This window comes from Gaoshiqia sp. US2, from assembly GCF_059705485.1.
In genome coordinates, this window is the sequence record NZ_AP048550.1 from 1,556,697 (window position 1) to 1,672,039 (window position 115,343).

Annotated in this window: 92 protein-coding genes and 7 tRNA genes (2 of these 99 cut by a window edge); 60 read left to right on the forward strand and 39 right to left on the reverse strand. The window is 45.8% G+C overall.

The genetic code is table 11. The features are described from left to right. From rpsU to AC6H3C_RS06170, 17 genes are all read left to right on the forward strand, one after another. Positions 1–125, forward strand: partial view of a 30S ribosomal protein S21 gene (rpsU, locus tag AC6H3C_RS06090; protein WP_497519801.1) — the 3' portion only. The gene continues 67 nt to the left of window position 1, outside the view; only the last 125 of its 192 coding nucleotides appear in the window; its start codon lies beyond the left edge, outside the window; it ends in the stop codon at positions 123–125. A gap of 42 nt (positions 126–167) precedes the next feature. Then, positions 168–1,052 (forward strand): tyrosine-type recombinase/integrase, encoded by an 885-nt coding sequence (locus tag AC6H3C_RS06095; RefSeq protein WP_497519802.1) that lies wholly within the window; start codon positions 168–170, stop codon positions 1,050–1,052. 18 nt (positions 1,053–1,070) lie between these two features. Then, positions 1,071–1,373, forward strand: a complete 303-nt coding sequence (locus AC6H3C_RS06100; RefSeq protein WP_497519803.1) for an HPF/RaiA family ribosome-associated protein — start codon at positions 1,071–1,073, stop codon at positions 1,371–1,373. A gap of 175 nt (positions 1,374–1,548) precedes the next feature. Continuing rightward, a tRNA-Thr gene (locus tag AC6H3C_RS06105) sits at positions 1,549–1,622 on the forward strand. Positions 1,623–1,781: 159 nt separating this feature from the next. Then, positions 1,782–1,864: transfer RNA gene (locus AC6H3C_RS06110), tRNA-Tyr, on the forward strand. Between the two features lie 80 nt (positions 1,865–1,944). After that, positions 1,945–2,017: transfer RNA gene (locus AC6H3C_RS06115), tRNA-Gly, on the forward strand. An 85-nt stretch (positions 2,018–2,102) separates the two neighbouring features. Then, positions 2,103–2,174: transfer RNA gene (locus AC6H3C_RS06120), tRNA-Thr, on the forward strand. A 39-nt stretch (positions 2,175–2,213) separates the two neighbouring features. Beyond that, the gene (gene tuf / locus AC6H3C_RS06125; protein WP_497519804.1) at positions 2,214–3,401 is read left to right on the forward strand and encodes an elongation factor Tu; all 1,188 of its coding nucleotides are present in this window, start codon (positions 2,214–2,216) and stop codon (positions 3,399–3,401) included. A gap of 138 nt (positions 3,402–3,539) precedes the next feature. Then, the gene (gene secE / locus AC6H3C_RS06130; RefSeq protein ID WP_497519805.1) at positions 3,540–3,731 is read left to right on the forward strand and encodes a preprotein translocase subunit SecE; all 192 of its coding nucleotides are present in this window, start codon (positions 3,540–3,542) and stop codon (positions 3,729–3,731) included. Between the two features lie 18 nt (positions 3,732–3,749). Continuing rightward, on the forward strand, positions 3,750–4,298 hold the full coding sequence (gene nusG / locus AC6H3C_RS06135) for a transcription termination/antitermination protein NusG (RefSeq protein ID WP_497519806.1): 549 nt from the start codon (positions 3,750–3,752) through the stop codon (positions 4,296–4,298). A 21-nt stretch (positions 4,299–4,319) separates the two neighbouring features. After that, positions 4,320–4,763, forward strand: coding sequence for a 50S ribosomal protein L11 (rplK, locus tag AC6H3C_RS06140; protein WP_497519807.1), 444 nt, complete (start codon positions 4,320–4,322; stop codon positions 4,761–4,763). A 14-nt stretch (positions 4,764–4,777) separates the two neighbouring features. After that, the gene (rplA, locus tag AC6H3C_RS06145; RefSeq protein WP_497519808.1) at positions 4,778–5,473 is read left to right on the forward strand and encodes a 50S ribosomal protein L1; all 696 of its coding nucleotides are present in this window, start codon (positions 4,778–4,780) and stop codon (positions 5,471–5,473) included. A gap of 15 nt (positions 5,474–5,488) precedes the next feature. Then, positions 5,489–6,007, forward strand: a complete 519-nt coding sequence (gene rplJ / locus AC6H3C_RS06150) for a 50S ribosomal protein L10 (protein ID WP_497519809.1) — start codon at positions 5,489–5,491, stop codon at positions 6,005–6,007. A gap of 38 nt (positions 6,008–6,045) precedes the next feature. Next, complete coding sequence (rplL, locus tag AC6H3C_RS06155) at positions 6,046–6,426, forward strand: 50S ribosomal protein L7/L12 (protein ID WP_497519810.1); 381 nt, start codon at positions 6,046–6,048, stop codon at positions 6,424–6,426. 110 nt (positions 6,427–6,536) lie between these two features. Next, positions 6,537–10,349 (forward strand): DNA-directed RNA polymerase subunit beta, encoded by a 3,813-nt coding sequence (rpoB, locus tag AC6H3C_RS06160; protein WP_497519811.1) that lies wholly within the window; start codon positions 6,537–6,539, stop codon positions 10,347–10,349. A gap of 52 nt (positions 10,350–10,401) precedes the next feature. Next, complete coding sequence (rpoC, locus tag AC6H3C_RS06165; protein ID WP_497519812.1) at positions 10,402–14,679, forward strand: DNA-directed RNA polymerase subunit beta'; 4,278 nt, start codon at positions 10,402–10,404, stop codon at positions 14,677–14,679. 2 nt (positions 14,680–14,681) lie between these two features. Next, entirely contained in the window at positions 14,682–15,005 is a 324-nt protein-coding gene (locus tag AC6H3C_RS06170; RefSeq protein ID WP_497519813.1) for a DUF3467 domain-containing protein, read from the forward strand. 64 nt (positions 15,006–15,069) lie between these two features. Here the strand turns inward: AC6H3C_RS06170 and AC6H3C_RS06175 are convergent, their stop codons facing one another. After that, complete coding sequence (locus AC6H3C_RS06175; protein WP_497519814.1) at positions 15,070–15,285, reverse strand: dodecin family protein; 216 nt, start codon at positions 15,283–15,285, stop codon at positions 15,070–15,072. Positions 15,286–15,435: 150 nt separating this feature from the next. Beyond that, positions 15,436–16,767, reverse strand: coding sequence for a Gfo/Idh/MocA family protein (locus tag AC6H3C_RS06180; RefSeq protein ID WP_497519815.1), 1,332 nt, complete (start codon positions 16,765–16,767; stop codon positions 15,436–15,438). Between the two features lie 396 nt (positions 16,768–17,163). Here AC6H3C_RS06180 and AC6H3C_RS06185 point away from each other — a divergent pair, with 396 nt between their 5' ends. From AC6H3C_RS06185 to AC6H3C_RS06225, 9 genes are all read left to right on the forward strand, one after another. Then, complete coding sequence (locus AC6H3C_RS06185; protein WP_497519816.1) at positions 17,164–17,424, forward strand: OadG family protein; 261 nt, start codon at positions 17,164–17,166, stop codon at positions 17,422–17,424. A 52-nt stretch (positions 17,425–17,476) separates the two neighbouring features. Then, positions 17,477–19,384, forward strand: coding sequence for a biotin/lipoyl-containing protein (locus AC6H3C_RS06190; RefSeq protein WP_497519817.1), 1,908 nt, complete (start codon positions 17,477–17,479; stop codon positions 19,382–19,384). 15 nt (positions 19,385–19,399) lie between these two features. Then, positions 19,400–20,611, forward strand: a complete 1,212-nt coding sequence (locus AC6H3C_RS06195; RefSeq protein ID WP_497519818.1) for a sodium ion-translocating decarboxylase subunit beta — start codon at positions 19,400–19,402, stop codon at positions 20,609–20,611. A 371-nt stretch (positions 20,612–20,982) separates the two neighbouring features. Continuing rightward, on the forward strand, positions 20,983–21,435 hold the full coding sequence (locus AC6H3C_RS06200; protein ID WP_497519819.1) for a cold-shock protein: 453 nt from the start codon (positions 20,983–20,985) through the stop codon (positions 21,433–21,435). Between the two features lie 1,414 nt (positions 21,436–22,849). Further along, the gene (locus tag AC6H3C_RS06205) at positions 22,850–23,314 is read left to right on the forward strand and encodes a cupin domain-containing protein (protein WP_497519820.1); all 465 of its coding nucleotides are present in this window, start codon (positions 22,850–22,852) and stop codon (positions 23,312–23,314) included. 303 nt (positions 23,315–23,617) lie between these two features. After that, positions 23,618–23,851: a hypothetical protein gene (locus tag AC6H3C_RS06210; RefSeq protein WP_497519821.1), complete on the forward strand. Its 234-nt coding sequence runs from the start codon at positions 23,618–23,620 to the stop codon at positions 23,849–23,851. Then, complete coding sequence (locus tag AC6H3C_RS06215; protein WP_497519822.1) at positions 23,835–24,140, forward strand: type II toxin-antitoxin system RelE/ParE family toxin; 306 nt, start codon at positions 23,835–23,837, stop codon at positions 24,138–24,140. The genes AC6H3C_RS06210 and AC6H3C_RS06215 overlap by 17 nt, the downstream gene beginning before the upstream one ends. A 261-nt stretch (positions 24,141–24,401) precedes the next feature. Further along, positions 24,402–24,956: a hypothetical protein gene (locus tag AC6H3C_RS06220; RefSeq protein WP_497519823.1), complete on the forward strand. Its 555-nt coding sequence runs from the start codon at positions 24,402–24,404 to the stop codon at positions 24,954–24,956. Then, the gene (locus AC6H3C_RS06225) at positions 24,957–25,307 is read left to right on the forward strand and encodes a hypothetical protein (RefSeq protein WP_497519824.1); all 351 of its coding nucleotides are present in this window, start codon (positions 24,957–24,959) and stop codon (positions 25,305–25,307) included. Between the two features lie 60 nt (positions 25,308–25,367). On the opposite strand, the gene AC6H3C_RS06230 is transcribed toward AC6H3C_RS06225, so the two are convergent. From AC6H3C_RS06230 to AC6H3C_RS06250, 5 genes are all read right to left on the reverse strand, one after another. Then, positions 25,368–25,440, reverse strand: a tRNA-Gly gene (locus AC6H3C_RS06230). A gap of 16 nt (positions 25,441–25,456) precedes the next feature. Continuing rightward, a tRNA-Leu gene (locus AC6H3C_RS06235) sits at positions 25,457–25,542 on the reverse strand. 10 nt (positions 25,543–25,552) lie between these two features. Next, a tRNA-Gly gene (locus AC6H3C_RS06240) sits at positions 25,553–25,628 on the reverse strand. A 129-nt stretch (positions 25,629–25,757) separates the two neighbouring features. Further along, on the reverse strand, positions 25,758–28,340 hold the full coding sequence (gene mutS, locus AC6H3C_RS06245) for a DNA mismatch repair protein MutS (protein WP_497519825.1): 2,583 nt from the start codon (positions 28,338–28,340) through the stop codon (positions 25,758–25,760). A 139-nt stretch (positions 28,341–28,479) separates the two neighbouring features. Beyond that, entirely contained in the window at positions 28,480–29,685 is a 1,206-nt protein-coding gene (locus AC6H3C_RS06250; protein ID WP_497519826.1) for a lipoprotein N-acyltransferase Lnb domain-containing protein, read from the reverse strand. Positions 29,686–29,937: 252 nt separating this feature from the next. On the opposite strand from AC6H3C_RS06250, the gene AC6H3C_RS06255 reads away from it, so the two are divergent. Continuing rightward, positions 29,938–31,029, forward strand: coding sequence for a PSP1 domain-containing protein (locus AC6H3C_RS06255; RefSeq protein WP_497519828.1), 1,092 nt, complete (start codon positions 29,938–29,940; stop codon positions 31,027–31,029). 170 nt (positions 31,030–31,199) lie between these two features. Then, positions 31,200–33,854 carry a leucine--tRNA ligase gene (leuS, locus tag AC6H3C_RS06260; protein WP_497519829.1) on the forward strand — a complete coding sequence of 885 codons (2,655 nt, stop codon included), beginning with the start codon at positions 31,200–31,202 and terminating at the stop codon, positions 33,852–33,854. A 107-nt stretch (positions 33,855–33,961) separates the two neighbouring features. On the opposite strand, the gene AC6H3C_RS06265 is transcribed toward leuS, so the two are convergent. Beyond that, entirely contained in the window at positions 33,962–35,071 is a 1,110-nt protein-coding gene (locus AC6H3C_RS06265; RefSeq protein WP_497519830.1) for a DNA alkylation repair protein, read from the reverse strand. A 337-nt stretch (positions 35,072–35,408) separates the two neighbouring features. Between AC6H3C_RS06265 and AC6H3C_RS06270 the strand changes: the two genes are divergently transcribed. Both AC6H3C_RS06270 and AC6H3C_RS06275 read left to right on the forward strand, forming a co-directional pair. Next, positions 35,409–36,278: a YitT family protein gene (locus AC6H3C_RS06270; RefSeq protein ID WP_497519831.1), complete on the forward strand. Its 870-nt coding sequence runs from the start codon at positions 35,409–35,411 to the stop codon at positions 36,276–36,278. 1 nt (position 36,279) lies between these two features. Next, positions 36,280–37,530, forward strand: coding sequence for a peptidoglycan DD-metalloendopeptidase family protein (locus tag AC6H3C_RS06275; protein WP_497519832.1), 1,251 nt, complete (start codon positions 36,280–36,282; stop codon positions 37,528–37,530). A gap of 32 nt (positions 37,531–37,562) precedes the next feature. On the opposite strand, the gene purN is transcribed toward AC6H3C_RS06275, so the two are convergent. Beyond that, positions 37,563–38,147 carry a phosphoribosylglycinamide formyltransferase gene (purN, locus tag AC6H3C_RS06280; RefSeq protein ID WP_497519833.1) on the reverse strand — a complete coding sequence of 195 codons (585 nt, stop codon included), beginning with the start codon at positions 38,145–38,147 and terminating at the stop codon, positions 37,563–37,565. Between the two features lie 188 nt (positions 38,148–38,335). Here purN and AC6H3C_RS06285 point away from each other — a divergent pair, with 188 nt between their 5' ends. From AC6H3C_RS06285 to rprY, 5 genes are all read left to right on the forward strand, one after another. Beyond that, a complete protein-coding gene (locus AC6H3C_RS06285; RefSeq protein ID WP_423128993.1) occupies positions 38,336–38,575 on the forward strand; it encodes an acyl carrier protein in 240 nt (79 codons plus the stop codon). A gap of 13 nt (positions 38,576–38,588) precedes the next feature. Continuing rightward, entirely contained in the window at positions 38,589–39,830 is a 1,242-nt protein-coding gene (gene fabF, locus AC6H3C_RS06290; protein WP_497519834.1) for a beta-ketoacyl-ACP synthase II, read from the forward strand. 4 nt (positions 39,831–39,834) lie between these two features. After that, entirely contained in the window at positions 39,835–40,581 is a 747-nt protein-coding gene (gene rnc, locus AC6H3C_RS06295) for a ribonuclease III (RefSeq protein WP_497519835.1), read from the forward strand. A 270-nt stretch (positions 40,582–40,851) separates the two neighbouring features. Then, positions 40,852–42,480, forward strand: coding sequence for a sensor histidine kinase (locus AC6H3C_RS06300; protein WP_497519837.1), 1,629 nt, complete (start codon positions 40,852–40,854; stop codon positions 42,478–42,480). Further along, positions 42,440–43,135 (forward strand): response regulator transcription factor RprY, encoded by a 696-nt coding sequence (rprY, locus tag AC6H3C_RS06305; RefSeq protein WP_497519838.1) that lies wholly within the window; start codon positions 42,440–42,442, stop codon positions 43,133–43,135. Before AC6H3C_RS06300 ends, rprY begins: the two co-directional genes overlap by 41 nt. A 65-nt stretch (positions 43,136–43,200) precedes the next feature. Here rprY and AC6H3C_RS06310 read toward each other — a convergent pair whose 3' ends face one another. Continuing rightward, positions 43,201–44,322, reverse strand: coding sequence for a formylglycine-generating enzyme family protein (locus tag AC6H3C_RS06310; RefSeq protein ID WP_497519839.1), 1,122 nt, complete (start codon positions 44,320–44,322; stop codon positions 43,201–43,203). A gap of 120 nt (positions 44,323–44,442) precedes the next feature. On the opposite strand from AC6H3C_RS06310, the gene AC6H3C_RS06315 reads away from it, so the two are divergent. Beyond that, complete coding sequence (locus tag AC6H3C_RS06315) at positions 44,443–45,204, forward strand: creatininase family protein (RefSeq protein WP_497519840.1); 762 nt, start codon at positions 44,443–44,445, stop codon at positions 45,202–45,204. A 9-nt stretch (positions 45,205–45,213) separates the two neighbouring features. On the opposite strand, the gene AC6H3C_RS06320 is transcribed toward AC6H3C_RS06315, so the two are convergent. Both AC6H3C_RS06320 and lepA read right to left on the reverse strand, forming a co-directional pair. Next, on the reverse strand, positions 45,214–47,190 hold the full coding sequence (locus AC6H3C_RS06320) for a monovalent cation:proton antiporter family protein (protein ID WP_497519841.1): 1,977 nt from the start codon (positions 47,188–47,190) through the stop codon (positions 45,214–45,216). Positions 47,191–47,266: 76 nt separating this feature from the next. Beyond that, positions 47,267–49,054, reverse strand: a complete 1,788-nt coding sequence (gene lepA, locus AC6H3C_RS06325) for a translation elongation factor 4 (protein ID WP_497519842.1) — start codon at positions 49,052–49,054, stop codon at positions 47,267–47,269. A gap of 249 nt (positions 49,055–49,303) precedes the next feature. Between lepA and AC6H3C_RS06330 the strand changes: the two genes are divergently transcribed. The 3 genes from AC6H3C_RS06330 (at position 49,304) to AC6H3C_RS06340 (ending at position 52,760) form a co-directional block, all read left to right on the forward strand. Further along, the gene (locus AC6H3C_RS06330; RefSeq protein ID WP_497519843.1) at positions 49,304–49,993 is read left to right on the forward strand and encodes a lipid-A-disaccharide synthase N-terminal domain-containing protein; all 690 of its coding nucleotides are present in this window, start codon (positions 49,304–49,306) and stop codon (positions 49,991–49,993) included. A 1-nt stretch (position 49,994) separates the two neighbouring features. Further along, positions 49,995–50,960 (forward strand): GDP-mannose 4,6-dehydratase, encoded by a 966-nt coding sequence (locus AC6H3C_RS06335; RefSeq protein WP_497519844.1) that lies wholly within the window; start codon positions 49,995–49,997, stop codon positions 50,958–50,960. A 153-nt stretch (positions 50,961–51,113) separates the two neighbouring features. Next, positions 51,114–52,760, forward strand: coding sequence for an AMP-binding protein (locus AC6H3C_RS06340; protein ID WP_497519845.1), 1,647 nt, complete (start codon positions 51,114–51,116; stop codon positions 52,758–52,760). Positions 52,761–52,923: 163 nt separating this feature from the next. On the opposite strand, the gene groL is transcribed toward AC6H3C_RS06340, so the two are convergent. From groL to AC6H3C_RS06370, 6 genes are all read right to left on the reverse strand, one after another. Then, positions 52,924–54,555 carry a chaperonin GroEL gene (gene groL, locus AC6H3C_RS06345; protein ID WP_497519846.1) on the reverse strand — a complete coding sequence of 544 codons (1,632 nt, stop codon included), beginning with the start codon at positions 54,553–54,555 and terminating at the stop codon, positions 52,924–52,926. Between the two features lie 35 nt (positions 54,556–54,590). Further along, on the reverse strand, positions 54,591–54,869 hold the full coding sequence (locus tag AC6H3C_RS06350) for a co-chaperone GroES (protein WP_497519847.1): 279 nt from the start codon (positions 54,867–54,869) through the stop codon (positions 54,591–54,593). Positions 54,870–55,192: 323 nt separating this feature from the next. Beyond that, a complete protein-coding gene (gene secG, locus AC6H3C_RS06355) occupies positions 55,193–55,552 on the reverse strand; it encodes a preprotein translocase subunit SecG (RefSeq protein WP_497519848.1) in 360 nt (119 codons plus the stop codon). 13 nt (positions 55,553–55,565) lie between these two features. Further along, positions 55,566–56,162: a DUF8458 domain-containing protein gene (locus tag AC6H3C_RS06360; protein WP_497519849.1), complete on the reverse strand. Its 597-nt coding sequence runs from the start codon at positions 56,160–56,162 to the stop codon at positions 55,566–55,568. Further along, entirely contained in the window at positions 56,162–56,692 is a 531-nt protein-coding gene (locus AC6H3C_RS06365; RefSeq protein ID WP_497519851.1) for an LptE family protein, read from the reverse strand. Before AC6H3C_RS06365 ends, AC6H3C_RS06360 begins: the two co-directional genes overlap by 1 nt. Beyond that, positions 56,679–57,911, reverse strand: coding sequence for a sigma-54 interaction domain-containing protein (locus AC6H3C_RS06370; RefSeq protein WP_497519853.1), 1,233 nt, complete (start codon positions 57,909–57,911; stop codon positions 56,679–56,681). Before AC6H3C_RS06370 ends, AC6H3C_RS06365 begins: the two co-directional genes overlap by 14 nt. A gap of 388 nt (positions 57,912–58,299) precedes the next feature. On the opposite strand from AC6H3C_RS06370, the gene AC6H3C_RS06375 reads away from it, so the two are divergent. Beyond that, positions 58,300–58,905 carry a hypothetical protein gene (locus tag AC6H3C_RS06375; protein WP_497519854.1) on the forward strand — a complete coding sequence of 202 codons (606 nt, stop codon included), beginning with the start codon at positions 58,300–58,302 and terminating at the stop codon, positions 58,903–58,905. A 63-nt stretch (positions 58,906–58,968) separates the two neighbouring features. Here the strand turns inward: AC6H3C_RS06375 and AC6H3C_RS06380 are convergent, their stop codons facing one another. The 4 genes from AC6H3C_RS06380 to AC6H3C_RS06395 are packed head-to-tail and all read right to left on the reverse strand — an operon-like array spanning position 58,969 to position 63,434. Continuing rightward, positions 58,969–60,411, reverse strand: a complete 1,443-nt coding sequence (locus AC6H3C_RS06380; protein WP_497519855.1) for a glycosyltransferase family 2 protein — start codon at positions 60,409–60,411, stop codon at positions 58,969–58,971. Beyond that, complete coding sequence (locus AC6H3C_RS06385) at positions 60,411–61,793, reverse strand: HEAT repeat domain-containing protein (protein WP_497519856.1); 1,383 nt, start codon at positions 61,791–61,793, stop codon at positions 60,411–60,413. Before AC6H3C_RS06385 ends, AC6H3C_RS06380 begins: the two co-directional genes overlap by 1 nt. A gap of 2 nt (positions 61,794–61,795) precedes the next feature. Further along, positions 61,796–63,073 (reverse strand): YaiO family outer membrane beta-barrel protein, encoded by a 1,278-nt coding sequence (locus tag AC6H3C_RS06390; RefSeq protein WP_497519857.1) that lies wholly within the window; start codon positions 63,071–63,073, stop codon positions 61,796–61,798. Position 63,074: 1 nt separating this feature from the next. Then, the gene (locus AC6H3C_RS06395; RefSeq protein ID WP_497519858.1) at positions 63,075–63,434 is read right to left on the reverse strand and encodes a response regulator transcription factor; all 360 of its coding nucleotides are present in this window, start codon (positions 63,432–63,434) and stop codon (positions 63,075–63,077) included. A gap of 255 nt (positions 63,435–63,689) precedes the next feature. Between AC6H3C_RS06395 and kdsB the strand changes: the two genes are divergently transcribed. Together kdsB and AC6H3C_RS06405 are read left to right on the forward strand one after the other, a co-directional pair. Further along, positions 63,690–64,436 (forward strand): 3-deoxy-manno-octulosonate cytidylyltransferase, encoded by a 747-nt coding sequence (gene kdsB / locus AC6H3C_RS06400; protein WP_497519859.1) that lies wholly within the window; start codon positions 63,690–63,692, stop codon positions 64,434–64,436. Between the two features lie 80 nt (positions 64,437–64,516). After that, a complete protein-coding gene (locus AC6H3C_RS06405; protein ID WP_497519860.1) occupies positions 64,517–65,527 on the forward strand; it encodes an aldo/keto reductase in 1,011 nt (336 codons plus the stop codon). Positions 65,528–65,604: 77 nt separating this feature from the next. Here the strand turns inward: AC6H3C_RS06405 and AC6H3C_RS06410 are convergent, their stop codons facing one another. Beyond that, positions 65,605–67,557: a heparinase II/III domain-containing protein gene (locus tag AC6H3C_RS06410; protein WP_497519861.1), complete on the reverse strand. Its 1,953-nt coding sequence runs from the start codon at positions 67,555–67,557 to the stop codon at positions 65,605–65,607. 127 nt (positions 67,558–67,684) lie between these two features. Here AC6H3C_RS06410 and AC6H3C_RS06415 point away from each other — a divergent pair, with 127 nt between their 5' ends. Continuing rightward, positions 67,685–68,842, forward strand: a complete 1,158-nt coding sequence (locus AC6H3C_RS06415) for an ATP-binding protein (RefSeq protein WP_497519863.1) — start codon at positions 67,685–67,687, stop codon at positions 68,840–68,842. Between the two features lie 82 nt (positions 68,843–68,924). On the opposite strand, the gene AC6H3C_RS06420 is transcribed toward AC6H3C_RS06415, so the two are convergent. The 9 genes from AC6H3C_RS06420 to AC6H3C_RS06460 form a co-directional block, all read right to left on the reverse strand. Continuing rightward, positions 68,925–70,349, reverse strand: a complete 1,425-nt coding sequence (locus tag AC6H3C_RS06420; RefSeq protein ID WP_497519864.1) for a putative oxidoreductase C-terminal domain-containing protein — start codon at positions 70,347–70,349, stop codon at positions 68,925–68,927. 82 nt (positions 70,350–70,431) lie between these two features. After that, positions 70,432–72,486, reverse strand: coding sequence for a DUF2264 domain-containing protein (locus tag AC6H3C_RS06425; protein ID WP_497519865.1), 2,055 nt, complete (start codon positions 72,484–72,486; stop codon positions 70,432–70,434). 519 nt (positions 72,487–73,005) lie between these two features. Next, positions 73,006–74,394, reverse strand: coding sequence for a Gfo/Idh/MocA family protein (locus AC6H3C_RS06430; RefSeq protein ID WP_497519866.1), 1,389 nt, complete (start codon positions 74,392–74,394; stop codon positions 73,006–73,008). A 113-nt stretch (positions 74,395–74,507) separates the two neighbouring features. Beyond that, positions 74,508–75,404: a DUF6807 domain-containing protein gene (locus AC6H3C_RS06435; protein ID WP_497519867.1), complete on the reverse strand. Its 897-nt coding sequence runs from the start codon at positions 75,402–75,404 to the stop codon at positions 74,508–74,510. Further along, the gene (locus tag AC6H3C_RS06440) at positions 75,401–76,666 is read right to left on the reverse strand and encodes a DUF6807 domain-containing protein (protein ID WP_497519868.1); all 1,266 of its coding nucleotides are present in this window, start codon (positions 76,664–76,666) and stop codon (positions 75,401–75,403) included. The genes AC6H3C_RS06435 and AC6H3C_RS06440 overlap by 4 nt, the downstream gene beginning before the upstream one ends. A 192-nt stretch (positions 76,667–76,858) precedes the next feature. After that, a complete protein-coding gene (locus AC6H3C_RS06445; protein WP_497519869.1) occupies positions 76,859–78,742 on the reverse strand; it encodes a RagB/SusD family nutrient uptake outer membrane protein in 1,884 nt (627 codons plus the stop codon). 20 nt (positions 78,743–78,762) lie between these two features. Next, complete coding sequence (locus AC6H3C_RS06450) at positions 78,763–82,179, reverse strand: SusC/RagA family TonB-linked outer membrane protein (RefSeq protein WP_497519870.1); 3,417 nt, start codon at positions 82,177–82,179, stop codon at positions 78,763–78,765. Between the two features lie 141 nt (positions 82,180–82,320). Then, positions 82,321–83,352 (reverse strand): FecR family protein, encoded by a 1,032-nt coding sequence (locus AC6H3C_RS06455; protein ID WP_497519871.1) that lies wholly within the window; start codon positions 83,350–83,352, stop codon positions 82,321–82,323. An 88-nt stretch (positions 83,353–83,440) separates the two neighbouring features. After that, positions 83,441–84,043, reverse strand: a complete 603-nt coding sequence (locus tag AC6H3C_RS06460) for an RNA polymerase sigma factor (RefSeq protein WP_497519872.1) — start codon at positions 84,041–84,043, stop codon at positions 83,441–83,443. A gap of 162 nt (positions 84,044–84,205) precedes the next feature. On the opposite strand from AC6H3C_RS06460, the gene AC6H3C_RS06465 reads away from it, so the two are divergent. The 7 genes from AC6H3C_RS06465 to AC6H3C_RS06495 all read left to right on the forward strand — a co-directional run bounded on the left by AC6H3C_RS06465 (position 84,206) and on the right by AC6H3C_RS06495 (position 94,756). Next, the gene (locus AC6H3C_RS06465; protein WP_497519873.1) at positions 84,206–85,096 is read left to right on the forward strand and encodes an AraC family transcriptional regulator; all 891 of its coding nucleotides are present in this window, start codon (positions 84,206–84,208) and stop codon (positions 85,094–85,096) included. Between the two features lie 160 nt (positions 85,097–85,256). Beyond that, positions 85,257–86,813, forward strand: coding sequence for an acyl-CoA dehydrogenase family protein (locus tag AC6H3C_RS06470; protein WP_497519874.1), 1,557 nt, complete (start codon positions 85,257–85,259; stop codon positions 86,811–86,813). Further along, positions 86,755–88,620 (forward strand): tetratricopeptide repeat protein, encoded by a 1,866-nt coding sequence (locus tag AC6H3C_RS06475; protein ID WP_497519875.1) that lies wholly within the window; start codon positions 86,755–86,757, stop codon positions 88,618–88,620. The genes AC6H3C_RS06470 and AC6H3C_RS06475 overlap by 59 nt, the downstream gene beginning before the upstream one ends. Positions 88,621–88,804: 184 nt before the next feature. Next, positions 88,805–89,965 carry a vanadium-dependent haloperoxidase gene (locus AC6H3C_RS06480; RefSeq protein WP_497519876.1) on the forward strand — a complete coding sequence of 387 codons (1,161 nt, stop codon included), beginning with the start codon at positions 88,805–88,807 and terminating at the stop codon, positions 89,963–89,965. A gap of 179 nt (positions 89,966–90,144) precedes the next feature. After that, positions 90,145–92,310 carry a YccS family putative transporter gene (gene yccS / locus AC6H3C_RS06485; RefSeq protein WP_497519877.1) on the forward strand — a complete coding sequence of 722 codons (2,166 nt, stop codon included), beginning with the start codon at positions 90,145–90,147 and terminating at the stop codon, positions 92,308–92,310. Between the two features lie 116 nt (positions 92,311–92,426). Next, positions 92,427–93,797 carry a dipeptidase gene (locus AC6H3C_RS06490; RefSeq protein WP_497519878.1) on the forward strand — a complete coding sequence of 457 codons (1,371 nt, stop codon included), beginning with the start codon at positions 92,427–92,429 and terminating at the stop codon, positions 93,795–93,797. A gap of 110 nt (positions 93,798–93,907) precedes the next feature. Continuing rightward, complete coding sequence (locus tag AC6H3C_RS06495; RefSeq protein WP_497519879.1) at positions 93,908–94,756, forward strand: hypothetical protein; 849 nt, start codon at positions 93,908–93,910, stop codon at positions 94,754–94,756. Between the two features lie 161 nt (positions 94,757–94,917). Here the strand turns inward: AC6H3C_RS06495 and AC6H3C_RS06500 are convergent, their stop codons facing one another. From AC6H3C_RS06500 to AC6H3C_RS06530, 7 genes are all read right to left on the reverse strand, one after another. After that, a complete protein-coding gene (locus AC6H3C_RS06500; protein ID WP_497519880.1) occupies positions 94,918–95,271 on the reverse strand; it encodes a GIN domain-containing protein in 354 nt (117 codons plus the stop codon). Positions 95,272–95,393: 122 nt separating this feature from the next. Continuing rightward, entirely contained in the window at positions 95,394–96,494 is a 1,101-nt protein-coding gene (locus tag AC6H3C_RS06505) for a DUF4097 family beta strand repeat-containing protein (RefSeq protein WP_497519881.1), read from the reverse strand. A gap of 11 nt (positions 96,495–96,505) precedes the next feature. Beyond that, positions 96,506–97,018, reverse strand: a complete 513-nt coding sequence (locus tag AC6H3C_RS06510) for a hypothetical protein (protein ID WP_497519882.1) — start codon at positions 97,016–97,018, stop codon at positions 96,506–96,508. Then, a complete protein-coding gene (locus tag AC6H3C_RS06515; RefSeq protein ID WP_497519883.1) occupies positions 97,015–97,566 on the reverse strand; it encodes an RNA polymerase sigma factor in 552 nt (183 codons plus the stop codon). The genes AC6H3C_RS06510 and AC6H3C_RS06515 overlap by 4 nt, the downstream gene beginning before the upstream one ends. Positions 97,567–97,617: 51 nt before the next feature. After that, positions 97,618–99,000 (reverse strand): S41 family peptidase, encoded by a 1,383-nt coding sequence (locus AC6H3C_RS06520; RefSeq protein WP_497519884.1) that lies wholly within the window; start codon positions 98,998–99,000, stop codon positions 97,618–97,620. After that, the gene (locus AC6H3C_RS06525; protein WP_497519885.1) at positions 98,997–100,217 is read right to left on the reverse strand and encodes a radical SAM protein; all 1,221 of its coding nucleotides are present in this window, start codon (positions 100,215–100,217) and stop codon (positions 98,997–98,999) included. Before AC6H3C_RS06525 ends, AC6H3C_RS06520 begins: the two co-directional genes overlap by 4 nt. 173 nt (positions 100,218–100,390) lie before the next feature. Next, positions 100,391–100,585 carry a hypothetical protein gene (locus tag AC6H3C_RS06530; RefSeq protein ID WP_497519886.1) on the reverse strand — a complete coding sequence of 65 codons (195 nt, stop codon included), beginning with the start codon at positions 100,583–100,585 and terminating at the stop codon, positions 100,391–100,393. 417 nt (positions 100,586–101,002) lie between these two features. Between AC6H3C_RS06530 and AC6H3C_RS06535 the strand changes: the two genes are divergently transcribed. The 10 genes from AC6H3C_RS06535 to AC6H3C_RS06580 form a co-directional block, all read left to right on the forward strand. Next, entirely contained in the window at positions 101,003–101,761 is a 759-nt protein-coding gene (locus AC6H3C_RS06535) for a hypothetical protein (protein WP_497519888.1), read from the forward strand. Positions 101,762–101,773: 12 nt separating this feature from the next. Then, positions 101,774–103,075 carry an LVIVD repeat-containing protein gene (locus AC6H3C_RS06540; protein ID WP_497519889.1) on the forward strand — a complete coding sequence of 434 codons (1,302 nt, stop codon included), beginning with the start codon at positions 101,774–101,776 and terminating at the stop codon, positions 103,073–103,075. A gap of 136 nt (positions 103,076–103,211) precedes the next feature. Then, entirely contained in the window at positions 103,212–104,147 is a 936-nt protein-coding gene (locus AC6H3C_RS06545; protein ID WP_497519890.1) for a lytic transglycosylase domain-containing protein, read from the forward strand. A gap of 5 nt (positions 104,148–104,152) precedes the next feature. Further along, positions 104,153–107,017: an excinuclease ABC subunit UvrA gene (uvrA, locus tag AC6H3C_RS06550; RefSeq protein WP_497519891.1), complete on the forward strand. Its 2,865-nt coding sequence runs from the start codon at positions 104,153–104,155 to the stop codon at positions 107,015–107,017. Positions 107,018–107,039: 22 nt separating this feature from the next. Next, positions 107,040–108,704, forward strand: coding sequence for a uridine kinase family protein (locus tag AC6H3C_RS06555; protein WP_497519892.1), 1,665 nt, complete (start codon positions 107,040–107,042; stop codon positions 108,702–108,704). A gap of 133 nt (positions 108,705–108,837) precedes the next feature. Further along, the gene (locus AC6H3C_RS06560; protein WP_497519894.1) at positions 108,838–109,437 is read left to right on the forward strand and encodes a TetR/AcrR family transcriptional regulator; all 600 of its coding nucleotides are present in this window, start codon (positions 108,838–108,840) and stop codon (positions 109,435–109,437) included. 50 nt (positions 109,438–109,487) lie between these two features. Next, positions 109,488–110,108, forward strand: a complete 621-nt coding sequence (locus AC6H3C_RS06565; RefSeq protein WP_497519895.1) for a TetR/AcrR family transcriptional regulator — start codon at positions 109,488–109,490, stop codon at positions 110,106–110,108. Positions 110,109–110,135: 27 nt separating this feature from the next. Beyond that, a complete protein-coding gene (locus tag AC6H3C_RS06570; protein WP_497519897.1) occupies positions 110,136–111,446 on the forward strand; it encodes a TolC family protein in 1,311 nt (436 codons plus the stop codon). A 10-nt stretch (positions 111,447–111,456) separates the two neighbouring features. Beyond that, complete coding sequence (locus tag AC6H3C_RS06575; RefSeq protein ID WP_497519898.1) at positions 111,457–112,512, forward strand: efflux RND transporter periplasmic adaptor subunit; 1,056 nt, start codon at positions 111,457–111,459, stop codon at positions 112,510–112,512. A 42-nt stretch (positions 112,513–112,554) separates the two neighbouring features. After that, on the forward strand, positions 112,555–115,343 hold the 5' portion of the coding sequence (locus AC6H3C_RS06580) for an efflux RND transporter permease subunit (RefSeq protein WP_497519899.1). The gene runs 331 nt beyond the window's last position; only the first 2,789 of its 3,120 coding nucleotides appear in the window; its start codon is at positions 112,555–112,557; its stop codon lies off the right edge, out of view.

Here is a 115,343-nt window from a genome sequence, read left to right on the forward strand (position 1 = left end):
TTGAGAAGACAGGTGTAATCAAAGAATTACGCGAGAGACAGGCTTTTACAAAACCTTCAGTGACAAGAAGAGCTGAAGTGAAGAAAGCTATCTATATTCAGGGAATGCAGCGTCAGGACGACTAGATTTGATGTAGTCTGGTTCCTGGTTGCTTTAATCAAGGGTATATGTCCTATCAGGAATCATTTCTGAAATATTTACGGTTCGAGAAAAGATGTTCGGACCATACGGTTGTCGCTTATAAAAAAGACCTCGATCAGTTCGAAGAATTCCTATTCAGGACGGTTGGGGATTTTGACATTTTAAAGGTGAACAGCAAAATGGTCAGAAACTGGATTGTCTCGTTAATGGAAGATGGTCAGGCAGCCAAAACAGTAACGCGAAAGGTAACGGCATTGAAATCGTTTTATAAATTCCTGTTGCGTCAGGAATTGATCGAAGCAACGCCTCTCAGTACGGTTATTACCCCTAAATTACCTAAAAAACTTCCGTATTTTGTTGACGAGAACAGTTTACATAGACTATTGGACAACGGTTATTTCGGGAAAGATTTTACGGGTATCCGCGACAAATTGGTGATCAGCCTTTTTTACGGAACCGGGATGCGACTATCTGAACTCGTCCGGTTAAAAGATCAGGATATTCTGCAACATGAAACTTTGATTCGTGTTTTGGGTAAAAATAACAAAGAACGAATTATTCCTTACCCAAGAAGCATGAATCCGTTAATAGATGAATATGTTACGATCCGTAACGCGGAATTTGGGGATAGCAGTTCCTGTGTATTTGTCACATCAAAAGGCAAACCGGTATACCATAAACTAATTTACCGCATTGTAAAAAACAGCCTTTCATGGGTAACTCCCCTGGAAAAGAAAAGTCCGCATGTTTTGAGACATACGTTTGCGACTCACCTGCTCGATCGGGGAGCCGATTTGAACGCAGTCAAAGAACTATTGGGACACAGTAATCTGGCAGCTACTCAGATTTACACCCACACATCTACAGAAAAATTACAACGCATTTACAAACAAGCTCATCCGAGAGCTTAAACAAAAGGAGGAAAAGTTATGAATATTAATGTTAATGCCATCCATTTTGTAGCAGATCAAAAATTAGTTGATTTTGCCGTAAAAAAAACAAGTAAGCTGGACACTTTTTTTGACGGGATTATTTCAGCTGAAATCATGTTGAAGGTGTTGAAACCCGAAACTGCCAATAATAAAATTGCCGAAATAAAAATATCGATTCCTACCTCCGATTATCTGTTTGCCAAAAAACAGGCGGATACTTTTGAAGAAGCTATTGACCTTTCTATTGATGCTTTACGCAAACAACTTTCCAAATTTAAAGAGAAGCTGAAGGAAAAATAATTTCAAAAAAAGCGGCCGGATTTGTGAATTAATTGAAAATATTTATACATTTGCAAACCATTTTTGAATAAGGCCTCTGAGCGACCAGGACGAAAAAACGGGACACCCCAGTAAACAAACGAAAGTGCTGATTTGCCGGGGTTTTGATACGAAAATGGGTTTTGTTAATGTTGTTGCCGGATTAGCTCAGTTGGCCAGAGCACGTGATTTGTAATCTCGGGGTCCTCAGTTCGAATCTGAGATCCGGCTCACCAAAGAAGGTTGGAAGATTGGAAGGGTAGAATGTCAGAAAGCATTTTGCCGGGGAATTTTCCAGGAAAGTTCTGAAAAATGTTTAAGAATTACGAAGTAAGATCGGAGAGATTATCTAATCCTCTTGCATTATAACCTTCTGATATTCTGCATAAAGGGGAGATACCAAAGTGGCCAACTGGGGCAGACTGTAAATCTGCTGGCTCATGCCTTCGTAGGTTCGAATCCTGCTCTCCCCACAAAACAGTTTTGTAGTTTAAAGTTTTCAGTTTTGAGTTGTTCAACTTGAAACTTTTAACTCGAAACTTGGAACTGAATCGCGGGAGTAGCTCAGTCGATAGAGCATTAGCCTTCCAAGCTAAGGGTCGCGGGTTTGAATCCCGTCTCCCGCTCTTTGAAATGATGATTGATAATTGATTAATGATGATTGTGGTTCTTCAATCATAAATCGTTAATTATAAGTCATAAATTGTTTAGGCCGTGGTAGCTCAGGGGTAGAGCGCATCCTTGGTAAGGATGAGGTCGTGAGTTCAATTCTCATCCTCGGCTCAGATTAAAATTAAATAAAATTTAAAACTCTTATTTGTTATGGCAAAACAACATTTTAACAGGGATAAGGACCATGTGAACATTGGTACCATTGGCCACGTTGACCACGGTAAAACTACCCTTACAGCTGCTATCACCAGCGTGTTGGCAAAAAAAGGTCTTTCTGAAGTAAAATCTTTCGATTCAATCGACAGCGCTCCGGAAGAAAAAGAACGTGGTATTACCATTAATACAGCACACGTTGAATACCAAACTGCTACCCGCCACTATGCACACGTTGACTGTCCGGGACACGCCGACTATGTGAAAAACATGGTAACCGGTGCTGCTCAGATGGACGGCGCTATTATCGTTGTGGCTGCTACAGATGGTCCGATGCCTCAAACCCGCGAACACATCCTGTTGGCCCGTCAGGTAAACGTACCTAAATTGGTCGTTTTCATGAACAAGGTTGATATGGTTGAAGACGAAGAGTTGTTGGAACTGGTTGAAATGGAAGTTCGCGAATTGTTGGATTTCTACGGATTCGACGGTGAGAATGCTCCTGTAATCAAAGGTTCTGCTCTTGGCGCATTGAATGGCGAGCCACAATGGGAAGAGAAAGTAATGGAATTGATGGACGCTTGCGATACCTGGATTCCACTGCCTCCGCGTGACATTGACAAACCATTCCTGATGCCGGTTGAAGACGTATTCTCGATCACAGGTCGTGGAACGGTAGCAACAGGTCGTATCGAAACCGGAGTTGTTCACACTGGCGATGAGCTTCAGTTGATTGGTTTGGGCGCTGAAGGCCGTAAAACCGTATGTACCGGGGTTGAAATGTTCCGTAAGATTCTTGACGACGGTATGGCCGGTGACAACGTTGGTCTGTTGCTTCGCGGTGTCGACAAAAAAGAAATCAAACGCGGACAAATCCTGGCAAAACCGGGATCAATCACTCCTCACACCAAATTCAAAGCTGAGGTTTACGTGTTGAAAAAAGAAGAAGGTGGTCGTCATACTCCATTCCATAACAAATACCGTCCTCAATTCTACCTGCGTACATTGGACGTAACCGGTGAAATTACACTGGAAGAAGGACGTGAAATGGTTATGCCTGGCGATAACGTAACCATCAATGTGACCCTGATTTATCCTGTTGCCTTGAACATCGGTCTTCGTTTCGCAATCCGCGAAGGTGGTCGTACCGTAGGCGCCGGTCAGGTAACTGAAATTTTAGCCTAGTATTTGAAAAATAACAGATAGAAGAAGTCCCGGATCCTCGGATTCGGGACTCTTTACGGATGAACCCGAATCGGGGGTTTTGCTTTTTTGTGGAGCAGGTTCGATTTCTTGCCATCCGTCCAACTAAAAAAAAGGATAATGAAACTTAAACTATATTTCGAAGAGGCCTATAACGAGTTGATACATAAAGTATCCTGGCCTACTTGGAAAGAGGTGCAGAATAGTGCTTTTGTTGTAATGGTTGCTTCCTTTATTATAGCACTGATCGTTTTCGTAATGGATTTCTCTTTTGAAAACCTTATGGAACAAGTGTACAGATTATTTTACTAATACGATTGGAGATTCGTCATGAGCGAAAACGTAAAAAAATGGTATGTTCTGAGAACTGTCGGAGGTAAAGAGAAGAAGGTGAAGGAATATATCGAAAACGAAATTGCAAATGCTGGACTTCAAGAGTACATTTCACAGGTTTTGATTCCAATGGAAAAGGTTTATCAAATACGCAACGGGAAAAAGATCAGCAAAGAGCGTAATTTTTTCCCCGGTTATGTGTTGATAGAAGCTGCCCTGGTAGGTGAGATTCCTCACATGTTGAAAAATATTACCAACGTGATCGGATTCTTAGGTGACACCAAAGGGGGAGAACCGGTGCCCATGCGCCAGTCTGAAGTGAACCGTATTTTAGGACGCGTTGACCAAATGGCTGAAGCAGATGCAGAGGTAAACATTCCTTACGTTGTAGGCGAAACAGTGAAAGTAACTGACGGTCCTTTTAATGGATTCAACGGAATCATTGAAGAAATTAATGAGGAGAAGAAGAAGTTGAAAGTGATGGTCAAAATTTTTGGACGAAAAACACCTTTGGAACTTAGCTTCATGCAAGTGGAAAAGGAGTAGTAAATCTTATTATTAATTATTATGGCTAAAGAAGTTGCTGGATTAATCAAATTACAAATTAAAGGGGGTGCGGCTAATCCTTCACCACCTGTAGGACCAGCATTGGGTAGCAAAGGGGTTAATATCATGCAGTTCTGCAAGCAGTTTAACGGCCGTACTCAAGACCTAGCAGGTAAAGTACTTCCCGTTATTATTACTGTTTATGCGGATAAATCGTTTGATTTTGTAATTAAACAACCCCCAGTAGCCGTTCAATTGTTAGAAGTAACCAAACTGAAATCAGGCTCAGCCGAACCTCACGCAAAAAAAGTTGCCAAGGTTAGCTGGGAACAGGTTCAACAAATTGCAGAGATAAAAATGTCAGACCTGAATTGTTTCACCTTGGAATCTGCTATGAAAATGGTTGCTGGTACTGCCAGAAGTATGGGGATCACTGTTGAAGGTGAATTCCCAGCTAATAACTAATTAAAATTTTTAAAATGGGCAGAATTACAAAGAATATGAAGCTTGCTCAGGAGAAGCTCGAAAAAGGAAAACTCTATTCCATGTCAGAAGCTGCACAATTAGTGAAAGAACTTACTTTCACCAAATTCGATGCTTCCGTGGATATTGACGTTCGCCTGGGAGTAGACCCTCGAAAAGCAAATCAAATGGTTAGAGGCGTAGTTTCTTTACCCCACGGAACAGGAAAAGAAGTCCGTGTGTTGGCTCTTGTAACTCCGGATAAAGAAGCCGAAGCAAGAGAAGCCGGCGCAGACTTTGTTGGTTTGGACGATCTGATCGAAAAAATCAAAGGCGGATGGACCGATTTCGATGTGGTAATTACCCAACCTCCTGTGATGGGAAAAATTGGCCCGCTGGGACGTATTCTGGGTCCGAGAGGATTGATGCCGAATCCTAAAAGTGGTACTGTTACCATGGAGGTAGGCAAAGCGATCAGCGAAGTGAAGCAGGGTAAAATTGATTTTAAAGTTGACAAATTTGGTATTGTTCATACTTCAATCGGTAAAGTTTCTTTCGATCCGGTTAAGATTGAAGAAAACGCACGCGAGTTTGTTCATACGATTATCAAGCTGAAACCCACTGCTGCCAAAGGTACTTATGTGAAAAGTATTTACATCTCAAGTACCATGAGTCCCGGAATTCAAGTTGAACCTAAGTCAGTAACTGACTAGTAAAAAATCGTTGAAATGAAAAGATCGGAAAAATTAGAGATTATTGATAATCTTACCCAAGAGATCAATTCTTACAGCCATTTTTATCTGGCCGATGTTGCTGAGTTAAACGCAGAGGATACAAGCAGTTTACGACGCCTGTGTTTCAGCCAGGAAGTAAAATTGGTTGTTGTAAAGAATACGCTGTTGCGCAAAGCTCTCGAAAAATCTGATAAAAATGCAGAAGAGCTTTACGACGTTCTTAAAGGCAATACCTCAATCATGTTTAGTGAGGTTGGTAATGTGCCGGCAAAACTGATCAAAGATTTCAGCAGAAAACATAAAAAGCCGGTATTGAAGGCTGCTTATGTGCAGGAATCAGTCTATGTCGGAGCAGATCAACTGGAGGCATTGACTTCTATCAAGTCTAAGGATGAATTACTGGGAGATCTTATTGCACTGTTGCAATCGCCGATGAAAACGGTATTGGGACAACTTCAGTCAGGAGGCAATACGATTCACGGAATCCTTCAGACACTTTCAGAAAAAGAATAATTTTAGTTACAATTTATCGCATAAAAAATTTTTAGGAAATGGCAGATTTAAAAGCACTTGCAGAAGAGTTAGTAAACTTGACTGTAAAAGAAGTTAACGAATTAGCTGACATTTTAAAAACAGAATATGGTATTGAACCTGCTGCCGCAGCTGTTGCTGTTGCTGCCCCTGCCGCTGGCGGTGGTGAAGAAGCTGTAGCTGCTGTTCAGACTGAATTTGATGTAATCCTCAAAGCTGCAGGACAATCAAAACTGGCTGTTGTTAAATTGGTTAAAGAATTGACTGGATTAGGTCTTAAAGAAGCTAAAGAAGTTGTAGACGGAGCTCCGAAAGCAATCAAAGAAAAAGTTTCAAAAGACGAAGCAGAAGCATTAAAATCTCAGTTAGAAGAAGCTGGAGCTGAAGTTGAACTTAAATAAGAGACTTTCGACCTTAAAATCAGGTCTATAATGGTTTAGAACCTCACCGCAGTGAGGTTCTAAGCCTTTTTGTATATTTATGTTTTAAGTTCACTTAATATTGTTGATACATGTCATTAAATATTGAAAACCAGAGGATTAGTTTCTCTTCTACAAAAACAGTATTTGATTATCCCGATTTCCTCGAAGTACAGATTAAATCGTTCAAAGAGTTTTTTCAGATGGCGACAACACCTGAAAACAGGAAGAATGAAGGTTTATTCAAAGTCTTTGAAGAAAACTTCCCGATCACAGATACTAGAAATAATTTCGTACTTGAATTTATAGATTATCAGGTTGATCCTCCCCGCTATTCGATTGAAGAATGTATTGAAAGAGGATTGACTTTTAGTGTCCCGGTGAAGGCAAAACTAAAACTGTATTGTACTGATCCTGAACACGAAGATTTTGACACGGTGGTTCAGGACGTATATCTGGGAACTGTACCTTACATGACTGAAAGAGGAACTTTCGTCATCAACGGTGCAGAACGTGTGGTCGTTTCGCAGCTGCACCGTTCACCTGGGGTTTTCTTTGGCCAGAGTGTCCACGCAAACGGCACAAAACTGTATTCGGCCCGGATCATTCCTTTTAAAGGATCGTGGATCGAATTTGCCACCGACATAAACAGTGTCATGTTTGCATACATCGACCGTAAAAAGAAATTACCTGTAACCACCTTGTTGCGGTCTATTGGTTATGAAAGTGATAAAGATATCCTGGAAATTTTCGGCCTTGCCGACGAAATAAAGGTTTCAAAATCAGGCTTAAAGAAGATTGTGGGCCGTAAATTGGCTGCACGTGTTCTGAAAACCTGGGTCGAAGATTTCGTTGATGAAGATACCGGTGAAGTGGTATCCATCGAACGAAACGAAGTGCTGATCGATCGCGAAACTGTGATTGAAAATGATCACATCGATGAAATCGTTGATTGCGGAGCAAAGACCATCCTTCTTCATAAAGAAGATCAAAACCTGCAGGATTTCGCTATAATATACAACACCCTTCAAAAAGACCCGTGTAACTCGGAAAAAGAAGCGGTGCTTCACATTTACCGCCAGTTGCGTAACGCGGAACCGCCCGACGAAGCGACTGCCCGCGATGTGATCGATAAATTGTTCTTCTCCGAAAAACGTTACGACCTGGGAGAGGTTGGACGTTACCGGATCAACAAAAAGCTGGGTCTGGATATTGATATGGGTATCCAGGTACTGACCAAAGAAGATATCATTGAGATTATCAAATACCTGATCAAGCTGGTTAACTCAAAAACAGATGTCGACGATATCGACCACTTGAGTAACCGTCGTGTGCGCACGGTTGGCGAGCAGATGTACAACCAGTTTGGCGTTGGTTTGGCCCGTATGGCCCGAACCATTCGCGAACGGATGAATGTGCGTGATAACGAGGTTTTCACCCCGATCGACCTGATCAACTCGAAAACCTTGTCATCGGTCATTAATTCGTTTTTCGGAACAAATGCCTTGTCACAGTTCATGGATCAAACCAATCCGTTGGCTGAACTGACACACAAACGTCGTATGTCGGCCCTGGGGCCTGGCGGTCTGTCGCGTGAACGCGCCGGTTTCGAAGTTCGCGACGTACACTATACGCACTACGGGCGTTTATGCCCGATTGAAACACCCGAAGGACCGAATATCGGTTTGATTTCTTCGTTGTGTGTTTTTGCCAAGGTAACCGACCTCGGATTTATTGCTACACCTTACCGTAAAGTTGATAACGGCCAGGTTGACCTGTCGGATGAAGGCGTTCTTTATCTGACTGCGGAAGAAGAAGAAGGAAGGGTAATTGCACAGGCAAATGCTCCGATCGATGACAGCGGGTACTTCATGAATCAGCGTGTAAAATCACGTTTGGAGGGTGACTATCCATTGGTTGATAAAGAAGAAGTTCAGTTGATGGACGTTGGTCCGAATCAGATTGCCTCTGTTGCCGCTTCGTTGATTACCTTCCTGGAGCACGATGATGCCAACCGTGCCTTGATGGGATCGAACATGATGCGCCAGGCAGTTCCGCTGCTGCGCCCCGAAGCTCCTATCGTTGGCACCGGTCTTGAAGCCAGCGTTGCCCGCGATTCGCGGGTGATGGTTTTGGCTGAAGGAGAGGGGACCATTGAGTATGTTGATGCCGATGAGATTATTGTTCGGTACGACATGACTGACGATGAAAAATATGTCAGCTTCGAACCGGAACTGAAAAGCTACCGGGTACCGAAATACCAAAAAACCAATCAGGGAACGGTGATTGACCTGAAACCAATTGTGGTGAAAGGTCAACGGGTAACCAAAGGTGATATTCTTACGGAAGGTTATGCCACGCAGGGTGGCGAGTTGGCTTTGGGCCGGAACCTGAGAGTGGCTTTTATGCCATGGCAGGGTTACAATTACGAGGATGCCATTGTAATTTCGGAACGTGTTGTTCGTGAAGATGTCTTCACCTCGGTTCACGTGGATGAATATGCACTGGAAGTTCGCGATACCAAACGCGGTGTCGAAGAATTTACTTCGGACATTCCGAACGTGAGCGAAGAAGCTACGCGCAACCTGGATGAAAATGGTTTGATCCGTATTGGGGCAGTGGTTAAACCGGGCGATATCCTGATTGGTAAAATTACGCCAAAAGGCGAGTCAGATCCTTCGCCCGAAGAAAAATTGCTGCGTGCCATTTTTGGTGATAAAGCCGGTGATGTGAAGGATGCTTCGTTGAAAGCTTCGCCTTCGTTGAACGGCGTGGTCATTGATAAAAAATTGTTCTCGCGGGTTGTCAAAGATAAAAAAGGTAAAATGGCAACCAAACCGCTACTCGATCAGATTGATGAAGAATTTGACCGCCAGGTGAGCGCATTGAGGGCTAAACTGGAAGATAAATTGTTTAACCTGGTGAATGGAAAAACCAGCCAGGGAATCAAGGATTATTACGGTGGCGATGTGATTCAAAAAGGAGTGAAATTTACCCTGAAGCAATTGCAGGAAATTGATTACCTGACGGTCAACCCGGGCAAATGGACAACTGACAAAGATAAAAATGACATGATCTACCAGTTGATCCTGAACTTCATTCAGAAATACAAAGAGCATGAGGCTGTTGCCCGCCGGAAACGCTATAATGTAACCATTGGCGATGAACTGCCCGCAGGAATTATTCAATTGGCCAAAGTATATGTTGCCAAAAAACGTAAACTGCAGATTGGAGACAAGATGGCCGGACGTCACGGTAACAAAGGGATCGTGTCACGTATTGTTCGTGACGAAGATATGCCATTCCTGGCTGACGGCACACCTGTCGATATTGTTCTTAACCCGTTGGGGGTACCTTCGAGGATGAACCTGGGACAGATTTACGAAACGGTTCTTGGTTGGGCCGGGAAAGAACTTGGATTGAAGTTCGCTACCCCAATCTTTGACGGTGCAAGTCTGGAGGAAGTCACGGAGTATACCGATAAGGCAGGCGTTCCGGCTTTCGGACGAACTGTCCTTTATGACGGTGAAACCGGTCAGCCATTTGACCAGCCGGCAACGGTCGGCATCATTTATATGCTGAAACTGGGACACATGGTGGAAGACAAGATGCATGCCCGTTCGATTGGTCCGTATTCATTGATTACGCAACAGCCCTTAGGTGGTAAAGCCCAGTTTGGGGGTCAGCGTTTTGGTGAGATGGAAGTTTGGGCGCTCGAAGCATTCGGAGCTTCTCACATCCTTCAGGAAATCCTGACTGTTAAGTCGGATGACGTTTTAGGACGTGCAAAAGCTTATGAATCGATCGTAAAAGGCGAACCAATGCCTCAACCTGGAATTCCGGAGTCACTGAATGTATTGCTGCACGAATTACGCGGCCTGGGATTAAGCGTGACATTGGATTAAGGACAACGGAACTCGTGTTCCTCGTATTAATTTGTTAAATATACCTTGATATATGGCTTTTAGAAAAGACAATAAAGTTAAGAGCAGTTTTACCAAAATAGCGATTAGTCTTGCTTCTCCCGAAGAAGTGCTTGAACATTCCCATGGTGAAGTTTTAAAGCCTGAAACAATCAACTACAGAACGTATAAGCCGGAACGTGACGGTTTGTTCTGTGAACGGATCTTCGGGCCTGTAAAAGATTATGAATGTCATTGCGGAAAATACAAGCGTATTCGTTATAAGGGAATTGTTTGTGACCGTTGCGGTGTTGAAGTAACCGAAAAGAAAGTCCGTCGCGAACGGATGGGGCATATTTCCCTGGTTGTTCCGGTGGCCCACATCTGGTACTTCAAGTCGCTTCCGAATAAAATCGGTTACTTGCTGGGTTTACCGACCAAGAAACTGGATACAATTATTTACTATGAACGATATGTGGTAATCCAGGCCGGTGTAAAAGCTCAGGACGGGGTAAAAAAACTTGATTTCCTGACAGAAGAAGAGTACCTGGATATTCTGGATACGCTTCCGAAAGAAAACCAGCATCTGGATGACGATGACCCCAATAAGTTTATTGCAAAAATGGGTGCCGAGGCGCTTTATATGTTATTGGAACGCATCGAGCTGGACGAGATGTCGTATGATTTGCGTCACAAGGCGGGAACCGAAACTTCACAGCAGCGGAAAAGTGAAGCCTTAAAAAGGCTGAATGTGGTTGAAGCATTCCGTGCGAGCAAAAACATCAATCGTCCCGAATGGATGATTGTGAAAGTTGTTCCGGTTATTCCGCCCGATTTGCGTCCTTTGGTGCCGCTGGATGGCGGTCGTTTCGCCACATCCGACCTGAATGACCTTTATCGTCGGGTGATCATTCGCAACAACCGTTTAAAACGATTAATCGAGATCAAAGCTCCTGAAGTGATCCTTCGTAACGAGAAGAGGATGCTTCAGGAAGCGGTGGATTCGTTGTTCGATAACTCACGGAAATCCAATGCAGTAAAAACGGAAAACAACCGCGCCCTGAAATCACTGTCCGACAGTTTGAAAGGGAAGCAGGGGCGTTTCCGTCAAAACCTGCTTGGTAAACGCGTTGACTATTCTGCCCGTTCAGTCATCGTGGTGGGACCAACGCTGAAATTGCATGAATGCGGCCTGCCAAAAGATATGGCGGCCGAACTTTATAAACCCTTCATTATTCGTAAACTGATTGAAAGGGGAATTGTAAAAACGGTAAAATCGGCCAAGAAAATTGTTGATCGTAAAGATCCGGTGGTCTGGGATATTCTTGAAAATGTATTGAAAGGACATCCCGTGATGCTGAACCGTGCACCAACTCTGCACCGTCTTTCCATCCAGGCATTTCAGCCTGTACTGATCGAAGGTAAAGCCATTCAGTTGCACCCCCTGGTTTGTACCGGCTTTAACGCCGACTTCGATGGCGACCAGATGGCCGTGCACGTGCCGCTGGGTAATGCTGCCATCCTGGAGGCCCAGTTGCTGATGCTTGCATCGCAAAACCTGTTGAACCCGGCAAACGGCGCCCCGATTACCGTTCCTTCGCAGGATATGGTTCTTGGGCTGTATTACATGACCAAACACCGTGCGGGAGCCCGTGGCGAAGGGATGACCTTCTATTCGCCTGAAGAAGTAATCATTGCCTATAATGAAGGTAAGATTGATATGCACGCCATCGTCAAGGTAAAAGTGGATGATGTTGACGATCACGGTGAAGTACTGAAACACATTATTGAGACAACAGTCGGTCGTGTCATCTTCAACCAGGTGGTGCCGCGTAAAGTGGGTTACATCAACGAATTGTTGACGAAGAAGTCGTTGAGAAATATTATCTCCGACATTTTCAAAACCGTGGGTAATGCAGCAACTGTACGTTTCCTTGACGACATCAAAGAACTGGGATACAAAATGGCATACCGTGGAGGTTTGTCGTTTAACCTGAGCGATGTCATCGTTCCGGCTGATAAACGCGAAATTGTTGAAGTTGGTTACGAAGAGGTGGAAGAAGTGATGAATAACTACAACATGGGTTTCATCACGAATAATGAACGTTACAACCAGGTTATTGATATCTGGACACATGCCAATGCCAAGTTGACCAATTCGGTAATGAAAACCATCAGTACCGACAAGCAAGGGTTTAACTCGGTGTATATGATGCTTGACTCCGGAGCCCGTGGTTCCAAAGAGCAGATTCGTCAGCTATGCGGAATGAGGGGATTGATGGCTAAACCACAAAAATCAGGTTCTACCGGTTCGCAGATTATCGAAAACCCGATTTTGGCAAACTTTAAAGAAGGTCTGTCCGTTTTGGAATACTTTATTTCGACTCACGGCGCCCGTAAAGGGTTGGCAGATACCGCGCTGAAAACAGCCGACGCGGGTTACCTGACCCGTCGTTTGGTCGATGTTGCCCAGGATGTGATCATCTCGGATGAAGATTGCGGAACCTTGCGTGGTTTGATCGCTTTTGCCATCAAAAATAACGAGGAAGTAGTGGCTTCGTTGTTCGAACGTATCATTGGACGTACAACAGTACACGATATTTTCCACCCGCTTACCGGCGAACTCATTGTACGTACGGGTGATGTGATTACCGAAGAAATTGCCAAACAGATTGAAGATTCTCCGATTGAGAGTGTAGAAATCCGTTCGGTGTTAACCTGTGAAGCCAAAGTTGGCGTATGCAGCAAATGTTACGGACGTAACCTGGCTACCGCGAATCTCGCACGCCGGGGTGAGGCTGTTGGCGTTATCGCGGCACAGTCGATCGGTGAGCCGGGTACCCAGCTGACATTGCGTACCTTCCACGTGGGGGGTATTGCCGGTAACATTTCTTCTCAATCGATGGTGGAGTCGCGTTACGACGGTATTGCCGAAATTGAAGAGTTGCGTAAGGTGGATTCGTTTGATGAATCAGGAAAAAAGGTCTCTATTGTTGTTGGTCGTTTGGCCGAATTACGTATCATCGATAAAAATACCCGCATTCCCTTGTCTACTCATACCATTCCTTACGGTTCGAAACTGTTTATCGAAAACGGACAGGAAGTATCTAAAGGACAACGGATTTGCGAGTGGGACCCCTATAATGGTGTTATCATTACGGAATACGACGGTCGCATCTCATTTGAGAACCTGATTGATGGTGTTACTTTCCGGGAAGAATCAGATGAGCAAACCGGTTACAAAGAAAAGGTAATCATCGAAACCCGTGATAAAACCAAGAACCCTTCTTTGAGGATTCTGGACGAACATGGAGACGTGATCCGTTCGTACAACTTACCGGTAGGCGGCCACATTTCGGTTGATGAAGCTGAATTGGTAAAAGCCGGCCAGGTATTGGTTAAAATACCCCGTGCTTCGGGTAAAGCAGGCGATATCACCGGTGGTCTTCCCCGTGTTACCGAGTTGTTTGAAGCCCGTAACCCGTCGAATCCGGCTGTTGTTTCGGAAATTGACGGTGAAATTTCACTGGGCAAAATTAAACGCGGTAACCGCGAGGTTATCGTGACCTCTAAAGGCGGTGATGTGAAAAAATACCTGGTGCCTCTGTCGAAACAGATCCTGGTGCAGGAAAATGACTACATCAAAGCAGGTACTCCATTGTCCGACGGTGCGATTACACCTTCAGACATCCTGGCGATTAAAGGGCCAACGGCTGTGCAGGAATATATTCTGAATGAAGTTCAGGATGTGTACCGGATGCAGGGGGTAAAAATCAACGATAAACACTTTGAGGTGATTATTCGCCAGATGATGCGTAAAGTGGAAATTGACGATCCGGGCGATACCCGCTTCCTGGAGAAACAGGTAGTCGACAAAAACGAATTCCTGCATGAAAATGACTGGATCTATAATAAAAAAGTAGTTATAGACCCGGGTGATTCGGAATTACGCGCCGGTATGATTATCACTGCCCGACGCTTACGGGATGAAAATTCCGTCTTACGTCGCCGTGATAAAAGACTTGTGGATTCGCGCGATGCGATCCCCGCTACCTCGAGCCAGGTACTACAAGGGATTACAAGGGCTGCTCTGCAGACCCGTAGCTGGTTGTCGGCTGCATCATTCCAGGAAACAACCAAGGTGTTGAACGAAGCTGCAATCCAGGGTAAAGTGGATTACCTGGACGGACTGAAGGAAAACGTTATTTGCGGACACCTGATTCCGGCCGGTACCGGCTTAAAAGAATACAAAAACCTGGTGGTTGGCTCGCGTGACGAATACGACCGGATGATGGAAGTCAAGGAAACTGAAAACGTAGGGCGCGAGGATTAACTATGGAAGAGAATAAGAATATAAATCAGCTGAACATTGAATTGAGTGAGGAAGTTGCACAAGGGATTTATTCGAACCTGGCAATTATCACCCACTCCAGTTCCGAGTTTGTGATCGATTTTGTGCGCATCATGCCGGGCGTGCCCAAGGCCAATGTGAAATCGAGGATCATTCTCACCCCGGAACATGCCAAGCGACTGTTAATGGCGCTTGACGACAATGTCAAGAAGTTTGAGAAAATGAACGGACCGATTAAAGTGAATACCGGAGGTCACGATCCTGTGATGCCGCCGATGAGCTTTGGAGGTCCGGCTGCTGAAGCTTGATTTCTTCTTATTGATAAGATACGAAAAGAGGCTGTCCGATTTTATCAGACAGCCTCTTTTTTAATTACTGGTGGCCTTCAAATTTGAACGAGACCTTTACTTTGGTCCGGTAAAATTCAATTTTACCATCTTTCAAATGGATGTCCATCGCCGATACTTCTGCGATGCGCAGATCGCGCAGCGATTCTGCGGCCTTGCTGATGGCATTTCCCGCGGCCTTTTCCCATGATTCGGTACTGGTCCCGACCAGTTCAATAATTTTGTAAACGCTGTCTGGCATAATTCGCTCCTTTCAAATTGATTTTAGTAGCTTTTACTGTTAAAGGAGCTATACAGTTTCGTTAAAATTACTGCCCGACAATATGGAAGGAAAAAAACAGGGCTGCTTTCTGAAAAAAACAGCCCCGTATCGATAAGTTCTGAACAATTTTTACGATTCAAGCGCCCAGCCCGAACGGTATTGGTAGTGAAGTTGGGCTGAAGCAGCTCCGTCTTCATCGTCGACAAATGTTTCGGTTGCCGGGTCCCATTTGATGGTACGGCCCAGGTCAACGGCAATATTGCCAAGTGTACAAACGGTGCAGGAACTGTGGCCGATTTCGACCGGAACAACAGGGTCAACCCGGTTACGGACGGATTCAATAAAGTTCACCTGATGCGGGATTTTTGTTTCATACGGAACATTGCTGTCGCCTTCCTCTGTTGCCGGAGGTATCAGGGAATCGTCTGAAGCGACGTAGTGTCCGCGCGAAACTTCGATCCATCCTTTATCGCCGACGAATTTTACGCCTTTTGTCATCGATTCGTTGAATGGTTCGGAAGTCAGGATGACGCCGTTGGCATACTTGTACTCGATGTATTCTGAATTTTCACCCAGCGGAGATATTTCAACCGGGCCGTTGCCATCCATGCCTAATCCCCATTGGGCAATGTCGAACATGTGAGCGCCCCAGTCGGTGGTAAAGCCGCCGCCCATTTCTTTGTACCAGCGCCAGGCTCCCCACATGGTTTCGTGTTCAACCGGATCGAGCGAGATTGGCGGGTTTAGTTCGTTGTTGAAGTGAATGGTTTCGGGCAACGGGCCTAACCACTTATCCCAGTTCAGGTCGCCAGGAATTTCTTCTTCGGGCAAATTATAGGGAATGGGAGGAGCGCCGACATAAGCATAAACTTTTTCAATGGCGCCTAACCGGCCCGATTGAACCATTTCAACCGCGTGGCGGAAGTTTGGATCGGAACGTTGCTGACTGCCGATTCCCAAAATCCGGTTGGTTTCGCGAACTACTTTTTTAAGTTGTTGTCCTTCATAAATAGTAAAGGTCATCGGTTTTTCGAGGTAAACGTCTTTGCCTGCTTTGCAGGCCGCGATGGCAATCATGGCATGCGTATGATCCGGCACGGCGATCACAACCGCGTCGATGTCTTCGCGGGCGAGTAATTCGGTGTAATCTTCGTATGTGGTGACCTCTACCTGAACATCGTTTTTCTGATAAAATTCGTTGACACGATTTTCAAAACGCTGACGTTTCCGGCCGTATACATCGCATCCGGCAATGACTCTGACTCCGGGAATCTGAATGAATCCGTTCAGCAGGAACATGGCCTGACGTCCCATCCCGATAAAGCCTAAACGGATAGGTTCCGTTGCGGATGTCTGTTTACAGGAACTCAGTCCCGGGAGAAAGGTCAGTCCGGCGAGACCAATAGCAGTTGTATTCAAAAATTGTCTTCTTGATAAACCCTGATTTGTTTGTTTTTTCATTCTGGTTGATTTATTAATGATGGTAAGTTATGTGTGAATCCAAATTCTCATGTAAAAATAAGGATTAACTGTATTTTGTACCGCTTATTCGTTTTTTTTTCAGCATAAAATTGTTTCTTTTATTGAAAACAGGACCGGTAAGGCCGGATATGGAGTGCTCAATTAATAAAAAAATGCCGGAAAGAAGAATGTTTAATTAGTTTGTAGAACATATTTGTTAAAAAATGAAAGTAAAACATATCGATAAGTATCGAAATGTAACTTGAAATGTTAATTTTTCCTGATAATTCGTTTTTTTGCCCTGTTTAACCTCTGCAATACCCCATTATTTGATTATCTTGGAGCCTTTCTTTAAAATGGGAAAAGGTTTTAAATAACAAAATATAACTAACCACGATGAGCGATATAGGTATAGCACTCGAGATGATGGGAGTAGGAATGATAACGGTCTTTATAATTCTTTCCCTGGTTGTGATGATCGGCAACCTGATTATCCGATTTGTCAATAAATATCTGCCGGAAGAAATTTCACAAAAAGTACGGCAAGTTACCGATAAAACATCGGGATTGAATCCCCGGAAAGTAGCAGCCATTGTGTCGGCCGTAAAAATTGTGACCGAAGGAAAAGGCCGCGTGACCAACATCGAAAAAAGCTGATCATACAACTGCCCCCAATAAAATAAAAAATCATAAACTTTTAGATAGCCTTATGGAAAAGAGAAAGATCAAATTTTCATTGGTTTATCGTGATATGTGGCAATCTTCAGGAAAGTATTTGCCCCGCGTTGACCAATTAGTAAAAGTTGCCCCGCACATCATTGACATGGGATGTTTTGCTCGCGTTGAAACCAATGGTGGCGGTTTTGAACAAATTAATTTGCTTTTCGGAGAGAACCCGAATAATGCCGTTCGTAAGTGGACGAAACCTTTTAACGATGCCGGAATTCAGACACACATGCTCGACCGTTCGCTGAATGGCTTGCGGATGAACCCGGTGCCGGCCGATGTGCGCAGGTTGATGTACAAAGTAAAAAAGGCACAGGGAACCGATATCACCCGCCCGTTTTGCGGGTTGAACGATCCGAGAAACATTCTTGATTCGATCAGGTACGCGAAAGAAGCCGGGATGATTGCCCAGGCTGCTTTGAGTCTGACCTATTCGAAGGTGCATACGGTCGAATCGTATGTGCAGTTGGCCGATACCCTGATTAAAGGCGGCGCCGACGAAATCTGCCTGAAAGATATGGCAGGTATCGGACGTCCGGCCTGGTTGGGAAAGATTGTTGAAGGTATCAAGAAACTTCATCCTGAAATTCCATTGCAGTATCACTCGCACTCGGGCCCCGGTTTTGCTATGGCATCTATCCTTGAGGTGTGCCGCGCCGGCGTTGAGTATGTCGACGTGGCTATGGAACCGCTTTCGTGGGGTACCGGACACATCGATATGCTGGCCGTTCAAACGATGTTGAAAGATGCCGGTTTTGACGTGCCTGAAATTAACATGGACGCTTACATGAAAGTACGCAGCCTGACGCAAAGTTTTATCGACGATTTCCTCGGATATTACATCGATCCGAAGAACCGCTATATGAATTCGTTGTTGATTGGCCCCGGTCTTCCCGGCGGGATGATGGGTTCGCTGATGGCTGACTTGGAAAGCAACCTGGATAGTTTGAACAAGTGGAAAGTAAAAAACAACCAGCCAACCCTGTCGCAAGACGATTTATTGGTGAAGTTGTTCAACGAAGTGGAATACATCTGGCCCATGGTGGGCTATCCACCCCTGGTTACGCCATACAGCCAGTATGTGAAAAACCTGGCCCTGATGAATGTTATGCAGATTGAAAAGGGCAAAGAACGCTGGAGCATGATTGCCGATAACATTTGGGACATGCTGATGGGCAAGGGCGGTAGATTACCCGGGGAACTGGCTCCCGAGCTGAAGGCCATGGCGAAGGAACTGGGTAAAGAAGAATTTACAGCCAATCCGCAAACTTTATATCCCGATGCGCTGGATACCTTCCGTAAGGAGATGACAGACAACGGTTGGGATTTCGGACCGGATGATGAAGAACTGTTCGAGCTGGCCATGCACCCGCAACAATATCGTTTGTATAGATCGGGCGAGGCAAAGAAAGCGTTTGAAGAAGATTTGGCCAAACGCCGCGAAGAGGGTGGCGGTTTGCTCGAAGGGACTAAAAAGGCTGTTGAAGCGGTTCAGGCTGCCCCTGCCGGAAATTTTGCCCCTTCAACCATGTTTATCGACGTGGATGGCGAACGGTTTAAGGTTTCGGTTTCCTATGGTGAGGCCGGAGTTACCGGAACTGTTGCTCCTGCACAAGCGGTTGCGACTGCGGAGGCGCCGGTCCTGTCAAACAACGGGGCGGTAAAAGAAATTCTGGCCCCGCTCGAAGGCAAATTCTACCTGACCAAAGAAAGTTCGGAGACTGCTCTGAAAGTAGGCGATATCATTAAAGAAGGAGAACTGATTGGCTATGTTGAAGCCATGAAGACCTTTAACGCCATCAAATCTGATCTCTCGGGGAAAGTGGTTGACATTGCCTTTGCAAATGGTACCGAAGTAGAAGAAGACGATGTCCTGATCCGGGTTCAATAATCAAAAAACGAATGTATGTCGATTATTGAAACCTTATATAAAATGACCGCCATCCAGGCGATTATTGATGGACCGGGAACCTTACTGATGCTGGCAATTGGAGCGTTACTGCTGTATTTGGGAATCCAAAAGAAGTACGAACCGCTTTTGCTGGTGCCAATTGCTTTTGGTTTAGTCCTGGCTAACTTGCCCGGAGGCGGAATGGGTGTTGTTTCTGCCGATCTGATCCAGATTGATGAGCATCATTTCAAGAATCTCTTCGAGATTGCTCACGATCACGGCATTATGAACTTCATCTACTATTCGCTGATCAAAACCGGTTTTCTGCCTCCGATCATTTTTATGGGGGTAGGGGCGTTAACCGATTTTGGCCCGATGTTGCGCAACCTGCGGCTGGCGTTTTTTGGCGCGGCCGCCCAAATAGGCATTTTCGCGGTGTTAATCTCGGCTATTTTAATCGGGTTTACACCGAAGGAAGCCGCTTCGCTGGGTATTATCGGTGGCGCCGATGGCCCGACGGCCATCTATACCACCATCATTCTGGCGCCTCACTTACTTGGACCGATCGCCATCGCCGCTTATTCGTACATGGCCCTGGTTCCGGTGATTGTGCCGCTTGTGACCCGGCTGACCTGCTCCAAAAAGGAATTGTGTATCAATATGAAGGAAATGGATAAATTATATCCTCCCAAACTTACGATTAAAAACATGAGAGCGGTGAAAATTGCTTTTCCGATCGTGCTGGGAATCGTTATTTCCATCTTTGTTCCTTCGTCGGTGCCGCTTTTGGGGATGTTGCTGTTCGGGAACCTGATTAAAGAGGTGGGGGTAACCGTTGCCCGTTTGTCGGATGCCGCCACCGGTTCGATTATGAACACGGCGACGATCTTCCTGGGACTGGCCGTAGGCGCCACCATGACCGCTGAAGTATTTCTGGATGTGAAAACGATCATGATTATTGTTGGCGGGTTCATTGCTTTTGCAATCTCGATTGCGGGAGGTATTGGCGCGGTAAAAGTGCACAACCTCTTCGCGAAAAAGAAAATTAACCCGCTGATCGGAGCAACCGGATTAAGCGCGGTGCCGATGGCATCGCGTGTGGCTAACGAAATTGCCATAAAATACGATTCAAAGAATCACGTGTTGCAGTATTGCATGGCCAGCAACATTTCGGGAGTTATCGGATCGGCAGTTGCTGCCGGCGTGTTGATCTCCTTCCTGAGATAAACCTGTATTTGAACGATACCAAAGAGGCTGTCTTTAAAAAAGGCGGCCTCTTTTGCTTTTCAGGAGAATTGGGATAGATTGCAAGTCGCTGTATGCCAGTATTTCTGGCTTAAGGGAGTAGTTACGAAAAAAAAATGTATATTTGTATCGGTTTCAGATTTGAAAATTGGCGCTTTTATTATTTACTAATCCTCCCCTGTTATTATTAGTTTGATATCGCTCTCTTTTTAAATCCACATAAACGAATTACAATTCGGGTTTTCGCAATTACATTGATCAGTCTTCAGGTTCAATACGACTGTCAACCGTCGCTCCTTCAGATATCGATTATCTGTCATGTTTGAAACCCCGGTAAACTATAAATTTTAAATATGGGTAGATCACAAGAAACATTTCAAAAAAAAGAAATTCGCAACAAGAAAGAGAAAAAGAGAAAAGAGAAAGAACAAAAGAGATTAGCTCGTAAAGACAACGAGAAATCGAACAACCTGGATGGAATGATTGCCTATGTGGATGAAAACGGCATGATTACATCGACTCCTCCCGATCCTTCGAAGAAGACAGAGATTAACCCGGAAGATATTCGGATCAGCATCCCCAAAGATGATCCAAACCTCAAGGCAGATCCGGTACACAAGGGAACAGTTAGCTTTTACAACGAGAGTAAAGGTTTCGGTTTTATCCGCGATAACGAAACCAAAGAAAGTTTGTTTGTTCATGCCAATAACCTGGAAGAACCGATTAAAGAGGGAAATGCCGTTCTTTTTGAGATTGAGAAAGGCCCCAAGGGTTATGTCGCGGTTAAAGTAAAACAGTTTAAATAAAAGCATCCTAAGTTTCAGGAGGGGGTAAGGCCGGGTATCGGTTTTATCCTTTTTCGGAACCGGGCATGCCATCCGTGGCACATAGAGGTATCGGATGGTTTTTTTGATGTTTGGCAAGGATCAAATCCAGCCTCCCGGGCAGAGATCCGTTCGTCCGGTCCGTAAACACAAAGGCTATGCACGTCCTGTTCTCCGACGGGTTAACACTCCTGCTCAATCGCATTATCATCTGAATGGCTCGCAATACCATCTGAAGGCTTCGTAATGAATGACGATTTCAGTGGCGCGGGCTTCGTTGTTATGACAAGAGAACTTCAAAAAACTCCTCGTTACCGCTACGCTCAAATTATGGGTAGCTGCGGTGTCGCGCTTCATTTAACCACTCAAAGAAAGTCTTGCTGCTTATATCCTTCCGGACAGGATTTACTTTTTTGTCTTAATACAAAAAAGTAAACAAAAAAAGTCAAGGCTGACGGTGATTTTGACTGAAATCGACGGTTTATAAATGCCACACGGCTCCAACTCGTCGTTCCTCCTCAGACAGGGCCGCTTACCAGTCCCTGCCCCGATTCCTTTCCCTTGTTTTCCGGGTTCAAAATCCCCGTAGGCCGGGGCGGGACGACAGGTCATCAACAAAAAGAAACGCCGTCATGCTGAACTTGTTTCAGCATCTGTTGCCATATGCCGCCCCGGGGGACAGCCATTATTAAGAAAGCGTTGCTGCCTGTGTCCTTCCGGACGGGATTTATGATGTTGTAGTAACGAAAAAAAAGACAAGGCGAACGGGGTTTGAATATCCCGTAAACAAAGGAGTTTACTTACCGGGCGTGACGTTGCCGAAAACCACGCTAGGTTTTACTCAAAACCACGTGTGGTTTTTTTAGACAGGTGGTTTTCTGATACGAGTAGAGGATCAATGATCAAAGAAGCGCTGTTTTGCTGAACTTGTTTCAGCATCTGTGGCCCCGGCAGAGGGAACGTGGCGTCAGATCCAATTATGCGGGAAACCCATTTGTATTATGCGGGAAATGCATTTGTGTTTTGCGGGAAATACAATCGTATTGTCAGGATATTTTGAAAGGTCCCCTCACTGGTTAGTTCGTTTTCTTCCCGGATTCACTAAGCGGCGGTTCGGAAACCGCCGCACCCAATTAAGGACGCCGTTCGTTAACTGCTTGTTTTTTAAATTGATTCCAAATTAGCGGGTAGTAAAATTTATTACGTCAAGTTTTGTAATCTGGAAGGGCAAAACAGGAAAATTCCGGCCAGGTTGTACCATACATCCCGATTTGGATCTATAAAAGCACTTTAAAGCAGATATAAAACTGATTAAAGAAAAATTCTTTTAGACGTAAGTATGAGTAGAATAGAAAGAAATATGTTTTAAATTGCCCAATTAAAAAATTACAAGAAAATGAAAAAAGTAGAAATGATTTCAGAAAACAAGAATTATACTGCGGTAAATGTAGGTAGATTAGAAGATATAGAAAAATATTCACTTATTCATCCCAAATCAAGAACAGAGATTAAAGGGAAGGTGTTTTTAAAAGAGCCAACCAAATCAACGGGAACGGAAATATCATTTACTACAATACCGCCAAAATCAGAATTGGGGTATTTCCATAGGCATTACAAAGACGAGGAAACATATATTATACTCAAGGGCTCAGGTTATTATCAAGTAGACGATGATTGTTTTCCGATACAAGAAGGCAGTGTAATAAGAGTTGCACCTGAAGGTGTGAGAAGTTTATGCAACACATCAGCAGAAAACATGGTGTACATTTGTATACAGGCAAAAGAAAACTCATTAGAAGAATATACAACGGATGATGGAAAAAGAATTTCTGTTATTCCAAAATGGAAAATAGAAAAATAAACACCAGCCCCCTAATAAACAGGACTCTGAGCGGTCTGCAAGCCCCGGCGATGAGTCGGTGTTGGACTACACCCGCGGGGGGTATGGAAAAAATAAGGTAGAGTAATGGTTGGGGGATGGTGGGGAAGAAGTGATTTGAAGACTTGGGACGGTAAATTGGTGTTTTTAAGGGAGAATAAAAAAATAAATTGGATATAGAATATGCAGAGACGTTGTGTGGTAAACAGGAGAACAGCGCAAAATTAAAATGATCGATTAGATTTAATGCCAGGTAATGTTTATTTTTGTATAAAACGACTAGAGATGAATATTCAAACTGAAAAACTAAATTTAATTGAGTGGATTTCGAAATTAAATGATGCTTCAGTGATTAAAAGACTGAAAGGAATAAGGGAGGATTATTCAAAATCTGCGGATTGGTGGGAGACATTAAAAAAAGAAGAACTGGAATCTATCAATAGGGGATTAAAGGATTTTGAAGAAGGCAGGGTACATTCCCACGAAACCGCCCGTAAAATCTATGAAAAATATCTATAAGCTTATTTGGTCAAGTGAAGCACTGACGAATTTAAAAGATATAATTGATTATCTGGATATTCGGTGGACACAAATAGAAATTAAGAAATTTGTTCAATTACTTGATCGACAGCTAAAACTCATTCAGGATAACCCGTTGTTGTTCTCAGAAAGTGAAAAATCAAAAGGAATAAGAAAGTCTGTGTTGTCTAGGCAAACGACGATTTATTATCGGATTGTAAGGTTTGAGGTTCATATAATTACACTGTTTGACAATAGGCAAAATCCCAATAAATTAAAAAATAAATAAAGTACAACACACACTAAACAGGTCTCTGAGCGGTCTGCAAACCCCGGCGATGAGTCGGTGTTGAACGACACCCGCCAGGCTCGGGGCGATGCACTTATCGACGGTTTTTTATTGATTTTTGGAAATAAAGCAGGCAGAAAGCGGCCTACCGTTCTTTAAGGCGCCAGTAGTGTTTTCAGGTTTAAACCGGCGGTTCTGAATCAGAATAAGAGAATCAGGCTGTCGTGAAAATTAAAAAGAAAAAACCAGCATTCAACTAATATGAAAAAACTAATTTACTTTTTACTTGTAGGACTGCTTCTGGTGAATTGCGGCGAGGATAATTCATTCATAAGCAGTGCAGACCGGAATGTCGTTTCGGATGACGGCGCTGTTCCCTTTGAAGAATTACTGATCCTGATTAACCTCAGATCGACCGATAGTACCTATCTGGTTGTCAAATCAATTGATTCCGTAAATATCTTCATTAACAATTATTACTGGGCAAAAATTAACTCGCAGGCTCTTGATACGTCAAAAGTGGACAAATTTTTAGTTGGCAATAAATACCAAAGCAGGAATAAGATAAATTATCTGGTCATTGCCAATCAGGATATCGAACAACCTGCGTACAATACAGCCGGAGAATTTGCCCGATATTTAAATGCAGCTTACGAGCTTAAACCGGGAGAGTATGCTTGTTTAATTGAATCGTTCCGGCTTACGTTCAGCGATCAGACCACGAAAAAGTATTTTCCTCTTGAGTACACCGCTTTTAAGGTCGAACAGGATTCGAGAAGTGCATTTGTCGGAGAAATTGAAATCAAAATTAATTAGATGAAAACATTGAGATTATTCATGATTGCCTGTGCGATCGTCATGATGCAATCGTGTTATGAACCGGGAGATATCCAGGTAAAAAATAATATTACACAAGTAAAAATTGTCGATGTAAAATGGGGAAACATTTACATTGCGACCGAACTGTTGCCCGGAGAATCCTCCGAGAAACTGACTATTGAGAAAGAGCGGGAGAAGTTGCCGGCCAGTCATAAGATTTCGTTTAAGATGACGGCAAATAATAAATCAATTTATCTTGAAACAGAGGAAGAATTTTTACTCGACGAAGACGACGATTTGTTGATTGTTTTGACTGACGATACGAAAGTAAAAAACCCGAACGAATAAGGCGCATCCGCAACAAAAAGAAAAAACCGTTTCAATTTTTAGTCTGAAACGGTTTTGTTGAGCGAGAAACGGGACTCGAACCCGCGACCCCGACCTTGGCAAGGTCGTGCTCTACCAACTGAGCTACTCTCGCGTAATCAAATAATAAGTACCCGGGGCGGGACTTGAACCCGCACGACCGTTGATTGGTCATTGGATTTTAAGTCCAACGTGTCTACCATTCCACCACCCGGGCATCCTCTTTTTGGAGCGAGAAACGGGACTCGAACCCGCGACCCCGACCTTGGCAAGGTCGTGCTCTACCAACTGAGCTACTCTCGCATCTTTTTCTATTCGGTTGAACTTACTGCATTCCGTTCCGAAAACAGCGTTGCAAATATATTGCTAATTTTTCTTTCTCCAAAAATAAATTCTAAAAAATCAGAGGAAATCCGGGACCTGAAATGGATTTCATTTTAAACCAATCAATTTCTTAATTTCATTCAATTTGTTTAAGGCCTCAATCGGGGTCAGTTGATTAATATCCATGTTCCGGATTTCATCCCGAATCGACTTTAACACCGGATCGTCCATCTGGAAAAAGCTCAGTTGAAACCCTTCCCGTTTTTCGGCCATACCATCCAGTGGTTTGGTCAGCGAGTCCCTGCGGTTGTCTCCTTCGAGTTGCACGAGTATTTCGTCGGCCCGTTTCACCACCGAAGGCGGCATGCCGGCCATCCGGGCCACATGGATCCCAAAGCTGTGATTGCTTCCTCCTCTGACCAGTTTCCGCAGGAAGATCACTTTATTACCGACATCTTTCACACTGACATTGTAGTTTTTCACCCGTCCGAACGACTTTTCCATCTCGTTCAGTTCGTGGTAATGTGTGGCAAACAGGGTTTTTGCCCGGGCATGCGCGTGTTCGTGAATATATTCAACAATCGACCAGGCAATCGAAATCCCGTCGTAGGTTGATGTTCCGCGCCCAAGTTCGTCGAGCAGGATGAGGCTTCGGTCCGACAGGTTGTTCAGGATACTGGCGGCCTCGTTCATCTCGACCATAAAGGTTGATTCCCCCAGGGAAATATTATCCGATGCCCCGACACGGGTAAAGATCTTATCGACATAACCGATTTCGGCCGAAGCTGCCGGTACAAACGACCCGATTTGGGCCATCAGCACAATCAGGGCTGTTTGCCGCAAAAGCGCTGATTTACCTGCCATGTTCGGACCGGTAATGATGATCACCTGCTGTTCTTCCTGATCCAGAAACAGGTCGTTGGTGATGTAACTTTCGCCGACAGGCAGTTGTTGCTCAATCACCGGGTGCCGTCCTTCGCGGATATCGATATTTTTTGAATCGGTGATCACAGGGCGGATGTAATTGTTTTTCATGGACGAGCTGGCAAACGACAGCAAACAGTCCAGTTTGGCGATCACCATTGCATTTAACTGCACGGCCTGGATATACTCCGAAAGCGCGATGACCAGGTCGTTGAAGATCCGGGCTTCCAGCGAAAGGATTTTTTCTTCGGCTCCCAGTATTTTGTTTTCGTATTCTTTTAGTTCTTCCGTGATGTAGCGTTCGGCATTCACCAGGGTTTGTTTTCTGATCCAGTCTGTCGGTACCTTCTCTTTGTGCGTATTCCGCACCTCAATGTAATAGCCGAATACATTATTGAAAGAAATCTTCAGGGAGGGAATGCCGGTACGTTCCGATTCGCGTTCCTGCATTTGGGCCAGGTAATCTTTGCCCGAGTAGGCAATTCTGCGCAGATCGTCCAGCTCATCGGAGATTCCGGGTTTAATTACTCCGCCGCGGTTCAGCAAAACAGGAGGGTCATTGGTAATCTCCCGCTCAATCCGGTCTCTGATGGAAGTACACGGGTTTAATTGTTCGGAAAAACGGTTCAACACCTCGTGCTTTGTTGCGGCGGCATAGGTTTTGATTGGTCCGATGGCTGTCAGGGCATTTTTCAACTGAACCACATCTCTCGGGCTAACCCTCCCCACGGCCACTTTGGAAATGATTCGTTCCAGGTCGCCAATCTGGCGGATGTGATCTTCCAACAGTTCTTTCTCATCCGGGTGCAACACGAAGTATTCGACCACCGACAGGCGGTCGTTGATGGCTGCAATTTCTTTCAGGGGAAGGGCGATCCACCGTTTCAATAAACGCGAACCCATCGGCGAGATGGTTTTATCCAGTACCTGCACCAGTGTTTTGGCCCCTTCATTTATTGCTCCGAAAAGCTCCAGGTTACGGATGGTAAACCGGTCGAGCCACACATATTTATCTTCCTCGATACGCGACAGGGCGGTAATATGCTGTACCTGGTGGTGCTGGGTCAAATCGAGGTAATGCAACACGGCTCCGGCGGCAATCACCCCGTAGTTTAACTCGTGTACTCCGTAGCCTTTCAGCGATTTGGTTTGGAAGTGACGCAGCAGGCGGTCAACTGCAGCATCTTCGTTATACACCCAGTCGTCCATCGTGTAGGTATAAAATTTGCCGCCAAAGAGGGCCACAAAGTCGTTTCCCTTTCCCTTTTGAAAAAGAACTTCTTTTGGTTTAAACGAGTTCAGCAGTTTATCGATGTACTCGAAGCTGCCTTCTGCGGTCAGAAATTCGCCGGTCGAGATATCCAGAAAAGCGACCCCTCCCATTTTTTTGTCAAAATGAACCGAGGCCAGGAAATTATTTTCGCGGTGTTCAAGGATATGATCGCTGATGGACAAACCCGGGGTGACCAGTTCCGTAATTCCGCGCTTGACAATCTTTTTTGTCATTTTCGGGTCTTCCAACTGCTCGCAAATGGCTACCCGCTGGCCTGCCCTGACTAACTTGGGCAGGTAAGTGTCGAGCGCGTGATACGGGAAGCCGGCCAGTTCGACAAAGCTCGCGGCGCCGTTGGCCCGTCGGGTGAGGGTAATGCCTAATATTTCGGCAGCCTTAATGGCGTCTTCCCCGAAAGTTTCGTAAAAATCGCCGACACGGAATAAAAGTACCGCGTCGGGATGTTTGTCTTTGATGGCAAAATATTGCTTCATCAAAGGGGTTTCCACGTATTTTTTTGATTGTGACAAATCGTTTCCGGGTTTTAATTTGATTGATCAACAAATATACAGGATGCGTCAACAAGAAAAAAAAGCTATCCGGTTTTGTTCGGTGAAACTTTTCAACAAGTTGTTATACTTCTTTTCGCAAGGTTTGCTTCCGGGCTGACAGAAACCGGAAACCATGCAGTAATGCGCGGCAAAGCGTTGCGAGCGTCAGGAGGTAGAACCCGGCATGGAATGCCTGCGGGACGATAAAACTGAAGAGCAGAAACAACGTCAGCCAAACAGACAAAGCCACCCAGTACCAGTTAAGCCAGCATCGCCATTTTTTGACCATCCACAAAAACAGAAAAACCAGGTTCAGCGGGACGGCCCATAATAAGTTAAAATTGGGATGCATGGCCGGATGTTCGGAATAAAAAACGAACCAAAGTAAGCCAACGCCAATCAATCCGGTTAACAGCAGAAGGAAATAGTCAATCAGGTAGTGCGATTTCTCTGTTTTATATTGCCGGTAACTGACAAAAACCACAAGGAGTAACAAGGCGAGCAAAATAATCAGCGGAGTATACGCCTTTATTCCGGGATCAACCTGTTTGCCGGCATCGTAAATCAGTTTTTTCTCTTTTACCAGGGGCCGGCTTCCTGCGTCTGTTTTAATTTGGGCTTCAGCAAAATGTTTTAATAAAAAATCAGGTAAGAACATCTCCTGGTAAGCGGTCGCGACATGGTCGGCAGGGCTGCCCAGAACCAGTTGGATGCCAAAGTTGGTCCAGGGTAACACGCGCTGGTAAGCGCTTACGTGTTCTCTGAAGGTCTTGTTCATACCGGTTTTTTCAGGGAAAATGACCTCGCCTTCAACCTGATTTTCGATGACATCGCGAACGCGTGAGGCACAATTATCGAAGAAAAAATTATAGCGGTATTCCCGGTTTTCGGGTCTGGCATTATCTATTAAAAAATCGAAAAGCTGTTGCTTCTCTGTTTCGGTCAGGTTTAAGGTTTGTTCTTCGATACTGCGTCCCCGTCGTTTATACCCTTCGTAAAAATCATGATAATACTCGATTGCGAGCATGTAATCTGTTTGGCCTTTTGCAAACCGATAAACAAAATTGGGGGCGCTGAAACTGAAAACCCCGTAATTAAAGATCACATCCAATTGTTGCCGCGGATCATTCACCCGGATGGCAGTATGCCCGTAAACCGCGTGGATCAGCTCGCTTGGTCCGCAGGTCATGACACTGATTTCGGCGTCACGGCTCAAGCTTAATGCATGCGCGTTGGTGGTCGGGAACAGGATAAAAACGCCAATAATGAAGAAGACAATTCGTTTCATGTCTTTTTTTTGTTCAAAAAAAGTAAAAAGCCGGCACATACCGATGACTTTGCAGATAATTTTCCGCGAATAGATCCGGCAGGGGCGTCATTAAACGCAAACGGCGCCCGGAATATCGTATTGACAAGGGCAAAGAAGAGTGTGCCGAAAATCACGAAAGATGCCCGGTTTTCTTATTTAGACTGGATAAACTTAGCAGATGTAAGTAATTTTAGATATTTTTGTCTGAATTTATGGATCTAAATATAGAATATGGGATGCAACGGATGTACAATCAATATAGAACATGACCGGCCTGAAATGTTAAGCTCGTACGACTGGTTAAACGATTTACCCGATACCAGTCACCTGAGTAATATGGTTGAGGTCAGGTTTAAAGGTACGCGTAAAGAATTCTTCAGAAACGAAGATCACCTGTCATTAAAGGTTGGCGATCTGGTTGTTGTGGCCTGTTCGCCCGGTCACGATGTCGGGTATGTAACGCTTACCGGGACCTTGGCCCGAAAACAGTTTGAGCGAAAGATAAAGAAGCAGGAACGTTACAGTTGGCACAAAATTTACCGGAAGGCCAGCGATGCCGATATCAGCAAATGGGAAGCTGCAAAGAAACGGGAGTACGCGGTGATGGTCCGTTCGCGGCAAATTGCGTCGGAACTTAAGCTGAATATGAAAATTGGCGACGTGGAGTTTCGCGGTGATAATGCCAAGGCGATTTTCTATTACATTGCTGATGACCGGGTTGATTTTCGCGAACTGATAAAACGTTATGCCCGCGAGTTTCAGGTTAAAATTGAAATGAAGCAGATTGGCGCCCGCCAGGAAGCCGGGCGTGTTGGCGGCATCGGCTCATGCGGGCGCGAACTTTGTTGTTCAACCTGGCGTACCGACTTCTCGAGCGTAACCTCCGATGCTGCCGTGAAGCAGGGACTTTCGCCCAATGCGGAGAAAATGGCCGGCAGGTGCGGAAAACTAAAATGTTGTCTGATGTACGAACTGGATACCTATCTGGAGGCACAGGAAGATTTTCCGTACGAGTTGCTGAGCCTTGAAACAGAAAAAGGTGTAGCCAAACATTTCAAAACAGAAATTCTGAATAAAAAGATCTGGTACACCCTGGAGAATTCTTATGGAGGTAAACCATTTGTACTCGAATTGAAAGATGTTAAGGCGATTATCCAACTCAACAAACGGGGTCAAAAACCTGCCCTGTCGCAATACGTCGAAAAAGAAACGGCCCCCCCAAATGAGATGAGCGTCGGCTCAGCCAATATCGAACCGAAGGAGGAGCAAAAGAAAAGTAAAAGCCGAAGAAAAGTGAAATTGAAACGTACTGTACGAAGATAATTACACGAAGAATAAACACCCTGGCCAGTTTGACCGGGGTTTATTTTTTGCTCACCGGGATGAAAAACGCGCCGCATGCGGGCCATTAATCCGAGAAACTGCTGTATACTATGGCCGGATTTTCCTATCTTTGCGCCTCAGTTTTAAAATGCTTTTAATCAATCGATATTATGGAATACAAATTCCGGGAAATTGAGCCGAAATGGCAGGCTTACTGGGAGGAAAACAGCACCTTCAGAACCGAAAACGACTTTTCGAAACCCAAATATTATATCCTCGACATGTTTCCCTATCCTTCGGGAGCGGGTTTGCACGTGGGACACCCCGAGGGATACACGGCAACCGACATCATCAGCCGCTACAAGCGGATGAAAGGTTTTAACGTGCTTCACCCGATGGGCTGGGACGCCTTTGGTTTGCCTGCCGAACAGTATGCCATTCAAACCGGAACACACCCGGCGATTACCACACAGAAAAACTGTGACAACTTTCGCCGTCAGATTAAAACGCTGGGATTAAGCTACGATTGGGATCGCGAAATCAACACCACCGATCCGAAATATTTCAAATGGACGCAATGGATCTTCACCAAGTTGTATAATACCTGGTTTGATTATGAACAAGGAAAAGGGCGACCCATCGGCGAACTGCCTGTTCCTGCCGGCATCGTGGCCAAAGGTGATTCGGCTGTACAGGAATATATCGGTAAAAAACGGCTGGCCTATTACGATAATGCTCAGGTTTGGTGGTGCGCCAGTTGTAAAACAGTTTGCGCGAATGAAGAGGTGTTGACAGACGGTTCGCACGAAAAATGCGGTCATCAGGTCACCCGTAAAAACCTGAAACAATGGTTGCTGCGTATCCCGCATTACGCACAGCGTTTGCTGGAAGGCCTCGATGAACTGGATTGGCCGGAAGGCGTAAAAGACATGCAAAAGAACTGGATCGGAAAGTCAACCGGCGCTGAAGTGGATTTTGAACTGGCCGGATTGGGAAAAACATTACGAGTATACACCACGCGTCCCGATACCTTATTTGGGGCAACCTATATGGTGGTTTCTCCCGAACATCCGATGCTGGAAGAAATTGTGACTTCGGACCAGACTGACGAAGTTAAAAAATATATCCAGGCCGCCTCGCTTAAATCGGATTTGGACCGGACTGAGCTGAACAAAGAAAAAACCGGCGTATTTACCGGTCGCTATGCCATCAACCCCGTCAACCGGGAACAAATCCCGATCTGGGTTGCCGATTATGTACTGATGGGCTACGGCACCGGCGCCATCATGGCGGTTCCGGCACACGACACGCGCGACTTCGAGTTTGCCGAAAAGTTCCATATTCCCGTTGTTTGTATCCTCGACCCGACGGATGCAGATGAAGAAACCCGTGCAAACGTACTGGCCGGCAAAGCCTGCTGGACTGAAGATGGCGCCTATATTAACTCGGCAAGCAACAAAACAGGGATAGAGATCAACGGGCTGAATAAAAAAGAAGGCATTGCAAAAATCGTCAACTGGCTCGAAGAAAAAGGCATTGGTAAAGCCACCACCAATTTTAAACTGCGCGACTGGCTGTTTAGCCGTCAGCGTTACTGGGGCGAACCTTTCCCGGTGATTCATTGGGAAGACGGCGAAATATCATTGGTTGAAGATGAATTGCCGGTGACCTTGCCCGACCTGGAGAAGTTTGAACCGGGTGAAGGCGGCGAATCTCCCCTGGCCAATGCAGGCGACTGGCTGACCGTGACCGATAAAAACGGGCGCAAAGGCCGCCGCGAAACCAACACCATGCCTCAGTGGGCGGGTTCGTGCTGGTATTACCTGCGCTACATCGACCCGAAAAACGACGGGCAAATCTTCGATCCGAAACTGGAAAACTACTGGATGCCTGTCGACCTGTATATCGGAGGCGCTGAACATGCCGTACTTCATTTGCTGTATTCACGCTTCTGGCACAAAGTATTATTCGACCTGGGCATTGTATCGACCGACGAACCGTTTAAAAAACTGTTTAATCAGGGAATGATCCTGGCATTTGCTTACGAAACACAAACCGGCGCCAAAGTGACTTCGGATCTGGTGGAAGAAAAAGACGGTAAGTATTTTCATTCGCAAACCGGTGAAGAATTGCGTCAGATTGTGGCAAAAATGTCAAAATCGTTGAAAAACGTGATTAACCCCGATGACGTGGTGGAAAAATACGGAGCCGACTCGCTTCGCCTGTACGAAATGTTCATGGGCCCGCTGGATGATACCAAACCCTGGGCCGAAAACGGGGTGAAAGGGGTATTTGGTTTTCTAGGGCGCGCCTGCCGTTTCTTTGGAAACATGGAAAATGTGACCGGCGATGGTGAAGAAGATGCAGATGTATTGAAACTTTTACAGCAAACGATCATTAAAGTAGGTAGCGATATCGAAAACCTGAAGTTTAATACCGGTATTTCGGCCCTGATGGTTTTCAATAATCTGGCGATCAAAAAAGGGAGGGTAACAAAACAAACAGCCGAGATTTTTGCCAAAATCCTGTCCCCCTATGCCCCTCACCTGGCCGAGGAACTGTGGCAATTATACGGGCACAGCCAATCGCTGGACTACGAGCCCTGGCCTGTTGCCGACCACAGCCTGCTGGTGGAAGATTCGTTTGAATACCCGGTGTCGTTCAACGGTAAAGTACGCTTTAAACTGAATATGGCGGTTGATGCGCCTCATCCGGAAATTGAAAAAGCGGTACTTGCCCATGAGCATGCCCGAAAATGGCTGGCTGGAGGAACGCCGAAAAAGATCATCATTATTCCGAAAAAGATTATTAACGTGGTGATGTAGTCAACTGCGATAAAACAAAAAAAGATCCGGCCTTTCTTCAGGGACGGATCTTTTTTTTGAAATTGGTGCACGAACGCCTGATTCTGAGATAGATCAACCATGCGTTGTTATTCGCGCAGCAGTTCAAACTTACAACGATCCTGTTCGTGCCCGTTGATTATCAAGGCAACCATGTGCAGACCGGGATAGAATCTTCGTGTAGTAATGATCTTAAATTTTTGTTTCCGCTGCATATTTACCGATTCGTTGGCCTGATAAGTACGCTCACTGATTTTGAAAACTTTTCTCGAGTGTTTGCCGTTTTGAAGAAGATAATAGATGGCATACTCCAGTCGTATCGTTTTGTCTTTTCGACCTTTATGGTGCAACGTGAACGAAAAAAGCAAATCATGGCCGATTTTCACGCTGGGGGTTTGAATTTTAAAGTTTGATAATTCAACCGTCGTATGATCATTTAGCCCGTAAAAGCTCAAAATCTCAGGATTTCCTTGTTTGAGAAGCGTCCTGCAACCATGCCTGATCAGGCCATCTGTCTCTTTGCTGACGCCTTTCCATTTTTGAGCAATCGCGATCGCGATATCCGGGTTGTCCTTTGAAATATCGTTCAGGCTGTTGGCGACACTTCGTCGCACGTAGTCCGACGGGTCGTCTTTTAATTTCTCCAACAGGGGCAGTATGGGGCCCGGATTTTTTTTAAATTCGGGTAAAGCGATTGCCCAGGGTAACCGTGGCCTTGTCCCTTCGCTGGCCAGGCGCCTTACGTGATGGTTTTCGTGGACGGCCCACTGATCCATTTGTTGCAGCATTTTGTCGCCATACTTAATCAAAAATGGCCTTACTGCATATTCGCAACTTGCGAATGGGGTCACAAATTCAATCAGGTTTACTGAATTCTTAAAGTCAGGTATTCCAAATACTTCAATGTAGTCGGCCAGAAACATGTATTCCAGGTTGGGTTCCCTGACATGATGTTGCCGGAGTTTTTCGATTATATTTTCGATGGTTTTTGCCGCTTGCTGAAATTCCTCCGGCAAAAATTGACGGAGCACGAGTGAAGTATGCCTCATTCGTTGCTTGAGTTCCTTGCCGGGCCAGTTCTCATCAAAAATGAGTTGCTTGAACTTTTCATGGTCATAAGCAGGAACAAGCTCTCCGAGTATTTGCGAAAAACCTTCATAAAATTCAGGAGAATAGATGTCTTTTAGTCGTTTACTCATCTTAAGGTATTCTTTGTTTGTGGCACGATTTTCTGTTTTCACCTTTTCGGTAAAAGTAGGATGGGGTATTGACAATAGTATGTCAGTAGCGCTAATTATTTTCAACAAAATGAATCAATTTTGAAGTCAAAATCAGGAAGAATAAAGAATTCGTTCGTTCCTGTCCGATGTCAGCTTGGTTCAGTCAGTTTTTATCCGGTGAATTTGAAATTTTTGTTAATCCGGCAACTGATGACTTTTCCCCATATTTTCTTATCTTCAAAAGGTATTCTTTTGCAGCCGTTTTACCGGATATGATCGTTGAAATTACACACAGTAACCCATTTAAAAGCAAGCGATGACAGAAGAGCGCAAGGCAAAACTAAAAACAACCTTTACCGATTATTTTATTATTTCAGTGGGTATGGGACTTTATGTCCTGTCGTGGACAATTTTCCTGATCCCGGCAGAAATTACCGGAGGCGGGATTAGCGGTTTGTCGGCCGTGATCTTTTACAGCAGTAAAATTCCGGTGGCACTTTCTTATTTTGTCATCAATGTGTTCCTGGTAATTATCGCCATAAAGGTATTAGGCACCAATTTTGGCATCAAAACCATCTGGAGTATGCTGGTGGCCACCTTGCTTTTCTGGGTCACTCCGGGTTTGATCAAAGAGCCGCTCATCGACGACACCTTTCTTTCGGCAGTTCTCGGCGCCATGATGGGAGGGATCGGAATTGGCATTGTGTTTACCCGGGGCGGCAGCACCGGCGGTACCGATATCATTGCCATGATTGTTAATAAGTACCGGAATGTAAGTCCGGGGCGGGTTATCATGTATTGCGATGTGATTATTATTGCATCCAGCTATTTTGTATTCCAGTCGCCTGCCAAGCTGGTTTACGGCTATGTAACCATGTGGGTTGTTTCGTATACAATCGATGCTTTTTTGAATGGAGCGAACGCATCTGCGCAAATTTTTATATTTTCGAAGAATTATCAGGAAATTGCGGATTACATTAATAAATATGTCGGCCGTGGGGCCACAGTCGTGGATGGTACCGGATGGTACACCCGCGAGCCGGTTAAAATAGTGATGACTGTCGTCCGCAAACGGGAGTCGAGTTTAATATTCAGAAAATTAAAAGAAATTGACCCGGATGCCTTTATTTCCATGGGAAGTGTCATGGGCGTGTACGGCAAAGGGTTCGAAAACATTAAAATTTAGCATGAAGAAGTTTTGGGTTGAAGGAGTATTTATTCTTGTCAGTGTCGTTATTATTAGTTTCGTATTTTCTGTTTTAAAAGAACCGGAATCTCCGAACAGTGAACCCGAAGCCCTTTGTATTCCCGAACCGGTCCTGAAATTCGGATTTCCGGTTGATTCGTTTATTATTGAACAGGCAACCGTTAAACGAAATCAAAACCTCTCCGATATTTTGGTGAAAGAAGGGATCTCTTACCAGCTGATTGATCAGATTGCGCGTACATCCAAACCGGTATTTGATGTACGGAAAATGAAACAGGACAATCCCTACTATTTCTTTTATACTCCCGACAGTCTGAAACAACCAGTCTGTTTTATTTACGAAATTGACCCGATCAATTACGTTGTTTACCAGTTAAAAGACAGTTTACAGATCTATCGGGGAGAAAAACCCGTTGTGAAAGAGATCAGAACGGCCTCGGGCGCCATCCGTTCATCGCTTTGGAATACGATGAAGGACAATCAGCTCAACCCGGTTTTGGCCATCGAACTCTCCGAAATCTATGCCTGGACCATTGACTTTTTTGGCATTCAGCGTGGCGATCAGTTCCGGGTTATTTACGAAGAGTGTTTTGTTGACAGTGTTTCCGTAGGTATTACCAATATCTATGCCTGTCATTTTCTCCACATGAATAAAGATTTTTTTGCATTTCAGTTCAAACAGGACAGCATCCTGAGTTATTTCGATGAGGAAGGGAAAAGCCTGAAAAAAGCGTTTCTGAAAGCTCCCCTGAAGTTTTCCCGCATCAGTTCCCATTTTTCGAATAGCCGGATGCACCCCATCCTGAAAATTGTCCGGGCACACCATGGAATTGACTATGCCGCCCCGACCGGAACACCGATCCAGTCGATCGGCGACGGCGTGGTGACCCGCAAAGGGTTCCAGGCAGGAGGGGGCGGAAATTACCTGTACATCAAGCACAATTCGGTATACACCACCTGCTACATGCACCTGAACAATTATGCCGCCGGAATTGCCCAGGGCGTCAGGGTGCGGCAGGGACAGGTCATCGGTTATGTTGGAAAAACCGGACTGGCCTCGGGTCCTCACCTCGATTTTCGCGTTTTCAGGAATGGTTCTCCCATGAACCCGCTCAAAGTAGAAGCGCCTCCGGTCGAACCGGTGCATGACTACCAGATGCCGGAATTCACCCTTCTGAAAGATTCACTGAGCCTGGAACTTCAAAAAATCAGGTTTAACGATCCTGACTAACTTCTGTTTATAATTTACAGAAAGACTGCCGATCAGTATTCCAGATCAGCAATCTCTTCTTTTAACAAAAGTTCTTCAATGATGCGGGGGTAATGTTCATACTCCAGTTTATGCACTTTTTCGGCCAGGGTATCGGGCGTGTCGCCCGGCTCAACGGCGCATTTGGACTGGAAGATAATATCGCCGGCATCGTATTGCTCATTCACGTAATGGATGGTAATACCGCTTTCTTTGTCCTTACTTCTAATGACTGCCTCGTGGACATAACTCCCGTACATGCCTTTCCCACCGTATTTAGGCAACAAGGCCGGGTGTATATTAATAACTATAAATTCCTCTGTCAGGTTGTGAGGTACCAGCCACAGGAAGCCGGCCAGAACGATCATGTCAACTTTCCGTTCACTCAGGGCCTCCAGTACTTCAATGCTCCGGTAGAGCTCGTCTCTGCCAAAAGTAAACGTTTCAATTCCTAATCGCTCAGCGCGAATCAGGGCATAAGCATGCTCATTATTAGACCACAGGGAATCAACAATAACATTCCGGCTGTTACGGAAATATTCGATAATATTCTGCGCGTTAGTGCCTGATCCTGAGGCAAAAATAGCGATCCTCTTCATAAAATATGTGTTAATTACAGCTTATTGAATATTAGACTAATTTGTTCAAATATAGCTTGCTTTAAAAGAACCTGTATCCTCTAAACAGCTATTTATTTCAAAATTTCTTTGATATATTTTGGGTAAATTTATTACTTTGCACCGGATTTTTTAAAAATAAAATTGAATATTAACTTAAAATTAGAACTATGTCTGACATTGCATCAAAAGTAAAGGCAATTATTGTCGACAAATTAGGTGTTGACGAAAGCGAAGTAACCAATGAAGCTTCTTTTACAAATGACCTGGGCGCAGATTCACTTGACACGGTAGAGTTGATCATGGAATTTGAAAAAGAATTTGATTTGGCTATTCCGGACGATCAGGCTGAGAAAATTTCTACTGTAGGTGAGGCGATCTCTCACATCGAAGCAAACATCAAAAAGTAATAAATTAGAATTTATGGAATTAAAACGGGTAGTTATTACCGGACTTGGAACCGTAAACCCGCTTGGTAATTCTATTGAGGAATATTGGGAAGGGCTAAAAAACGGGGTGAGCGGATCTGCAAGGATCACCAAAATGAACATTGAGCTCCACAAAACCCAATTTGCATGTGAAGTAAAAAACTTTGATCCTGCATTGTATGTAGAGAAAAAAGAAGTTCGGAAACACGATCCGTATACTTTGTATGCATTTGCCGCTGCCCAGCAGGCCATCGACGATTCAGGTCTCGACCTGGAAGCGATTGACAAAGACAGGGCCGGCGTTATTTGGGGAGCCGGAATCGGAGGTCTTCAGACTTTTTATGAAGAAGTGAAAGCCTACGATTTGGCCCGTCCCAAATTCAACCCTTTCTTTATTCCCAAGATGATTGCCAACATTGCCGGTGGATTAGTTTCCATCCGCTTTGGATTCCGGGGACCGAACTTCACAACGGTATCTGCTTGTGCCTCGGCTTCACACGCCATGATCGAAGCGTTTAATTACATTCGCATGGGGAAAGCCAACCTGTTTATCACGGGAGGTTCCGAGGCTGCAATCAATGAAGCCGGCTTGTGTGGTTTCAATTCCATGCGTGCACTTTCAACACGGAATGATGACCCGGCAACAGCTTCCCGTCCTTTTGACAAAGACCGCGACGGTTTCGTTATGGGTGAAGGTTCAGGCGCTCTCATTTTTGAAGAGTATGAACATGCTGTTGCCCGTGGTGCAAAAATCTATGCTGAAGTTGTTGGTGGGGGAATGTCTGCTGACGCCTACCACATGACTGCCCCGGATCCGGAAGGACTTGGCGCTTCGTTGGTTATGAAATGGGCCATTGAAGATGCCGGTATAAAACCAGAAGACATTGATTACATCAATGTTCATGGAACCTCTACTCCCCTGGGAGATATTGCTGAGCCAAAAGCAATTATAAAAAACTTTGGCAAACATGCGTATAAACTTAGCATTAGCTCCACAAAGTCGATGACAGGCCACTTGCTGGGCGCCGCCGGTGCGGTTGAAGGAATTGCCTCTGTTATGGCTTTGCAACACGGGATTATCCCTCCAACAATCAACCATTTTACGGATGATCCGGAGATCGACGGGAATCTTGATTTTACCTTCAATGTTGCAAAAAAACGCGAGATCACTTACGCGCTTAGTAACACATTCGGGTTTGGAGGTCACAATGCCACGGTAATTTTTAAGAAATATTAATATCGTGATAAGAACACTCGTTCAAAAAATAAAACTCTTTTCTTCTTCAGGGAAAGAGTTTTATTTATTTCTGAAGTCACTGATTGGCCGTTATCCGGGCAACCTGAAACTTTATGAAACTGCCCTGATACACAAATCCGCATCCAAACTGGATTCGCAGCGGAACTGGGTGAATAATGAACGGCTTGAATACCTTGGAGATGCCATACTCGGGGCCGTTATCGCCGAATTTCTGTATAACCGGTTTCCAAACCAGGATGAAGGCTTCCTTACACAAATGCGGTCGAAACTGGTAAACCGCAGCTTCTTGACCGATCTGACCTATCAAACCGGATTGAACAACTACATTAAATCAAACACCAACAACACCATCGAGAACAGTCACATTTACGGCGACGCCCTGGAAGCGCTGATTGGCGCCCTCTACCTCGATAAAGGTTATGCGATTACCAAAGAATTCATTGTTAAAAAACTCTTGCTCGAATATGTCGACCTGAAAGAAGTTCAATCGACCAACACCAACTATAAAAGCCAGCTGATTGAATGGAGCCAGAAAAATAAAAAGGAAATCAATTTCGAAACCATCGAACGTCTAAACGGTGATGCCCGTGTACCCGCGTTTATTTCGGTGGTAACCGTCGAAGAAGAAGTGATTGGACGAGGTGAAGGAAGTTCGAAGAAGGAATCACAACAAAATGCCTCCCGGAAAGCGATAGAACAGCTGAAAAAGACTCATCCGGTTTCATTCTAAAAGAAAAGCGGGGCCAACTGACCCCGCTAAAAAACCAAAACCTAAATTCACCTTGTAAAAAACTCAGTTAAACCCCAAATTAGAAAAGACATTTCATTTGTCTGTTTCTTTAACAAAGATAAATATTAATAACCAATGGCTGATGCTAATAAATGTTAAAGCCTGTTAACTATATTCAGCGAGAACCGGCAAGAATATCCTGAAAATCAGCCTGTGTTAAATATTGTTAAGCTCTGAATTACCGTATTTTTTAAAGGTTATCTTTGTCATATGAGCAGGAAAGTTATTATTAGTTTGATTGTTCTGATGGCTACGGTGATGACCAGCCTCATCCTGATCCAGACAAACTCAATAAAAAAAGCTTTTGATATCCGTGAGGAACAGTTTGACCAAACGGTGAGCCGGGCTTTGCGCCGTGTAATCGACCGCCTGGAACGGGAGGAAACATCGCGAGTGGTGACCGGTACATTCAATGCATCAGGCAGTACCAGGCAACTTTTTCCGAATATCGGGAAAAGCGGGAATATGATGCCGCAGCGACAACAACAAAGCGACATCAATATCTCGTTCCGGTTTTTCCAGCAGTCAGGTTCAGTTAGCTATAACGATGAGTTCACGGTCCGTTATTCCGATACCCTCGTTTACCTGCAAAATGAACGGGGAAGGCCTGGCGAATTTCCATCCGCCTTCGATATGTTTCATGATTACGACAGCTACATCAGCCAGCAATACGAACAACGGATCGATGAGCGGGCCGAAATGTTCCGGATCATTCAAAATCAGGCCATTTTCTCTCAGCTCCCTTTGAAAGAACGAATCAACCAGCAACAACTGGAACACACGCTAAAAACTGAACTTAGAAATAATGGTATCGATCTTGACTTTAAGTACGCGGTAAAAACATATCCTTTCGGCGAAGAACAATTTGTTTTCGGAAATACCGACTATCAGCCAAACAAAAGAAAAGAATACCGCGACGTCTTGTTTCCACGAGATGTGGTAGAAGGGCCAAAACCCAATTACCTTCGTCTCTATTTTCCCCAAAGGGATACGTACCTGCTGAAAGAAACCGGCATTATGGTGATCCCCACGGCCATCCTGACGATCATGCTGATTGCTATTTTCGTGTATACCATCATGATTATTCTGAAGCAAAAGAAACTATCGATCATCAAGAACGACTTCATCAACAACATGACCCATGAGCTGAAAACGCCGATATCAACCATCTCCTTAGCCAGTCAGATGCTGCACGATAACAGTATTTCGAACACCCAGAAGACCGTAGAGCACATCTCCAACGTGATTTTACAGGAAAGCAAACGTCTGAGTTTTCAGGTTGAGAAAGTGCTTCAAATGGCTGTGTTTAATGAAGGGCGGCTGAAATTGAAATTTAAAGAATTTCATTTTAATCAACTGATCAGCAATGTGATTCTCAATTTTGAGTTGCGGGTTAAAAATAAAGGCGGAAAACTTGAATCGGAACTTCTCGCTGAAAAAGATTTGATCAAAGGCGATGAAGTGCATATCACCAACGTGATCTTCAACCTGCTCGACAATGCCGTAAAATACAGCAAAGAAGAGCCGGAGATCCGAATCACAACAGAAAACAAAGGCGAGTATTTGATCGTATCGGTTAAGGACAACGGGATTGGTATCGCCAAAGAACATCAGGACCAGATATTTGAGCGTTTTTTCCGTGTTCCCACCGGAAATGTGCATGATGTGAAAGGATTTGGCCTGGGCTTAAGCTATGTGAAGAAAATTATTGATTCCCACCAGGGGAAAATCAAAGTCGAAAGTGTCGTGAATAAGGGAACGAAATTTGTAATTTATTTCCCGCTTAATACAAAAGAAAATGGAAACAAAAGCAAAACTTTTATTGGCCGAAGACGATGAGAACTTAGGCCTTTTGTTAAAAGAATATTTAATAGCAAAAGGATATAATACCGATCTGTACGGCGATGGTGAAGCAGCCTACGCCGGGTTCAAGAAAAATGAATATAACCTGTGTATCCTGGATATCATGATGCCCAAAAAAGACGGTATCACCCTGGCGCGCGATATCCGGCTGATTAACCAGGATATCCCGATCATCTTTCTGACCGCGAAAAACATGAAAGAAGATGTTTTGGAAGGATTCCGCATCGGTGCGGATGATTACATGACAAAACCTTTCAGCATGGAAGAACTTATCTTTCGGATTGAGGCCATCTTGCGCCGCACCACTGCCGACGGGAAAACAGCAGAACAAGCCGTTTACAAGCTTGGCCGGTATACCTTCGATCCCCGGAAACAGGTTTTGCTTGACGAAGGTGAGGAAAGCGTCAAACTTACCACCAAAGAGTCTGAATTACTGCGCTTACTGTGTAATAATGCCAACAAGGTGCTGGAACGAAATTTTGCCCTTAAAACCATATGGATCGACGACAACTACTTTAACGCCCGGAGCATGGATGTTTACATCACCAAATTGCGTAAGCATTTAAAAGATGAACCATCGGTCGAAATCATCAACGTGCACGGCAAGGGTTATAAGCTGATCATGGAATAAATAACCGCCTGATTTTTGAAATACCGGGCTTGTCGGTGACTGAGAAAATCACCGACAAGCCCGTTTTATTTTGCAGAAACAACACAGCGAAAACCGGTATGGTTCATGCTGGTATCCCAGGTGTTTTTCATGCGCGCACCAACCCGGAATCCGGAACAATATTGATCGTTACATAAAAATGATCCGCCGCGGATGACTTTTTTTTCGGCATAGGGTTCATCGGGGTCAAATGACTTTTCAGGCCCCTGGGGGTTGTCAACAATCTGCCGCTCCAAGCTGGTTTGATAATAATCGGCCCGGTACCAGTCGGCACACCATTCCCAAACATTACCCGCCATATCGTACAGCCCGTAACCATTGGGGCGGTATTGTTTTACCGGAGCTGTCAGCACGTATCCATCCTTTCCGGTGTTCTGATGGGGAAACTTTCCGTCCCACGAATTTGCTTTTGCTTCTCCTTTCGTAATCAGTTCATTTCCCCAGGGATACACCGGGTCTTTAAGACCTCCCCGTGAGGCATATTCCCATTCTGCCTCGGTGGGTAAGCGTTTACCTGCCCACCGGGCATACGCCAGGGCATCTTCCCATGAAACATGAACCACCGGGTGATCATCTATTCCATCGATGGAAGTTCCGGCCCCTCCCGGATTCCGCCAGTTTGCACCGGCCACCCATTCCCACCAGCGGGAGTAGTCAGTCAGCGGGACCGGCTGTGTTGTTTGTTTGAAAACCAGGGATGCCGGAACCAGTACGGCATCGTCAGGCCTTGGTGTCCCCGGAGGCAACTGCTTCTTCAATTCTTCCCAATCGGGTTTACGCTCGGCTGTTGTTACGTATCCCGTGGCTTCAGTAAATTCACGAAATTGCCTGTTGGTTACTTCATGTTCATCCATGTAAAATGCTGAAACAGAAACCCGATGTTTAGGGAACTCATCCGGTCGGCCCCAAACGGAATCGCCACCCATTAAAAAAGTTCCGCCGGGGATGTATACCATGCCTTCGGATGAAGCAGGTTGGTCGCCGTTTGGCCCTGCCGGAAGGGTGTTTGCCTGAAACCGCGACGGTAGATTTGCACAACACGAAGCCACTGAGTCAGCCGTAACCTGCGTATCTGCTTCTTTCATGTTATTTTTGGATTGGCACCCGACAAACAGCGTCAGGGAAAGAATGAAGAGGAAAACTTTCATTTTTACACATTTTTTAATGAGAACAAGAATGCAAAGAAAGTGTTTATCTTTCGCGTTAATTGGATGAGATTTTAATATCCGCTTGAATCGGCTAAATTCGCATAATAAAAACAGAGGTACATGAAATCACCCAAACTCGCAGAAAATTGCTGGAAAACAATCAAAGACCAGAAAGTTGACCTGGTCGTACTGCCCTGGGGAGCTACCGAAGCTCATAACTACCATTTGCCGTATGCGACCGATAATTACCAGGTTGAAGCCATCTCGGCCGAAGCGGCACAAGAAGCCAATAAGCAGGGAGCACATGTCATCGTTTTACCCGCCATCCCGTTTGGCGTAAACACGGGCCAATCCGATATCAAACTGACGATCAACCTAAACCCGTCAACCCAGTCCCGCATTTTACACGATGTGGCCGGTTCATTAACCCGTCAGGGTATTCGTAAACTGCTGATCATAAACGGGCATGGTGGTAACGACTTCAATCAAATGGTCAGGGAACTTAATCCGGAATTTCCCGGGCTGTTTATCTGTGTCAGCCACTGGTTTAAAATGCCGGGGCGCGAAAATTTTTTCGCGCAGCCAGGCGACCATGCCGATGAAACCGAAACCAGCCTGATGTTACACCTGAAACCGGAACTGGTTTTGCCGTTGGAAGAAGCGGGAGAGGGGCAAAGTAAAAAATTCAGGGTCAAAGCGCTGAACCAGAATTGGGCCTGGGCCGAACGCCAATGGACACAGGTGACAACTGACACCGGCATCGGAAATCCCAAACTGGCCACAAAAGAAAAGGGCCGTCGTTTTTTTGAGTACCTGGTCAAACAATACAGCGAATTTATGCTGGAATTATCAAATCTGGATTTAAAGGAAATCTACGAATAAGGGCAACGGCTAATTTTCCTGGCCAAATAAGTCGAAAGCCTGGGCAATTTGTTCCTGTTTTCCCAAAATATAAACGGTGTCTGATTCCTGAAGCAACACATCCGGGTCAGGGTGTTCCATCAGATCGTCTTTTCGCAGGATAGCCAGTAAGGTGATGTCGTAAACCTTTCGGAACTGGATCTCACGAATGCTTTTTCCAATCAGGCCTGAGCCTTCGCGAACTTTCAGAGCAACAATATTCAGGTTCGGAAGTTCTTTGAAAATTTGGTTGGAGTCATCCGACTCATCGCGGAAGATCCCGTAATGATGATCACGGATTTTGGCAACCACCCGGTTAATTTCCCGCTGCGGAACCAACCGTTTATTCAACACCCGATCGAAGAGGTTGATGGCTGTTTCAAATTCTTCGGGAATGACCTGGTTGGCGCCGTTGCGGTACAGTTCTTCAACATCAGAAACATACTTGGTGCGGACAATGATAAAAATCTGCGGATTGAGATGCCTGATCCGCTCAATGATCGTCGTGGCGACAATCAAATTTCCAACCGACAAAACAACAATGTCGGCTGTTTGGATGTGCGCTTTCTCCAGGATGGGTTCATTGGTGGCATCGCCGTAGATCACTGTTTCGCCCCGGCTCTGCATTTTTTTAACAATACCCGGATCAAAAACGATGGAGATATACGGAATATTCAGGCGCTTGGCCATGACCGACAGGTTGACCGAACGCGAATCTTTTCCGATAAAAACAACATGATCGTGATAATCAGGAATTTCTATTTGAGGCAGGGGGAATAACCCTTCGACCACATAAGCCGGCAAGGGTAATTTTAATATCCAGTTCGCAACCGGGCGCGATATCATAATCAGTAAAGGAGTCACCGACATACTGACAATGGCTACTGCCAGAAACAATTGGTAATAGTAGGGAGGAATGATCTCGAACTTAAGGCCTGACTGGGCCAGAATAAACGAGAATTCACCGACCTGGCACAAGGCAAAACCAACCATGATGGTCCCGCGGAGCGTATGTCCGAGCACAAATGCCGTACCCGACGCAATCAGCATTTTGATGACCAGCACCAGGATCACCGTGGAAAGCACCAGGCCCGGATGATTGGCGATAAAGCTCAGATCGAGCAACATGCCGATACTGACAAAAAAGAAGCTGGTGAAGGTATCTTTAAACGGGATCAGATGGCCGAACGCGTTGGCGCTGTATTCCGATTCGGAGATCATCAGGCCGGCAAGGAAAGCGCCGAAAGCCAGCGAAATACCCATTTTCGATGTCAGCAGGGCCACCGACAGGCAAATCACAAAAATACACATCATAAACAGCTCCTGGTTTTTGGTGTGGGCCACCATTTCGAGCACTTTGGGCATGAGCCACCGGTTTCCGATATACACCAGCCCGATCAGGATCACTGTTTTTCCAAGCAACAAAAGCAACTGATCTCCCTGTCCGCTGACTTCGCCTCCCAGCACCGGGGTAAAAAGGAGCAAAGGAATCAGAATAATATCCTGAAAGATTAAAATACCAACCACCGTGCGGCCGTAATTTGAAGTAATTTCTGAGCGCTCCTGCATCAGTTTCAGAACCACGGCGGTACTGCTCAATGCGGTTAAAAAACCCACAAAAAGAGCGCTTTCCCAGCCCAACTGGTACAAGCGGGCAACCAGCATGGTAACACCGGCGGTTAAAATCAACTGCATAAACCCGCCGGCAAACACAATCTTCCTGATTTTGAATAAATGGTTGATTGAAAACTCCAGACCGATGGTAAACATCAGCAGCACCACGCCAATTTCGGCTAACAATTCTATTTGATGAGGCGAGCCGATTAAACCCAATGCGTAAGGTCCGGCAACAACTCCGGTTAAAAGATAACCAATGATGGTAGGTACTTTTATCCTGGTAAACAAATAGTTTACCGCTGTAGACAAGGCAAAAATAGTGACGATATCTTTTAACAGGCCCAGTTCCATAGGTTCGGTTTCCGTTTTTTCAGAATAACGTCCGGCTAACAGATAAATTTCAGTTCCCGGGTGATTTATGTTCCGTTTAGTCGAGTTTTAAAACGGCCATAAACGCTTTTTGCGGTACCTCCACGTTACCTACCTGCTTCATCCGTTTCTTGCCTTTCTTCTGTTTCTCAAGCAGTTTGCGTTTGCGGGTAATATCGCCGCCGTAACACTTGGCCGTTACATCCTTCCGTACGGCCTTAATGGTTTCGCGGGCAATAATTTTCGCGCCAATCGCAGCCTGAATGGCAATATCGAACTGCTGACGGGGGATTAATTCTTTCAGTTTTTCGCACATACGGCGTCCCAGGTTGTAGGCATTGTCAACGTGAATTAATGACGAGAGTGCATCTACCATCTCGCCGTTCAGCAGGATATCCAAACGTACCAGTTTTGCTGGTTTGTAGCCGGTCATGTGGTAATCAAACGAAGCATATCCGCGCGAGATGGACTTCAGTTTATCGTAGAAGTCGAACACGATTTCACCCAGGGGCAAATCGAAAGTCAGCTCGGCGCGTTCGGCAGTCAGGTAATCCTGTTTTGTCAGGGTACCTCGTTTTTCAAGGCAAAGCGTCATCACCTGGCCGATGTAGTCCGATTTTGTGATGATTTGTGCCCGGATATAGGGTTCTTCAATCTCGTTAATTTTATTTGACGACGGCATCCCGCTGGGATTGTAAACCTGGAGGGTTTCACCGTCGGTGGTGTGTACGCGGTACGATACGTTTGGCACGGTGGTAATCACGTTCATGTCGAATTCGCGATCCAGGCGTTCCTGAACGATTTCCATGTGCAACATGCCCAGGAAGCCGCAGCGAAACCCGAATCCCAGCGCAGCCGATGCTTCCGGCTCATAGGTCAGGGAGGCATCGTTCAGTTGGAGTTTTTCCATCGACGAGCGGAGGTCCTCGTAGTCTTCGGCGTCAATCGGGTAAACCCCGGCAAATACCATCGGTTTTACTTCTTCAAAACCTTCAATGGCTTTGTCGCAGGGCCGCAGGCGGTGGGTAATGGTGTCGCCCACTTTCACTTCTTTGGCCATTTTAATTCCCGAGATAATATAACCCACATCACCGGCGCTCAGGCTGGCACGGGGTTCCAGTCCCAACCGGAGCACCCCGATTTCATCGGCATCGTATTCTTTTTTTGTATTGACGAACTTTACCAGATCGCCTTTTTTGATGGTGCCGTTCTCAATTTTAAAATAGGCGATGACCCCCCTGAACGAGTTGAAAACCGAGTCAAAGATTAAGGCTTGCAAAGGAGCTTCCGGGTTGCCTTTGGGCGCGGGAATTACTTCGACAATCCGCCGCAGGATGTCTTCCACGCCTTCTCCGGTTTTTCCGCTGGCCCGGATAATATCCGTCCGTTTACACCCGATCAGGTCGATAATTTGTTCTTCCACCACTTCGGGCATGGCATTGGGCAGATCCATTTTATTCAATACGGGAATAATTTCGAGGTCGTGCTCCAGCGCCAGATACAAATTTGAGATGGTCTGGGCCTGAATTCCCTGTGTTGAATCGACGATGAGCAGGGCGCCTTCGCATGCTGCAATGGAACGGGAGACTTCGTAGGAGAAGTCGACATGTCCCGGGGTATCGATCAGGTTCAATACATATTTTTCACCATCCTGTTCATAATCCATCTGAATGGCATGGCTTTTAATGGTGATTCCACGTTCTTTTTCCAGGTCCATATTGTCCAGCACCTGCTCCTGCATGTCCCGTGCGCTCACTGTATTGGTGAATTCGAGCAAACGGTCGGCCAGGGTACTTTTCCCGTGATCAATATGTGCAATAATGCAAAAGTTACGAATTCTGTTCATCTGAATTTTTGTGTTTTACTTTCGAAACTGCCGCTATCTGAATGATTTAATCCATCTGTGCCGTATCATGCAGGGTCATCCCGTTTGATCATGCTTCAATGAACTATCAATCAACCACTCCGGCAGTGGTTTTGCGCAAAGATATTTAAATTTTGGGAACAATTACAGGCCGTTGTGCTGTTAACTGTTCTCTTTTCGTACATCTGCCATATAATTCAGTTATCTTTGCACCTTTGAAAATTAGTTCAGATGGATCATTTTCTTGTTATTTCAATTGGCTTGTTATCACAGATTCTGTTTTTTGGAAGGACAATCGTCCAGTGGTTTAAATCGGAGCATGAGGGGAAGGTTTTGTCGCCCACGTTATTTTGGAAGATTAGCTTGCTTGCATCTGTTTTAATGCTCATCTACGGGATTTTAAGAGATGACGCCGCTATCCTGATCGGGCAAATCCTGGTGTATTTTATTTATGTTCGAAACATTCAGTTAAAAGGAGACTGGAAGCCCATGTCCTGGTTTCTTCGGGCAGGTATTCTGGTCACTCCGTTAATCATACTGGGATTTCTGTTTTTCGGAACGGCTTATACGCTGGATACTTTCTTTAAAAATGAAAACAATCCTTTATTGCTGATGATTTGGGGAATCTTGGCTCAAATCATTTTTATTTCGCGTTTCTTTTACCAGTGGCTTTATTCCGAGAACAAAAGAGAGTCGGTTTTGCCGGTCGGTTTCTGGGTCATCAGTATTTGCGGATCGGCCATGATTTTTATTTACGGTCTGCTGCGCTTTGACCTGGTTTTGCTTGCATCCCACAGTCTTGGTTTGTTTATTTACCTGAGAAATATCCTGATTCATTATAACAGGAAAAGCTTATTCAGCCGGTTAAATATACCGGCAGTTCATAAACTGATTGCTTACGTATCCGAAAAAATTAAATAACATGGCAACAATTGTAGTTACCGGTTGTGCCGGGTTCATTGGTTCGCACTTGTGTGAAAAACTGTTGGCAGAAGGTCATCGGGTGATAGGTGTCGATAATTTCGATCCTTTTTATGATAAAACCGCCAAGCAACGGAACCTGAGCGGATTTCGTTTAAACCCCGGGTTTGAATTTCTGGAATTTGATCTGGCCGAGTTTGATGTGTTGTCCGGTAAGCTGGAGGATAAACCGATTGATGCCATCGTTCATTTGGCCGGAAAGGCCGGCGTCCGACCGTCGATTGAAGATCCGGGAGGTTACATTCGCGCCAACATCGTCGCCACCCAAAATCTGTTGGACCTGATGAAGAACAAGGGGATCAAAAAAATGGCTTTTGCTTCGTCTTCATCGGTTTACGGGAACAGTAAAGAGATTCCGTTTCACGAAGAACAGGATGTGAGTAACCCGATTTCACCCTATGCCTTTACCAAAAAAGCCTGCGAGTTGATTAATTATACCTATCATTCGCTTTACGGGCTCGATATCGTAAATATGCGTTTTTTCACGGTTTTCGGTCCCCGTCAGCGCCCCGATCTGGCCATTCACAAATTTACCCGCCTGATTATGAATGATGAAGAAATTCCGATGTTTGGCGACGGGAGCACATCGCGCGACTATACGTACTACGAAGATACGGTCGACGGTATTTGCCGTGCTATCGCTTACCTGTTTGAAAACGAACAGGTGTACGAAACGGTTAACCTTGGCAATAACCAGCCGGTAACGTTGATCGATATGATTGTTGCCATTGAAAAGGCCACCGGGAAAAAAGCCCGGATTAAACAACTCCCGATGCAGGCAGGCGATGTGGACATTACCTTTGCCAACATCGGCAAAGCCAACAGACTGTTTGGTTACCAGCCGAAATATGCTTTCGACGAAGGGGTGAACAATTTTGTACGCTGGTACCGGGAGATTACATGCTAAATGAACCGGTTTTTTAAAACTGTGGCTTCGTTGAAGACGTATAAAGACTGTACTAAAACTTGTTAAAAGGTGATGAGGTGTCGCAGAATTGATTATTTTTGCTGATCTTTTTTGTTTTTTCCTTTGTTATTGAGGAAGTTATGTGGTGAAATTATGGGTGGATCGGAAAAATTAACGATGCCTGCCATGTTGCAGGCCAGTTTTGAACGTTATTATGATCGGAATTCGTTGGTGTTTGCGGGAGAAGAAAGCAAAACTTACCGAGAGTTGCAATCAGAAGTTGAAAATTTAGGAACTCAGTTGCGTACGATGGGCATTTGCCGGGGTACAAAAGTCGCTATCCTTAGCGCCAATATGCCTAACTGGGGTGTTGCCTTTTTTTCCATTGCTTCGGTTGGAGCCGTTGCTGTGCCTGTTTTACCCGATTTTCATACCAACGAAATCCGGAACATTCTTCAACATGCAGAGGTTGAAGCCGTTTTTGTTTCTGACGGCCTGCTGAACAAACTTGAACCGGATGAATATCCTTTGTTGAAGATCATCCGGATCGAAAACTTCAGGGAGGTAAACAGTGAGGATTATCCGATATTTAACAGCGCTGAAGAGCCGATTGCTTTTGAATACGAGGATGTTGACGAAGACGATTTAGTGTCCATTATCTATACGTCCGGAACCACAGGTAAATCAAAAGGGGTGATGCTGACACACAAAAATGTGACCTGGACAGCAAGGCAAAGTTATTATTTCCAGGATATTAGCCCTTCCGACCGGTTTTTGTCGGTGTTGCCACTTTCTCACACCTTTGAAAATACATTGGGGTTGATTTTCCCGGTTATGCACGGCGCGTCGGTTCATTATTTACGGAAACCACCCACAGCGCCTGTTTTATTGCCGGCTTTGCAGGTGGTGAAACCAACTATTATGCTGGTTGTTCCGCTGATTATCGAAAAAGTTTACAAAGGAAAAATTTTGCCCCAGATCAACAGCAATCCAATCACCAGGAGGTTGTATCCAATCAGGCCGTTTAAGAAGCTATTAAGCCGCATTGCCGGAAAAAAACTCTATCAAACTTTTGGAGGGGAACTTCGTTTTTTTGGCATTGGCGGCGCCAAACTGGATGACCAGGTAGAGCGCTTTCTGATGGATGCCGGCTTTCCGCTTGCGATCGGCTACGGGTTGACCGAAACTTCGCCTCTGCTGGCAGGCGCTGTCGGCAAAAATGTCCGCTACCTTTCTACCGGGATACCACTCCGGGGAGTTGAGTTGCGTATCGCCAACGCCAATCCGGCAACAGGAGAGGGCGAAGTCCAGGCCAGGGGAGAGAATGTGATGAAAGGATATTACAAAGAGCCAAAACTTACAGCTGATGTTTTTACCGAAGATGGCTGGTTTCGGACAGGCGACTTGGGGAAATTTGATAAATCCGGTTTTCTGTACATTAAAGGACGGATTAAAAATATGATTGTAGGCGCAAGCGGCGAGAATATCTATCCGGAAGAAATTGAATCGTTGATCAACCGGATGGAGTTTGTTCTGGAATCGTTGGTTATTCAGCAAAAGGGGCGTCTGGTGGCAATGGTCCATCTGAATATGGAAGAAGTTGAGGCCCGTTTTAAGCAGATGAAAGAAGAAGCCGTCCAGAAATTTAATTACCGGGTTGATGAAATCCTGAATGAAATTCAGCAAAAAGTCAATGAAGAAGTCAATAAATTTTCGCGGATTCAGATGATTGTTCTTCAACCGGTTCCGTTCGAAAAAACGCCGACGCAAAAAATCAAGCGTTTTTTGTATTATTCGTAAATGTAAAGTTTCTCTGTAAGCGATATTGATCCCTGGTTTTCTAAACCGGGGATTTTTGTTTTCGGCCGAATTTGGAATAAGCTGTTCTGCGGAATAAAACCGGCTTAAAAAAACAGCGCAACCGGAATGGCTGCGCTGTGCTATGTATTATTTTCTTTGAAGATTACATCATACCGCCCATGCCGCCGCCCATTGGAGGCATAGCCGGAGCTTTCTCTTCTTTCTCTTCAACCAAAACACATTCGGTGGTCAGGAACATTCCGGCAATTGATGCCGCATTTTCCAGCGCAACGCGGGTTACTTTGGCCGGGTCGATTACTCCGGTTTCCAGCAGGTTCTGATACTCATCCGTGCGGGCGTTATAGCCGAAGTCGCCTTTGCCTTCACGAACTTTTTGTGCCACAACGGCGCCTTCTTTACCTGCATTAACCACAATCTGGCGAAGCGGTTCTTCGATGGCGCGTTTCACGATTTCGATACCGGTTGTTTCGTCATCGTTTTCGCCGGTCATTCCTTCCAACACAGCTATGGCGCGGATGTAAGCGACACCGCCTCCAGGTACGATTCCTTCTTCAACAGCGGCGCGGGTTGCGCTCAGGGCATCGTCAACGCGGTCTTTTTTCTCTTTCATTTCAACCTCAGAGGCAGCGCCAACATAAAGAACTGCAACGCCGCCGGCCAGTTTAGCCAAACGTTCCTGCAACTTTTCACGGTCGTAGTCAGAAGTTGTCGCTTCAATCTGGCGTTTGATCATCGCTACACGCGCATTGATGGTTGCCTGATCGCCGGCTCCTGCCACAATCGTTGTATTTTCTTTGTCAACAGTAATCTTCTCGGCGTTACCCAGCATATCCAGAGTGGTATCTTCGAGTTTCATGCCTTTTTCTTCGGTAATTACGCTACCTCCGGTTAATACGGCCAGGTCTTCCAGCATTTCTTTACGACGGTCGCCAAAGCCGGGAGCTTTTACGGCGCAAACTTTTAACGAACCACGCAGACGGTTAACAACCAGGGTTGCCAGCGCTTCGCCGTCAACATCTTCGGCAACGATCATTAACGGGCGACCGGTTTGGGCGGTTTGTTCCAATACCGGAAGCAGGTCTTTCATGGTGCTGATCTTTTTGTCGTGGATCAGGATGAACGGATGATCCAGCTCAGCGGCCATTTTTTCGGTGTTGGTAATAAAATACGGAGAGATGTATCCACGGTCGAATTGCATCCCTTCCACCACGTCGACATAGGTTTCGGTGCCTTTTGCTTCTTCAACCGTAATGACACCTTCTTTGTGTACTTTTTCCATGGCTTCGGCAATCAGGCTGCCGATTGCTTCGTCGCCATTGGCCGAAACTTTGGCAACTGATTTGATTTTGTTGAAATCATCACCAATATTTTGAGATTGATTTTTGATGCTTTCCACGACTTTGGCAACCGCTTTGTCGATACCGCGTTTCAGATCCATCGGGTTGGCTCCGGCAGTCACGTTTTTCAACCCAACCTGGATAATAGCCTGTGCCAATACGGTTGCAGTTGTCGTACCGTCGCCGGCGTCGTCGCCCGTTTTGCTGGCCACTTCTTTTACCATTTGGGCGCCAATGTTTTCGTAGGCGTCAGCCAGTTCAATTTCTTTGGCTACCGTTACCCCGTCTTTCGTAATCTGGGGAGCGCCGAATTTTTTCTCGATCACCACATTACGGCCTTTCGGACCAAGTGTCACTTTTACGGCATCAGCCAGTTTATCAACCCCTTTTTTCAGTTGGTCTCTTGCTTCAATATTGAATTTAATTTCTTTTGCCATCTTTCTGTTTCTTTAAATAGTTCTGTTTTTACTAATTATGCAATGTATAATACATCCGTTTGTGACATCAACAGGTATTCGGTTCCGTCAACGTTCAATTGGGTGCCCGAATACTTTCCATAGAAAACAGTGTCGCCAACATTGATTTCCATTGGCTCATCTTTTTTTGCAGCGCCAACTAAAACCACTTTCCCTGCTTGTGGTTTTTCTTTTGCTGAGTCGGGAATGATGATTCCGCTTGCTGTTTTAGATTCTGCTTCCTGTGGTTGAACCAGGATTTTTCCTGCCAGGATTTTTCCTTTTAATTCTGCCATGTTTTCAAATTATTTTAGTTAAACATTTTTAAATTTCACACCCTGTTCTATCGAATTTTGTGCCAAAGGCAAAGCGGCAAAAAAAATGGGACAGGAAAGACAAATTTACATCAATCTTTGGCGGATGACAAGCTGTTTCGTATCTAAGTGGTTTATTCTGAATGATTTTGTCTGATGTCATTTTTACTGACAGGCTGACAGGCAGGCAGGGGCAGATCAGTGCGGCAAACCACCCAGGAAAAATTCCCCTTATTTCGTGAAATAACAAAAAAGGCTTACTTCTGAAAAGCAAGCCTTTTGACAGACCAGATTTTGGTATATTTTTATTCCGCAGGCGCTTCTTCCGTATTGGAATTGCTGTCTGCTTCAGGAACGGTCATCGGGAAATTAGGAACGGCATTCGGGTCAACGGCGCTTTCTACCTGCCTTTTAATGGCTGATTGTTGAGCTTCTTTGGCTGAACGCGGGATAAATGCGCTGCCTGCAATAGAAAGGACCAGTAACGCTCCGGCTAAAACCCAGGTTGCTTTTTCCAGAAAATCGGTAGTTTTGCGAACACCCATAATTTGATTTGACGCCTGAAAATTACTGGCTAAGCCACCACCTTTTGAGTTTTGTACCAAAACAATCAGGATTAATAGGATACAGGTGATAAAAATTAAAACAGTGATCAACGTATACATGATTTGTTGCTATTTAGTTCATTAATTTTTTGATTTCCTCAATTTGACCGGCAAAGTAAACATTTTTTTCCGGATATTTCAAACTTAATTTTCCGTAAACCAGAATTGCCTGTTTGTAAAGTCCCTGCCGGGCGTAAATCTTTGCCAGGGTTTCCGTAACAAACTCACTATCCGGTTTTTTCGTCAAATCAGCTTCCTCGTCTGCCTGATGAAGGGTTTCAGCTGTTTGTTCTTTCTTTTTTCGCAAGGTACGGACCAGGTCGGATAAAGACTCTTCTTTTTCTTCGGGAACGGGCAGGTGGTACGATGCGGATGACCGGAATTCTTTTGAAAGGCTCTCCAACTCATCCTGCACATGACCGGTAACGATGCCTGAATCGTCGTGCATCAGGAATTGGTATAAACGTTTTCGGTCGGCAAGCCTGATGGCTCCTTTTTGCAGGTAAAATTCAAAAGAGGGATGATTTAGTTTTTTCAGATTCTTCAACAGCAAAATCCATCCTGCCTGGAATGCCGGATATTCCTCAACGATTGACTTCATCAGGTCGAGGCTTTTTTCATCCAGCTTATCCGGATGTTTCAGGAAAGTATGGATTTCGGCAGAAAACATTACCAGTTTGCGATTGATGCGTTAAAAATATCGTCGGTAAGCTTCACCAGTATTTCTTCCATCAAAGCGTCTTCCACCTCGTTTAACGATTGGGTACTGTCGTAATCTTCGTAGGCCGAGAATGATTTTTCCCAGTCGTCGCCGTGATTTTTATTGTTGGTATATTTTACCTTGATCGTAACCGTCAGGCGGTTTTGAGCAGCCAGGTCTCCCTCTTTAATATTCATCGGACGGGTTTCGTAGCCGGTAATTTGTCCTTCAAACTCCAGGTCGCCTCCTTCCGAAAGCATGTCGAGCGAGGTTTTCCGGGTCAGTTTATCCTGTAAGGCCTCGGTAAGTTGCTGGCTTAAATTGGGATTAACCAGGCGCGCCCGGTTCGGAAAATAATAAACCGAAAAGGTTTTTACATCCGGCGAAATGGCGGCTCCTGTAAAAGAGTAGGAGACACGGCAACTTTGCATGAGCGGTGCGAGGGTCCACGCGATTAAAACCCAAATGAGAAATGAGCTGGCAGATTTAGTCGATATCATATTCTTTAATTTTCCGGTATAGGGTACGTTCTGAAATGCCCAGTTCCTGTGCGGCATGTTTACGTTTCCCTTTATGTTTTTCCAATGCTTTCCGAATCAGTTCAATTTCTTTGTCTTCGAGTGAAAGTGACTCTTCAACAAATTCTTCCGTGTCCTGAATATCGTTGCGTTCATCCGGTTCGAACGGCGCCGGGCTTACCGGCGGTTTTTCGGCGGCAAAATGAGTTGGATCTTTTTGGTAAAGGTTCCGGATGATTTGGGCATTCTCGGCATGAAACTCAGTTGCATTGCCCCCTTCGTGCATTAAGTCGAATACCAGTTTTTTCAAATCGTTCATGTCTTTTTTCATGTCGAAAAGAACCTGGTACAGGATTTCCCGTTCTGTGGCAAAGTTTTTTTCATCGACGCCTTTGTAAAGCGCCGGAAGTTGCGGACGACCTCCCGATGGCAAATAATGGCGCATGGCAGGGCCGGTGATTAGCCTTTCCTGCTCGATGACCGAAATTTGCTCGGTGATATTTTTTAACTGACGGACATTCCCAGGCCAGTTGAAGTGCTCAAGCGCTTCGCGCGCGTCATCGTCCAGCCGGATGGGCGGCATCCGGTAACGCTCGGCAAAATCCTGTGCAAATTTTCGGAAGAGCAGCGAAATATCATCGGGGCGGTCTCTCAGCGGCAATACCCGGATCGGAACCGTGTTTAAGCGGTAATACAGGTCTTCTCTGAATTTTCCGGCTTCAATGGCATTGGGAATTTCAACGTTGGTTGCTGCAACTACGCGCACATTGGTTTTCAGTACTTTCGACGAGCCGACTTTGATAAACTCTCCGGCTTCCAAAACGCGCAACAGGCGTACCTGGGTCGAAAGAGGCAACTCGCCGATCTCATCCAAAAAGATCGTGCCGCCGTCTGCTTCCTCGAAATAGCCTTTCCGGTCGGCCAAGGCGCCGGTAAACGCGCCCTTCTCGTGCCCGAAAAGTTCAGAATCGATTGTTCCTTCGGGTATGGCCCCGCAGTTTACTGCAATATATTTTCCGTGTTTTCTGGCCGAAAAATGATGGATAATCTGTGGAAATACTTCCTTCCCGGTGCCACTTTCTCCTGTGATCAGGACCGATAAATCAGTTGGCGCCACCTGAACCGCAACTTCGATTGCCCGGTTTAAAGCCGGCGCATTCCCGATTATTCCAAATCGCTGCTTAATCTCCAGAACATCCATATTTCAGTTTTTCCTTTTTAATTCAGCAAAGTTACAATTTTAAGATTAACCCTGCTTGTCAAGTTGTTGTTCCCGTCATTAAAATTCCGGTTTTAAGTTTATTTAATAAAGCCGAAAATGAGTTTCGATTAATTTTCGCCACCATCGATTTTAAAATAAATATATTATAGCGGGTTATTTTTAATTTAAGGATGCGTTGAAGTTCAATACAAACCAGGTAAATTAACGATAACATGAAGAAATCTTTGCTTCTTTTTTTTATCATTTTTTCGACAACAAGTTTCTTTTGTCCGGCAGCTTCACCCGGGAACGAAGAAACCGGTTTAATTGAACTCAGCACTTGTACTACCAATACGTTGGTTTCATTTAAGGCGATACCGAGTTGTTTTTGAAAGGGATGAATTTGGGGGTGGCTGTTCCCGGCACCGTCCCGGGAGAACTGGCGGCTACCGCATCGCAGTACGCGCGTTGGTTTGCGCAAATGAAGGCGATCGGGTATAATAATATTCGGGTTTATACCCTGCATTACCCGCGTTTTTACGAGGAGCTGGCCAAATACAACCTGGCTCACCCGGAGAGTCCACTCTTATTGTTTCAGTGCATTTGGCTGGAAGAACAGGACGGTGAAATTGATCTTTACGGACAGGAAGGTGACTTTGAAACGGAGATCGGGGAAGTGATTGATTGCGTGCATGGCAACCAGACCATTCAGTCCCGGTTTGGGAAAGCTTACGGAACCTATACGGCCGACGTGTCTCAATGGGTGATCGGTTACATTATTGGTCGCGAGGTGTTCCCCTGTGAAATTGCTGTCACAAATGCGAACAATGCTGGTGTGAGTTCCTTTTCGGGAAACGATCTTTCCATAAATAATTGCTCGCCGGCCGAAGCCTGGATTTTCAAAAAAAGATATTCAGTATATCGGGCAACTAAAAATCGGTCAGCTAAACGATCCGTACAGCTTTTTGTATCCGGTGAACCGGAATTCGGATAGTATCTATCCGCGAGTTTACGGGTCAGGAGCTTGTTTCGTTTGTTCAGTTCCTGACCCGAATCGCTATTTTTTACGTTTTTCCTGCATGTTGCGTAAACCGACCCTCGACATGTGCCCCCAGGTACGTTTTCTCAGCAGAAAGTAGTCGAAATTACCCATGATGGCTGAGTAGAGGACGATGGGGTGAAAGAAGAAGGGTTCGAAGAATGAGGCAAATAGCTGTCGGAATACCATGGATTTGCTCTTGTACCGGTAAAACGCAATGTGGTCGAATAAAATAGCCGACATCGTAAAGAACACCGAGAAAAAGTAAACAAACAACAGGGTGATAAAGAAATAAGGCCAGTTGGCATAACCCAGGATGGCAATGGTAATAAAATAAACGATCCCAAAGATTTCGACAAGCGGGGCCAGCCATTCAAAGAAAACCCAGAACGGATGAGATATGAGGCCCATTGTTTTATATTTGGGGTTGAAGAAGATACTCCAGTGAGAGAACAGCGTTTCAATGGTTCCCCGCGTCCAGCGGTTGCGTTGCCGGATAAATTGACGGAATTTACCGGGGGCTTCGGTCCAGCAAAGCGGATCGGGAATATATTCCACTTTATATTTCTTCTTTTGGTCGGTCATGTATTTACGCATGCGAACAACCAGTTCCATATCTTCTCCGACGGTGAAACGGTGGTAACCTCCGCAGGCAATCACAATCTCCTTATCAAAAAGTCCGAGCGCTCCTGAAATGATCAGCAACCCGTTTAGTTTGCTCCAGGCAAGCCTTCCCATTAAAAAAGCGCGGTTATACTCCAGCACCTGGAACAGCGGCAAAGGCTTCTTTGGAAGATTGATCTGCACCAGATGGCCATCCCTGATTTCACACGAGTTGGCAATACGGATCACCCCTCCGGTAGCGATCACCTGGCGGTCGGTCTCCTGCAAAAAGGGCTTTACCATGTGTTGCAGGGCATGCGGGTCGATGATGGAGTCGGCATCGATGGCAATAAAATATTCTCCTTTGGCTACATTTAGCCCGGCATTCAACGCATCTGCCTTTCCGCCGTTAACTTTGTCTATAACAGTCAGGTTGTTTAAGGCGCGTTTCTTCGATTTGTAAATGCCCCTGATCTCGGAACAGGTAATTCGTTCGTCAATCACATAAGGTACCTTTTCCAGATCGAATGCCTGTATCGTATTTTCCAGGGTATCGTCGCGGCTGCCGTCATTAATTACAACAACTTCGAAGTTGGTGTAGTACAAGGCCAGCAAGGCCCTCACATTTTCAACAATATTGACCGCCTCGTTGTAGGCGGGCGCTAATATAGAGATTGACGGGGCATACGGAGATGAAAGTACCTCGTTCTGATCGGGAATTTTAGAAGCCAAGTAATATTTGCGAAGGACAAAGGCAGAAATAACGGACAAAATTAAATAGACGCAAAATATAGAGATCGCGTAGTAGAAGATGAAGGTTTCTACCCAGAATGAGATGATTTTAGCGATGATATCCATTAGTTTCTAGGGTCTTTAATGTGTTCCACAAATTTGTTCAGGTTCAGATCTTCCGATTCTGTGAGTTCTTTCAGAAAAACTTTCCCTGATTCACCTATTTTGTATAAAGCGCGGCAGGCTTGCAGTTTTAAACGGATGTCGTCTTCACGGACAATTTCGGCCAAAAAATCAAAATCCTTTTCATCACCGATCAGTTCGATGGTTTTCAAAATTTCAATTTTAATCCGGTAAGTTTCTTCTTCGTACCGTTTCTTCATTTCATCTTTCATCCCGATCAGGTTCAAACTTCGTATCGCCTGATAAACATATGCCCGGGTTTGTTCGTTCGGATGATCCAGATTTTTTGCCAGAGAACCGGCACTTTCGTTTTGCTGGAAGTAATTGATCATCCGGATGGAGAAGTCCTGCACGTCATTATTGTTCGATTCAACCCATTCTTCAAACGAAGGGACCTCCCGTTCGTGAAGTTTGACGTGATTCAGGATGTTTAATTGTACCCACTTCGACAGCGGACCGTTCAGGTCGTCCAGGAAGTTGAAGGTGGCAGCCTGATCCAGGTAGGCAAAGGCGATTTGTGCTTCGCCCCTGACCTGGCTGTTTCTGTCTTTCACGTACTTTGCGATCAGCTCTTTGGCGCCGTTGGGGTACATGTTGGCCAGTTCGCGAATTCCCCGGATCCGTTTAAACGTATAGGGAGAAGAAATGCGTTTTTCGGAGACTTTATAGAGTTCCAGTTTCTGGTACAACTCTAAAATCCGGTCGCGGTATTCGCCCGACAGGTTTCGTTGAAAATTGATCAGGATGTCGATCAGGATATTTTTCCCAATTATTCCCCGGGTATTTTTTAGTTTTTTGATCACTTCGTCGGGGTCGGCATTGTAAAATAAATAATCGGTCAGCAACTGTTCCAGTTGTTCGTTCATTTTTTTACGGTAAACTTCATGTCCGCGTTTATAAAACGACGTGATGAACAATACGATGGTAATAATCAAGATGTTTATTAAAAAGATCAGGCTTAGCGTAATGAGCAGTAAAAGCACCGGAACATCGAAAATAATGTTGGTGATATAAACCACTGCTTCGTGTTTTTCGGGAGAAAGCGACTTTCTGCTGGTGGTGATGATTGTCTGGTACAAATTATCGCTCAGTTTTCTCCAATAAGAGCGGTGGGGGATATTTCTTTCTTTTCGTTCGATATATCGTTCGGCCCGGGAAGCAGGCTGCGGCTGGAGAGGCTGATCAGCATCTACCCGGACATTTTCCGCAACAGCGGTGTTGGATGTTGCTTCGGCACGAATTGTGTCTGGCTGGTTTTGTCCGCAAAGCATCATCTGGCTTAGCAGGAAAAAGACGGTCGTATATAGAAGTTTTTTTCCTTTCATAATCAAAAGAGAAATGATAATGCTGTTCTGAAGATAAACTGGTCGCGCCGGGAGCCTTTCATGTATTCGGCGTTTTCGTATCCGCCTTCAATCTCGAATAAGAGAAAGTGAGAGATTTTTTGCTTCCATTCCAGTTCAACCCGCCACGAGTCTAATTGCGGGATTTTTTCACCGCTGGTGTAAAAGTACGGGTTGTCGGGCGAAACTCCGGTTCCCAGTACCAGCTCCAGGTAACTTTCTTCTTTTTTTAAATACCTGCGGCCCGATAAAAGATAATTGTAAGTGGTATTTTCCCCGTCGTACGAGATGTATGGACGAAATGACGCGTAGTATGATCCCAGATATTTGGCGATGGAACCGGTGAAGATATTCACATGCAAGTCGTCAGGTTCGGGTATCGTGAAATCCATAAAGCGATAGCCAGCCGAAATCTCGAAGCGTGAATCGAAGGTGTAGAAATATTCTACTCCCAGTCGCCGCCTGGGAAAAAACGCGTTTTCGGAGTATGCGTAGTTGACAAACATGTAGTTGTTCTCGTCGAACTTCGGATAAGCTTCCAGTGCATATTGGTAGGCTACGGCATTTGAAAACAGTTTTTCTCCGCGCATCACCATGTCGGCGGTATATATTTTAAAATAGAAGTCGCCATAGGCGGTTCTTCCTCCGTAACCCAACGACGACATGTGCCAGCGGCGACGGTAAGGAGAATCAAACATGTCGAAATAGTATTCCAGGCGAATGATATTGGAGTAATTAAATCTGACTGCTTTGGTTAATGCCCCCAGGGCTTCTTCTTCGGGAGCAAGCTTTTTTATGGTTTGGACGGTTGTCCGGGCTTCCGTGTAATCTTCTCCGGCAATCTGGATTTTTGCTTTTTTAATTAAAAAATTGACATCATCCGGATAGATTTCCAGTGCTTCATCAATCGCGTCAAGTCCGGCCTCATATCTTCCGCTCCAATATGAAATGTCAATCCGTGCATCGTGGGCGTCATAATACGTTGGGGTTTCTTTCAGCACCTCCGAAATGTTTTCTTCTGCAGGTTCGTACTTTTTTTGCCAGGCATACGTGCGGGCAATCAGGATGCGGGCATCGGTATATTCGGGGTGCACATCCAGAAGTTGTTCTGCCAGACTGATTGCTTTTTCGTATTGGCCATCCATCGATAACTGCCGGGCAACCATAAATACCGAATCTGCATTGAACGGTTTTTCAAGCTGAGGGTAGGCTGTGTTAGTCAAGAGCAGAACTCCAAGGGAGAATAGGAATAGTAGCTTCATTCTACTTTAATAATTTTCTGATTCGTATTGTCAACTCGCTTAAACTGAATGGTTTGATCACATAATCGTCAGCTCCCAGTTCAAAAGCCTTTAATACAGTTTCTTCCGCTCCGTCAACCGATAACACCAGGATGGGCGTTTTTAAGTTCCAGTCGTTTCTGACGGTGTTGATCACTTCGTGCCCGTTAATGTAAGGCATGTACAAATCGGTGATTAAAAGGTCTACCGGGTTCTTTTCCAAGAAAGTAAGGCATTCTTTTCCGTCCTGAACCTTGAATACTTCGTATCCGTCACGTACTAATTTATGATTAATCGTCTCCAGAATAAGTTTGTTGTCTTCTGCGACAAGAATTTTTTTCATAAACTTGGATTTAGGTTGAGACAATTTTAGTTGTCATTTCTTAACAAATAAAAATCAGGTTGGTCTTTAAGCAATTTCCTGTGCAAATTAAAACTATTACGACACATTATCAATAAGATTTGTGAATTTATTTTCAATTTGATAGTAAAACAGTCCTGAATGCCGATTGTTTTTAGTTGATGAAATTTCAGGCTGAACAAACCGGCTTTTTCATTATCCGAACATTTTATACTTTTGCCCGAAATAAATCAGACCATGAACTTCATTGCGATTATCCCTGCACGTTACCAGTCAACCCGGTTTCCAGGAAAACCTTTGGCTATGCTTGGCGGGAAACCCATTATCCGGCATGTATACGAAAATGCATCGAAAACGCTCACCGATGTTTGGGTAGCGACCGATGACGAGCGAATTGCCGGCGCCGTTACCGGTTTTGGCGGAAAGGTGGTGATGACCCGGGCCGACCACCAAAGCGGCACCGACCGTTGTGCGGAAGCCGCCATGAAAATTGCCTCTCAACAAGCTGTTGATGTGGTGATTAACATACAGGGCGACGAACCTTTTGTGCGAAGCGAACAACTGGTGGCCTTAAAAAAATGTTTTGAGGACCCGGAAACCGAAATTGCAACATTGATAAAAGAAATAGATGACGAGGCGACTCTTTTCAATCCAAACCGGCCCAAGGTGGTGATTGATGCTGCTCGTTATGCCCTGTTGTTCAGCCGGGCGGCTATCCCGTATATTCGTGGGCACGAACCAAAAGAGTGGCTGGACGTCCATACCTTCTTTGCTCACCTGGGCATGTATGCCTATCGTTTTCATGTGCTGAACAAGATTACCGGCTTACCGCCGTCAACCCTCGAACTGGCTGAATCGCTCGAACAACTGCGATGGCTCGAAAACGGTTACCGCATTAAAACAGCGGTAACTACCTTTGAAAGTATTGGGATTGACACACCCGAGGATCTGGAACAAGCCAAACAACTGCTTGGACTGAAATAAGTTTCCGGTCTTCCCCGATATTTGCCCTGAACAAAACTTCATTTGAAACGTATTTAAAATGAATCTAAAAATTGTTTCAAATGACAAACCGCAGGGTATTTATTAAATCCATAGCGGCCTTAACGGCCGGACTTGCATCAAAATCAGCTGCTTATGCCAACGAGAAAAATGGCGGAACTGACCGGTTGGGTGATTTGCTACCCATGCGGCGCCTGGGCCGGACGAATGAATATGTCAGCATGCTGGGCGTGGGAGGTTATCACATTGGCTGGACTACCGAGCGTGATGCCCAGGAAGTGATTGAAGCCGCCCTTGAAGGCGGCGTGCGGTTTTTCGATACGGCTGAAAGTTATGCCGCCGGCGTTAGTGAAGAACGCTACGGTAAATACCTGACCCCCAAATTCCGCGACCTGGTGTTCCTGATGAGTAAATCGACCGGAAAAGATGCAGGCACCGTTCGCGAACACCTGGAGGGAACACTGCGCCGGTTGAAAACCGATTATCTCGATTTGTACCAGGTCCATGCCATCAGTACCCCGCAGGATGTGGATAACCGGATCAGTCAGGGGGTACTTGAACTGTTGCTTAAAGCAAAAGACGAGGGTAAAATAAAACACATTGGTTTTACAGGCCACCAAAATCCCTATGCCCATCTGCGTATGCTTGAGCAAACGGCTGAAAGCGATTTGTTTGATACCGTGCTCATGCCGGTAAATGTACTCGATCAATCGTATTTTAGTTTCACCCAACACGTTTTACCGAAGGCTATAGAGCGGAACCTGGGCGTTTTGGCTATCAAATCGTTAGCCGACGGCCGTTTCTTTGCCGAGAAAAAACAGGCAAACTGGACCACGGATGACCCGGTGATCCCCAATTACATCAGTATCAAAGAAGCCATGTATTTCGTGTGGTCATTGCCCGTTTCGGTACTGATATCCGGGAACGAAAACGCCACTTTTATGCGCGAGAAAATCGAACTGGCCCGCAATTTCAGTTCTTTTACCGAAGGCGAGAAACAGGCTTTAGTTGAAAAGGTGAAGGCCAAAGCGCAGGATGGGACGATCGAATATTTTAAACGGAAAGAAGCCTGAATGCCGCCGGAATCGTGAATTTAAAATGATCAGCAGCGATCAGGCTTCCTATTCAGACCACGGGTTACCCGATCTGTTTACCTTGCTTTCAATACAAATTTAAACTCCTCTTTCTTTTGCGGATGGAGCGCCGCAAACGTGATCCGGTAAATCCGGTCGCCCCATTTCTTTATAATCCCTTGATCTTCTTCTGTTATAAGCGCTATTTGCTCAATTTTGGCGCTTAGTTTACTGGTGTCGTAATGAAGGATGAAATCTTTTGGGTTTTTGTTTTCATCCTGGTAATGAATATGTACTTGTCCGGGTTTTGCCAACGTAGAAGGATATATCGTCATAAAATGCTCTGTCAGTTGACCGGCTTGTTTTAGATCGAACACATCGGTCAGTTCAACCTGTTTTCCGGCCAGGTAGTTGATTTGTCGTTTCAGGGCGTTTATGCCGGCTTCGTCGGGGTACGCTTTAGCCAGATCAAGTGCAAACTGCACCCCTTGTGCAGATGATTGATAACTGAGGTTTCGTGCCTGGAATTGCCGTCCGGGGGCCTGAGTTTGCCCGTTTACGGTAGGCAGGTTGTGATAATCGGAACAGTTGTACCAGATTTCGTAGCGCCGGTTGCTAAAGGTTTTTTTCGTATATGTTCCGCGGCCAACGTCAATCAGGAGGGGTAATCCGTCATAAAACACGACAAAATTGCCGACATCGTTGTGGTTGTGGCTCTCGGCATTGTGACCGCCTTTAGCTGCCACAAAAAAACCGTCGGTTTTTCCTTCGAAATCGCGGGCCACCATAACCTGCAGGTCGGGCAGCCACACCTGTTGCAGAAGTGGCAGGCGTTTTTCTGCCTGGCTGAGTTCATCCTGCAAAAACAGTTCATAGAAGTTGCGGAAATAATGAAACCTCCCGGCTCCGGCTTCCGTTTTCCCGGCATAGTAAGCGCCGAAAGCCATCATCGGTTCATCGCCAATGGCTTTTCCGTAACGGTAAATCATGTTTCCGTTCATAGCCGGTTTCGGATCGGCATCGGCAAAGTTCAGAAAATAATCTTCACTGATTTGCGCGCGGTAAATGTAACGGCCCATGTTTTTTATTTTTTTGTTTTCGAACACGTATTGAAAAGCGCCGTTTGACGCATCATTCAGCATGGCCAGGTTATCAAACAAGGATGCGGCCGCGGCTCCCCAGTAACTCGGGCCTTCGTCGCAACCACCGTCTTCGGGATAAGGATTGACAAACTGATCGAGTACTTCGGTAATTTTATAAACCATCCCGGCCCGGCGGGTGTCGTCTTTTTCGAGCAACAATGCAGCATTCAGCCAGTTCGAACAAATCCAGGGATTCCAGTTGTTGGGCACCAGCCGTCCGCCAAACTTTTCGCCCATCCACCAGTGCGATTTTTGCATGACCGGCTCAAAAATTCGTTTGTTGGTTTCGTCGTAAATCCGCTTCCTGATTTGAGGTGAAACGGCGTCCAGCTTTTCGCCCAGGAAATAGTCGATCCATGCCAAAAAGGTGGCCGTTTCAGCGGCAAAAAGGTCGACAAAGGGATCGGTGACATCGACCAGTCCGGCATATTCCGGTTCGCCGGGTAAGTGGGCCGGCACACCCCACCACGATTCTTCGCAGACCGACCAAATCCCATCGATGATCTGGTCGAGAAAACGACCTTTATTTTCATAGATTTCGGCCATCAACAAGGTTCCCAGTACGTTTCGTTTATTAAAACTAATTGCTTCATATCCAGAACGGTTACCTGTACGTACAATTAGCAGCGACTTGGTTGCCGGAATATAGGGCCATTCGAAATTGAGATAACTTTCGGCTTCTGCCAGGTAAGCTTTCATCCGGGTTTCGTCGGCAGCGGCCCAGGCTTCACGGTCGTTCAAGCTGGGGAAAGGGGCGTATTTAGCCTGTGGAATCAAAATAGTTTTCAGCTTTGCCTCGGAGTACCGGCTACTGATCAGATCATTCTGTGCAATTGTATATACCGGCAGGGCGAAAAAAAACAAAACGATTGGAATTATTTTTTTCATAGATGGTTTTGTTGGTTCAGAACAAATATAAGAAAATGGGGGAGGAATGGTCCAGTGAAAATTGAGGTGAATTGTTTTTTACCGGCATTTTTTACAATTTTGGAATTCAATTCCAAAATTGTAAAAAATGATTAAACGTGATGCAGAAGAAGAACTCCTTATATTAGCTCGCCAGTTTAAAGCAGTTGTTGTGGTTGGACCGCGGCAATCAGGTAAAACAACCATAGTAAAGAAAACATTTGAACAAAAAAGTTATGCCAGTCTTGAAAATCCCGATGTAAGAAAATTTGCACAGGAAGATCCACGTGGGTTTCTTTCTAACTATCCTGATGGGGCTATTTTAGATGAAATACAGCGTGTTCCTGAACTGTTTTCTTATCTTCAGCAAATACTGGATGAAAAAAATACAAACGGACTATTTATTTTGACGGGCTCGAATAATTTTCTTTTGCAGGAAAATATTTCACAAAGTTTGGCGGGAAGGGTCGGTTATCTTTTCCTATTGCCGCTGAGTTTAAATGAAATTGTCAACAAAAGCGACATTAACCAATTGTTGTTTACCGGCTTTTATCCGGCGTTGCACCAAAATGATTCTGATGCTCCACGCTTTTATTCAAATTACATCAGGACTTATGTTGAACGAGATGTCCGCTTAATTAAAAATATAGTAGACCTATATGCTTTTGAACGTTTCCTAAGGCTTTGCGCGGGAAGAATCGGGCAACTTTTGAACATGAGCAGCCTTGCAGTTGAAACGGGGGTCGATGTGAAAACGATCAGTGCATGGCTTGCTGTGCTGGAAAGCAGTTTTGTCATCTTCAGGCTAAACCCTTATCATGAGAATTTCAACAAACGTGCAGTAAAGATGCCAAAATTGTATTTTTACGATACGGGCCTGGCCTGTGCACTTTTGGGAATTGAAAGCGCCGCGCAGCTTGTCCTCCATCCTTCAAGGGGCAGCTTATTTGAAAATGCAGTCATTGTCGATTTCTTAAAAAGAAGATTCAACAGTGGCAAACAGAACAATCTATTTTTCTGGCGTGATAATACAGGGAATGAAATTGACCTGCTCCTTGTTTTTCCAGATAAAAAACTTCCGGTTGAAATTAAATCGGGACAAACTGTTTCCAGTGAATACTTCAAAGGAATAAATTTTTGGAATAAATTGACAAAAACTGAGGGCGGAATAGTTGTTTATGGCGGGGACGCGCTTCAACGAAGAAGCAACAATATTACAGTCGTGCCCATCTTTGATATCAGTAGTGAGGTTGATGTTTTACGTTGAACGCAAAAATTTGAGAGAGCCACTTTCAAAGTTCTTTGAAAGTGGCTCTCTCAAATTTTTTAGCCGGAGGTTTTACTGCCAGTTATTTGGAGGCACTGTCGGAGGTCGCCATCTCCAGCGCTTTGGTCGTGGTGTAATACTTGGTAATCATATTCGGAACTTCCCATTCCGGCAGTTTACCCCATTTCAGGTAACGCAGGAACTTTTCGGTTACCTGCCCGAAGTGCGCTTCGTGGCCCACTTTGTATTTGTCGGGGATCTCAACAGTCCATAAGGTATCTTCCAGTTTAACCAGTTTTAAGCCGGGGTACATGGTGGCTATGTCTTGGTTGATTGCTTTTGAAAGCCCTCCCTCGAAGGTGTCAAGTCCTTCATTCACGTTCGCCTGAATATACACCGTCGGTTTATAATTCTCCTCTTTTCCCTGCCTGATGATCACATCGCAAAGCGAGCCGCGCATGATGCTGTAATGGGTGTCGCCCGCGCCCTGTGGCGCTTCGAAATTCCAAATGACAGAAACTTTGGCGTATTTGCCTTTTAGTTTGTAAGTGATTTCGCCGTTGGAATACACCTGCAGTTTTCCATCCGCGACATCTTTCTGAAGAAATTCGGGAAAGGCGTCCAACCGGGTCACTTTTTTAAATTGCTCCAGGCTCATTTCTGTGGTCCAGCGCCGGGCATTCACCAACTCAACATCCGACTTGTACAGCGGTTGTTCGGGGAAGGCTTCCCATTGGATCATGTCGACCAGGTGGGTCGTTACATCCACAATGCCTTCGCCCTGCTGTTTGGTGTCGAAAAACCAAGCCGGCCGTTTGAGCGGACTGCCTGCCACCTCTTTAAAAAAGTGATGAACACTTTCTTTCGTGATCGCGGGTTCTTCGGCGGTGCCTTCTTTCAATACACCAAACACTTCGGGAACTTTCGATAGCTCGCGTTGGATAATCGTTGTAATCTCATGACGTTCGGTCATAATGTCGTACAACAAAACGCCGTTGGCTTCGGCCGATTTAAATGCTTCCTCAAGCAGTGCAAATCCTTCGGTGTTAATCGCCATCGGCTTATCGGCAAAAATGTTGATACCGGCGTCGGCAGCTGCTTTGATATATTCTGTTTTTTTTGCGTTGTTGCCTGAAACCATCATTACATTGCCGGGTTTTTCGGTAATCATTTTTTCGAGGTAATCGGCCCCGGCATAAACTTTTGTATCCCAGTTGGTCGGGTTTTCGGCGCGGCTGTTAAAGCCTTCTATTTTTGCCAGGTGGTCCTGTACATCGGTTCCTTCGGGGGCATACACATAAACAGCGGGGTCAACCTGTTCGTACATTGTTTTCTGGACCAAAGCCGCATGAAAATGCCCCGGGTCGAGTGTCATCAGTTTTACTTCGCCTTTGGCGCCGGTAAACTTCGGCTGCGCTTCCTGGTTGGCCGGCTTCTGTCCGCCACCCGCGCAGGCAGCAAAAAAGACTAAGGAAAGAATCAGGGAATTGTTGGAAAGGTTTTTCATTTTAGTTATAAATTTTGATGGTATCATGGTCTTACACCTGCAAAAATAAACTTTTTCAGTTTGTATTTCAATGTTGTTTCGTTCAACAAGTCCTTTCTCCGTCGATGTCTTTAAAGTCAACGTTATATTTTTCGCCGTTGAACAGGGTGATGGTCGCCCCCAAAGCCGAACCGGTTGGCGTAATATCCATGATCCTGATGTCTTTTACGGGCGACAATTCTTCCTCCGTCCACTCCTGATCGTCGGTTTTGTGCAACAGCACGGTGATCATCAGTTCCATGGCCGGATTTTTTGCCATCCGCTTTTTATACGCGTAAATCACGGTACTTTCATCGGCTTCGGCGTTTCGGTTGGCGTGCGCCAAACTTTCCAGCTTGTCCCATCCTCCGTAGGTAATCAGGGCGACTTTCCTTCCGGGGATGGCAGCGGTGATCACTTTTTTGTTTCCGTTTTCAAACTGGTGAACAACCGCCTTTTGCCCCTTCAGGTGCGGAAGCCCAAAATTTCCAAGTGTCAGTTCATATTCAAAAGCCAGCCGCGAACGGTCGACCCGGATCACTCCGCCGGGAATGGTAATTTCGGCCAGGTCGATGATGTACCCGACCCCGTTGTTCGGCGGTTTCCGCATAATTGCCTGCCGGTACAAGACCCCCTCGCGGACGCCGTTAAACAGCATACTCTGCGAAATGGTGTACGAACGGTTCTTTTCCGAATCGTTGGCAACGGTCAGTCCGGTGAGGTAGAAGTTGACATCGTCGCCCCGAACATCGCGCGGGTCCTGGCTGCGGAAGCTGTATTCCATCGCCGTGCCGCCCTGCGGATCATGATCTTCCCAGGGGAAGTGGGTATTGTAAACCAATTTCGAATAATTCGGATCGTCGTAATACACTTTTCCCGGGACGATTTCCGAAGTTCCGGTTTTCCCATGGTTGACCAGTACCAGCCCCGGATTTTTAAGAACTGTTCTTTTCGATTGGTTTCCCAGGGTCTCCCACATGCCTTCATTTTCGGTTGCCGTCCAGAAAGGCGAATCGTCGGGCAAGGCCAGGCAGATAAATGGTAAAAACATCAGGAACGGGCTGCCGGCACAACTGTAGTTTTGCACCATGTATTCCTTCTGCCCGTAAAAGCCGAGGCTGGGAATGTCGTTGCAGAAAAATTCCTCGCGGGTAACAAACTGAAGGAGCGAGCCCGAGCACAGCCGCCGGGCCCATCCGGCGTCGAGCGTGGTTTTTTCCTTCAGCATAAAGGCCACCGGGAAAGCCCCCGATACCCAGGTGCGGTAGCAAATGCTCCGCGACCACATGTTGATGTAGCCGTCGCGGCCAAAAAAGGCGGTGATGGATTCCATCAGTTTCTTGGCCGATGTTTCGATGATTTCGGCAATTTCGGGGTAATAGTCGTCGCCAAAAGTCCGGTTCCAAATGGTGGTGTACACGATGAACAAGCTGATTGAATAGTAATTATAGGTCTGTTCGAGGTACCAGCCGTTACCCGAATGATAGGACGCCACCCACAGTAAATGACTTTTCAGCAGGTCGTCGTCGATTTCGTAGCCGTATTTTTTCAAAAACGAAAGGGCGACAATATTGAAAATCCTCCAGTTGTTCTGGGTGGTGCGGTGATGGGCCCATTTCGAAATGCAGGGAATCATTTCTTCCTTTTGTTGCGGGGTGAAATGAGGCCATAAGGTATCGGGCAGCAACAACAAGGTTTTAAACAAACCCCCAAACTCGCAGGTGAACTGGTAGTTCGAATCCGGCAAATCTTCGGGTAGTGGCAGCGAATTCGGGTGACCCGGCGTGAAGGCATGGTAAATTTGCAGGCAATAATATTCCCGGAGGTTGATGCCGTTGATGGTTGTTTCCGGATCAACATGAATCAGCGGACCGGCCAGGGTGAAGGTGCGTTCCAGCGCCTCAAACTCAGCCGAGCGGTAACGCCAGTCGGGGGCGTTGGGTTGGGGGTAGGTTTTCCCCGGGATGATCGGGAAATTCAGCGGAGTTTCGATCGAATCGACATGTTTAAAGGCGCGTTCCAGTAAATATTTTGCCAGTTCGATGTAGTGTTTTTTGGTCATACCCGTGTGCGGGCTGAGCGTAAAGTCTGGATTCTTAACTTCAAAAGCGTTTTTCATATTCATTGTTTTTTTATCCGCAAAGACCCGGATAAACAGAGAAATCCGGCACAGATTTTCTTTGTCATCAAAGGCTTTCGCTATTTTTTTCCTTGTCAAATTTTATCTTTCAAAAACGGTGCATATCTGTTCCTAAAACGATGCTTGCGATTTTAAAAATGATGCTTGTGAAATTCTAAAAAGATACGCATCATTTTCAAGATCATGCTTGGGATGCTGCCAGATTCGTCAGTTGCCGGGCAGGGTTATTCACATTAAACTCCTTCGGAGTAATGAATACTAATCTGCCAACACAAATCACCTTCTCCCTACCATCGGAAAGCCGGTACCGCCGGAGGCCGGACGATGCTATTGGATATTTTCAAATTCCAGTCAACCAACTGGCGAAAACAATAATCCGCGGTTAGAAACCGCGGCCCCGTTTTGGGGCACATGCTGTCAGAACCAGTTCCGATACGTCGGAATCCTCCAGTTGAGGACGCTGGCAGGTCATAAAACAATCAATCTATTTCAATCCCCTCAATCTTTTTTCAATCCTTTCAATACCTTGTTTGTTCCATAAGGTTTTCGCTGCGGACGGCTGAGATAGGTGTTGGCCTCATCGTCGTTTTTAAACCGCTCGGTTTCCGGGTCCCATTCCAGCTTGCGCGGCAGTTTCATGGCCACATGACTGATCAGGCAAACCGAACAGGCCCGATGCCCTATTTCCACGGGAGAAATCGGATCTTTCCGGCTCTGGATACAATCGAGCCAGTTTCCATGTTGTTCGTCGCTTACGTACAGGTGAATTTCATTCTCGCCGATTTTTGATTCCAGGATTTTGGGATCGCTGGCATCCAGCGCTTTGGCGCTTTGTTCCTTTGCCACCGGGTCGCTGGCCGAAGCCACATAATTGCCGCGCGACACGAAAATCCAGCCATCGGTACCTTCATAACGGATGCCGTTGGGAAAACCTCCGGTTGTGTACATGGTAATGCCATTGGCATATTCGGCTTTCACCATAAAATCGCCGTGCACATCCCAGAAACCTGACTTTGGAAATTCAGCCACTGCCTCAACAGAAATTGGACCAGTCAATTCGGTATCCATTCCCCAGGCTGCCGAATCGAAGTGGTGCTGCCCCCAGCCGGTAATCATGCCGGCGCCGTATTGCTCTTTGCGGAGCCAACCCGGGCGGCCGTAACCTTTTTGCGGATGAACGCCGATTTCGGTGTAGGGGATATAGGGCGTTGAGCCCAGCCACATGTCGTAGTTCAACTCTTTGGGCACGGGCATTTCAGGCGCTTCCGGACCCGACGGGTCGCCCGGCAACCCAATTTTCACAGTATGGATTTTCCCAATACGCCCGTTACGCACCAGTTCGGCGGCAATGCGGAACTGAGGCGACGAACGTTGCTGGGTGCCAACTTGTAAAATGACTTTCTTTTGCTGGACGATGTCGCTTAGCTGGCGGCCTTCTTCAATCGTGAGCGAAGTGGGTTTTTGCAGGTAGATATCTTTTCCCGCCAGGGCAGCTTCAATGGCCGGTTGCGAATGCCAGTGGTCGGGCGTGCTGATGATTACCGCGTCGATGTCCTTGTTCAGGAGCATTTCGCGGTAGTCGTCGTACATTTTCACATCCATGTATTTTTGGCCCAGCTTTTTCGCATAATAATCTTCAACCAGCTTTTTGCCGTCGGCCAGACGGTTTTTATCCACATCGCAAACGGCAATTACACGGGCTACATCGTGTTGCATGGTGCCCGGCAAATCATGATCGCGGGCAATCCGTCCGCAACCAATCTGGGCGATTTGGATTTTGTTGCTGGGAGCATTTTTCCCAAAAACAGTTGAAGGAACAATAGTCGGTATGATGAACGCGCCGGCAGTTCCGATAGCCGATTTTCTGATAAAATTTCTTCTTTCCATGGTATATAGAGTTTTGAGTTACGAGTTTTGAGTTTCGGGTTGTCCAAAAAAAAACACAAAGAACACAAAGGTTTATGTGGATTGGGGGTTAAATAAGATGAAGGTTCCATTGCTTATTCTTTTGCATACTCTTTAAATTTTTCAGCAATTCCGGCTGTTTCGTGCGAACCGGTGTGAACCAGCACGCGGTATTTCAGTTTGATTTGTTCGCCTTTTTTCAGTGTGGTTTCCCGATCGTTTTCGGGCCAGAACATGGGTGTCGGCGAAAAGAACCCGTAGTCGCGTGTAAACCAGGGCGAGGGAAACCATTTGTTGGACGGATGTTGCAGAATGGCCAAACCTTCCAACTTGTCGCCACGGTTTCCGTAACAATCGATCCAGGCCGACGCTTTCCCGAAGGTGGCTTTTTCACCCTGTTCGCCTTCGGCATTGATCATCGTTCCGCCGTTAATCACCGCCAAATCCGGATCCATGCGCCCGCTAAACAGCGAGTGGTTGGTTTTTTCAATGTGCACGTCCAGCAACATCTCCATCGTGATTTCAAAATCAAGTTGAAATAGTTCGTTGGAAGGAGCTGAAACGGTAATCACCCGGGTGTCTTTAATTGGCGCCGAAGCCCCGGGCCGTTTCCAGATACATTCGTCGGTGATGACAACCCGGTCGCCTCCCGATTCGGTAATTTCGGCATGGAGCGAAACTATCTGACCGCGGTCAATGCCTTCCTGCCAGTAATTGCCGCCGTTCACTTTGTCGCAACCAAAAAACAGCGAACTGTGGTGCGGGTAATTGCTGTTTCGCATAGAGGTGACGCTTGCACCCGAAGGGCCGTTCACCGGGTAAAAGAAGGGGTATTTTTCTTCTTCGGAAAAAATATAGGAGGTGAACAGGTTGTTGTTGATGCTGATATCGATCTTCGATCCGTGTTTCACTGCGCTGATTTTTGACTGTGACTGCGCCGGCAAACTGAAGATAATCAGTACCAGCAAACTGAATAAGTTAATTCGTTTCATTTGCTCTGGTTTCGTTTAGTTTCTATAATTTGTACGACAGGCGGATAGGCAAAGTCTTGCCAATATTGTTCGGCTTGCGCGGCTGACAATTCGCCGTCAAATAGCAATAAACGGTACTTTTGCGAGTAGGTTTTGCCCTTTTCAATCACCCAGTCGTTGTGGCGGATGGGGCAAAACTCGAAGTACATATCTCCTCTTCCGCCGTTGGCGTCGATGGGCCACACGCGCATAGGTTCGGGAAATTCGCGGTTCGAAGGGTGTCCCATAAACAGGATGCCGCTTCGTCCGGAGGTTGATTCTCCTTCAACGACACACCAGCGGGCTTTGGTACCGTCGGCCGTGAGGCGGTCGTGCCCTTCGGAAGTGAGGACAGAACTGTTTTCTTTGGTCCATTTTTCGGTAGCCCGGAAACCGATTCCACCTCCGTAACGGTAGGCATCCAGCAGGATACCCGAATCAAGCGGGCAGTTCAGCAGGCTGGTATAATCAACCAGCCGGGCTTTTTCAGGCAAACTGGCGTTCCAGACGTTCACCTCCAGTATTTCACTGAGGGCGACCTGGTCGGCGCCCTTCGCCCCGAAGTCGATGTGCTGCTGCAAGGCGCTGAAACCACTGAAAACAGGGCCTTCCGTTTCATCCACAAAATTGGCAAAACGAACGGTTCCTTCGCCTTTCATCAGGTTCCAGAAATCGACCTCGCGATTGTCGATGTGCGTTTTGGTCCACGGTCCCCAAATGCCGTAATGATGGTAATGGTCGGGCGCCTGAATGCGCGTCAGCACCTCGCCGCCCGGTGACCACAGCGGATGAATAAAACCGGACCGTTTAAAAAGCGGGTCAACCCCATCGGGTGGAAAAACCTCGTTGAACTGGTAATTCAGGATGGGTTTTTCACCGGAAAAAAATTGCAATCCCCGGTGATCTTTTTTCAGACGGATGGGCGCAACGGAAGAAACAGGTTCAGCGGTTCGCAGGACATAGTCGCGGCTTTCGCCTTTTTTCAGTTCACCATCCAGGATAAACCACAAGCGTTGGGAGGCCGGCTCCAACTGGCTGGCGACAGGGGTTTCCTTTTTGCCATCGGTTCTGAAAAGTTGGAAAGAGGCATTGTTCAGCTCCAGCCCGGCGGATGACAGATCGGCGCTCACCGGGCAGTTGGCACGATTAAAATCGCCGGCAAAAACTTTCAACCGGAGCTGCTGCTGGGCGAAAATTGTAGTTGCTCCCAGTAGGCATAAAAAAGTGATAAAATAATATTTCATTGTCTGTATAATTCGATAGAAGTTAAAAATACCATAAATAATTAGCTGAAGCCAGTATTATTTTTGCAGGTATCGATATCATTTTTACTGAATAACAATCCGATAGAATGATTAAAAGAAACAGAACTCCAACCTTGCAGTTTTATTTTAACCGTCAGGTTGGAGTTGTAGTACAAAAAGGTTGTCAAGAGGTTAGAGATCGTCTTCCTCCGGGATTGAATTCAGAGCTTCCACGTTATTTTCGTAGCCGTCGTAACCATAGTTTTGATTCAAAACGCCTTTGGTATTAGTGCTGATAGCAGCCTGAGGAATAGGCCATAGAACATGATAGGGGCTCATGGTATATTCCTGCCCGTTGTTTGCTTTTACATTTTTGTTGTAGAAATCGGTATGTTCCATTACCCGGTCGTAAAAGAAATTTTTCGTGCCGAAATCAGCTATGGTATATGAACTTCCCCGATATGATTTTCCGGTCTGGGCAAAAAGGAATGCCATTCTTGACAATTCAGTCTTACGTGGTTCTTCCCAGAAAAGCTCGCGGGCGCGTTCATCCAGAATGGTTCCGATATCAAAAACAGATAGATCGGTATACGGAGTACATCCAGCGCGGGTTCTGACGGCATTTACATCAGCCATTGCCAACGCTGTTTCACCTTTCCACCAATAAGCCTCTGCGCGTAACAAGTACGTTTCGGCCAAGCGGAAAACATACCAATCGTATGATCCGCCCTGTGGTTGAGTACGGCGTGGGTCGGGGTTGTAAATTTTGTAATGTGGCCAACCAAACCAGTTTCGGATGGTGTCGGTTGTTGCGATTTGTCCGTTTTCCCGGTAAAGTTGCAGGGTTTTGTTGTAATAATTGCTTTTGCCTTTCAGGTTGGCATGATTGTAAACCAGATCTTCCATATTCATCCAGTTATATCTCTTGTGCCGCAGATCGTTGGGGTCGTCCCAAATCTTTTTGGTGTGGTAAGACGTTCCACGCGCCCGTCCGATGCCCCGGCCAAAAGTTTCAACCAACCTGATTTCCTGGTTGGCAAGGTCCGAAGTGCCGGGACCAAAACCATCGGGAGTGTATAGCATGTTGGAATTGGATACGCCCCAGAAAGGAACCGCTTGACGCATCACCTGCAGGTCGAGTCTTGAATCAACAAGTTCCTCTCTCGACAGCACCATAAAAAGAACTTCTTTATTGGCTGCAATCGGCTTATTCTGCCACCAGTGAAGACGCGAAACGACATCATCGCGTACAATGCCCATGTTCGTCAGGTAAGTGCCGTCTTCTTTGGGGATACTGCCAAACGGTTGGGTCATCAGACTATGAACACCTCCGTCAATTACCGAGGAGGCGGATGCGATGGCTTTATCAAATTCACCCAAGGCCAGGTTTATTTTTGTCAACAAATGGGCTGCTGCGCCTTTGTTTACCCGCCCCCTGTCTACATTATCAGAACACCATTGGACTGCAAATTCCATATCTTTTTGTATTTTTCGCAGGATCACTTCTCTTTTTGTAGAGTAAAAATCAAGTTTAGGTTCCTTGATTTCCCGTCCAATAAACGGAATATCTCCGAATTGCTGTGTCAGACGGTAATAGCGAAATGCCCTGTGGAAATAGGCTGAACCCAAAACAGCATTCCGCTCGGCTTCGTCCTTGTATGTGGCATCATCAATGCGGTTAATTACCACGTTGGCATATTTGATTCCTTTATAACCTTCGTACCAGTACCAACCAATTTTATTGTAGTCGGTGTGGTTTAGTTGTGACGTTGGAGTAATCTGGATGTTCAGGTTTTGGGCTGGTCCGGGTTTATCTGTCGTGCCCTCCACACAGACTTCTGAAAAAACAAGTTCGGTAATGATGGGCGCTCCGTCACCATACCATTCGTAACGCATGTTTCGTTCACATGCCGTAAGAGCCGCATACATTCCCCTGGCATCAATCAGGGCATTTTCGGGGGCAAAAAAAGACAGCGGTTTCGGATCGAGCCAATCTTCGTTGCAGCCAATTGTTCCGAAGATAAACGAAACAATAAGCAGTAGGCGGTAAGGAAAATGGATATGTTTTGTTTTCATAATTGTCATCTTTGTGTTAATTACAGTGTTAAGTTAACTCCTAAGGTGAAATAGCGTGGATTTGGTCCGCTGTTTTCCGGATCCCAGAATTCCCATTCAGGAGCCCACCAACCTACATTTCGGATGGTCCCGTATACTTTCAGGTTCATTATTTGTAACCTGCTCAGAATTGAAGAAGGCACATTGTATGCAAGAGAAATATTATCAAGACGAATAAATGAGCGGTCTCTCCAAACATCAAATACGGCGCCCCCTTCGGCTGAATAAATACGGGCATAGTCGTTATACGGAGTTTCAGGCGTCCAGAAAGGGAGCTTGTAGGAATTGACTCTTTCGGGGAAACTATCCCGATTTTTTGCTGAATTCATGGTTCCTTTGTGTCCCCAGTAAGAATAGAGCATGAAGGAAGCGTTAAAGTGTTTTAAGAAGTTGAATTCGTGGCGCATGTTCCATCGGAAGCGAGGCTCTTTATAACCCAAAAATTCTTTATCTATGTTGTTAATCACGCCATCGTCATTTACATCTTTTAGCTTGAAGTCACCGGGAAATTGTCCGTATCGTGCAGCCTGGGTTTCTTCGCCCACCTGCCATACGCCGACGATCCGGGGTTGCCAGATTACATCAATGGGTTTGCCAATAAACCAGTTATTGGTGTAATCATCAGCCTTTTTTTGTCCGATTACATTGCCGTCAGTGTTAAGGACGTCAACCATGTCGCCATATAAACTGACAATTTCATTTCTGTTAAGCGTGAAATTGACGTTGGCATTCCAGCTAAAGTTCTGGCGTTTTATAATTCGGGAATTTAAAACAATTTCGACCCCGTGATTCTTTACTTTTCCCAGGTTTGTTGCAACAGAACTAAATCCCAAGATGTCGGGCAGAGCGCGGTCAACCAATACATCTTTGGTCTGAGCAATATAATATTCAAATGAGCCGTCAAATATTCCATCCAAAATAGAGTAATCCAGACCGAAGTTCAATGATTCGGTTTGTTCCCATTTCAAGTTGGGATTAGCCATTCGATTGACATATAATTGTGTGCCCTCGTAAACTGTCCCCGAACCGGTTTGATAAGGATATTTCCCGGTAGTCATGTCCGATAATCCGTCGTAACGGCCAATAGCCCGGTTACCGTTGCTTCCCCATGACAAACGAAGTTTTCCGTAAGTAAGAAATTTATTCGTAAACATTCCTTCATCAGTAAATACCCACCCCAGCGCCGCTGAAGGGAAGTAGCCATACGGATGGTTTTCTCCAAATGCCGAGAAACCGTCCCGGCGCATGGTGAGGGTTAGCATATATCGGTCTTTTAATGAATAGAATAATCGTCCCATCAGTGCATTGCCTGTTTCGTATTCATCGTTGCTGGTTATTTGAAATGAGGTGCCAGCTCCCGCCTGCATACGGTGGAACCCAAGAGCATCAGTTGGTTGAAAATCCTGGGCCGACATATAATTTTCCCAGCTTTGCAGCTTTTCTGCATTAATCAGCAAGGTAACATCGAATTTATGAACACTGTTAAAAGTTCGGTTCCATTTGATCAGGTTGTCTATTTGCCAGCTGTAAACTTTATTTTGAAGGCGTTTGGCCTGCCCTCCAAATTTTCCCCATTCTTCGTGGAGGGCCGACTGGTGATTCATGAATTCATACCACTCAAAGCGCGGAGCAAAATTCATTTGATAGGAAATATTGAACGGCAGCTTAATCTGAGCATAGAGCGTGCTGATCAACGTGTTGTAGACACGACGTCGTTCCTGGAATTGCATGTCGTATAACGGGTGTTTGGCACCCCGTCCAAGATCATCGACAGGACTGATTCGCAGCGTGACACCATCGTCCATGTAAATAGCGCCCCAGGGAGAATTATTGATTATTTTTCCCCAGTCTGCCTGGATGGTCGGATCCGGATTGGATCCATCGCTGTTCCGGCGGTTCATTTTACTTTCATCACGGTTTGAAAATTGGGTGTTTATTCCTACCGACAGCCAATCGGTTACTTTCGCATCCAGATTAATTCGGCTGCGGATCGTTTGATAACCATCGCCCACAATAACTCCTTCATTATTATTATACCCCATCGAAACATAGTAAGTAATGTCTTCTTTTTGTCCCGAAAGAGAAATATTATGATCCTGACGTAAGCCGTTTTGGAAAACCATATCCGTCCAATCGACTGAATTACCGGCTTTATAATTGGCAATTTCAACCGGAAGTAATCCTATCCGGGCAAGCCAGATGTCTGTCAAATCACCTGAAGCTCCATCACGCCACATTTCCTCGGTGATACCACCCTGAAGTTTTGTAGGATCTTCGAACTTGTATAACTTATCTCTCACATTGGCGTTACTGGAATACATATTCAATGATTTCATCACCTGAGTTCGCCATTCCAAAAATTCATGTGGTTTGTAAACTTCCTGCATGGTGGCCATCGTGGCCAGACCAAGACTGGAGTTAATATTGATCACCGGTTTTCCTTTTTTACCCTTTTTCGTGGTAATGAGAATAACGCCATTTGCTGAACGCGCCCCATAAACAGCTGCTGAAGAGGCATCTTTTAAAACGTCAATCGATTCAATGTCATTTGGGTTTATATCTTCAACGCCTCCTTGGTAAATAACGCCGTCCAGAACAATTAGCGGGCTCGACCCTGCCTTTAATGTATTGTCGCCTCTGATCTCGAAACTGCCACCTCCTTTAGCGTTGGTTTCAAAGCCAACCTGAAGTCCTGCAATATTTCCACGTAATAGATCCTGAACGGATTGTGGTTTTTCGTTTGCTAATTGCTCCGCTTTTACTGAAGAAACAGAACCAGTGAGATCACTTTTTTTCATCGTTCCGTAACCAATGGCGACAACTTCTTCGAGGCCAATCAGATCCGGTTCCAGAGTAACATTCACCACAGTCCGATTGGCAATCGATTCTTCGACGGTTTTCATCCCGATAAAGGAGAATACCAGGTATTCGGCGCCGACAGGCGCATCCAACTGAAATTTCCCGTCCAGATCGGTAATCGTTCCTTGCGTTGTATTTTTTACCACAACAGTAACTCCTAACAGTGGCTGCCCGTTGCTCTCAATGACTCTGCCACTGATTTTCCGTTGTTGACTGGTCGAGAAAAAATCATTAGCGTTGTCCACGGTTAAAATAATCTGACGATCGCTGATCACATAACGGATAGCGGTTCCTTCAAGAACGGCATCGAGAACCTGTTCAATATTTTTATCTTTTACCAAAACACTCACCTTTCGGCTCATGTCAATCAAATTCTGGTTGAACAGAAAATAGAACTCCGATTGATTTTCAATCTCGTCAAGCACTTTACCCAGGCTGGTGTTTGACATGGACAGATTCAGTTTCGTTTGCTGGGAATACAGGTCGGTCGCAAAAATCTGAGAAACACAGACCAATAGCAGAAATAAAGTCAGACGCATAATTCGTAACTTTTTTTTAAGACTATGGAGCATAGTCTTGCATGTTGAGTTTTTTTTCATAAATTCAAATGTTTAACTGGTTAGACATCAGATTAAATGTTAATTATGACGGGACAGCGGTACCAGCGCTGCCCCGTTTTTTTAATTTCTGTAGCTGATAATTACTTTTTGTTTTTCATAGATTCCGTTAATAGTTTTAGGTTCAACAATTTGATAGCTTATCGGAACAGACATCGACAAGAGGGCAAGGACTCGTTCCAGCGATTCATTTTTAAAGGTAGCCCGGAAGGGGATGATCTCCAGGGCACGGTCCTGAAGGATGATGTCGGTGTTGTACCAAAGGCCCAGGCGGGCGGCTACTTCAAACAAGGGCGTGTTGCGGAACACGAGAAGACCGTCTTTCCACGAGGTGAAAAAATTGGTGTCGCCCGAATAAATAACCGACGAGTTTCTCACTTTGTCCATAACCAGGCGTTGGTTGGGAACCAGAGTCTCATCGATCCTGAATTTTTCCCAGCTAACCTGCACAGAGCCTTCCTCGAGCGATACTTCAACTTTGGGCCAAAAGGGGTAGGCTAACACGTTGAACTGGGTTCCCAGGGCCTCCACTTCAATTCCGTCGGCATGAACGACAAAAGGAGCGTTCGGATCTTTTTTGACATCAAACCAAGCCTCGCCCGATAATTCAATGTGCCTGTTGTTGGCGAATTGAACGGGGTATTTGATGCGCGAATAGCTATTTAGCCAGCCGGTGGTGCCGTCGGGTAAATTGAATTTTGTGCGTGTACCCGGAGGACAATAGATCTCGGCATACACATCCTGACCAGATGTCAATCCTTTCCATTGAATAAAAAAATAAGCTGAAGCAAGGAACAGGGGGAGGAGTAAAATTGCAGCCGCGCGGTTGAACGATCTCGCGAACCGGTTTACAAACCTTCTTTTTTCCTGCTGTTTCTTTAACAGGATCTCTTCCCTGATACGAAGCTGTAGTTTTTTACAGGCCTCGTCCGATAAGGAATCTCGATCGTCAGCATGCCAGCTTTCCTTCAGCATTCCGTTCAGATTTTTAAATTCTTCCCCGCTTTCAAATAGCCGTAAAACTTCCAGATAGTCGGCTTTTGAATAGCGGTTATCCAGGAAATTTCTGAATGCCTGATGAGAGTTCTTTGTCATGTTTTTCGTACTACTTTCTGTAAGCAGTATCAAAAAAATGACTTAGCCCCCTATTCAATGGTTGAATTTTTTTACAAGACCGGGATTTTTATGAAAATTTGAGCGTTATATTCCTGATGGTAAATAAGATCAGGTTTTTGATATTTTTGTTGTAAAAGGCATCCCGCAATGATTTAATTGCAGCTGTGATTTGATTTTCGACAGTTTTTGGCGATAAATTCAGATAATTGGCCACTTCGTTCACGGTAAGCCCTTCTTTTTTGTGAAGTAGAAAAATCTCTTTTCTTTTTTCAGGAAGCTTTTCGATTTGCTGGTCGAGAATCTGAAGATACCGGGAGAAATCTTTTTGATCTTCCTGTGATTGCTCGTGTAACACATCGTAAAACTCAACTTTAAACTTGTCCTCTTTTGCTTTATTCAGGAACGATTTCCGGATGTCGTTTAACGCGATTGTAAACAGATAAGCATTAAATTTTTGTTGCGGATCGATACGTTTTCGTTTCTCCCAGACTTTCAAAAACACGAGTTGGACAATTTCTTCGGCTTCGGGCTGTGATTTTAAAATTTTGTAAGAGAAGCGAAACAACTCTTTTGAATATTTTTCAAATAAATAATCAAAAGCATAAATTTCTCCTTCCCGCAACGATTGCAGAATTTCTTCCTCCTGAATATTGATTTCTTTTATGCTCACTTTAACCAAACAAACGATCGAAGAAATTTAGAGACTTTAATTGAGATGGTAAATATAATAGAAAACATAAATAAGCAAATAATATCCTGTTTATAAACATGGCTGTCAATAATATCTTTACCGATGTCTGTATTATTTTTGCTTTCACAAAATCAATGGTCCATGAAAATCATGCACGAGCAACTGGCCTTTGTCGGGCCGGGTTCCATTAAGGTGAAGTGGGACGATTTTCCGCATTTTACTTTTCCCTGGCATTTTCATGCCGAATACGAACTGGTGTATGTCATCAAAAGCTTTGGAAAAAGGTTTGTAGCCGATCATGTTGAAGATTTCGGGGAGGGCGACCTGGTGTTGCTTGCCCCCAATTTACCACATTTCTGGAAAAATGATGAACTGTTTTTTACCGGTGATCCGAACTACCGGGTGAACGCCATCGTGATTCATTTCCCGGTTGATTTTTTTAAGCATCAGATCGATGCCTATGCCGAATTTTATTCGATCCGTGAGTTGCTGAAACGGGCATCGCGTGGAATCAGTTTTGGCGAAACCGTGAGCAGGACGCTGGATGCCGACCTGAAAAAGATGCTTAAACTCAAGGGTCTCGACCTGATTCTGCATTTTATGAAAGTTTTGGGAAAGCTGTCGGGCGCCGCTCAGTATAAGCAACTGGCCAGCGAGAGCTACAAACCCGATTTACAGGATTGGTCGGGTAGCCGGCTGGATAAAGTGATGCACCTGATTAATTCGGAATACCTGCAACCCGTTCGCCTGGATGAGATCGCCGGTAAGATTGGCATGAACGTCAGCGCTTTTTGCCGCTACTTTAAAGAAAAAACAGGTAAGTCGTTTGTCGGATTTGTGAATGAAATGCGTATCGGGTACGCATGCCGGCTGTTGCTCGAAGGGCATCAGACCATCTCCTGGATTTGCTTTGAAAGCGGCTTTAACAACCTTTCCAATTTTAATCGTTGTTTCAAAAAGAAAACCGGTTATACGCCGGTCAGTTACCGGAACCAGTTTCATAAAGCCAATCAAACTCAGCCGCTGGTCTAACCCACGGCAGCTTAAACGCAAGGAGACTTGAGCCGACAGAACTTGCCTGCGACACATAATTTCCGTCATTCTAAATAACTCAGGCAGAGAACAAACAGCAAATGTGAATGTTATTGTTTTTGCACAGGTAATATTTGCCTGCTGAAACAGATATTGAAGAATGGAAGAATTAATTTTAAATGACAGGCTCAATGTGAAGAGCCAATCTCACCGGGTGGAGCCAATCCAGCAGTTTTTAGAGAAACTGAAACTCAAGATGAGACAAGTTTATCACCTTCGCGGCGATGTTAATCAATATGCCCAGCAACGCGGGCTTCCGCCTTTTGTTTTACGCGAAATCATGGAAAGCAATCCGCTTTCTATTGGTATTCCCGAAGAATTTGGCGGCCGTGGCGCGTTGATTCACGAAAACCTGGCTTTACTGGAAGCGGCTTCCTACGAATCGCTGGCCCTGTCGCTGACTTTCGGCATTAACTCGGCCTTGTTTTTACAGCCTGTTGCCAAGTATGCCCGTCACGAGGTGAAAGCGCCTATTTTTAAGCGTTTCCTGGAAGATAAAAACATGGGTGGTTTGATGATTACCGAGCCCGATTACGGCAGTGATGCGTTAAATATGCAGACATCGTACACCGAAGAAAAATATTACTACCAACTGCAAGGAAAAAAACACTGGGCCGGTTTAACCGGTTGGGCCGAATACTGGTTGCTGACCGCGCGTCAACAGACGCAGAACGGCGATCTTCAGCGCGATATCGACTTTTTTATTTGCGATGTCACCCAGCCGGAACAGGGAATTAAGGTGGAAGAGTTTTACGATAACCTCGGTCTTTACCAGATTCCCTACGGCCGTAACCACATCGATGTAAAAATTCCGAAAATGCACAAGCTGCAACCCGAATCAACAGGCGTAAAAATGATGCTGGATTTGCTTCATCGCAGCCGGATGCAGTTTCCGGGTATGGGAATGGGCTTTATTCATCGGATGCTGGATGAAGGATTAAATCATTGTAAACAACGTTTGGTGGGAGGAAAGAGCTTGTTCAGCTACGACCAGGTACAGGAACGTTTGTCCAAGTTGCAGGCATCCTTTACGGTTTGTTCGGCCATGTGTGCCAACAGCGCGAAAAAGGCCGGGCTGGATAATGACCTGACCGGAATAGGTATCGAAGCCAACGCTGTAAAATCGGTTGTTACCGACCTGATGCAGCAAACAGCCCAATCGCTCACCCAGTTGATTGGCGCCAAGGCCTACCGCTTGAGCCATGTAGCCGGTCGCGGGATTACCGACAGCCGTCCGTTCCAGATCTTTGAAGGATCGAATGACATTTTGTATGCTCAGATTTCGGAAGGGATTGTGAAACAGATGAAGCGGCTAAAAGAAAATAACCTGTTCCAGTTTCTGAAAGCGAACCCGCTCACCAACCGTTCGGCCGATGAACTAAAAGGGCTGTTTAATTTCAACCTGAACATGCAACTACCCCAAAGGAAACTGGTAGAATTGGGGCAGGTGATTGGTCGTGTAATTTCAATGGATATGGTCCATAAATTGGCCGATGAAGGTTTCCGACGCGATTTGATTGACGGCGGGATCCATATGCTACAGCAGGAAATACAACAGTTGATGAGTAATTTTTCGTTCACGAACGATGATAAAATAGTTGAAGATTACCAGGAAAACAGTTCGTGGCTGCAACTGGCGCTGGCGAAGGCAAAATAACACCTGTTTGTTGGTTTTTCCCGTTCCCATGCAAAATGAACATCATATTACGCTGACTGTCTTTCTGTTCGAAGATCTTTCTCCGCAAAGGGAACTGAGCGTGTTCTGCCGCGCTTTCAGCGATGACCTGATTACCGAACTTTCCCGTTTCAGGCAATTCCGGGTGATCAAATTTTTGCAGGCTGCCTGGGACGGCGATCCCGGCAGATTACCTGAAACATTAAAAGGCGGTTATTTTGTTCAGGGCAGCTTCCGGGGCGAAAATGAAACGGCGCTCGTACATGTGCAGCTTTATGACAGCGACAGCGGCTACTTGGTATGGGGTGACCGGTTAGAGGGCAAACTGACCGGACTCAGCCAAATGCAGGACAAACTGCTAAGAAGAGTGGTTGCCGTCCTGCAACAACAAATTGACCTGGACCTGCTTTCGAAGATCCGGCAACGGCCTAAAGTGGCATTCAGTGCTTATGAACATTGCCTGTACGGGATGGAAGAGCTAAAAAAGGCAACGGTGGAAGCAGACTTGAAAGCCCGCGAACATTTTGAAAAAGCCTTGCAAATCCAACCCGATTATGCGTTGGCATGTACCGGGATGTCTTTATCCTATTTTAACGAATGGACCTGCCAGCTTTGGGACCGGTGGGAGGTGAGTAAAACGGGCGCTTACGAGTGGGCGCAAAAAGCCATTGAACTGGACGAACAGAATCATATCATTGCGATGGTGCTGGGCCGGATTTTTTTGTATGAAGGTTCCTACAGTACTGCCGAGTATTATTTCAGAAGGTCATTGATGCTCAATCCCAACGATCCCGATACGCTTTTCGCCATATCGCTTTATTTTGTACACTTGGGATTGAGCAGGGAGGCCCTGGAATTATATGAAAAGGGTCTGCAATTGCACCCCCTGTATGCCGGCAACCATTTCAGGCTCGGGGGAGTCATGTATTTCGAATTGGGCGAGTACGAAAAGGCTGCTTTGTTTATCGAACAACACGCCATCGGAAAGCCGGGAATCGCCGATAAAGATGCTTATTGCGCGGCAGTTTATTATCACCTGAAGCAGTATGATAAAATGCAGCTATACTGGAATGCTTTTTTGGATACTTACAAAAGACTGATTAGCAAAGGCAGGGAATTTGACCAGCAGGAAGCAATTGACTGGATTTTGAAGCTGAACCCGCACCGGCACAAAACCCATCTCGAAGAATTTTTACAATTTATCAGCAACGGAAGCTTCAAAGAATATCCAGTCCAGAAATCTATGCCAAAAAAAGAAGCATTGGAATGTTATTTCCTTAAAAATTCAACAGCTTGGAAATTTACTTTTGAGGGATATACGGTGCAAACACCGGAAGTGAAAGGGTATTATGATCTTCAAAAGATGCTCACGCAACCCCGTCAGTTATTTCATTGTGCCGAACTAATGGGGAACATTTTGGACGATTCGGGCGAAAAGCTGATCGATGAAAAAGCCCGCCAACAATACCAGAAGAAAATTCTCGAACTTCAAAATGACATTGAAGAAGCCGAACAATACAGCGATTTCGCCCAACTGGAAAAACTTCAGGAAGAATACGACCGGCTGATCGACCATTTGTCAGGCTCGCTAAACCTGAAAGGCAAGGCCCGAAAAACAGGCGGCGCGGTCGAAAAGGCAAGGGCGGCAGTCACCTGGCGCATACGTAATGCCATTGCCCGTATCGAACAACATCATCCGACGCTGGGTGCACATCTTTCCAATGCCGTAAAAACCGGCACGCTTTGCTCTTATAAACCCGACCGCGAAATTCAGTGGATCACTTCGTAAGGCGGCATTCCCTTACATTGTAAGTTATAAACTTACGCTTTTGAGGGTGTAATCAATTTAAAAAATGAAACACCATGAAAAAGAGTATTTTTATGCTTACAGTTTTAACAAGTATTTTCGTTGCCTCTTGTATTAAAGAGACACACAACAACCCCCGCCCAGGATATTGGCCAACGAGGTCATTTTGAAATGGAACGAGGTAGCCTATCAAGCTTATGGCGGGGAAACTTATCTGAATTCGGTGATGGCTTCAAGGATTAATGCCATGACACACCTCGCCATGCACGATGCTTTAAATGCCGTCGATCCCGTGTATTCATCTTACGCCTTCACAGGCCGCGATGCCGATGCCAACCCCATCGTTGCGGCGGCCTGCGCTGCTCACACGGTGTTGGTGCACGAAATTCCTGACGGGAAGCAATTTCTGGATTCTGTATTACAGCAAACATTGACAACGGTCGCCGATGGCGAGGCGAAAGACCGGGGTATCCTGTTGGGGAAAGGAGTGGGCCAGGCAATCATTGAGTCCCGCGAAAACGATGGTTCCGCCGGAAATCCTTTCGCTCCGGTGCCCCCGTCAACGATTCCAGGCGCTTATCAGGTGGTACCTCCTTTCGATTTTGTGTTTGCCCCTTTTTGGACAGATGTAAAACTTTTCGGACTGCAAAGCAAAGACCAGTTTCGTTCAGCCATGCACCCTTCACTCGACAGTAATGAATACGCGGAAGCTTTCAATGAAGTAAAAGAAGCCGGTAAAGCAACCAGCGACACCCGAACCGCTGACCAAACGGCCACAGCCCACTTCTGGTACGAGTTTTCTGAAGCCGGCTGGAACCGGGTTGCACGCATTACCGCAAAAAACAAAAAATTAAGCTTATGGGAAACGGCCAGATTGTTTGCATTGCTGGATATGGCGATGGCCGATGCCTACATCGCCGGATGGGACTCCAAGTTCCATTACAATTTGTGGCGCCCCTATACGGCTATCCGCAACGCTGGGACCGATGCCAACGAACAAACCGCTGAAGACCCGCTTTGGGAACCGCTCATGCCGACCCCTCCAGTTCAGGATTATCCATCGACCCACAGCGCCCTGGGAAATGCAGCGGCGACTGTACTGGGAAGCATTTTGGGCGACCAAACTCCTTTTAGCATGAGTTCGCCGACAGAGCTGCCCGGAAGTAACCCGAGAAGTTTTACCGGTTTTAAGCAGGCGGCCAACGAAAACGTCAATTCACGGGTAATGGCCGGCATTCACTTCCGTTTTGCCTGTGACGCGGGACAGGAAATGGGCGACAAAGTTGCCAGGTGGATGATAGACCATCATCTTAAACCTTTGAAGTAATAGCACACGATAACCAATTTTTGATTTCCATTTTAAAAAGCTCCGGTCGCGATGGTAGACGGAGCTTTTTTGTTGTGCGCTGTGCCTGACAAATAAATGTCGGTGGAAGTCTGTTGCAGGGTAGGTAGTTGCCAGCCATTATACTATTTTTGTTTGCAGGTGCAACTCAAATTTTGTTTATGGGCCAACGGCAACATCATTTTGGGAGATCGGTGATCTTTAACCTGCTGGAAAGGCAAACCTGGTACGAGCCGGCGCGGCGGGCTTTCTGGAGCAATCCCGACCTGTTGATGGCGGCAAAAGCAACTATCGTTATGGCCTTCCTGTCCATTCCGTTTGTGCTGGCCGGTTTGCCCTTATTTGCGGTTACGCTGGCGTTGGGGGCCTTAGCCGGTGCGCTCTCCGAAACCGACGATCATCCCCGTGGGCGGGTCAAATCGCTGGGATTAAAAGTGATTAGTTTCGGAATATCAAGTCTGTCGGTTGAATTGCTCCGTCCGTACCCGGTTTTGCTGGGATTGGGTATAGCGGTCTCAACCATTGTTTTCCTCTTGCTTGGCGGGCTGAGCGAACGCTACCGGGGTGTAACCTTTGGAGCTTTGTTGGTGGGTATTTACACCATGTTGGGAGCAGATATCAGTCCGGCCTGGTATTGGCAGCCGGTATTGCTTACAGCAGGGGCTCTGGTTTACGGTATTTTCTCGTTGGCTTTACTGTATTACCGTCCCTGGCGGCTGCTCGAAGAACAACTGGCGCGTGGTTTTTTTGCCTTATCGGCCTACCTGAATGAAAAGGCCAGTCTTTTTCCCAGTAACGAAAAACTGCAGGGAGAAGTGCGTAACCGGCTTGCTTTGCTGAATGTTCAGTTGGTAACGGCGCTTGATCGTTGTAAAGAAGTATTGAACAGTTACGGGGATGCCGTGAAAGATGATGCGCAACTAAAGCCTTACCTGGAACACTTCATGTTGTTGCAAAGCCTGCACGAACGGGCGACCTCCAGCCACGAACGGTACGATCACCTGAGCAGCGATCCGGGAAACCGCGAAATCATGGAGGGGATCGGGCAATTGTTGCACCAGCTTGCCCGCGCAAGCCGGAATTTTGCATACAGCCTCCTGGTCCGTGTTCCCTATTATCATTCGGCGGCGCTCGACTGGACCGTAAAAGCGCTGAACGATCAACTCGAAAAATACAATCCGGATCCGGGGCATCCCTTGATCTTACTGGTGAGGAACCTGTCGCGGTCGAACAGTTTGCTCCGGAATCTGAATGACGATCACCGGCCAGGCCTGATACCACGGTTGGAAAAAGACAGCCGCAGTCTGAAACAACGGCTGAAAGATCAGCTCCGTTTCAGCCATCCGCGCATGAGGCACGCGATCCGGTTAAGTGTTTGCCTGCTCGCTGGATTTTGCATTTCCGAAGGTTTTTCGCTTGACAAAGGAGAATGGATTATCCTGACCAGTTTGTTCGTATGCCAGCCCAGTTACAGCGAAACCCGCCGGAAGTTGTTTCAACGTGTTTTGGGCACATTGAGCGGCGTCTTAAGCGGGGTGCTTATCGTTCAGTTACTGCCAACCGAAGCCGGGCAGTTGCTGCTGATGTTATTGGCCGCATTTGCCTTCTTTGTCTGGCTGCGCCGGAACTATGCCGTTTCGGTTGTTTTCATCACCATTTTTGTGTTATGTGCCTTTAACCTGATTTCGGACCAGGGGGTTGCCTTCATGTTTCCCCGCTTGTTCGACACGCTGATCGGCTCCGCTTTAGCCATTTTAACCGTTCGTTTGCTGTGGCCCGACTGGCAACACAAACGCCTGCCCGGGCTGCTGGCCGAAGCGTTGGCCTGCAATGCCGCTTATTTTCAGGCTATCCTGAACGAGTACCGTCAGGTTAGTACTGATGATCTCGAATACCGGATTGCCCGGCGACAGGCTCACCGGGCCGATAATGCCCTGGCGCTGGCCTGGCAGGACATGCAGGTGGAACCCCGGAAACGCAGGCAGTTCAGGGAACAAGCGTTTACCCTGACTTACCTGAACCACGCGTTGCTTTCCTACTTGTCAGCCCTTGGCGCTCACCGCGAGCCGGTAGCAAACACGAAGCCTGAAATGCTTGATCTGGCCTCGCAAATCTTAGCTGTTTTGCTGGAAACCAACCGCCTAAAACCGGGAAATACCGAAGAAAAAAACCTCAGGCTGAACGACGCCATTGCCCGGCTGAGAAGCCTGATGGCTGAACCCGATCAGCTTGTTGGCCGCCAGCAATTTACCTTGTTGTACCATATTGCAGAGGTAGCCCTGAAAATAATTGACCGGTCAAAAATTTTCGAACCGGAACGGGCATAGTCCTGCAATTAAAAAGGATCTTGCCGGATTTTTTGATTCCGATGATTGATTTCACTGGTCATTCTGAAAGGAAAACCTTATTTTTACTTTCACTGAAAAACAATAAACAGAAATACATGAACTACATTGAAGCTTACATCGAAGAACATAAAGATCGTTTTCTGGATGAACTTTTTGGTTTGATCCGCATCCCTTCCATTAGTTCCATATCGGCCCATAAACCGGATATGTACCGGGCTGCCGAGTATTGGAAAGACTTACTGCTGAAAGCGGGAGCCGACAAAGCCGAAATCTTTGAGACCGAGGGAAATCCGGTTACTTATGCCGAAAAGCTGATTGATCCGTCGAAACCAACGGTACTCATCTACAGTCACATGGATGTGATGCCGGTTGAACCGCTGGAGCTGTGGAAATCGGCTCCTTTTGAACCGGAAATCCGCGAGGGGAAAATCTGGGCACGCGGAGCCGACGACGATAAAGGGCAGGGGATGATGCATGCCAAAGCGTTTGAACTGATGGTCAGAACCAACACGCTTCCCTGTAATGTGAAATTTATGATTGAAGGAGAAGAAGAAGTTGGTTCGCCAAACCTGGGGAAATGGTGTGAACAGCACAAGGAGATGTTGAAAGCCGATATCATTCTGGTATCGGATACCACGATGATCCGGCCCGATCTGCCGACGATTACCACGGGGTTGCGCGGGTTGGCATACTGGCAGGTTGAGGTGACCGGCCCGAACCGCGACCTGCACTCCGGTTTGTTTGGCGGCGCGGTGGCCAACCCGATCAATGTGTTGTCGAAAATGATTGCCGGGATGATTGACGAAAACGGGCGGATAACGATTCCGGGTTTTTACGACGATGTGCTCGAAACCTCGGCCGAAGAACGCGCTTTACTGGCCGAATCGCCTTTTCATGAAGAAACATACAAAAAAGCTATTGATGTGGCCGAGCTAGCCGGCGAGGCCGGGTTCTCCGTCCCCGAGCGGACCGGGATTCGTCCTTCGTTTGATGTTTGCGGGATTTGGGGAGGTTATACCGGCGAGGGCGCCAAAACCGTATTGCCATCGAAAGCGTTTGCAAAGATCAGTTGCCGGCTTGTTCCAAATCAAAACCATGAGAAAATTGCCATCCTGTTTCAGGAACACTTTGAACGTATCGCCCCTAAAACGGTAAAAGTAGAGGTAAAATCGCTGCACGGCGGGCAGGCTTACGTTTGCCCGATCGACCTGCCGGCTTACCGGGCAGCCGAAAAAGCTTATATTGATGTGTTTGGCCGTCGGCCGGTGCCTTTCCGCAGCGGCGGCTCCATCCCGATTATTTCAACCTTTGAGCAAATTCTGGGTATCAAATCCATCCTGATGGGCTTTGGCCTGGAGTCGGATGCCATCCATTCACCCAACGAAAACTTTCCTCTCGAGCAGTTTTATAAAGGTATCCGGACCATTCCGTTGTTTTATAAATATTTTTCGGAGACGGCGTTGTAACCGGGATCACGGTAAATTTGGTTGAACTCGACAGGTAACGGGAGGAATTTACATAAAATAAAATTCCTCCCGTTTCGTTATTTTAGGGTAAAAACTCAAATTTATTCATTATGAAAATTAAAGTGAAGCTATTGTACCCCGTCTTGTTAGGTGTTTTGATCTTTTTTTCATGTAACAAGGAAGATAGCAGCAAAGCTCCCGTAATTCCGCCATTTGAAACGATGGTGATCGATTTTGGCGAGATGACGGCGAGTTCCGCCAAATCGGCGACAGTTGAAGGACAAACCGAAATACTGACTAAAACAAATTGGGCTTATTCGGCTATTTCTGTCGGATTTTGGAATGTCATGATTGGTACCACCCTTGCCGTTCCGGTCGCATCGTTCCACGCGGCCTTTAATAAAATGCCGGTTCAGCTTGACGATCATACCTGGCAATGGTCTTATTCGGTTGACGGTTTTACCAGTCAGTATACTGCCCGCTTGGTTGGCGAAATTCAGACAAACCGGATTAAATGGGAGATGTATGTTTCAAAAACAGGAGTAAACCCGTTTGACGAGTTTCTGTGGTTTGAGGGAACTTCCAATACGGATGGGAAAAGTGGTCAGTGGATCCTTTATCTCAGCCCCGAATTTCAGGAAGAAGTCATTCAAATTGATTGGAAGAAAGAAGGAAACGATGTTGAAGAAGTGAAGTATACCTATGTTCGCGAACTCAATAACGACAGGATGCCGGATGATTATAAAGGCAGTTACCTGATTTACGGTTTACAGGACCAGGTTTTTGATGCTTTTGTCTCCATTCATGTTTATCAGAGTCAGTCCGACAATTTTACCGATTCATTTATAGAATGGAGCCATTCAGATTTCTCCGGTCGTGTAAAAGCCCTGGCTTATTTTGGCGATAATGATTGGCACTGCTGGGATTCGAACGGCAACGATCTGATTTGCGAAGAATAATTGCCGTTGAAAACATGTTGGGCCGACGAAAGTGAAGAACTTAAACACAAAGGCACAAAGTATTCAGATAAATTTCTTTGCGCCTTTGTGTTTGATTTGGTTTTCAAAACTTACCGAATTTAAAAGTCAGGCCAACAGTTAAGCCTTTCAGGATATCCGGGTCAGTCATGTCCAGGTCGAGGCCTGATGATGTAAAGTTTCTTCATATCGATCGGGAATTTGTTGTTGAGGTTGCGCGAGCGCCTGGTTTTGATCGTTAGTCGGGTGCCTTCGATGTTTGTTTCGATGTAGGGCAACAGGTTCGATTCGGCTGTGACTTCAATAGAGGGTTCATCTCCCGGCAATACATGTACCAGGAATGAGCCGGATGAACTGACCTGGTCAAAGTAAACCGCATCGCGCTCTTCCGTTTGCAAACGACCGTTCCCTTCTATCCCAAAATCATCGAAACACGAGGTTAATCCGGCAACCAGTGCCATTAAAAGCGCCATTAAGGTAAGTTTCATTGTTTTCATGCGTTTTCTGTTTTTGTTTTCTGAACATGGGGTGTCGTTGTTTTTGTTTTCAATTTCAATAAGACACACTTTTTGGGGTATGGTTGCGTGCAGATGAACAAATTGTGGCGCTGAAAGAAACGTCACAGTGTTTTCAACCGGATATTTCCGCCGGTGGCGTTTAGCTTAAGTTTTTCTTTTCCCTCTGTTTTCTTTACAAAATACCCGTGCAGCAGGATTGTTTGCTCTTTCTGGTTTATTTCGTCTTTGTCCGACACGGTAAATGATTCGTCGAGGTTTAGGCTCGATTTGGTTTGGGTGATTTCGAAATTGAACTTCGATTCGGGTGAAAAGTACAGGCTGATGTCGGTTGAGCGGCAGTCGACATACAAATCGCTGAAATCGGCCCCGATCTTTTCAATATCCAAATCACCGTAATTCAGGCGCATGGAGGCCCGGCCGGTCAGGTTTTCAATTCTGAAATTGGAGAAATTTGCCTCGGCATCGATCCTGCCGGTTTGTTTGATTCTGAATTTATCGCGCCGCGAATCAACGCGGAGGCTTTTATTCTCAATGAGCTCAATTGCCGATGATTTGCTTGTAATGGTCAACTGGCCCGATTCCTTGATATACACGTCGCTGTAATTCGCGTTGATCTTTCCCTGAGGAAGACTGTTGACCGACGCGCCGGCAAAGTTCAGGGTAATGGTTGTTTTGTTGGTCAGGTTGTGTGCTTTTAACTTACCGTTGCTCAGGTCGATGGTGGTTTCTCCTTTATAATCGTCCAAATAAATATCGCCGAATTTATTTTCAACTTTTAACGGGTTGCCTGCCGGCAGCCAGATTTTGTAGTTTATTTCGATGCTGCCATTATTTTGGAGCAGCGATTCTTTGAATCGCTGGAACTCGCTTTCGAGCTGCGTGCGGTTTTTGTCGGGCAGTGTGCGGATAATCAGGTAATGGGCGGTGTTGGTAAAATCGAAATCAATGTTGTCGAGCGATTTTTCGAGTTTCATGGCCTTTTTCATGTCCACCAGCATTTTCACTTCCACAACCACCGAATCTTTCGTCCAGGTATTGAGTTCGATCTTCCCGTACTTATTCGAAATCTCGATGGTGGTTTCGGGGGTTACCTTAAACGACCGTTTAAATTGGCGGGTTTCGGTAAATTGGGCCGTGGCCGTGTTTAGTCCGGCAAAACCAAACAGCAAGCATACAATCAGTTGGCGAAACTTATTTTTCATGATCATCACCTTTAGCAGTTAATTTGTTCCAGGACTTCGTCTACCAGCTTCAAACGGAAGCGGTTGTTCTCGATCATGGCTTCAATCACTTCTTTATTCGAAATGTTTTCTTTCAGGTCCTTCTTCAGTTCGTTGTACATGTGTTCCAGTTCCTGTAAGTCGTCTTCCACTTCCTCCTGTAATTCAGGATTTAGCCGGTAGCATTTACGGATTTCTTCCAGTTTCCCGTGAATTTGCTGGGCATAGTAGGCTTCGGCTTCCAGCAGTTCGCGCATTCCGGAATTGGCCTCGGCGCCCGGCCTGAGCCCGGCCCGGTTGAATAGCAGCGAGTGTACTACGATACCTGATCCGAGCAGGGCGACCGCCAGCACGGCGGCAATGCTCATCCAGCGGCGCGGCAGGCGTTTTTTGGCCTGCCCGGGCAACCGGCGGTTCAGCTTCTCCCAGATTTCGGGCGGCGGCGTATGAATATCGAACTCATCCCGGTGCCCCCTAACAAAATCTTCTAACCGATCATTCTTCATACTGTGCGCATTTGTTGTTCTTTCAATAAATCGTAAACCCTGCGTTTTGCCCGCATATACTGCGATTTCGAGGTCGACTCGGTGATGCCCAGTATACCGGCAATCTCGCCGTGGTCGTACCCTTCGAGCAGGTACAGAGAGAAAACAATCCGGCCGCCTTCAGGCAAATCATTCATGGCATTGAGGATCTGTTCTGTCGTAATTTCAGGCGCATTCACTTCATCATCAGTGGTCCGGTGGTCTTTGATCTCGTCGGAATAGACCAGCTCTATTTTCCGTTTTTTCAAGGCATTGATACAGGTTCGGATGGCGATGGTTTTCAGCCAGCTTCCAAAGCCCGACTCGTAACGAAAACTGTCGAGTTTGGTAAATGCCTGAAGAAATACTTCCTGCAGCATATCTTCGGCGTCCTCGCGATTGTTCATCAGGCGAAAGCACAGGTTAAACATCGCTTTGGAGTATAGCTGATACAACTGAAAACGGGCCTTGTCGTCGCCCCGTTTACAATCTTCAATCAACGATTGATGTATGAATGCCGCTTTGCCCAAATTGTTTTGTTTTCGCTAATAGAGACAAGAAAAAAGATGCAGGGTTGCAAATCAGTTTAAAAATTTCAGTTTTGCAATAATTTCAGATATTGTGTAATCATTTTCCAGAAAGATATCCGGAATAACGCCTTCATCAGGGGAATCCCCTCCTTGCTGGACAAATCTTTTAGGCGCCACAAAAAAATCGGTACCCATGCGTGGAAGCCGGAAAGTCAGATAATCGCCGTAGTAACGGATGGTGCCTCCTGTCGGCTGTCCAACCAGTTGCCCGAGTTTATATTCTTTCACCATTCCGGCAAAGGTAGCTGCGGCGCTGTATGTCCGGTTATTGATCAGAACAAAAACATTTCCGTCGAAAAAATCTGCTTCCGGCCCGGGGCAGTTCACAAACATGTTGTTGTCGAATATAAAAACCGTATCAACAGGCAGATTCGCTATCAATTTGTACGTATCGGGCTTTTTCTCCTGATAATATTGTTTTACTTCATTGCTTACCCGCAGGGCAATGGACTTGTATTGGGTATAAGGCGTTCGGATCAGATAGTTTAACAGGGAATCGACACTTCGGCTGTTTCCCCCGCTATTATCGCGGATATCAATAATCAGGTTTTTGCAGTTTACATACCTGATGGTATCGAATGCCTGCCGGAGAAAAGGGGCCAGATCATCGGCAAATTGTTTAATCCGCAGCAAAGCAAACGTCTTGGATTCCGGGAATGACAATTCATAGTTTCCCTGTTTTTTTTCAGGATAATACTTATTCTTCAACTCAAAGAAGCTGCTATTCGATATAGGGGCCGTGTTTATTGAAAAAATTGAATCAGGAGTGGCAAGCGAGAGATGATAACCGGTTTGTGCGCCAAAAAACATCCAGAAATAGAGGCCAAAATACCGTCCAATTTCCCGATCGTTAACTGCAACAGATTGTTTTTCCGAACCGGAAAGCCTTCTCATTTTCCAGAGTATTTCTTCAGAAGCAATGGAATTGATGGACTTGATTTCAGCCCTTTCAGCCAGAATTGACCGGTTATCGCCAAAATACTGATCAATCATGATCTTATCGTCCTTTACCCCGACAGTGAACGGCATTGTAACACCTCCATGCTGCATATATTTCATTCTTTCAGAAGAGGGAACTGAGAATCCGGTATGTCCGTCCTCCAGAAAAGACAATAAATGTGATATCCGGATAAAGCCTTCACTGAAGGTGATACTATCGGGAAGATCGCGTCGTACAGAGTCTGCACAGATCTTCCATTGGTCGTAAAATCCGGCATCCAGAAACTTTGGATGAACATGGGTGATTTTCTGCGTCAGGTACTGAATATCTTCCTCAAAATCTGCTTTGGAGAAATAAGTCGGCCGATACTCCTGGGCACTAATTTGAACATGCCAAGCCAGAACCGCCAAAAGAATGACCAGAATTTTTTTCATATAACAATTACCTTATTGGTTTTTATTTCGAAATAGATTTCAAGGAATGTCTCTAAATTACCTTTTGCAATATGACATAAATCAATATGGTCATTAGTCATCATTTTTTTTATAGACAAATGGGGGCATCCTCCTCCGCATACTGGTAGAAAGAAACATCCTTGGCATTCTTGTCTGTCAAATACGTCTGCCCCTGTTAAATATCTTGTCAGTAGTGTCGTATTGATTTCATCTTGGTTCGAAACATTCCCAATCGCTTCAGATTTCTTCCCCGTGTCTGTCCAGCATTTATAAATATCTCCTCGGGCGTCGATTAAATATCCATTGACCTGACGTGCAATACATTCGCCATTAAGCCTAATTGGAAAGAAATCCGGATTTTTAATCCCATACTTCTTAAATTGGTGAATGCTAAATTTTGAATATGCCTCATTATCCATTAGAACATCATCAACAGAGGAACAGGAACCATAAGTGTTTTTAACAATTCCTGGATAGATAGAAATGTTTATGTTTCCAAAGTCATTACGGATTCTTTGATAAATCTCATGGTAATATATCTCATTAGTTTTGTCAATATTGATCCGAATGGACAGAACCATTTTCTTATCTCTTACATATGGTTTTAATTTTAGTATATTGGAATAAATCACTGAAAAAGAATCATCTTTTGAAATATGGGGCCTCCGTTTGTTATGAATCTTTTCTGGTCCGTCAATTGTAATATGAATATCTTTGATCTTAAGGTCAATAAAACGATCAATGATCTCTTGGGAAAGTAGATAACCATTGGTTATAATGGAGGCATAATAATTTATATCTAAATTGTTGATCTTTTGTGTCAATGAGACCATTCTATCAAAATTTAAGAGTGGTTCACCACCAAACCACGTAATGTAAAGCCTTTTTACTTCCGTATGTCTCTTTATGAAGTGGATAACATGCTCTTCCGTTTCGTCGCTCATGTAGACTTTGGGCCTCGATCCTTCAAAACAATAATCGCAACATAAATTACAATGTAATGTTGGAGCAATTGTGAGATTTAAGAAGCTTTTGTCAAACCTCTTCATATGTTTTTGCAACTTGATATGTAGAAATTCATCATAGTCACTCTCAACAAGTATTTTTGCTTTTCGCAACTGAATAATTTCATCTTCCGAGAAAAATAAAGATTCGGGACTATCACTGTTCTTATATTTTTCAAACAGAGAAGCCATTTCATTATCGATCTGTGCAAAACAATTTGTCAACGAATTGTATAAAAGATATCCGTGTTTTTCTGAGTGAAATAAAAGTTATATCTTGACCACATTGGATAGCGTTGTTATTTTTTAATGTAGTACTGGAGCCTGGATTTAAGGTCAGACTCCAATACTGGATGAATTAAGATTTAAGCTAAATTGGTGTGACAAGAACACCCCCATTCTTTTCCGCAAACAGCATCACAAGGTGGCTCCATATTATCCTTTGTGCCACCTCTGGTCTTTAAGAGTTCATCGTTAGACAATCTGAAAAATTGAGGAAACATTCTTTTTTCAATGTTTTTCTCTTCTTTTGGGTCTTCTATAAATTTGATTTTTTTCATGTTAATTAATTTAAAAGTTAGACTAATTTTGAGCCATAGGTTCTTTTATGTTTTTAAAATTATGAAATCCTTAGTAAAGCAAATGAGATTTTTTTGTTTTTTTAACATCATTTAATCCTTGCTATTTTGAGACTTGTGTGCGACTTAGAAGGCAATCATCGAAAAGCACAATGATAAACTATAGGATGTCTTTTTTTGTTAAGAAAGACATTCCTGTTCCCTTTTAACCGGAGATCTACGCGACCCCAGTCGTGCTTAGCTTCATGTTTGCGTAAAAAATTTGGGTGCCCAATTATCATCGTAAGAAAGCTGTTCCAATTATGAATGTTCATGGAGTTGCCAGTTTTTTATTTCGTCACGCAACCTTTTTACCTCATCCGTCATCTGCCTGTTGTACTAACCCTAAAATCGTGTTGCATGAAGAAAATCGCCTTGCTTGTTGTACTTCTGTTTATTGCGTGCGGGGCTTTTGCGCAGAAACAAAAGAAAGAAATCATCTACCTGAAAAACGGTTCGGTGATCAAAGGCCAGCTTGTGCAGGTCGACGATGAAAAAGTGGTCGTCCATTCGGCGCAAAACACCTGGGTGTTCAAACAGTCGGAGATCGATACGGTTGCGTCGAAATGGCTGTCGGCGCCCCATGAACCTGTTACCAAAGCGTGGTTTTTCAAAACAACCCTGGGCGTGTTGCCCGGCGGCTCCGACAATACAAAAGAAACCCCCTTTTCGTTCGACGCCTCGCTTAATGCCCGGCTGTTTGCCAATCTGTACGTGGGGCTGGGAGCGGGAATCGACTTCCTGGAAGAATCGTACCTGCCTGTTTTCATGAACCTGGAATACCAATTCCGCCAATCGCGCTTTACTCCCTTCGTGGGCGTTCAGGGAGGTTATCTGCTCCCGGTCGACGGCGAAGTGAACATGCAAAACGGATATTATTACTACGATATTCTGCCGTATTCGTCCTATTGGCCGTATCCGCAGCAAATGCTCGACAACAAAGGCGGGCTGATGCTGAACCCCTCATTTGGTTTTGTAAGCCACATTAATCCCAACCTGGGTATTTCGCTGGCCTTTGGTTACCGTTTCAGCCAGGTAACTTTTAAAGGAGATAACAGCTACGAGCTGGAAACGAATTACAACAGGTTGTCGGTACGATTGGGAATTTTATTTAATTAGAACATGAAAGCGATGCAAAACAAATCAATTTATACCAGCCTGATCTTCTTACTCATGATCTTATTTTCGGGCTGTCAGGATAAAATATACGAATCGTTTATGGCGAATTCGCCGGTTTATCTCGGTTACGACGAATTACGGGAATCGGTAAAAAAAGAAGCATCCCGGGCCATCACGAATCCCGGTAAAATTTATTTCAAAGATGATTTCCTCTTTATTAATGAAGAGATGAAAGGGGTACATGTGCTGGATGTTCATAATCCGGCCAATCCAACAGCCGTAGCGTTTATCAACATCCCCGGAAATGTGGATATTGCGATCAGGGAGAATGTTTTATACGCCGACAGTTACGTGGACCTGGTGGCGGTTGATGTATCCGATTTAAACAACATCCGCGAAGTTGGGCGGATTAAAGATATTTTCCCCTACACCGTTCCCGAGTACAATACCGATTACCGGCTGGCCGAGGTAGACCAGAAAAAAGGGGTTGTTGTTGACTGGGAGATCAAACAGGTGAGAGAGCGGATCAATCAGCACTATTATCCTATTTATTATTACCGGTCGTATGCCGAAAAACTTTCTTACGACATGGCGAATTTCTCGTCGGCGGCCGGAGGGGTAGGCGGCAGCGGGACCACCTTTGGCGTTGGCGGCTCGATGGCCCGCTTTGGCATGTACGACAGCTATTTGTATGTGATTGACAATTACCAGCTCTATACCTTTCATATTGCCAACCTGGACAGCCCGGTTAACCTGGGGAAGAAAAGCATCGGCTGGAATATCGAAACCATGTTTATTTACAACAAGCACATGTTTTTAGGAACGCGAAGCGGCATGTTGGTCTTTAGCCTGGAGATTGCCCAAAACCCGACCTATGTGAATCAGTATTCGCATATCACCAGCTGCGACCCGGTGGTTGTGCAGGACGATCTGGCTTATATTACCCTGCACGACGGCGGCTGGTGCGGGCGCTCGGTGAACCGGCTGGATGTGGTGGAAATGAAAGACGGTTACACGAAGATGACTATGCTGGCCAGTTACCCGATGGCTAATCCGCACGGGCTGGGTATCGACGGCGACCTGCTCTTTCTGTGCGACGGCGATGCCGGTTTGAAGGTGTTTGATGCTTCCAATCCCTTACAGATTTCATCCAATAAAATCGCCGAGTTTCCGAATATCAATGCTTACGACGTGATTCCGGTCAACAACTACCTGTTTATGATCGGCGATGCCGGCTTTTATTTATACGATTACAGTAATGTGCAAAATATACAGTTATTGTCAACGATTCCCGTTTCAGCTAGTCATGACTAGTGCGTTAATTTCAATTACTCAATCCGGTCAAAATCTTTTGGCCGGATTTTTTGTTTATGAATTTATCTGTCCGTCAGGTTGAATGAACTGAGTAAAACTACTATTTTTGCCATTTAGCTAATTTTGAAAGATGAGTATGAAGAAGATATTTAGCCGCTTATTGTTGAGTCTTGTTCTTCTGGCCTTACTGGCCGGAGGATATCACTTTTTCGAATCGTCGACTTATCCGAAAACGGACAGTCATTCATCCGGGGAACCGGAAGTACATACACCGGTAAAACTGCCCGACAGCTTATTTTTTGCCGGCGAACGGGTCCCGCTCGAATATTTCGACGTGCGCGAAAGCCTCGACCGGGAGTTGCTGGTCAACAGTTATTTTCATTCGCAAACCATTCGTTTTCTGAAAATGGCGCCCCGGTTCTTCGCCATCATTGAGCCGGTATTGCTGGCCGATTCCATCCCCGCCGATTTTAAGTACTTGGCGCTGGCCGAAAGCGGTTTTGATCCGCGCGCTGTTTCTCCTGCCGGGGCGGTGGGTTTCTGGCAAATTTTGAAAGGAACGGCCACCGATTTAGGACTGGAAGTTAACAACGAGGTAGACGAACGCTACCACATAGAGCGGTCGACCCTGGCCGCCTGCCGCTACCTGAAAGATTCGTACAAAAAATACCGAAGTTGGGCCCTGGTAGCCGCTTCGTATAATGCCGGGCGCAGTTTTGTCGACCGGCAGATCAGCAGGCAGGGTGAAACAAGTTATTACGACCTGCTGATGGGCGAAGAAACCAGTCGTTACGTGTTCCGGATTATGGCCCTGAAACTGATCATGGAAAATCCCGAAGCTTTTGATTTTAAGGTAAAAGACGATGAAAAATATCCCGTATGGGATACCCGGACCATCGACATTAACACTCCGGTAAAAGACTTTGCAGAATTTGCCCGCGAACACGGAACAAACTACAAAATATTGAAGATGCTGAACCCCTGGCTGCGCGAAACTTACCTGACCAACGCCAAGGGCCGGACTTACACGATAAAATTGCCGGCTGAAGGGTTTCGGACGAAAACAAATTGATGGACATGCAGGAAACAGAAACAATAACTTTGACGGACGAGTTGATCGGTCAGGAAGAAAAGATTGTGGTGCACGGGGCACGGGTGCACAATCTTCAGAATATCAATGTGGAAATTCCGCGAAATAAGCTGACCGTTATTACGGGGCTGAGCGGCAGCGGGAAGTCGTCCCTGGCTTTCGATACGATTTATGCTGAAGGCCAGCGCCGCTATATTGAGACATTCTCGGCTTATGCCCGCTCATTTTTGGGAAATATGGAACGCCCGGATGTGGATAAAATCACCGGTTTGAGCCCGGTCATTTCCATCGAGCAAAAAACTACCAATAAAAATCCCCGCTCAACGGTTGGTACGGTAACCGAGATATACGACTTTTTACGTTTGTTGTATGCACGGGCGGCCGATGCCTTTTCGTATCATACGGGTGAAAAGATGGTCAAATATACCGACGACCAGATCCTGAAGCTGATTTCGGAACATTTTGCCGGCAAACGGATCCTGGTGATGGCTCCCCTGGTCCGCGGGCGTAAAGGGCATTACCGCGAGCTTTTTGAACAGATCCGTAAAAAAGGCTTCCTGTATGCCCGCATCGATGGTGAGGTGCAGGAACTAAAGCCAAACATGCGCGTCGACCGTTACAAAAATCACTTTATTGAGGTGGTTGTCGACCGGTTGCTCATTGAAGAGGGAAGCGGTAAACGGCTGAAAGATTCGGTTCACATGGCCATGAAACAAGGACACGGTATTTGCCTGATCCTGGATCATGAGTCGGGAGAGGTAAAATATTACAGCCGGCAACTGATGTGCCCCACTACCGGGATTTCGTACAACGAACCGGCGCCGCACAATTTTTCGTTTAACTCGCCGCAGGGCGCTTGTCCCAAATGTAACGGGCTGGGCCAAATTGCCGAGATTGATCTGGAGAAGATTGTGCCCGATCCGTTGTTAAACATTGCCAAGGGGGGAATTGCTCCGCTTGGCCCGCAAAAAAATACGCTCATCTTCTGGCAAATCGAAGCGCTGGGCGAGAAATACGGTTTTACACTGAAAACGCCGGTTAAAGATATCCCAGAAGACGGATTGAACGCTATTTTGTACGGGACCAACGAACGGATCACGCTGAAAAACTCACCCTTGGGTTCTTCTGTGAATTACATGATGACTTACGAGGGAATTGTGAAATACATTGACAGCCAGCGCGATGATAATCCTTCCAAAACGGCGCAAAAGTGGGCTAACCAGTTTATTCGCGAAAAAACCTGCACCGAATGCGACGGACACCGGCTGAAAAAGGAATCGTTGTATTTCCGGATTGATCAAAAAAATATCTCGGAGCTGGCCCAAATGGATATTTCGGAGTTAAGCGCCTGGTTTTTGGATTTGGAAGACCGGATCAGCGATCGCCAGCGAAAAATCGGAGCTGAGGTGATCAAGGAAATCCGCACCCGGATCAGCTTTTTGCTTGACGTGGGTTTGGAATACCTGTCGCTCAACCGGGCTTCGGCCACGCTGTCGGGCGGAGAATCGCAGCGTATCCGGCTGGCCACGCAAATCGGTTCGCAGCTGGTTAATGTGTTGTATATTCTCGATGAACCGAGTATCGGGCTGCATCATCGCGATAACCTGCGTTTGATCAATTCGCTGGAAAAACTTCGCGATACCGGGAACTCGGTCATTGTGGTGGAACACGATAAAGATATGATGCTCTCGGCCGATTATCTGATTGATATGGGCCCCTATGCCGGACGTCATGGCGGCGAAGTGGTAGCGGCCGGAACACCACAGGAGGTGCTGAAAGCCGGAACGCTGACATCGAAATACCTGAACGGAGAGCATCAGATCGTGGTGCCTGAAAAAAGAAGAGCTGGCAACGGGAAAGAACTTAAACTCAGCGGATGCAACGGCCACAACCTCAAAAACGTGCAGGTGAGCTTTCCCCTGGGCAAGCTGATCTGCGTGACCGGCGTTTCGGGGAGCGGCAAGTCCAGCCTGATCAACGGGACATTGCAGCCGATTTTAAGTCAGCATTTTTTCAAATCGTTAAAAGATCCGCTGCCCTACGAGAAAATATCGGGATTAAAATATATTGATAAAGTAGTGCAGGTTGATCAGTCGCCGCTGGGCCGAACACCGCGATCGAATCCGGTGACCTATACCGGCGTATTTTCGGATATCCGGGCCTTGTTTGCCCAACTGCCCGAAGCCAAAATCAGGGGGTACAAACCGGGGCGGTTTTCGTTCAATGTAAAAGGAGGTCGTTGCGAAGATTGTCAGGGCGGCGGACTGAAACTGATTGAGATGAATTTCCTTCCCGACGTGTATGTCCATTGCGACAGTTGTAACGGCAAACGATACAACCGCGAAACGCTGGATGTCCGTTATAAAGGAAAATCAATCAGCGATGTCCTGGATATGACCATCAACCAGGGCGTTGATTTTTTTGAAAGCTTACCGTCTATCGTACACAAGTTAAAAACCCTGCAGGAAGTCGGGCTGGGTTACATCACCCTTGGCCAGTCGTCAACCACCCTTTCGGGCGGCGAGTCGCAACGCGTGAAACTGGCTACCGAGCTGGCTAAAAAAGATACAGGCAAAACCCTGTACTTACTCGATGAACCGACAACAGGCCTTCATTTTGAGGATATCCGCGTCCTCCTGGACGTGCTCTACAAACTGGTTGACCGCGGGAATACCGTAATTGTGATTGAACACAACATGGATGTGATCAAAGTCGCCGATCACATTATCGACCTCGGTCCGGAAGGCGGGCGGGGAGGAGGGCAGGTGTTAAGCGCCGGAACGCCCGAGGAAATTATCAAAAACAAAAAATCGTATACGGCTAAATATCTTAAAAATGAATTAGCTTTATAAGCCATTTTCTGAATCAACAGCTATGAAAACCATCGACATTTATTGCACAAACACGAATACCGTGAAGTCGTATCCGTTGGGAATCACCCTGGATGAAATCAAAGACGATCTGCAGATAAAACTGAGCAACCCGGTTTGCGGGGCATTGGTAAACCACAAGGTGAAAGAACTTTCTTTTGCAGTGGTCAAATCAAAGAAAGTAGAGTTTATCGACTATACCCATGTCGACGGACGGCGATTGTATGTACGCTCCTTATTGTTTCTGCTTTATGTCGCCGTTCGCGAAACATTTCCGCAGGTTAAACTGAAGGTGCTGAACGGAATCAGCCAGGGCTACTATTGCGAACTGATTGGCCTGGGCCGCCCGGTCAATGATTCGGATATTTTTGAGCTAAAAAATGAAATGCGCGAGTGGGTCAGGCGCGATTTACCCTTCGAAAAACGAGGTTTGCTGACCGAAGAAGCGGTTGAAGAACTGACCAGACAGGGTTTGGAAGAAAAGGCCAAGTTGTTTGAGCAGCAAGGACTGTTGTTTTCGTATTTGTATTACCTGAACGGCTATGCCAATTATTTTTACGGGCACCATGTTCCTTCAACCGGCTACCTGTCTACCTTCGATATTGTCCCTTATTTTGAAGGCATCCTGTTGCAGGTTCCCAAACCGAATTCATTTAACGAAGTGCACGAGGTTATTCTGCAGGAGAAATTGTTCGGCATTTTTAAGGAACATAAGAAGCGGGCAGAACTGCTTGATGTACCTAATCTGGGGCAGCTGAACGAGTACACGGCAAACGGGAGCGGCGGCGATATTATCAAAATATCGGAGGCCCTTCACGAAAAGAAAATTGCCGAGATTGCCAATATGATTGACGATCGCCGGGATACGGTGAAGGTGATCCTGATTGCGGGGCCTTCGGCTTCCGGAAAAACGACTTTCAGTAAACGTCTGGCCGTTCAGCTGGCGGTCAACGGCATTATCCCTCATATGATTTCGCTGGATGATTACTTTGTTGACCGCGAGCATACCCCGCTCGATGAAAACGGGAACTATGATTTTGAAGCGCTCGAAGCCATTGATGTTGAGTTTTTTAACCGGCAGCTGTTGCAGCTTTTTAACGGCGAAGAAGTTGAATTGCCCCGCTTTAATTTTATCCTGGGCAAAAACGAGCCTTCGGGTACAAAATTACGCCTGGGGAATGGGCATTTATTGATTGTTGAAGGAATACACGGCATGAATCCCGGGCTGATGCCGCATATTAAAAACGGACGCAGCTTTAAAATTTTCCTTTCGGCCTTAACGCAGATCTCGCTGGATGATCACAACCACATTTCTACCACCGACAATCGCTTGATCCGGCGGATGATCCGCGACAGCAAATACCGGGGTTACTCGGCTGCCGATACCATCAAGCGCTGGCCCAGTGTGAGAACCGGCGAAGAAAAAAATATCTTTCCTTACCAGGAGAACGCCGATGTGATGTTTAACTCGGCCCTGATTTACGAACTGGCCGTTCTTAAAAAGTACGTTGAACCCTTGCTGAAAGCGGTTCCCGAAGCCATTGAAGAATACTGCGAGGCCAATCGCCTGCTGAAATTTTTCAGTTACTTCCAACACATCGACGACAGTGAAATCCCGCCAACATCGCTGATTCGCGAGTTTCTGGGAGGGAGTAGTTTCAGGTATTAACATTAGCAGTTACGCGGCAACGCTTTGCAGAAATGATCGGTTAGCCGGTCATTTTTTTTTGAGTTCAGAAAAAAAGTTCAGAAAACTTTAATTGTTTTTAAAGTTTTATTTACCTTTGTCAAAATTTTTAGAGATGGAAGTTCGTGACAGAATTATAGAAGAAGCATCCAAACAGTTTTTAAAATTGGGCATCCGGACCGTAACGATGGACGAGATTGCGGTTAATCTGGGGATTTCAAAACGAACGGTTTATGAAACGTTTAAGGATAAAAAAGAATTAATTCAGACCTGTCTGGACGGATTTAGTGCCTATCATGAGCGGCGGAACAACGAGGTCATTGCCACCTCCGCCAATGTCATCGAAGCGATTTTTACCTTTCTGAAAGAAGGGATTAAGGCGATTAATTCGATTAATCCCGCTTTTTTCTACGATTTGAGGAAATATCATTCGGACATTTGGGAACCACATTATAAAACCAGCCAGGTGAATGGTTATAACCGGACCTACCGTTTATTGCGCAAAGGAGTGAATGAGGGTTTGTTCAGGAAAGACATCAATATTCCCATTGTGGCCAGGTTGTTTCATGTCCAGATCAATATGCTTACCGATGAAAGTTTCTTTCCACCCGAAGAATATTCTATTTCTGAGGTATTCAGTACACTGATGATCAATTTCTTTCGTGGAATTGCCACGACCAAGGGCATTGAGCTGATTGATCAACTGGAACATTAATTTTTTTTATTTTCAGAAAACTTTAAAAAATATAAAAGTGTTCAACGTTTATGATTGATGATGAAGCAATAATCAGGCGAACCTTTAGCTTGTATGCAAAATACGGTATCAAGAGCATCAGTTTGGATGAAATTGCCCGGGATATGGGTATTTCAAAGAAAACGATTTACGCCCATGTGAAAAATCGGGATCAGTTGATTGAGCGGGTTGTTGAATTTAGTATCCGGCAATTTGTGCAGGGGCTACGTAGCCTGATTAAGCCTTCCGACGATGTTTTTACCCAATTGGGCGTTTTTTATGCTTATCACATTCAACAGTTACGCAGCTTCAATCCTTCATTCTTGCCCGACTTGAAAAAAGTAAACTGTAAACTTTTTAACCGGATTAAGCATGTGAGGGATCATCGTATTTATGGACTGGCCGAGGAAATTCTGCAGCAAGGGATTCGGGAAAGCCTTTTCCGGGACGATCTGGATGTGAAATACATTTACCTCAGTCAAATGGCAAAAGTATCGGCGCTTTCCGGCGCCCCGGTTTTTGACGAAAGAGGTCCTGATTTTGAGCTGGTTCTTTTCAAATTAATCCTGAATGAAATCAGAGGGATGACTACTGAAAAGGGCTTCAGGAAGATGGACGAGAAATACGACCAGTTACTTCAGTTAATAAAATAGAAACAAACAATCAAGCAATTTTCGAACATGAAAACGAATCTGTTCTTTTTAACGGCGCTGATTTTACTCGTTGGCGGAACAGCCGGGGCGCAGCAAAAATTGTCGCTCAGCCTCGATGCGGCCAAAGTGTACGCCCTGAATTACAACAAAACGATGATTAATTCGGGGCTTTCGGTTGATCAGTCGCAGGAGAAACTCCGCGAAGCCATTGCCGCCGGTTTGCCCCAGGTGAATGCCACTACCGACTACACCAACGCGATGGGGGCAAAAATCAGCATTCAGTTTGATGAAAATGCGCCGGCATCGCAAATTCCGATTAAACCAACCAGCAATTTTAACCTGCAGGTCGGGCAGTTGTTATTTAGCGCCAATTACCTGGTTGGCCTTCAATCGGCAAAAATTTACAGGCGAATAACGGAGAAAGACCTGGAAAAGAACGGGCAGGAAATCGTCAGCCAGGTGATCGACAGTTATTACCTGGCGCTGGTTTCGGACGAGTCGGTTAAAATCCTGGAATCCAACACATCAAACCTGGACGATGTTTACCAACGAACAAAACCGATGGTTGAAGTAGGTATGATGGAGAAAGTGGAACTGGACCAGTTGCTTGTCCAGGTGAATAGCCTGAAAAATACCCTGAAAGCTGCACAGCGCCAGGCTGAAGTGGCCAGAAATATTCTTCGCCTGCAGCTTGGAGTATCTGCCGAAACTGAGATTGAACTAACCGATACCCTGGTTGATCTGCTGACAGAGGGAAGTATTCCGGAAAGCCTGGGCAAAGCCTTTTCGCCCGAACAAAATGTTGATTACCAGTTGTTGGAAATCCGGGAAGAAATGACCGAAAAGCAGGTTGATCTGAGCAAGGCAAGCTATTTACCCACCTTGTCGGGCTACTATTCGTTTACCCATAAACTTTTGAAGCCGGCTTTCGATATGTCGCCGGCCCACCTGGTTGGTTTGAATCTGAATATTCCGGTTTTCTCGGGCGGAGAACGCCGGTCAAAAGTAAAACAGGCCGAAATCGACCTGGAGACCATGCGGAATAACAGGGCCCTGTTGCAGGATCAGCTGGGAGTTCAGTACCGGCAGCTAAGTTACAATCTGAAGAATGCGCTGGAAACCTACGAGCTTCAGAAACAAAATGTGGAAGTATCGCGCGAGGTTTACAAACGCCTGAAGCAGAAGTTTGAGCAAGGGGTCATTTCAAGCCTGGAACTGACAACGGCCGACAACAATTACCTCAAATCCGAATCCGATTTTTTACAGGTGAAACTGGAGTTGCTGCAGGCTCAAAACGAATTAAATACACTGACGGGGGAATACAAAACAATTAAATAATGCGAAGAAAATGAAACAGTTAAGTGTTGTTTTTTATTTGATAACGGCGATCGGGTTGGGTTTCAGCTCATGTACGTCGGAAGAAACAAAGGGCGAACAATCGTCCGTTGTGAAGTCAACTGGTATTGAGCGGGTGCGGGTCATCCGCTTGCAGCAGGAGGAAATTGACCGGGTGGTTGAGTATTCATCAACATTACAGGCGCTCAATGAAGTACATATGGCCCCCGCCTCGCCCGGAAAAATCGAAGCAATCCATGTGGAAGTAGGCGACCGGGTCAGAAAAAACCAGGTACTGGTTCAAATGAATGATGCCCAACTGGTGCAGGCCCGTATTCAAAAAAACAACCTCGAAACCGATTATTCCCGCTTGCAGGTGCTCAATCAAACCGGAAGTATTTCGAAACAGCAGTTTGATCAACTCGAAAGCCAGTATGAATCGGCGAAAGAGAATGTCGCTTACCTCGAAGATAATACCAGCTTGTTGGCTCCGTTCGACGGCCTCGTGTCGGGTAAATATTTCGAAGCCGGCGAAATGTACTCCGGCTCCCCGGTGTCGTCGATCGGAAAAGCAGCTATCCTGTCGGTCATCCGGACTGACAAGCTTAAAGCAGTCATCAGCGTTTCCGAAAAATATCTTCCGAATGTTAAAAAGGGAATGAAAGCCGATGTCCGTTTTGATGTGTACCCCGATCAGGTGTTTGCCGGCGAAATTTTCCGCATTGCGCCCACCATCAATCCGCAAAGCCGGTCATTCGAGGTGGAAGTGATGCTGACCAATGCCGATAACCGCTTACGGCCGGGCATGTTTGGCCGGGTTTCCCTTAGCCTCGAAAAAACACAGGCGCTGGTGTTGCCTTCCATTGCTGTACTGAAAATGCAGGGATCAAATAACCGGTATCTTTTTGTGGACCAAAACGGTAAAGCCAAACGGATGGAAGTGACTGTCGGAAAACGTTATGACGACAAGGTTGAGGTGATTTCCGACCAGTTACATGCAGGCGATAAAATCATCATCGAAGGGCAGCTCAGGTTATTGGATGGGGTTGATGTGCAGGTGGAAAACTGATCGCTGTTCAGTTGTCAAAATCAGTTTTAAAGAAAACGGATTATGAGTATATATAAAAGCGCCGTAGACAAGCCGATTACCACAATCATGATATTTATTGCCATTGTGGTGATGGGGATTTTTTCACTCATCAATATTCCCATCGACCTTTACCCGGAGATGGAACCGCCGTACGTGTCGGTGATGACCTCTTATGCGGGTTCCAATGCGGTGGATATTGAGGCAAACATCACCAAACTGTTGGAAGATGCGCTCAATTCGGTAGATAAGCTGAAAGAAATTACATCCACTTCGTCTGACAACTTGTCGGTGATCTCCATGGAATTTGAGTGGGGGGCTAATCTGGATGAAGCCACCAACGATATCAGGGATGTAGTTGACCGGGTGTACGGTAACCTGCCCGATGGTTGTGACCGGCCGACCATTTTTAAGTTCAATACCAGCATGATGCCGATTCTTTTTTACGCGATCACTGCAAAAGAGAATTATCCGGGGCTCGAAAAATTAATTGATGAAAAGGTGATTAACCCGCTTAACCGGGTAGAAGGAGTCGGATCGGTCTCAATGGTGGGTAGCCCGCAACGCGTGGTTTATGTGGATGTCGACCCCAAACGGCTGGATGCGTACGATCTGACGCTGGAACAAATCGGATCAGTCATTTCAGGCGAAAACACGAACCTTCCCCTGGGGAATGTAAAAATGGGAAAAGTTGATTACCAGATTCGTGTGCAGGGCGAATTTACCGAAAGCGACCGGATTAACAGCCTGGTTGTGGCCAATTATAACGGAAAGCCCGTGTATGTGCGCGATATTGCCGTGGTAAAAGACACCCTGAAAGAAGTTACCCTTGAAGAAAAAATTAACGGCGAAGCCGGCGCCCGGATGTTTGTGATGAAGCAGTCGGGAGCTAACACCGTGAAGGTGGCCCGCGAGATTAAAGAGCGGATAGAAGAACTGAAATTAACGTTGCCACCCGATGTCCGCATACAGGAAATCTTTGACTCTTCCACCTTCATCAAAGGGTCCATCCGGAACCTGTCGTCAACCCTGTTATACGCGATGATCTTTGTGGTGCTGGTGGTGCTGTTTTTCCTGGGTCGGTGGAGGGCGACCTTCATCATCGTGCTCACCATTCCCATCTCGCTGATTGTGGCCTTTGTTTATCTTTACATGACGGGCAATTCGCTGAATGTGATCTCGTTGACCTCGCTTTCCATAGCCATTGGGATGGTGGTCGACGACGCGATTGTTGTCCTCGAAAACATCACCCGGCACGTCGAACGCGGCAGCAGCCCGCGCGAAGCGGCCATTTACGCCACCAATGAGGTGTGGCTATCGGTTCTGATTACCACCCTCGTGGTGGTCGCCGTTTTTTATCCGTTGACCTTGGTTTCGGGAATGACCGGTGTGCTGTTTAACCAGTTAGGATGGATTGTAACCATTACGGTAGTCACCTCAACCTTAGCGGCTATTTCGCTGACGCCGATGCTGGCTTCCAAATTTCTGCGGTTGCAGCAAAAGAAAAAAACAGGCCGCTTCAGCTACGAAAACACAGCTGAAAAATGGCTGGGAAAGCTCGATCTCTGGTACGAATCGCTCCTGCGCCGCTTATTGCATCGTAAAACGATCGTTGTTGTGGCTACATTCCTGGTCTTCTTTGGTTCGTTATTCCTTGTCAAATTCATCGGAACCGATTTTATGCCCGAGTCGGATCAAAGCCGGATGACGGCTTATGTGGAGCTTCAAACAGGTTTGCGGGTTGAAGAATCAATTAAAGTTACCCGGAAACTCGAACAGATGATCAGCGAACGTTATCCCGAGGTTGAACTGATCTCGTCATCCACAGGTTCTGACGATGAGGGTGGCTTTATCTCCATGTTTAGCACCACCGGATCAAATATTGTTAACCTTACGTTACGCCTGAAAGATCTTCAGTATCGTGAACGTTCGGTTTGGGAAATCGCGGATGATTTTCGCGAACAGGTTGCCTTGCTTCCCGAAGTGGTCAGTTCGGTGATCTCTACTTCATCTCAGGGCTTGGGCGGATCGGAAAATGTGGTTGAATTTGAAATTTACGGGTATAACTTCGATGCCACCAACCTGTATGCTGAGAAGATTTACGACCGGATTAAAACCATCAAAGGAGCAACCAACGTGAGTATTAGCCGCAAAGACGATAAACCGGAGTTACAGGTGATTCTCGACCGGAACAAACTTTCGGAGCATGGTTTGTCAACCGGTCAGGTGTCTATGCTGATCCGAAACCGGATTAACGGGCTGGTACCTTCCTATTATAAAGAAGAAGGAGAAGAATATGATATCCGGATCAGGTTGACGGAAGAATACCGGAATTCCATTTCGGATATTGAAGACATGACCATCATGACCCCGGCCGGCCAAAAAATCAAATTGAAAGAATTGGGCTATGTCGACGAGTTTTGGTCGCCGCCAAGCATTCAGCACAAACGCAGGGAACGTCTGGTGACGATTTCGGCGATGCCCAATAAAATTTCGCTGGGACAGCTGGCTGAACGAATAAAAACTGCCGTGTCGGATATTGAGCAGCCACGAGATATAGTAACTTCGGTGGGCGGGGCTTACGAAGACCAGCAGGAATCGTTTATCGACCTGGCCATGCTGTTGTGTTTAAGCCTGATTTTGGTTTTTATCGTGATGGCGTCCCAGTTCGAGTCGTTGCGGATGCCTCTGATTATCATGTTTTCCATACCGTTTGCCTTTACCGGGGTGATTTTGGCCTTGCTGATGACCGGCACCACCCTGAGCGTGGTGGCAGCCCTGGGGGCCGTGCTGCTGGTGGGAATCGTGGTGAA

Excerpts from the sequence above, each read along its gene's own strand:
- AC6H3C_RS06095 (WP_497519802.1), top strand. The coding sequence starts at position 168 with ATGTCCTATCAGGAATCATTTCTGAAATATTTACGGTTCGAGAAAAGA.
- AC6H3C_RS06100 (WP_497519803.1), top strand. The coding sequence starts at position 1,071 with ATGAATATTAATGTTAATGCCATCCATTTTGTAGCAGATCAAAAATTA.
- tuf (WP_497519804.1), top strand. The coding sequence starts at position 2,214 with ATGGCAAAACAACATTTTAACAGGGATAAGGACCATGTGAACATTGGT.
- secE (WP_497519805.1), top strand. The coding sequence starts at position 3,540 with ATGAAACTTAAACTATATTTCGAAGAGGCCTATAACGAGTTGATACAT.
- nusG (WP_497519806.1), top strand. The coding sequence starts at position 3,750 with ATGAGCGAAAACGTAAAAAAATGGTATGTTCTGAGAACTGTCGGAGGT.
- rplK (WP_497519807.1), top strand. The coding sequence starts at position 4,320 with ATGGCTAAAGAAGTTGCTGGATTAATCAAATTACAAATTAAAGGGGGT.
- rplA (WP_497519808.1), top strand. The coding sequence starts at position 4,778 with ATGGGCAGAATTACAAAGAATATGAAGCTTGCTCAGGAGAAGCTCGAA.
- rplJ (WP_497519809.1), top strand. The coding sequence starts at position 5,489 with ATGAAAAGATCGGAAAAATTAGAGATTATTGATAATCTTACCCAAGAG.
- rplL (WP_497519810.1), top strand. The coding sequence starts at position 6,046 with ATGGCAGATTTAAAAGCACTTGCAGAAGAGTTAGTAAACTTGACTGTA.
- rpoB (WP_497519811.1), top strand. The coding sequence starts at position 6,537 with ATGTCATTAAATATTGAAAACCAGAGGATTAGTTTCTCTTCTACAAAA.
- rpoC (WP_497519812.1), top strand. The coding sequence starts at position 10,402 with ATGGCTTTTAGAAAAGACAATAAAGTTAAGAGCAGTTTTACCAAAATA.
- AC6H3C_RS06170 (WP_497519813.1), top strand. The coding sequence starts at position 14,682 with ATGGAAGAGAATAAGAATATAAATCAGCTGAACATTGAATTGAGTGAG.
- AC6H3C_RS06175 (WP_497519814.1), bottom strand. The coding sequence starts at position 15,285 with ATGCCAGACAGCGTTTACAAAATTATTGAACTGGTCGGGACCAGTACC.
- AC6H3C_RS06180 (WP_497519815.1), bottom strand. The coding sequence starts at position 16,767 with ATGAAAAAACAAACAAATCAGGGTTTATCAAGAAGACAATTTTTGAAT.
- AC6H3C_RS06185 (WP_497519816.1), top strand. The coding sequence starts at position 17,164 with ATGAGCGATATAGGTATAGCACTCGAGATGATGGGAGTAGGAATGATA.
- AC6H3C_RS06190 (WP_497519817.1), top strand. The coding sequence starts at position 17,477 with ATGGAAAAGAGAAAGATCAAATTTTCATTGGTTTATCGTGATATGTGG.
- AC6H3C_RS06195 (WP_497519818.1), top strand. The coding sequence starts at position 19,400 with ATGTCGATTATTGAAACCTTATATAAAATGACCGCCATCCAGGCGATT.
- AC6H3C_RS06200 (WP_497519819.1), top strand. The coding sequence starts at position 20,983 with ATGGGTAGATCACAAGAAACATTTCAAAAAAAAGAAATTCGCAACAAG.
- AC6H3C_RS06205 (WP_497519820.1), top strand. The coding sequence starts at position 22,850 with ATGAAAAAAGTAGAAATGATTTCAGAAAACAAGAATTATACTGCGGTA.
- AC6H3C_RS06210 (WP_497519821.1), top strand. The coding sequence starts at position 23,618 with ATGAATATTCAAACTGAAAAACTAAATTTAATTGAGTGGATTTCGAAA.
- AC6H3C_RS06215 (WP_497519822.1), top strand. The coding sequence starts at position 23,835 with ATGAAAAATATCTATAAGCTTATTTGGTCAAGTGAAGCACTGACGAAT.
- AC6H3C_RS06220 (WP_497519823.1), top strand. The coding sequence starts at position 24,402 with ATGAAAAAACTAATTTACTTTTTACTTGTAGGACTGCTTCTGGTGAAT.
- AC6H3C_RS06225 (WP_497519824.1), top strand. The coding sequence starts at position 24,957 with ATGAAAACATTGAGATTATTCATGATTGCCTGTGCGATCGTCATGATG.
- mutS (WP_497519825.1), bottom strand. The coding sequence starts at position 28,340 with ATGAAGCAATATTTTGCCATCAAAGACAAACATCCCGACGCGGTACTT.
- AC6H3C_RS06250 (WP_497519826.1), bottom strand. The coding sequence starts at position 29,685 with ATGAAACGAATTGTCTTCTTCATTATTGGCGTTTTTATCCTGTTCCCG.
- AC6H3C_RS06255 (WP_497519828.1), top strand. The coding sequence starts at position 29,938 with ATGGGATGCAACGGATGTACAATCAATATAGAACATGACCGGCCTGAA.
- leuS (WP_497519829.1), top strand. The coding sequence starts at position 31,200 with ATGGAATACAAATTCCGGGAAATTGAGCCGAAATGGCAGGCTTACTGG.
- AC6H3C_RS06265 (WP_497519830.1), bottom strand. The coding sequence starts at position 35,071 with ATGAGTAAACGACTAAAAGACATCTATTCTCCTGAATTTTATGAAGGT.
- AC6H3C_RS06270 (WP_497519831.1), top strand. The coding sequence starts at position 35,409 with ATGACAGAAGAGCGCAAGGCAAAACTAAAAACAACCTTTACCGATTAT.
- AC6H3C_RS06275 (WP_497519832.1), top strand. The coding sequence starts at position 36,280 with ATGAAGAAGTTTTGGGTTGAAGGAGTATTTATTCTTGTCAGTGTCGTT.
- purN (WP_497519833.1), bottom strand. The coding sequence starts at position 38,147 with ATGAAGAGGATCGCTATTTTTGCCTCAGGATCAGGCACTAACGCGCAG.
- AC6H3C_RS06285 (WP_423128993.1), top strand. The coding sequence starts at position 38,336 with ATGTCTGACATTGCATCAAAAGTAAAGGCAATTATTGTCGACAAATTA.
- fabF (WP_497519834.1), top strand. The coding sequence starts at position 38,589 with ATGGAATTAAAACGGGTAGTTATTACCGGACTTGGAACCGTAAACCCG.
- AC6H3C_RS06300 (WP_497519837.1), top strand. The coding sequence starts at position 40,852 with ATGAGCAGGAAAGTTATTATTAGTTTGATTGTTCTGATGGCTACGGTG.
- rprY (WP_497519838.1), top strand. The coding sequence starts at position 42,440 with ATGGAAACAAAAGCAAAACTTTTATTGGCCGAAGACGATGAGAACTTA.
- AC6H3C_RS06310 (WP_497519839.1), bottom strand. The coding sequence starts at position 44,322 with ATGAAAGTTTTCCTCTTCATTCTTTCCCTGACGCTGTTTGTCGGGTGC.
- AC6H3C_RS06315 (WP_497519840.1), top strand. The coding sequence starts at position 44,443 with ATGAAATCACCCAAACTCGCAGAAAATTGCTGGAAAACAATCAAAGAC.
- AC6H3C_RS06320 (WP_497519841.1), bottom strand. The coding sequence starts at position 47,190 with ATGGAACTGGGCCTGTTAAAAGATATCGTCACTATTTTTGCCTTGTCT.
- lepA (WP_497519842.1), bottom strand. The coding sequence starts at position 49,054 with ATGAACAGAATTCGTAACTTTTGCATTATTGCACATATTGATCACGGG.
- AC6H3C_RS06330 (WP_497519843.1), top strand. The coding sequence starts at position 49,304 with ATGGATCATTTTCTTGTTATTTCAATTGGCTTGTTATCACAGATTCTG.
- AC6H3C_RS06335 (WP_497519844.1), top strand. The coding sequence starts at position 49,995 with ATGGCAACAATTGTAGTTACCGGTTGTGCCGGGTTCATTGGTTCGCAC.
- AC6H3C_RS06340 (WP_497519845.1), top strand. The coding sequence starts at position 51,114 with ATGGGTGGATCGGAAAAATTAACGATGCCTGCCATGTTGCAGGCCAGT.
- groL (WP_497519846.1), bottom strand. The coding sequence starts at position 54,555 with ATGGCAAAAGAAATTAAATTCAATATTGAAGCAAGAGACCAACTGAAA.
- AC6H3C_RS06350 (WP_497519847.1), bottom strand. The coding sequence starts at position 54,869 with ATGGCAGAATTAAAAGGAAAAATCCTGGCAGGAAAAATCCTGGTTCAA.
- secG (WP_497519848.1), bottom strand. The coding sequence starts at position 55,552 with ATGTATACGTTGATCACTGTTTTAATTTTTATCACCTGTATCCTATTA.
- AC6H3C_RS06360 (WP_497519849.1), bottom strand. The coding sequence starts at position 56,162 with ATGTTTTCTGCCGAAATCCATACTTTCCTGAAACATCCGGATAAGCTG.
- AC6H3C_RS06365 (WP_497519851.1), bottom strand. The coding sequence starts at position 56,692 with ATGATATCGACTAAATCTGCCAGCTCATTTCTCATTTGGGTTTTAATC.
- AC6H3C_RS06370 (WP_497519853.1), bottom strand. The coding sequence starts at position 57,911 with ATGGATGTTCTGGAGATTAAGCAGCGATTTGGAATAATCGGGAATGCG.
- AC6H3C_RS06380 (WP_497519855.1), bottom strand. The coding sequence starts at position 60,411 with ATGGATATCATCGCTAAAATCATCTCATTCTGGGTAGAAACCTTCATC.
- AC6H3C_RS06385 (WP_497519856.1), bottom strand. The coding sequence starts at position 61,793 with ATGAAAGGAAAAAAACTTCTATATACGACCGTCTTTTTCCTGCTAAGC.
- AC6H3C_RS06390 (WP_497519857.1), bottom strand. The coding sequence starts at position 63,073 with ATGAAGCTACTATTCCTATTCTCCCTTGGAGTTCTGCTCTTGACTAAC.
- AC6H3C_RS06395 (WP_497519858.1), bottom strand. The coding sequence starts at position 63,434 with ATGAAAAAAATTCTTGTCGCAGAAGACAACAAACTTATTCTGGAGACG.
- kdsB (WP_497519859.1), top strand. The coding sequence starts at position 63,690 with ATGAACTTCATTGCGATTATCCCTGCACGTTACCAGTCAACCCGGTTT.
- AC6H3C_RS06405 (WP_497519860.1), top strand. The coding sequence starts at position 64,517 with ATGACAAACCGCAGGGTATTTATTAAATCCATAGCGGCCTTAACGGCC.
- AC6H3C_RS06410 (WP_497519861.1), bottom strand. The coding sequence starts at position 67,557 with ATGAAAAAAATAATTCCAATCGTTTTGTTTTTTTTCGCCCTGCCGGTA.
- AC6H3C_RS06415 (WP_497519863.1), top strand. The coding sequence starts at position 67,685 with ATGATTAAACGTGATGCAGAAGAAGAACTCCTTATATTAGCTCGCCAG.
- AC6H3C_RS06420 (WP_497519864.1), bottom strand. The coding sequence starts at position 70,349 with ATGAAAAACCTTTCCAACAATTCCCTGATTCTTTCCTTAGTCTTTTTT.
- AC6H3C_RS06425 (WP_497519865.1), bottom strand. The coding sequence starts at position 72,486 with ATGAAAAACGCTTTTGAAGTTAAGAATCCAGACTTTACGCTCAGCCCG.
- AC6H3C_RS06430 (WP_497519866.1), bottom strand. The coding sequence starts at position 74,394 with ATGGAAAGAAGAAATTTTATCAGAAAATCGGCTATCGGAACTGCCGGC.
- AC6H3C_RS06435 (WP_497519867.1), bottom strand. The coding sequence starts at position 75,404 with ATGAAACGAATTAACTTATTCAGTTTGCTGGTACTGATTATCTTCAGT.
- AC6H3C_RS06440 (WP_497519868.1), bottom strand. The coding sequence starts at position 76,666 with ATGAAATATTATTTTATCACTTTTTTATGCCTACTGGGAGCAACTACA.
- AC6H3C_RS06445 (WP_497519869.1), bottom strand. The coding sequence starts at position 78,742 with ATGAAAACAAAACATATCCATTTTCCTTACCGCCTACTGCTTATTGTT.
- AC6H3C_RS06450 (WP_497519870.1), bottom strand. The coding sequence starts at position 82,179 with ATGCGTCTGACTTTATTTCTGCTATTGGTCTGTGTTTCTCAGATTTTT.
- AC6H3C_RS06455 (WP_497519871.1), bottom strand. The coding sequence starts at position 83,352 with ATGACAAAGAACTCTCATCAGGCATTCAGAAATTTCCTGGATAACCGC.
- AC6H3C_RS06465 (WP_497519873.1), top strand. The coding sequence starts at position 84,206 with ATGAAAATCATGCACGAGCAACTGGCCTTTGTCGGGCCGGGTTCCATT.
- AC6H3C_RS06470 (WP_497519874.1), top strand. The coding sequence starts at position 85,257 with ATGGAAGAATTAATTTTAAATGACAGGCTCAATGTGAAGAGCCAATCT.
- yccS (WP_497519877.1), top strand. The coding sequence starts at position 90,145 with ATGGGCCAACGGCAACATCATTTTGGGAGATCGGTGATCTTTAACCTG.
- AC6H3C_RS06490 (WP_497519878.1), top strand. The coding sequence starts at position 92,427 with ATGAACTACATTGAAGCTTACATCGAAGAACATAAAGATCGTTTTCTG.
- AC6H3C_RS06495 (WP_497519879.1), top strand. The coding sequence starts at position 93,908 with ATGAAAATTAAAGTGAAGCTATTGTACCCCGTCTTGTTAGGTGTTTTG.
- AC6H3C_RS06500 (WP_497519880.1), bottom strand. The coding sequence starts at position 95,271 with ATGAAAACAATGAAACTTACCTTAATGGCGCTTTTAATGGCACTGGTT.
- AC6H3C_RS06505 (WP_497519881.1), bottom strand. The coding sequence starts at position 96,494 with ATGAAAAATAAGTTTCGCCAACTGATTGTATGCTTGCTGTTTGGTTTT.
- AC6H3C_RS06510 (WP_497519882.1), bottom strand. The coding sequence starts at position 97,018 with ATGAAGAATGATCGGTTAGAAGATTTTGTTAGGGGGCACCGGGATGAG.
- AC6H3C_RS06520 (WP_497519884.1), bottom strand. The coding sequence starts at position 99,000 with ATGAAAAAAATTCTGGTCATTCTTTTGGCGGTTCTGGCTTGGCATGTT.
- AC6H3C_RS06525 (WP_497519885.1), bottom strand. The coding sequence starts at position 100,217 with ATGGCTTCTCTGTTTGAAAAATATAAGAACAGTGATAGTCCCGAATCT.
- AC6H3C_RS06530 (WP_497519886.1), bottom strand. The coding sequence starts at position 100,585 with ATGAAAAAAATCAAATTTATAGAAGACCCAAAAGAAGAGAAAAACATT.
- AC6H3C_RS06535 (WP_497519888.1), top strand. The coding sequence starts at position 101,003 with ATGAAGAAAATCGCCTTGCTTGTTGTACTTCTGTTTATTGCGTGCGGG.
- AC6H3C_RS06540 (WP_497519889.1), top strand. The coding sequence starts at position 101,774 with ATGCAAAACAAATCAATTTATACCAGCCTGATCTTCTTACTCATGATC.
- AC6H3C_RS06545 (WP_497519890.1), top strand. The coding sequence starts at position 103,212 with ATGAAGAAGATATTTAGCCGCTTATTGTTGAGTCTTGTTCTTCTGGCC.
- uvrA (WP_497519891.1), top strand. The coding sequence starts at position 104,153 with ATGCAGGAAACAGAAACAATAACTTTGACGGACGAGTTGATCGGTCAG.
- AC6H3C_RS06555 (WP_497519892.1), top strand. The coding sequence starts at position 107,040 with ATGAAAACCATCGACATTTATTGCACAAACACGAATACCGTGAAGTCG.
- AC6H3C_RS06560 (WP_497519894.1), top strand. The coding sequence starts at position 108,838 with ATGGAAGTTCGTGACAGAATTATAGAAGAAGCATCCAAACAGTTTTTA.
- AC6H3C_RS06565 (WP_497519895.1), top strand. The coding sequence starts at position 109,488 with ATGATTGATGATGAAGCAATAATCAGGCGAACCTTTAGCTTGTATGCA.
- AC6H3C_RS06570 (WP_497519897.1), top strand. The coding sequence starts at position 110,136 with ATGAAAACGAATCTGTTCTTTTTAACGGCGCTGATTTTACTCGTTGGC.
- AC6H3C_RS06575 (WP_497519898.1), top strand. The coding sequence starts at position 111,457 with ATGAAACAGTTAAGTGTTGTTTTTTATTTGATAACGGCGATCGGGTTG.